The organism is Arthrobacter sp. B0316-1-20 (assembly GCF_059091865.1).
On record NZ_JBNHHC010000008.1, the window covers coordinates 1 to 113128 of the forward strand.

104 protein-coding genes and 1 pseudogene (1 of these 105 cut by a window edge) are annotated in these 113128 nt (G+C 67.6%); 57 read left to right on the forward strand and 48 right to left on the reverse strand.

Annotation, left to right across the window (positions count from 1 at the left end):
* The 3 genes and pseudogenes from AC5RW2_RS14760 to glmM form a co-directional block, all read left to right on the forward strand.
* Positions 1-64, forward strand: a pseudogene (locus AC5RW2_RS14760) (50S ribosomal protein L13); the annotation flags it as partial.
* Positions 65-101: 37 nt separating this feature from the next.
* Positions 102-596 (forward strand): 30S ribosomal protein S9, encoded by a 495-nt coding sequence (rpsI, locus tag AC5RW2_RS14765; RefSeq protein WP_493979144.1) that lies wholly within the window; start codon positions 102-104, stop codon positions 594-596.
* A gap of 205 nt (positions 597-801) precedes the next feature.
* Positions 802-2166, forward strand: a complete 1365-nt coding sequence (glmM, locus tag AC5RW2_RS14770) for a phosphoglucosamine mutase (protein ID WP_494074091.1) — start codon at positions 802-804, stop codon at positions 2164-2166.
* 87 nt (positions 2167-2253) lie between these two features.
* Here glmM and AC5RW2_RS14775 read toward each other — a convergent pair whose 3' ends face one another.
* From AC5RW2_RS14775 to coaA, 4 genes are all read right to left on the reverse strand, one after another.
* Positions 2254-3234: an SMP-30/gluconolactonase/LRE family protein gene (locus AC5RW2_RS14775; RefSeq protein WP_494074092.1), complete on the reverse strand. Its 981-nt coding sequence runs from the start codon at positions 3232-3234 to the stop codon at positions 2254-2256.
* Between the two features lie 166 nt (positions 3235-3400).
* Positions 3401-3799 (reverse strand): large conductance mechanosensitive channel protein MscL, encoded by a 399-nt coding sequence (mscL, locus tag AC5RW2_RS14780; protein WP_494022525.1) that lies wholly within the window; start codon positions 3797-3799, stop codon positions 3401-3403.
* Between the two features lie 128 nt (positions 3800-3927).
* Positions 3928-4857 (reverse strand): M15 family metallopeptidase, encoded by a 930-nt coding sequence (locus AC5RW2_RS14785; protein WP_494074093.1) that lies wholly within the window; start codon positions 4855-4857, stop codon positions 3928-3930.
* Position 4858: 1 nt separating this feature from the next.
* Positions 4859-5836: a type I pantothenate kinase gene (gene coaA, locus AC5RW2_RS14790; RefSeq protein ID WP_494000427.1), complete on the reverse strand. Its 978-nt coding sequence runs from the start codon at positions 5834-5836 to the stop codon at positions 4859-4861.
* Between the two features lie 151 nt (positions 5837-5987).
* Between coaA and glmS the strand changes: the two genes are divergently transcribed.
* Together glmS and AC5RW2_RS14800 are read left to right on the forward strand one after the other, a co-directional pair.
* Positions 5988-7889 (forward strand): glutamine--fructose-6-phosphate transaminase (isomerizing), encoded by a 1902-nt coding sequence (gene glmS / locus AC5RW2_RS14795; RefSeq protein WP_494000426.1) that lies wholly within the window; start codon positions 5988-5990, stop codon positions 7887-7889.
* A 240-nt stretch (positions 7890-8129) separates the two neighbouring features.
* The gene (locus AC5RW2_RS14800; protein ID WP_494022527.1) at positions 8130-8480 is read left to right on the forward strand and encodes a holo-ACP synthase; all 351 of its coding nucleotides are present in this window, start codon (positions 8130-8132) and stop codon (positions 8478-8480) included.
* Positions 8481-8509: 29 nt separating this feature from the next.
* Here AC5RW2_RS14800 and AC5RW2_RS14805 read toward each other — a convergent pair whose 3' ends face one another.
* A complete protein-coding gene (locus AC5RW2_RS14805; RefSeq protein WP_494074094.1) occupies positions 8510-9070 on the reverse strand; it encodes a dihydrofolate reductase family protein in 561 nt (186 codons plus the stop codon).
* 249 nt (positions 9071-9319) lie between these two features.
* Here AC5RW2_RS14805 and AC5RW2_RS14810 point away from each other — a divergent pair, with 249 nt between their 5' ends.
* On the forward strand, positions 9320-9709 hold the full coding sequence (locus tag AC5RW2_RS14810; protein WP_494074095.1) for a VOC family protein: 390 nt from the start codon (positions 9320-9322) through the stop codon (positions 9707-9709).
* Between the two features lie 12 nt (positions 9710-9721).
* Here the strand turns inward: AC5RW2_RS14810 and AC5RW2_RS14815 are convergent, their stop codons facing one another.
* Complete coding sequence (locus AC5RW2_RS14815; RefSeq protein WP_494074096.1) at positions 9722-10105, reverse strand: hypothetical protein; 384 nt, start codon at positions 10103-10105, stop codon at positions 9722-9724.
* Positions 10106-10120: 15 nt separating this feature from the next.
* A complete protein-coding gene (locus AC5RW2_RS14820) occupies positions 10121-11800 on the reverse strand; it encodes a glycoside hydrolase family 10-like protein (protein WP_494074097.1) in 1680 nt (559 codons plus the stop codon).
* 316 nt (positions 11801-12116) lie between these two features.
* Here AC5RW2_RS14820 and glgX point away from each other — a divergent pair, with 316 nt between their 5' ends.
* The 6 genes from glgX (at position 12117) to AC5RW2_RS14850 (ending at position 22152) form a co-directional block, all read left to right on the forward strand.
* Positions 12117-14375: a glycogen debranching protein GlgX gene (gene glgX / locus AC5RW2_RS14825; RefSeq protein WP_494074098.1), complete on the forward strand. Its 2259-nt coding sequence runs from the start codon at positions 12117-12119 to the stop codon at positions 14373-14375.
* Entirely contained in the window at positions 14372-16681 is a 2310-nt protein-coding gene (treY, locus tag AC5RW2_RS14830) for a malto-oligosyltrehalose synthase (protein ID WP_494074099.1), read from the forward strand. The genes glgX and treY overlap by 4 nt, the downstream gene beginning before the upstream one ends.
* On the forward strand, positions 16678-18561 hold the full coding sequence (gene treZ / locus AC5RW2_RS14835) for a malto-oligosyltrehalose trehalohydrolase (RefSeq protein ID WP_494074100.1): 1884 nt from the start codon (positions 16678-16680) through the stop codon (positions 18559-18561). The genes treY and treZ overlap by 4 nt, the downstream gene beginning before the upstream one ends.
* A 14-nt stretch (positions 18562-18575) precedes the next feature.
* The gene (locus tag AC5RW2_RS14840; RefSeq protein WP_494074101.1) at positions 18576-20288 is read left to right on the forward strand and encodes an NAD(P)H-hydrate epimerase; all 1713 of its coding nucleotides are present in this window, start codon (positions 18576-18578) and stop codon (positions 20286-20288) included.
* A 23-nt stretch (positions 20289-20311) separates the two neighbouring features.
* Entirely contained in the window at positions 20312-21352 is a 1041-nt protein-coding gene (gene mgrA / locus AC5RW2_RS14845) for an L-glyceraldehyde 3-phosphate reductase (RefSeq protein ID WP_494012667.1), read from the forward strand.
* 350 nt (positions 21353-21702) lie between these two features.
* A complete protein-coding gene (locus AC5RW2_RS14850) occupies positions 21703-22152 on the forward strand; it encodes a hypothetical protein (RefSeq protein ID WP_494025453.1) in 450 nt (149 codons plus the stop codon).
* A 166-nt stretch (positions 22153-22318) separates the two neighbouring features.
* On the opposite strand, the gene AC5RW2_RS14855 is transcribed toward AC5RW2_RS14850, so the two are convergent.
* The gene (locus AC5RW2_RS14855; protein ID WP_494000414.1) at positions 22319-22780 is read right to left on the reverse strand and encodes a DUF3817 domain-containing protein; all 462 of its coding nucleotides are present in this window, start codon (positions 22778-22780) and stop codon (positions 22319-22321) included.
* A 159-nt stretch (positions 22781-22939) separates the two neighbouring features.
* On the opposite strand from AC5RW2_RS14855, the gene AC5RW2_RS14860 reads away from it, so the two are divergent.
* The gene (locus tag AC5RW2_RS14860) at positions 22940-23572 is read left to right on the forward strand and encodes a TetR family transcriptional regulator (protein WP_494025454.1); all 633 of its coding nucleotides are present in this window, start codon (positions 22940-22942) and stop codon (positions 23570-23572) included.
* A 4-nt stretch (positions 23573-23576) separates the two neighbouring features.
* Complete coding sequence (locus tag AC5RW2_RS14865; RefSeq protein ID WP_494074102.1) at positions 23577-26177, forward strand: MMPL family transporter; 2601 nt, start codon at positions 23577-23579, stop codon at positions 26175-26177.
* On the opposite strand, the gene AC5RW2_RS14870 is transcribed toward AC5RW2_RS14865, so the two are convergent.
* Both AC5RW2_RS14870 and AC5RW2_RS14875 read right to left on the reverse strand, forming a co-directional pair.
* Positions 26174-26500: an MmcQ/YjbR family DNA-binding protein gene (locus AC5RW2_RS14870; protein ID WP_494049569.1), complete on the reverse strand. Its 327-nt coding sequence runs from the start codon at positions 26498-26500 to the stop codon at positions 26174-26176. The two genes, AC5RW2_RS14865 and AC5RW2_RS14870, sit on opposite strands and share 4 nt — an antisense overlap.
* Positions 26501-26583: 83 nt before the next feature.
* The gene (locus AC5RW2_RS14875; RefSeq protein WP_494074103.1) at positions 26584-27921 is read right to left on the reverse strand and encodes a family 4 glycosyl hydrolase; all 1338 of its coding nucleotides are present in this window, start codon (positions 27919-27921) and stop codon (positions 26584-26586) included.
* A gap of 226 nt (positions 27922-28147) precedes the next feature.
* On the opposite strand from AC5RW2_RS14875, the gene alr reads away from it, so the two are divergent.
* The 7 genes from alr to AC5RW2_RS14910 all read left to right on the forward strand — a co-directional run bounded on the left by alr (position 28148) and on the right by AC5RW2_RS14910 (position 34457).
* Positions 28148-29458, forward strand: coding sequence for an alanine racemase (gene alr / locus AC5RW2_RS14880; protein WP_494074104.1), 1311 nt, complete (start codon positions 28148-28150; stop codon positions 29456-29458).
* A gap of 52 nt (positions 29459-29510) precedes the next feature.
* On the forward strand, positions 29511-30164 hold the full coding sequence (gene tsaE, locus AC5RW2_RS14885) for a tRNA (adenosine(37)-N6)-threonylcarbamoyltransferase complex ATPase subunit type 1 TsaE (RefSeq protein ID WP_494074105.1): 654 nt from the start codon (positions 29511-29513) through the stop codon (positions 30162-30164).
* 179 nt (positions 30165-30343) lie between these two features.
* Positions 30344-30781 (forward strand): VOC family protein, encoded by a 438-nt coding sequence (locus AC5RW2_RS14890; RefSeq protein ID WP_494074106.1) that lies wholly within the window; start codon positions 30344-30346, stop codon positions 30779-30781.
* 124 nt (positions 30782-30905) lie between these two features.
* Complete coding sequence (tsaB, locus tag AC5RW2_RS14895; RefSeq protein ID WP_494074107.1) at positions 30906-31574, forward strand: tRNA (adenosine(37)-N6)-threonylcarbamoyltransferase complex dimerization subunit type 1 TsaB; 669 nt, start codon at positions 30906-30908, stop codon at positions 31572-31574.
* A 38-nt stretch (positions 31575-31612) separates the two neighbouring features.
* Positions 31613-32158 (forward strand): ribosomal protein S18-alanine N-acetyltransferase, encoded by a 546-nt coding sequence (gene rimI, locus AC5RW2_RS14900; protein WP_494074198.1) that lies wholly within the window; start codon positions 31613-31615, stop codon positions 32156-32158.
* Complete coding sequence (gene tsaD, locus AC5RW2_RS14905; RefSeq protein WP_494000405.1) at positions 32155-33222, forward strand: tRNA (adenosine(37)-N6)-threonylcarbamoyltransferase complex transferase subunit TsaD; 1068 nt, start codon at positions 32155-32157, stop codon at positions 33220-33222. The genes rimI and tsaD overlap by 4 nt, the downstream gene beginning before the upstream one ends.
* 149 nt (positions 33223-33371) lie before the next feature.
* Positions 33372-34457 carry a substrate-binding domain-containing protein gene (locus tag AC5RW2_RS14910; protein WP_494074108.1) on the forward strand — a complete coding sequence of 362 codons (1086 nt, stop codon included), beginning with the start codon at positions 33372-33374 and terminating at the stop codon, positions 34455-34457.
* Between the two features lie 20 nt (positions 34458-34477).
* On the opposite strand, the gene AC5RW2_RS14915 is transcribed toward AC5RW2_RS14910, so the two are convergent.
* The 5 genes from AC5RW2_RS14915 to AC5RW2_RS14935 all read right to left on the reverse strand — a co-directional run bounded on the left by AC5RW2_RS14915 (position 34478) and on the right by AC5RW2_RS14935 (position 39141).
* Positions 34478-35053 carry a hypothetical protein gene (locus AC5RW2_RS14915; RefSeq protein WP_494012654.1) on the reverse strand — a complete coding sequence of 192 codons (576 nt, stop codon included), beginning with the start codon at positions 35051-35053 and terminating at the stop codon, positions 34478-34480.
* A gap of 10 nt (positions 35054-35063) precedes the next feature.
* A complete protein-coding gene (locus AC5RW2_RS14920; RefSeq protein WP_494074109.1) occupies positions 35064-36212 on the reverse strand; it encodes a zinc-dependent alcohol dehydrogenase in 1149 nt (382 codons plus the stop codon).
* A 135-nt stretch (positions 36213-36347) separates the two neighbouring features.
* A complete protein-coding gene (locus tag AC5RW2_RS14925) occupies positions 36348-36554 on the reverse strand; it encodes a hypothetical protein (protein WP_494012652.1) in 207 nt (68 codons plus the stop codon).
* An 86-nt stretch (positions 36555-36640) separates the two neighbouring features.
* Positions 36641-37789 carry a glutamate--cysteine ligase gene (locus AC5RW2_RS14930; RefSeq protein ID WP_494025465.1) on the reverse strand — a complete coding sequence of 383 codons (1149 nt, stop codon included), beginning with the start codon at positions 37787-37789 and terminating at the stop codon, positions 36641-36643.
* A gap of 89 nt (positions 37790-37878) precedes the next feature.
* Complete coding sequence (locus AC5RW2_RS14935) at positions 37879-39141, reverse strand: THUMP-like domain-containing protein (protein ID WP_494025466.1); 1263 nt, start codon at positions 39139-39141, stop codon at positions 37879-37881.
* Positions 39142-39296: 155 nt separating this feature from the next.
* Here AC5RW2_RS14935 and AC5RW2_RS14940 point away from each other — a divergent pair, with 155 nt between their 5' ends.
* On the forward strand, positions 39297-39491 hold the full coding sequence (locus tag AC5RW2_RS14940) for a hypothetical protein (protein ID WP_494000398.1): 195 nt from the start codon (positions 39297-39299) through the stop codon (positions 39489-39491).
* 85 nt (positions 39492-39576) lie between these two features.
* On the forward strand, positions 39577-40176 hold the full coding sequence (locus tag AC5RW2_RS14945) for a maleylpyruvate isomerase N-terminal domain-containing protein (protein WP_494000397.1): 600 nt from the start codon (positions 39577-39579) through the stop codon (positions 40174-40176).
* A gap of 66 nt (positions 40177-40242) precedes the next feature.
* Here AC5RW2_RS14945 and AC5RW2_RS14950 read toward each other — a convergent pair whose 3' ends face one another.
* Genes AC5RW2_RS14950 through AC5RW2_RS14965 form a run of 4 tightly spaced genes read right to left on the reverse strand, consistent with a single transcriptional unit; the run spans position 40243 to position 44029 of the window.
* Positions 40243-41001: an iron ABC transporter ATP-binding protein gene (locus AC5RW2_RS14950; protein ID WP_493979500.1), complete on the reverse strand. Its 759-nt coding sequence runs from the start codon at positions 40999-41001 to the stop codon at positions 40243-40245.
* Positions 40998-42005, reverse strand: coding sequence for an iron chelate uptake ABC transporter family permease subunit (locus AC5RW2_RS14955; RefSeq protein WP_494000396.1), 1008 nt, complete (start codon positions 42003-42005; stop codon positions 40998-41000). The genes AC5RW2_RS14950 and AC5RW2_RS14955 overlap by 4 nt, the downstream gene beginning before the upstream one ends.
* Positions 41998-43026 carry an ABC transporter permease gene (locus tag AC5RW2_RS14960; RefSeq protein ID WP_494000395.1) on the reverse strand — a complete coding sequence of 343 codons (1029 nt, stop codon included), beginning with the start codon at positions 43024-43026 and terminating at the stop codon, positions 41998-42000. The genes AC5RW2_RS14955 and AC5RW2_RS14960 overlap by 8 nt, the downstream gene beginning before the upstream one ends.
* Before the next feature lie 52 nt (positions 43027-43078).
* A complete protein-coding gene (locus AC5RW2_RS14965; protein ID WP_494000394.1) occupies positions 43079-44029 on the reverse strand; it encodes a siderophore ABC transporter substrate-binding protein in 951 nt (316 codons plus the stop codon).
* Between the two features lie 343 nt (positions 44030-44372).
* On the opposite strand from AC5RW2_RS14965, the gene groES reads away from it, so the two are divergent.
* The 3 genes from groES (at position 44373) to guaB (ending at position 48165) form a co-directional block, all read left to right on the forward strand.
* The gene (gene groES, locus AC5RW2_RS14970; RefSeq protein ID WP_127511177.1) at positions 44373-44669 is read left to right on the forward strand and encodes a co-chaperone GroES; all 297 of its coding nucleotides are present in this window, start codon (positions 44373-44375) and stop codon (positions 44667-44669) included.
* 133 nt (positions 44670-44802) lie between these two features.
* A complete protein-coding gene (groL, locus tag AC5RW2_RS14975) occupies positions 44803-46407 on the forward strand; it encodes a chaperonin GroEL (protein ID WP_494000393.1) in 1605 nt (534 codons plus the stop codon).
* A gap of 252 nt (positions 46408-46659) precedes the next feature.
* Complete coding sequence (gene guaB / locus AC5RW2_RS14980; RefSeq protein WP_494000392.1) at positions 46660-48165, forward strand: IMP dehydrogenase; 1506 nt, start codon at positions 46660-46662, stop codon at positions 48163-48165.
* A gap of 54 nt (positions 48166-48219) precedes the next feature.
* Here guaB and AC5RW2_RS14985 read toward each other — a convergent pair whose 3' ends face one another.
* The gene (locus AC5RW2_RS14985) at positions 48220-49047 is read right to left on the reverse strand and encodes a hypothetical protein (RefSeq protein ID WP_494074110.1); all 828 of its coding nucleotides are present in this window, start codon (positions 49045-49047) and stop codon (positions 48220-48222) included.
* A gap of 418 nt (positions 49048-49465) precedes the next feature.
* On the opposite strand from AC5RW2_RS14985, the gene AC5RW2_RS14990 reads away from it, so the two are divergent.
* The 6 genes from AC5RW2_RS14990 to AC5RW2_RS15015 all read left to right on the forward strand — a co-directional run bounded on the left by AC5RW2_RS14990 (position 49466) and on the right by AC5RW2_RS15015 (position 59628).
* On the forward strand, positions 49466-50605 hold the full coding sequence (locus AC5RW2_RS14990; protein WP_494000390.1) for a GuaB3 family IMP dehydrogenase-related protein: 1140 nt from the start codon (positions 49466-49468) through the stop codon (positions 50603-50605).
* 28 nt (positions 50606-50633) lie between these two features.
* Positions 50634-52358, forward strand: coding sequence for a glycerol-3-phosphate dehydrogenase/oxidase (locus tag AC5RW2_RS14995; protein WP_494000389.1), 1725 nt, complete (start codon positions 50634-50636; stop codon positions 52356-52358).
* Between the two features lie 51 nt (positions 52359-52409).
* On the forward strand, positions 52410-53300 hold the full coding sequence (locus tag AC5RW2_RS15000) for an SURF1 family protein (protein WP_494025468.1): 891 nt from the start codon (positions 52410-52412) through the stop codon (positions 53298-53300).
* A 5-nt stretch (positions 53301-53305) separates the two neighbouring features.
* Positions 53306-53797, forward strand: coding sequence for a DUF3817 domain-containing protein (locus AC5RW2_RS15005; protein WP_494074111.1), 492 nt, complete (start codon positions 53306-53308; stop codon positions 53795-53797).
* Positions 53798-53880: 83 nt separating this feature from the next.
* Positions 53881-55470, forward strand: a complete 1590-nt coding sequence (gene guaA / locus AC5RW2_RS15010) for a glutamine-hydrolyzing GMP synthase (RefSeq protein WP_494074112.1) — start codon at positions 53881-53883, stop codon at positions 55468-55470.
* 117 nt (positions 55471-55587) lie between these two features.
* A complete protein-coding gene (locus AC5RW2_RS15015; protein ID WP_494074113.1) occupies positions 55588-59628 on the forward strand; it encodes a DUF4011 domain-containing protein in 4041 nt (1346 codons plus the stop codon).
* Between the two features lie 25 nt (positions 59629-59653).
* Here the strand turns inward: AC5RW2_RS15015 and cpaB are convergent, their stop codons facing one another.
* The 3 genes from cpaB to AC5RW2_RS15030 all read right to left on the reverse strand — a co-directional run bounded on the left by cpaB (position 59654) and on the right by AC5RW2_RS15030 (position 61459).
* Positions 59654-60322: a Flp pilus assembly protein CpaB gene (gene cpaB / locus AC5RW2_RS15020; RefSeq protein ID WP_494025470.1), complete on the reverse strand. Its 669-nt coding sequence runs from the start codon at positions 60320-60322 to the stop codon at positions 59654-59656.
* A gap of 110 nt (positions 60323-60432) precedes the next feature.
* Positions 60433-60753, reverse strand: a complete 321-nt coding sequence (locus AC5RW2_RS15025; RefSeq protein ID WP_494000384.1) for an FmdB family zinc ribbon protein — start codon at positions 60751-60753, stop codon at positions 60433-60435.
* An 82-nt stretch (positions 60754-60835) separates the two neighbouring features.
* Positions 60836-61459, reverse strand: a complete 624-nt coding sequence (locus AC5RW2_RS15030; protein WP_494025471.1) for a 5-formyltetrahydrofolate cyclo-ligase — start codon at positions 61457-61459, stop codon at positions 60836-60838.
* A 67-nt stretch (positions 61460-61526) separates the two neighbouring features.
* On the opposite strand from AC5RW2_RS15030, the gene galU reads away from it, so the two are divergent.
* The 4 genes from galU to AC5RW2_RS15050 all read left to right on the forward strand — a co-directional run bounded on the left by galU (position 61527) and on the right by AC5RW2_RS15050 (position 65459).
* A complete protein-coding gene (gene galU, locus AC5RW2_RS15035) occupies positions 61527-62429 on the forward strand; it encodes a UTP--glucose-1-phosphate uridylyltransferase GalU (protein ID WP_494000382.1) in 903 nt (300 codons plus the stop codon).
* 28 nt (positions 62430-62457) lie between these two features.
* Positions 62458-63093: a GNAT family N-acetyltransferase gene (locus tag AC5RW2_RS15040; protein ID WP_494000381.1), complete on the forward strand. Its 636-nt coding sequence runs from the start codon at positions 62458-62460 to the stop codon at positions 63091-63093.
* An 81-nt stretch (positions 63094-63174) separates the two neighbouring features.
* Positions 63175-64137, forward strand: a complete 963-nt coding sequence (locus tag AC5RW2_RS15045) for a hypothetical protein (protein ID WP_494074114.1) — start codon at positions 63175-63177, stop codon at positions 64135-64137.
* 110 nt (positions 64138-64247) lie between these two features.
* Positions 64248-65459, forward strand: a complete 1212-nt coding sequence (locus AC5RW2_RS15050; protein ID WP_494049587.1) for a phosphotransferase — start codon at positions 64248-64250, stop codon at positions 65457-65459.
* A 13-nt stretch (positions 65460-65472) separates the two neighbouring features.
* Here AC5RW2_RS15050 and AC5RW2_RS15055 read toward each other — a convergent pair whose 3' ends face one another.
* The 4 genes from AC5RW2_RS15055 to AC5RW2_RS15070 form a co-directional block, all read right to left on the reverse strand.
* Positions 65473-66141, reverse strand: a complete 669-nt coding sequence (locus tag AC5RW2_RS15055; RefSeq protein WP_494049588.1) for a response regulator transcription factor — start codon at positions 66139-66141, stop codon at positions 65473-65475.
* Entirely contained in the window at positions 66138-67583 is a 1446-nt protein-coding gene (locus tag AC5RW2_RS15060) for a sensor histidine kinase (RefSeq protein WP_494074115.1), read from the reverse strand. Before AC5RW2_RS15060 ends, AC5RW2_RS15055 begins: the two co-directional genes overlap by 4 nt.
* 83 nt (positions 67584-67666) lie before the next feature.
* Entirely contained in the window at positions 67667-68014 is a 348-nt protein-coding gene (locus AC5RW2_RS15065) for a hypothetical protein (RefSeq protein ID WP_494074116.1), read from the reverse strand.
* A gap of 91 nt (positions 68015-68105) precedes the next feature.
* Complete coding sequence (locus AC5RW2_RS15070; RefSeq protein ID WP_494074117.1) at positions 68106-69848, reverse strand: hypothetical protein; 1743 nt, start codon at positions 69846-69848, stop codon at positions 68106-68108.
* A gap of 221 nt (positions 69849-70069) precedes the next feature.
* Between AC5RW2_RS15070 and AC5RW2_RS15075 the strand changes: the two genes are divergently transcribed.
* The 10 genes from AC5RW2_RS15075 to AC5RW2_RS15120 all read left to right on the forward strand — a co-directional run bounded on the left by AC5RW2_RS15075 (position 70070) and on the right by AC5RW2_RS15120 (position 78742).
* A complete protein-coding gene (locus tag AC5RW2_RS15075; RefSeq protein ID WP_494074118.1) occupies positions 70070-70720 on the forward strand; it encodes an ArsR/SmtB family transcription factor in 651 nt (216 codons plus the stop codon).
* Between the two features lie 9 nt (positions 70721-70729).
* A complete protein-coding gene (locus AC5RW2_RS15080) occupies positions 70730-71002 on the forward strand; it encodes a hypothetical protein (RefSeq protein WP_494000373.1) in 273 nt (90 codons plus the stop codon).
* A gap of 66 nt (positions 71003-71068) precedes the next feature.
* Positions 71069-71524 carry an NUDIX hydrolase gene (locus AC5RW2_RS15085; protein WP_494074119.1) on the forward strand — a complete coding sequence of 152 codons (456 nt, stop codon included), beginning with the start codon at positions 71069-71071 and terminating at the stop codon, positions 71522-71524.
* Positions 71525-71708: 184 nt separating this feature from the next.
* Positions 71709-72794: a ribosome small subunit-dependent GTPase A gene (gene rsgA / locus AC5RW2_RS15090; protein WP_494074120.1), complete on the forward strand. Its 1086-nt coding sequence runs from the start codon at positions 71709-71711 to the stop codon at positions 72792-72794.
* A gap of 169 nt (positions 72795-72963) precedes the next feature.
* Positions 72964-74025 carry an ABC transporter ATP-binding protein gene (locus AC5RW2_RS15095; protein ID WP_494074199.1) on the forward strand — a complete coding sequence of 354 codons (1062 nt, stop codon included), beginning with the start codon at positions 72964-72966 and terminating at the stop codon, positions 74023-74025.
* A complete protein-coding gene (locus tag AC5RW2_RS15100; RefSeq protein ID WP_494074121.1) occupies positions 74025-74792 on the forward strand; it encodes an ABC transporter permease in 768 nt (255 codons plus the stop codon). The genes AC5RW2_RS15095 and AC5RW2_RS15100 overlap by 1 nt, the downstream gene beginning before the upstream one ends.
* A complete protein-coding gene (locus tag AC5RW2_RS15105) occupies positions 74789-75481 on the forward strand; it encodes an ABC transporter permease (RefSeq protein ID WP_494000369.1) in 693 nt (230 codons plus the stop codon). Before AC5RW2_RS15100 ends, AC5RW2_RS15105 begins: the two co-directional genes overlap by 4 nt.
* Before the next feature lie 38 nt (positions 75482-75519).
* Positions 75520-76503 carry an ABC transporter substrate-binding protein gene (locus AC5RW2_RS15110; protein WP_494074122.1) on the forward strand — a complete coding sequence of 328 codons (984 nt, stop codon included), beginning with the start codon at positions 75520-75522 and terminating at the stop codon, positions 76501-76503.
* Between the two features lie 69 nt (positions 76504-76572).
* Positions 76573-77787 (forward strand): pyridoxal phosphate-dependent aminotransferase, encoded by a 1215-nt coding sequence (locus AC5RW2_RS15115; RefSeq protein ID WP_494000367.1) that lies wholly within the window; start codon positions 76573-76575, stop codon positions 77785-77787.
* A 139-nt stretch (positions 77788-77926) separates the two neighbouring features.
* Positions 77927-78742: a PPK2 family polyphosphate kinase gene (locus AC5RW2_RS15120; RefSeq protein WP_494012997.1), complete on the forward strand. Its 816-nt coding sequence runs from the start codon at positions 77927-77929 to the stop codon at positions 78740-78742.
* Between the two features lie 98 nt (positions 78743-78840).
* On the opposite strand, the gene AC5RW2_RS15125 is transcribed toward AC5RW2_RS15120, so the two are convergent.
* Positions 78841-79122 (reverse strand): exodeoxyribonuclease VII small subunit, encoded by a 282-nt coding sequence (locus AC5RW2_RS15125; protein ID WP_494012635.1) that lies wholly within the window; start codon positions 79120-79122, stop codon positions 78841-78843.
* A 58-nt stretch (positions 79123-79180) separates the two neighbouring features.
* Positions 79181-80437 (reverse strand): exodeoxyribonuclease VII large subunit, encoded by a 1257-nt coding sequence (xseA, locus tag AC5RW2_RS15130; RefSeq protein WP_494022568.1) that lies wholly within the window; start codon positions 80435-80437, stop codon positions 79181-79183.
* 163 nt (positions 80438-80600) lie between these two features.
* Here xseA and AC5RW2_RS15135 point away from each other — a divergent pair, with 163 nt between their 5' ends.
* Positions 80601-81443 carry a hypothetical protein gene (locus tag AC5RW2_RS15135; RefSeq protein WP_494074123.1) on the forward strand — a complete coding sequence of 281 codons (843 nt, stop codon included), beginning with the start codon at positions 80601-80603 and terminating at the stop codon, positions 81441-81443.
* Positions 81444-81452: 9 nt separating this feature from the next.
* On the forward strand, positions 81453-82538 hold the full coding sequence (locus AC5RW2_RS15140) for a 4-hydroxy-3-methylbut-2-enyl diphosphate reductase (RefSeq protein WP_494025485.1): 1086 nt from the start codon (positions 81453-81455) through the stop codon (positions 82536-82538).
* A gap of 120 nt (positions 82539-82658) precedes the next feature.
* Here AC5RW2_RS15140 and AC5RW2_RS15145 read toward each other — a convergent pair whose 3' ends face one another.
* Complete coding sequence (locus tag AC5RW2_RS15145; RefSeq protein ID WP_494025486.1) at positions 82659-83870, reverse strand: DNA recombination protein RmuC; 1212 nt, start codon at positions 83868-83870, stop codon at positions 82659-82661.
* Positions 83871-83948: 78 nt separating this feature from the next.
* On the opposite strand from AC5RW2_RS15145, the gene ychF reads away from it, so the two are divergent.
* Both ychF and AC5RW2_RS15155 read left to right on the forward strand, forming a co-directional pair.
* Positions 83949-85034: a redox-regulated ATPase YchF gene (gene ychF / locus AC5RW2_RS15150; protein WP_494000361.1), complete on the forward strand. Its 1086-nt coding sequence runs from the start codon at positions 83949-83951 to the stop codon at positions 85032-85034.
* On the forward strand, positions 85027-85383 hold the full coding sequence (locus AC5RW2_RS15155; protein WP_494025487.1) for a zinc ribbon domain-containing protein YjdM: 357 nt from the start codon (positions 85027-85029) through the stop codon (positions 85381-85383). The genes ychF and AC5RW2_RS15155 overlap by 8 nt, the downstream gene beginning before the upstream one ends.
* Positions 85384-85615: 232 nt before the next feature.
* Here the strand turns inward: AC5RW2_RS15155 and mftD are convergent, their stop codons facing one another.
* Positions 85616-86812, reverse strand: coding sequence for a pre-mycofactocin synthase MftD (mftD, locus tag AC5RW2_RS15160; protein WP_494025488.1), 1197 nt, complete (start codon positions 86810-86812; stop codon positions 85616-85618).
* Between the two features lie 172 nt (positions 86813-86984).
* Between mftD and AC5RW2_RS15165 the strand changes: the two genes are divergently transcribed.
* From AC5RW2_RS15165 to AC5RW2_RS15180, 4 genes are all read left to right on the forward strand, one after another.
* Positions 86985-87650 carry an acyl-CoA-like ligand-binding transcription factor gene (locus AC5RW2_RS15165; RefSeq protein ID WP_494025489.1) on the forward strand — a complete coding sequence of 222 codons (666 nt, stop codon included), beginning with the start codon at positions 86985-86987 and terminating at the stop codon, positions 87648-87650.
* Between the two features lie 300 nt (positions 87651-87950).
* On the forward strand, positions 87951-88670 hold the full coding sequence (locus AC5RW2_RS15170) for a DUF8453 domain-containing protein (RefSeq protein ID WP_494074124.1): 720 nt from the start codon (positions 87951-87953) through the stop codon (positions 88668-88670).
* A 198-nt stretch (positions 88671-88868) separates the two neighbouring features.
* Positions 88869-90140, forward strand: a complete 1272-nt coding sequence (locus AC5RW2_RS15175; protein ID WP_494025491.1) for a hypothetical protein — start codon at positions 88869-88871, stop codon at positions 90138-90140.
* Between the two features lie 856 nt (positions 90141-90996).
* The gene (locus AC5RW2_RS15180; protein ID WP_494025492.1) at positions 90997-92238 is read left to right on the forward strand and encodes an AI-2E family transporter; all 1242 of its coding nucleotides are present in this window, start codon (positions 90997-90999) and stop codon (positions 92236-92238) included.
* Positions 92239-92449: 211 nt separating this feature from the next.
* Here AC5RW2_RS15180 and AC5RW2_RS15185 read toward each other — a convergent pair whose 3' ends face one another.
* Positions 92450-92602, reverse strand: coding sequence for a hypothetical protein (locus AC5RW2_RS15185; RefSeq protein WP_494074125.1), 153 nt, complete (start codon positions 92600-92602; stop codon positions 92450-92452).
* Positions 92603-92796: 194 nt separating this feature from the next.
* Here AC5RW2_RS15185 and AC5RW2_RS15190 point away from each other — a divergent pair, with 194 nt between their 5' ends.
* A complete protein-coding gene (locus AC5RW2_RS15190) occupies positions 92797-93108 on the forward strand; it encodes a DUF4839 domain-containing protein (protein WP_494025778.1) in 312 nt (103 codons plus the stop codon).
* A gap of 73 nt (positions 93109-93181) precedes the next feature.
* On the opposite strand, the gene AC5RW2_RS15195 is transcribed toward AC5RW2_RS15190, so the two are convergent.
* From AC5RW2_RS15195 to AC5RW2_RS15205, 3 genes are read right to left on the reverse strand one after another with little or no spacing between them, the layout of a single operon-like run.
* Positions 93182-93949 (reverse strand): SCO1664 family protein, encoded by a 768-nt coding sequence (locus AC5RW2_RS15195; protein WP_494074126.1) that lies wholly within the window; start codon positions 93947-93949, stop codon positions 93182-93184.
* A complete protein-coding gene (locus AC5RW2_RS15200) occupies positions 93949-94500 on the reverse strand; it encodes a DUF3090 domain-containing protein (RefSeq protein ID WP_494074127.1) in 552 nt (183 codons plus the stop codon). The genes AC5RW2_RS15195 and AC5RW2_RS15200 overlap by 1 nt, the downstream gene beginning before the upstream one ends.
* 24 nt (positions 94501-94524) lie before the next feature.
* Positions 94525-95217, reverse strand: a complete 693-nt coding sequence (locus tag AC5RW2_RS15205; protein WP_494074128.1) for an MSMEG_4193 family putative phosphomutase — start codon at positions 95215-95217, stop codon at positions 94525-94527.
* Positions 95218-95478: 261 nt separating this feature from the next.
* On the opposite strand from AC5RW2_RS15205, the gene AC5RW2_RS15210 reads away from it, so the two are divergent.
* A complete protein-coding gene (locus AC5RW2_RS15210) occupies positions 95479-96138 on the forward strand; it encodes a Type 1 glutamine amidotransferase-like domain-containing protein (protein ID WP_494074129.1) in 660 nt (219 codons plus the stop codon).
* Positions 96139-96222: 84 nt separating this feature from the next.
* On the opposite strand, the gene AC5RW2_RS15215 is transcribed toward AC5RW2_RS15210, so the two are convergent.
* From AC5RW2_RS15215 to torT, 10 genes are all read right to left on the reverse strand, one after another.
* Entirely contained in the window at positions 96223-97548 is a 1326-nt protein-coding gene (locus AC5RW2_RS15215) for an aminotransferase family protein (RefSeq protein WP_494074130.1), read from the reverse strand.
* Positions 97549-97726: 178 nt separating this feature from the next.
* Positions 97727-97939 (reverse strand): biotin/lipoyl-binding carrier protein, encoded by a 213-nt coding sequence (locus AC5RW2_RS15220; protein ID WP_494000346.1) that lies wholly within the window; start codon positions 97937-97939, stop codon positions 97727-97729.
* A gap of 29 nt (positions 97940-97968) precedes the next feature.
* Complete coding sequence (locus AC5RW2_RS15225; RefSeq protein ID WP_494000345.1) at positions 97969-98601, reverse strand: GntR family transcriptional regulator; 633 nt, start codon at positions 98599-98601, stop codon at positions 97969-97971.
* Between the two features lie 88 nt (positions 98602-98689).
* Positions 98690-99472 carry a LamB/YcsF family protein gene (locus AC5RW2_RS15230; RefSeq protein ID WP_494074131.1) on the reverse strand — a complete coding sequence of 261 codons (783 nt, stop codon included), beginning with the start codon at positions 99470-99472 and terminating at the stop codon, positions 98690-98692.
* Complete coding sequence (locus AC5RW2_RS15235; RefSeq protein WP_494074132.1) at positions 99472-100440, reverse strand: 5-oxoprolinase/urea amidolyase family protein; 969 nt, start codon at positions 100438-100440, stop codon at positions 99472-99474. The genes AC5RW2_RS15230 and AC5RW2_RS15235 overlap by 1 nt, the downstream gene beginning before the upstream one ends.
* A gap of 10 nt (positions 100441-100450) precedes the next feature.
* Positions 100451-101467: a carboxyltransferase domain-containing protein gene (locus tag AC5RW2_RS15240; protein WP_494000342.1), complete on the reverse strand. Its 1017-nt coding sequence runs from the start codon at positions 101465-101467 to the stop codon at positions 100451-100453.
* Positions 101464-102870, reverse strand: a complete 1407-nt coding sequence (locus AC5RW2_RS15245) for an acetyl-CoA carboxylase biotin carboxylase subunit (protein ID WP_494012609.1) — start codon at positions 102868-102870, stop codon at positions 101464-101466. The genes AC5RW2_RS15240 and AC5RW2_RS15245 overlap by 4 nt, the downstream gene beginning before the upstream one ends.
* A complete protein-coding gene (locus AC5RW2_RS15250; RefSeq protein ID WP_494000340.1) occupies positions 102867-103928 on the reverse strand; it encodes an ABC transporter permease in 1062 nt (353 codons plus the stop codon). Before AC5RW2_RS15250 ends, AC5RW2_RS15245 begins: the two co-directional genes overlap by 4 nt.
* 8 nt (positions 103929-103936) lie before the next feature.
* Positions 103937-105463 (reverse strand): sugar ABC transporter ATP-binding protein, encoded by a 1527-nt coding sequence (locus AC5RW2_RS15255; RefSeq protein WP_494012608.1) that lies wholly within the window; start codon positions 105461-105463, stop codon positions 103937-103939.
* Between the two features lie 64 nt (positions 105464-105527).
* Positions 105528-106673 (reverse strand): TMAO reductase system periplasmic protein TorT, encoded by a 1146-nt coding sequence (torT, locus tag AC5RW2_RS15260; protein ID WP_494000338.1) that lies wholly within the window; start codon positions 106671-106673, stop codon positions 105528-105530.
* A gap of 404 nt (positions 106674-107077) precedes the next feature.
* Here torT and AC5RW2_RS15265 point away from each other — a divergent pair, with 404 nt between their 5' ends.
* On the forward strand, positions 107078-107731 hold the full coding sequence (locus AC5RW2_RS15265; RefSeq protein ID WP_494074133.1) for a GntR family transcriptional regulator: 654 nt from the start codon (positions 107078-107080) through the stop codon (positions 107729-107731).
* A 104-nt stretch (positions 107732-107835) separates the two neighbouring features.
* On the opposite strand, the gene AC5RW2_RS15270 is transcribed toward AC5RW2_RS15265, so the two are convergent.
* From AC5RW2_RS15270 to AC5RW2_RS15280, 3 genes are all read right to left on the reverse strand, one after another.
* On the reverse strand, positions 107836-109326 hold the full coding sequence (locus tag AC5RW2_RS15270) for an NAD-dependent succinate-semialdehyde dehydrogenase (protein WP_494074134.1): 1491 nt from the start codon (positions 109324-109326) through the stop codon (positions 107836-107838).
* Positions 109327-109388: 62 nt separating this feature from the next.
* Entirely contained in the window at positions 109389-112403 is a 3015-nt protein-coding gene (locus AC5RW2_RS15275) for an FAD-binding and (Fe-S)-binding domain-containing protein (protein WP_494074135.1), read from the reverse strand.
* Between the two features lie 8 nt (positions 112404-112411).
* A protein-coding gene (locus AC5RW2_RS15280) for an aspartate aminotransferase family protein (protein WP_494074136.1) crosses the window boundary here: on the reverse strand, positions 112412-113128 show its 3' portion. 555 nt of this gene lie beyond the right edge of the window; the window shows 717 of its 1272 coding nt (coding positions 556-1272); its start codon lies beyond the right edge, outside the window; its stop codon occupies positions 112412-112414.

The following is a 113128-nucleotide window of genomic DNA, read 5'->3' on the forward strand; positions in this document are numbered from 1 at the left end:
TGCCGAGCACCCGCACGCTGCCCAGCAGCCGAAGACCTTCGAAATCACCCAGGTCGCCCAGTAGCGCCGGCCACCACTAGAAACTTAATTCAAGGAGCATCGTGGCTGAAGAGCTGAACACCGCTGCTGAGGGCGAAACCCTCACCAGCTACACCTCGGAATCATCCGAGGTCACCGAGACCGCCAAGAAGGAACGCCCCGCCCTCACCGTAGGCGGAGGCGCCGTGGGTCGCCGCAAGCAGGCTATCGCCCGCGTACGTCTGGTTCCGGGTGCCGGCAACTGGACCATCAACGGCCGTGAGCTGGCGAACTACTTCCCGAACAAGCTGCACCAGCAGGAAGTGAACGATCCGTTCAAGATCCTGGATTTGGAAGGCGCGTACGACGTCATCGCCCGCATCCACGGCGGCGGCCCCTCCGGCCAGGCCGGTGCGCTGCGCCTGGGCGTTGCCCGTGCGCTGAACGAGATCGACCGCGAGAACAACCGCCCGACCCTGAAGAAGGCCGGTTTCCTCACCCGCGACGCACGCATCATCGAGCGCAAGAAGGCAGGCCTCAAGAAGGCCCGCAAGGCGCCGCAGTACTCGAAGCGCTAAACCGCTTCCGAAGCTTCTGCTTCCACGCGAGGTCCCGCAGCATGGCTGCGGGGCCTCACGTGTGTTTAAGCGGCTGTTGCGAGGGGGCGGGCGTAGGGGTGTAAGGCCGCTTGCGGCGGGGTCAGAGGCCAAAACAGGGCGCAGCATGCGTCCGCCGGCGGTCGGTGAACCGGCTCCTTGGTGCGCTGCCGTAAAATGGGTCGCGATGTCTAGATTATTTGGTACCGACGGAGTCCGCGGACTGGCCAACGGATTGATCACTGCAGAGCTGGCGCTCGAGGTCGCGCAGGCGGCCGCAGTGGTCCTTGGCCACCGGCAAGTTGAAGACGGCAAGCGCCCGACGGCGGTGATCGCCCGCGACCCGCGCGCCAGCGGCGAGTTCATCAGCGCCGCCGTGGAGGCCGGCCTCGCCAGTGCGGGCGTCGATGTCTACGACGCCGGGGTGCTGCCCACCCCTGCGGCCGCTTACCTGGTGGGGGACCTGGCGGCCGACTTTGGCGTGATGATTTCCGCCTCGCACAATCCGGCCCCGGATAACGGCATCAAGTTTTTCGCCCGCGGCGGGCACAAGCTGCCGGACGAGGTCGAGGACGCGATCGAGCAGGAGATGGCGCAGCCGCGCGTCCGGCCCACGGGCGTGGAGATCGGACGTATCCAGCGTTTCGCAGATGCGGAAGACCGCTACATCCTGCACCTGCTGCAGACCCTGCCTTCCCGCCTGGAGGGCCTGAAGGTGGTTCTCGACTGCGCGCACGGGGCGGCCAGCGGCTGCTCGCCGGAGGTTTTCCGCGCCGCCGGTGCTGACATTGTGGTGATGGGTGCCGAGCCGGACGGGCTGAACATCAACGACGGCGTGGGGTCCACCCACCTGGAGAAGCTGCAGGCAGCCGTGGTCGAACACGGCGCCGACCTGGGCATTGCCCACGACGGTGACGCCGACCGCTGCCTGGCCGTGGACGAGCGCGGCGACGTCGTGGACGGCGACCAGATCATGACCATCCTGGCGCTGGCCCTGCGCGACGCCGGCCGGCTCAAGGACGATGTCCTGGTCGCCACGGTCATGAGCAACCTCGGCATGAAGCTGGCCCTGCAGGATGCCGGCATCCGCATCCAGGAAACCGCCGTGGGCGACCGGTACGTGCTGGAATGCATGCGCGCCCACGGATACTCGCTGGGCGGCGAACAGTCCGGGCACGTGATCTTCTCGGAGTACGCGACCACCGGCGACGGCGTCCTGACCGGGCTGCAGTTGGCCGCACAGGTGGCCAAGTCCGGCAAGCCCCTCTCGGAGCTGTCGCAGCGGATGGTCCGGCTTCCCCAGGTCCTGATCAACGTCAAGGACGTGGACAAGTCGGGGGTCGAAACCAACCAGCCCCTCCAGCAGGCCGTGGCGGCCGCGTCCGCCGCGCTGGGCGGGACCGGACGGGTGCTGCTGCGCCCCTCCGGCACCGAGCCGGTCGTGCGCGTGATGGTCGAAGCCGCTGACATGGAAACCGCCCAGGCAACCGCCGAGGAGCTGGCCCGGACCGTGAAGGCGCACCTGTCGCTGGAGGCGGCCGCCGCCGAGTAGGGGCGCCGCCGCAGACTGGGCGGGCGGGAAGCCGGTCCGGCGGCCGGCGGACCTGCCGGGACCCAAGGACCGCGTGCGGAGCAGCCCTCAGCGCCGGGCCTTCACCAGCACCACCTCGTAGCTGTCCGCCGTCGGCGGGTTCCCGGTGTCGAACTTCGCGTTCACGACGGCGAGTCGGCGGCCGAACAGCGCGGCGGTGGTCGGGGTCTGGAAAGCGTCACTGGTGATCACGGACCGGACCTCCCCGGAGTCAATCCGGCGGTCCAGCCTGATCACGCTGATCTGGTTGTCCATGTTTTGGACCGCCCAAAGCCAGCGGCCCTTCAGCACCAACCCGTCGACGTTGGGGAGGCTGACGCCGGAGATTTCGGCGCTGGCACCGGTTTCCGGGTTCACGGTGTACAGCGCAGCGTTGGCCGAGTGGGCCACAATCAGCTGCCGCCCGTGGTCGGCCGCCACTATGCCGTTCAGGTTGAACGCCGCGGGGGTTTCCGCGGCAGGGCCGCTCAGTTGCAATGTCCGCGGGCTGCCCAGCTGCCCGCGGTGACCGACCGGCACGAAGTACAGCTCGCCTTCGCGCGAGTTCGTAAACCAGGCGCCGCCCCGGCCAAGGGTTACGTCGTTGATGAAGGAGCTGGCGGGGTCGTTCAACTGGAACTCGGCCACAGGTTCCGCGGTCCGGGTGTTGTAAACATAGGCCTTGCCGGTAGGTCCGCCGGCCACGAAGAGCAGGTTCCGCCGCGTGTCGGCAGCCATGCCGACGGCGAACCGGCCGTCCGGTGCGTCGATGAACTTCTCGGCGGTGCCCCGCCGTACGTCGCCACGGAAGATGTCGCCCGCCAGCAGGTCGCCGGCGTAGAAGGTGCTGCCCCGGCCGGCGGCGATGCCCTCCGCGGACGTCGCGTCCGGCAGGTCGATGATTCGGTCCGTACACTCCGGTGACGAGCCGTGGGTGCCGGAGACAACGTGGCCGGCGGTAGCCGGCAGCCCCGTCAGCATCAGGGCGACGGCGGTCAGCAGGGCGGCGGCACATCGTGCCGCCAGGGAAAGGGGGAGGTGGGGTCGCATGGAGGTTCACCTGATTCTTGCGCGATGGTGTCGGGAGTTCCCTCCAGCAGGCTCCCGATGGTGATGCTCATAGCGTACGCCGGGCCGGCGGAAACGTCAGGCCCTCCCGGAGGCGGTGCCCAAACGGCCCGCAGCGGCGGTCGCGGCCGGCTTCCGGACATCTTCCTTACGCCTGGTTGCGTGCCTGCAGTGCGTCGCGGATCTCGGTGAGCAGCGCGACCTGAGGGTCGACGGCCTCTTCTTCCTTGTTGATTCCCAGGCGGCGGTTGCGCCGCTCGATCATGTGGTTCATTGGTGCCACGATGACGAAGTAGATCGCCGAGGCGATGAGCAGGAAGTTCACGATGGCGGTCAGCAGGACGCCGAACGCGACGTCGTTTCCGTTGAAGTTCCAGAGCAGGAAACTGTCGAAATTCGGCGAGCCGACCAACCCGGCGATGAACGGCATCAGCACGCTGTTGACCAAGGCGTTGACCACGCTCCCGAAGGCCCCGCCGATGATTACGGCCACGGCAAGGTCAATGACGTTGCCCTTCATTATGAACTCTTTGAATCCGTTTATCATGTGGCCAATGTAGCGCCTCGGGGCAGGGACCTGGGGTCGCGGGGGCAGGGACGCGAGGCCGCCGCGGGCAGGGAAAGGAGGCCGCCGCCGGGATGAGGAAGCCGCAGGATGGGCGCGGCTGCGACCGCTCACGAATAGCGGGCGGCTCCGGGTAACCCGAAGTATTCCTCGAGCGTCTCGATGCCCCGTTTGGCCATGTCCGCGGCCACCTTCTTTCCCACGTAGCGCAGGTGCCAGGGTTCCGGCGAATAACCGGTCATGGCCTCGGCGCCGGGCCGGTAGCGGATGATGAATCCGAAGCGTGCGGCGTTGTGGGCCGCCCAGTTGCCCGCCGCCGTCTCGGCGAAACACTGCTGCAGGTTGCAGATCCCGGTGGCGTCGCCGATGTCCAGGGACAGCCCGGTCTGGTGCTCCGAATAACCGGGCCGCGCCGAAATCATGTCCGCGGCGGCCTCGCTGCCGTGTTGCCGGACCCAGTGGTTGTAGGTGCTGGCCTGCGTCGCGTAGGACCGGAACCCGCTGATCATGATCATGAACGCGCCGTCGGCGGCGGCCGCGTTGAACATGTCCTCGGTGGCAGTTGCCACAGCGTCCCGCAGCAGCGCCGATTCCCCGCCCGCGCTCAGGGCCACCGCCGGCTGGCGCAGGTCTCCGGGGTAGTAGTCCAAGGGATCGAGCGGACGGGCCTTGTTGACGACGACGGCGATGCTCGCCGGATCTGTGTGGTCCTCCCCGGCGGCCGCGGCGCCGTCCTTCTTGCCGCCGCCCGCGCCGTCCTTCTGGCCGCCGCCCGAGGCCCCGCCCTTGCTTCCGCCGTCCTTCTGGCCGCCGCCGGTGGCATCGCCGTCATTCTTTGGAGCCTTCGGGCTCTGTTCGGGGACCGGAAGGGACGTGGTTCCCTCGTCCGGGGTCGGCGCCGGTGCGGTCGGTGCGGCCGTCGTCGTGCCGGCGGACGCGGCGGGGGGCGGAGCGGTTTCCCCCGCCGGGGCGCAACCGGTGAGCAGGGCCAGCGCGGCGGCCAGGCCGGCTGCGAGCACCGGCGCCCTCAGAACGGCCATGTCAGGTTTTCCGCAGCAGCATTCTGCGGATCGAGTGGTCCGCGTCCTTGGTGAGCACCAGCTGTGCCCGCCCGCGTGTCGGCAGCACGTTCTCCCTCAGGTTCGGTTCGTTGATCCGCCGCCAGATGCCCAGGGCCGTCTCGGTGGCCTCCTCGTCCGTGAGCGAGGCGTAGCGGTGGAAATAGGATTCCGGATCCGTAAAGGACGTCCGCCGCAGTTTATGGAAACGGTTGACGTACCACTGCTCAATATAGGACGTCTTGGCATCCACATAAATGGAGAAGTCGAAGAAATCGCTCAGCGCCAGCCCGGTGCGTCCGTCCGCCCGCGGGCGCGCCGGAGCCAGGACGTTCAGGCCCTCCACAATCAACACATCCGGACGGTGGACCACCACTTCCTTGTCCGGCACGATGTCGTAGGTCAGGTGCGAATACCAGGGCGCATGCACTTCCTCTGCCCCGGACTTCACCTCGGACACGAAGCGCAGCAGCGCCCGCTGGTCGTAGGACTCGGGGAAGCCCTTGCGTTCCATCAGCCCGCGCCGCGCCAGTTCGGCGTTGGGGTAGAGGAAACCGTCGGTGGTGACCAGCTCCACGTTCGGGGTGTCCGGCCAGCGCCGCAGCATCTCGCGCAGCACGCGGGCCGTGGTGGATTTCCCGACGGCGACCGATCCGGCCACGCCGATCACGAATGGTGTGCGGCGGCTGGTTTCGCCCAGGAAGGTGGTGGTGGCCTTGTGCAGCTCGCCGGCCGCGCCCACATACAGGTTGAGCAGCCGGGAGAGCGGCAGGTAGACCTCGCGGACCTCGTCCAGGTTCAGGGCATCGCCCAGGCCCCGGAGCCGCTCGATATCGTCCTGGTCCAGGGGCTGTTCAATCTCGTTGGACAACCGGGACCAGGTCTGCCGGTCCAGCTCCACGAATGGTGTGAAGTTACTCTCACCGTTGGACGCCGTCGTCTTCGGTGTCGCATCAGTCACCTATGAATTGTGCCTGCTGCGGGATTCAAATCCCAAAAGGCGCCCCGCTGCGGCGCGGCGGATTGCCCCGTCCCGCCTTCGCAGCGGCCGCCGGGATGGCGTGCGGAACCCTCTGTCGGTGACGGTCCCGCGGGCAGGTACCCTTAATCCCATGTGTGGAATCGTAGGTTATGTTGGCCGCCGCGACGGCGGGGCCGGAGTCAGCGCTGCTGATCACAGCGCCCTGGACGTCGTTCTCGAGGGCCTTCGCCGCCTGGAATACCGCGGTTACGATTCCGCGGGAGTGGCAGTCATCTCCAGCTCCGGGATCGAGGCGCGGAAGAAGTCGGGCAAGCTGAGTAATCTGCTGGACGAGCTCGAGTCCGCCCCGCTGCCCGAGTCGCTGACCGGCATCGGCCACACCCGCTGGGCCACGCACGGCGGCCCCACCGACGAAAACGCGCACCCGCACCTGGCCGACGGCGACAAGCTCGCCGTGATCCACAATGGCATCATCGAGAACTTCGCCGAGATCCGTGCCTCCATGCTGGCCAAGGGCCACACGTTCCGTTCGGAAACGGACACCGAGGTGGCAGCGGTGCTGCTCGGAGACCTCTACCGGTCTCTGGTTGCGGAGGATCCCGCTACCGCGACCCTGGCCAAGGCCATGCAGCTCGCCTGCCAGCGGCTGGAGGGCGCCTTCACCCTGCTGGCCATCCACCAGGACCAGCCCGACGTCGTCGTGGCCGCACGCCGTAACTCGCCGCTCGTCGTCGGACTGGGCGAGGGCGAGAACTTCCTGGGCTCCGACGTCTCCGGCTTCATCGACTTCACCCGCCGCGCCGTGGAGCTGGAGCAGGACCAGATCGTGACCATTACCCCCGACTCCTTCGAGATCACCGACTTCTTCGGCAACGCCGCCCAGGGCACCGAATTCGAGGTGAACTGGGATGCGGCCGCCGCGGAGAAGGGTGGCTACCCGTCCTTCATGGAGAAGGAAATCAACGACCAGCCCGAGGCGGTCGGCCAGACCCTGCTGGGCCGCTCGGACCTGCACGGCAGGCTGACCCTGGACGAGCTGCGGATCGACCCGGAGCTGCTCAAGACCGCCAACAAGATCATCGTGCTGGCCTGCGGCACATCGGCCTATGCCGGCCAGGTGGCGAAGTACGCGATCGAGCACTGGTGCCGCATCCCGGTGGAGGTCGAACTCTCGCACGAGTTCCGTTACCGTGACCCGATCGTGGACGCCAACACCCTGATTGTGGCCATCTCCCAGTCCGGCGAGACCATGGACACCCTGATGGCCGTCCGGTACGCCAAGGAGCAGGGAGCCAAGGTCCTCGCGATCTGCAACACCAACGGTTCGACCATCCCGCGCGAGGCCGACGCCGTGCTGTACACCCACGCCGGACCCGAGATCGCCGTCGCCTCGACCAAGGCCTTCCTGGCGCAGATCACCGCAGCCTACCTGCTGGGCCTCTACCTGGCGCAGCTGCGCGGGAACAAGTTCCAGGGCGAGATCAAGGACATCCTGGCCGACCTGGGCAAGATCCCGGCGAAGATCCAGAGCGTGCTGGACAACGCCAAGGACATCAAGGACCTGGCCGTGCTCATGGCCGAGAGCAAGTCGGTGCTGTTCCTGGGCCGGCACGTCGGCTTCCCCGTCGCCATGGAGGGCGCGCTGAAGCTTAAGGAGCTGGCCTACATCCACGCCGAAGGCTTCGCCGCAGGCGAGCTCAAGCACGGGCCGATCGCCCTGATCGAGGAAGGCCAGCCGGTCTTCGTGGTGGTACCTTCGCCGCGCGGCCGCAACTCGCTGCACGCCAAGGTCGTCTCGAACATCCAGGAAATCCGCGCCCGCGGCGCCAAGACCATTGTCATCGCCGAGGAAGGCGACGTCTCCGTCAAGGACTTCGCCGAGTTCGTCTTCTACGTTCCCGAGACGCCGACGCTGCTGGCTCCGCTGCTCACCACGGTCCCGCTGCAGATCTTCGCCTTGGCACTGGCGACGGCCAAGGGCTACGACGTGGACCAGCCGCGCAACCTGGCCAAGAGCGTCACCGTCGAGTAGCAGGCAGTTGGCAGGCATGTCCACCCGGTTACTCTTCGCGGCGCCCCGGTCTCCGTACAACAGGATCGGGGCCTGCTCCGTTCCCAGACGTCCCGTCCGCGCCCGGCACGCGGCGCTCCGGCGTCGTGTCCGGCTGCTGTCCGTGCCGCCCGTGCGGTGCACCCTGATTTCCACCGGGGAGCCGGTCCTGGCTCCGCGGTGCGCCCGCTCGCCGTGGTCGGTTCGGGCGGGAGCCGAAGAATGATCGTGGGCATCGGCGTGGACGTGGTGGAAGTTTCCCGGTTCCGCCGGCAGTTGCAGCGCACCCCGGCCTTGCTGGAGCGACTGTTTACGCCCGCGGAACGCGAGCTCACTACCCGGTCCTTGGCCGCCCGCTTCGCCGCCAAGGAAGCGATCGCCAAGGCACTGGGGGCTCCGGCCGGCATGAACTGGCAGGACTGCACCATCTGTGTCGACGCGGGGGGAGACCCCTACCCGGAATTCACCGGCACCGTCGCCGCGGCGTCCGCGGCCAGGGGCGTGAAGTTCTGGCACCTGTCCATGAGCCACGACGGCGACCTGGCAACAGCCATGGCGGTCGCCGAGAAGTAGCGGCCGGCAGGGCGCGCGTTGGGCCCGGGCTAACGTTCCACCCGATAGTGCAGGTACACGACGCCGTTGCCGAAGCGGCGCTCGTCCAGCAGTTCGAGCCCGACTCTCAGGTCCTCCGCCAGAAAGCGCTTCCCGCCGCCCACCACGACCGGGGAGACGAAAAACAGGCATTCATCGACCAGTCCCGCCGCGAAGGCGTGGCCGGCCAGGTCGGGCCCGCTGATGCTCAGGTCCGCCGCTGCCGAGGCCTTCAGGCGCCGCACCGCCTCCGGCTCGAATTCCCGCTCGATCCGGGTTCGGGCGCTTGAAACCGTCTGCAGGGTCCGGGAATAGACCACTTTGTCCTTCCGCAGCCACGACTCCGCGAAGGTCCGCTCGACCGGGGAAACCTCCGGGCCGGCGGGCACGGTTTCCCAGACGGCCATCACCTCGTACATGCGCCGGCCGAAGAGATAGGTGCCCACCCGTCCTTCCAGGTCGTTGACGAAGGAATGCACCTCATCGTCGGGAACGCTCCAGTCGAAGTTGCCGTCCCGGTCGGCAATGTAGCCGTCCAGCGACATGATTGCGGAATACAGCAGCTGTGCCACGATGACTCCTGGGCTATTGGGCAGGGCGGGGGAGCGTCCGCCCATTGTTCCCCAACCTTGCGCATCGGCGGAAGGCCGGGGCTGTCGTTCCGGCTCGCTGCGCTGTTCCGGATCGCTGTGCTGTGCCGGCTCACTCCGCCGTCGCGATCGCCGTTGGGGGACCGGTGCCCGGCCCTGTTCCGGGCAACGCGTGCGATGTATCCTGACAGCCGGCGCCCGCCGCTCGCCGCACAGTGAGGGGGAAGAGCCGTGCCAGCATCGGAGCAGTACGCCAGCGTCCGCTACCTCGTGGACGACGTCGGGGCGGCCGTGGACTTCTACACCGGTCATTTCGGCTTCACCGTCAACATGCGCTCGCCCGCCTTCGCCGACCTGACGCGGGGGCCGCTGCGGCTGTTGCTCTCCGGGCCGGCAAGCTCGGGGGCGCGCGCGACCCCACCGGATTATGCGGCCGCCGGGCGCAACCGCATCCACCTGGTCGTGCAAGACCTGGACGCGGAGATCGACCGGCTGCGCGGGGCGGGACTGTCGTTCCGCAGCGAAGTGGTTGCCGGTCCCGGCGGACGTCAGATACTGCTCGCCGACCCGGCTGGAAATCTGGTGGAACTGTTCCAGCCCGCAGGGCAGGGGGCAGGGTAACGGCGCCCGTCTTCAGCTGCCGCCCAGGCTTTTGACGTACGCATACGCCTCGTCAACGACGCTGAGCCACTGTTGCCCGGCAGCCGACGCGTCGCCGGCCGCCGACGCGTCGTCGGCGATCGCCGGGAAGGCCACCCATTCCTTCATCGTCCGGCGTCCCATCGTGACCGGTTCCGCCGCCCCGGAAGCAACAAACTCTTCCGCGCGCTGCCGCGGAACCTTCACGATCAGCCGGCCGCCGTGGCCGAGGAACGCGAAGATCTTTCCGGCCACCCTCAGCCCGTCACTGCGGAACATGGTGCCGCGTTCGACCAGCGGGTCATCCGCAAACCGGCGGGCGAGAGTCTCCAGCAGGACGAGACCCTGGTCGCCGTCTGATGGGGAGGCAGGCGTCATGGCTTCGTCCCGGCGTCAGGCCCGGATGAAGATGGCGGATGCGGCCGCGGATTCGACCATGAGGTCGCTCATGCCGACCACCACGTACCAGTACTTGAGTCCCCGGACGGCGCCCGTGTCCACGAACCTTTCGGGATTGCCGCGGCGGCGGTGCACGCGCCGGAGGGCTCCCGCCTGCGAGGGAATGAACGCCGCCGCGGCGCCGTCGGACTCCCAGCGGTAGATGGCATAGTGCCTCGGCAACGTCCCGCTCGTCGCCCCCCGCCAGACGAGTTCGACGCCGGTTCCGTTCCACCGGGCGCTGACGATTAGCGGCGAGTAGGGTCGCTGGGCGCCCAGGTGGGACATCACCGGGGTCATCGCCACGCGCCGGTAGAACTTGTCATGGACGAGGCCGATGCCGCCCAGCCGATTGGCCCGGACGGACTTGGCGGAGAAGTAAACCTGGCCGCGCACCGCCGGCGTGGCCCGGCACTTCGCTGTGTGGTTGTAGAGCTCGCGGGGGTCCTGCCAGTCGGCCCCCTGGGCGGGGTCGCCCACTTTGTAGGCCGCCTCGCCGATGTAGAGCTTGCAGACCGTGCCGCCCACCTGGGCCGCCCACCAATTGACCAGCGTGTTGTAATCGGCAGCCGGGTTCCCCTGGTGCCAGTACAGCTGCGGGACCACGTAGTCCAGCCAGCCTTGTTTGACCCAGAGCCGGGAGTCGGCGTACGTGGCGTCGTAGCTCTGCAGGCCGGAGGTGGCGGACCCCAAGCTGTCGGTCGATCGGTTGCGCCAGATGCCGAAGGGGCTGATGCCGAACAGCATCCGCGGTTTGGCCGCGAAGATCGCGGCGCTGAGGTCGCGGACGAAAGCATTGACGCTGCGCCGCCGGAAGTCCGCCACGCTCTCGCCGGCCAGCCGGTAGGCATCGTAGGCAGCGGAGTCCGGGATGGTTTGCCCGGCGACCGGGTAGGGATAGAAGTAGTCGTCGAGGTGGACGCCGTCCACGTCGTACTTGGCAACGACTTCGGTGATCACCTTGATGATGAAGCTGCGGACGGCGGGGATGCCGGGGTTGTAATAGCGCCGGCCGCCGTAGGCGAAGCTCCAGCCCGGGTTTTTCCGCGCCGGATGCCAGGAAATCAGGTCCGCCGGGTCCGCCGTCATGGACACGCGGAACGGGTTGAACCAGGCATGCAAATGCAGGTTGCGGGCATGCGCCTGGCCGATCGCGTAGGCCAGCGGATCGTACCCGGGATTCCTTCCCTGGGTGCCGGTCAGGTAGCGGGACCACGGCTCTCCCGCCGTCGACGGCCAAAAGACGTCTGCTGCGGGACGGACCTGCAGCAGCACGGCGTTGAGGTTTCGGCTGCGGGCAAGGTCCAGCCAGCTGCGCAGTTCGGCCTGCTGAACGGCCGCCGACAGGCCGGGGCGCGACGGCCAATCGATGTTCAGCACGGTGGAGAGCCAGAAGCCACGGAACTCGTGCTTGGGCGCGTCCGTGACCCGCGCCCGTTCACGGGCGGTAATGCGGTAGACCCGGTTAATGTCAGCCGCCGCGAGGCTGACCTCCAGCGGACCGCCGTGGGTCGTTGCCGCGCGGGAGAGGCTGCCGCCCAACAGGCCCGCCGCGCCGAGCACGGTGAGGGCGGTCGCCGTCGTGAAGTGGCGCCGGGAGACAGCGCCTGTGGAACCGGAACCGCTGCCAGTCATGGCCAGCCCTGCCTCACGGGAACCTGATGGTAGCTCAACGATACGCCTGCATTCGTGCCGCCGACAGTGGCGGAAACCGTGATGCCAACAGCGGCAGAGACCGTGATAAGGCCCGGCGGGGTGGCCGGGGCCGGGCCGGCCGCCGGGGGGTGCCGCCGCCCGTGTGTTTAACGCAACGAGCGCCGGGGCAGCGGGCCGGAACCGCCTGCCGCGCCGCCTCGGGTGGCATGTCGGGCGGACAACCGGGGATATCCATTGTCAGGACCATGGGGTATGAAGGGAACAGGGACCACAACCGATCATCAGGAGTTTGCACATGGAAGTTTGGCCGGGAGACGCCTATCCGCTGGGGGCCACGTATGACGGCAACGGCACCAATTTCGCCGTGTTCAGCGAGGCAGCGGAGGCCGTTTTCCTGTGCCTGTTCGACGACGACGGGGCCGAGACGCGGATCGAGCTCAAGGACGTCGACGGCTACGTCTGGCACTGCTACCTTCCGCAAGTCCAGCCGGGACAGAAGTACGGCTTCCGGGTGGACGGGCCGTACGACCCGGGCCAGGGGCAGCGCTGCAACGTGAACAAGCTGCTGCTGGACCCCTACGCGAAGGCCGTCAGCGGCCAGATCGACTGGGCCCAGCCACTGTTCGGCTACAACTTCGGGGACGAGGACTCCCGCAACGACGAGGACTCTGCCGGGCACATGATGCTCGGCGTCGTCGTGAATCCGTTCTTTGATTGGGACGGCGACCGCAAGCCGCGCACCCCCTATCACCGCTCGGTGATCTACGAGGCCCACGTGAAGGGCCTGACCCAGCTGCATCCGGAAATCCCGGAAGAACAGCGCGGTACCTACGCCGGCATCGCGCATCCGGCGGTCATCGGGCACTTGCAGAAGCTGGGCGTCACCGCGATCGAGCTGATGCCGGTCCACCAGTTCGTCAACGACAGCACGCTCCAGGAGAAGGGGCTGTCCAACTACTGGGGCTACAACACCATCGGCTTTTTCGCGCCGCAGAACACGTATTGTTCCTCCGGCGACACCGGGCAGCAGGTGCAGGAGTTCAAGGCAATGGTCCGGGAACTGCATCTGGCCGGCATCGAGGTGATCCTCGACGTCGTGTACAACCACACGGCCGAGGGCAACCACCTGGGTCCGACGCTGTCCTTCCGCGGACTCGACAACGCGGCCTACTACCGGCTGGTCGAGGACCAGCAGCAGTACTACATGGACTACACCGGCACGGGAAATTCCCTGAACGTGCGCCACCCCCATTCGCTGCAGCTGCTGATGGACTCGCTGCGCTATTGGGCATCGGAAATGCACGTGGACGGCTTCCGCTTCGACCTGGCCTCCACCCTGGCCCGCGAGTTCTACGACGTGGACCGGCTGTCGACCTTCTTCGAAATGGTGCAGCAGGATCCGATCGTGTCCCAAACCAAACTCATCGCCGAACCGTGGGACATCGGCCCGGGCGGCTACCAGGTGGGCAACTTCCCGCCGCTGTGGACCGAGTGGAACGGCCTGTACCGGGACACGGTCCGCGATTTCTGGCGGGGCGAGCCCTCCACGCTGGGCGAATTCGCCTCCCGCATCACCGGCTCTTCGGACCTGTACGAGGCCACGGGGCGGCGCCCGGTTGCCTCCATCAATTTCGTCACCGCCCACGACGGATTCACGCTGCGGGACCTGGTGTCCTACAACGAGAAACACAATGAGGCCAACGGCGAAGACAATAACGACGGCGAATCGCACAACCGTTCGTGGAACTGCGGGGTAGAGGGGCCCTCCGACGACCCGGCGGTCCTCACCCTGCGCGCCCGCCAGCAGCGGAACTTCCTGGCCACTCTGCTGCTGAGCCAGGGCGTGCCGATGATCGCGCACGGGGATGAGTTGGGACGCACGCAGCAGGGCAACAACAACGTGTACTGCCATGACTCGGAATTGTCCTGGGTGGACTGGAACAACGTGGACCAGCCGCTGCTCGAGTTCGTGGCCACCGTGAACCGGTTAAGGGCCGAACACCCGACCTTCCGGCGGCGGACGTTCTTCGACGGAAAGCCGGTCCGCCGGGGCCAGGGCGAGCCGTTGAGCGACGTCGTCTGGCTGACCACGGAGGGAACTCCGATGGAGCCCGAGGACTGGGACGAGGCCCTCGGGCGCTGCATCGGCGTCTTCCTCAACGGCCAGGGCATCCGCGGGCGCGACGACCGCGGGCAGCGGATCACGGACGAGCACTTCCTGGTGTACTTCAACGCCGCCGACGACGACGTGCCGTTCGTGCTGCCGCCGCGGGAGTACTCGGCGGCCTGGGACATCATCATCGACACGGCCGGCGGCGACCAACTGCCCGGCCCGCTGACGGCCGGAACGAAGGTGCCGGTCGCCGCCAAGTCCACGGTGGTCCTCAAGGCCCACACGGCGCCGGAAGAAGAGCCCGACCACTCGGTCGCCGCCTCCGTTGCCGCGATGGCCGAGGCGGAGCGGACGGCCGGGGCCGAGCCGGCCGGGGCCGAGCCGGACGGGGAACCCGGGCAGCAGGGCGCCGGGAGCGAGACGGGGCAGGCGAAAGGATGAGGGCCCCGGCTTCGACCTACCGCCTGCAGATCAGGGAATCGTTCACGCTTTATGACGCCGCCGAGCTGCTGCCCTACCTGCACCGGCTCGGCGTCGACTGGGTGTACCTGTCGCCCCTGCTGACCGCGGAGCCGGGGTCCGACCACGGCTACGACGTTGTCGACTTCAGCGCGGTGGATCCGGCCCGGGGCGGGATCGACGGGCTGCGGACGCTCTCCGCCGCCGCCCGGAAGAACGGGATGGGCGTCCTGGTGGATATCGTGCCGAACCACATGGGCGTGGCTACCCCGGCCAACAACCGCTGGTGGTGGTCGCTGCTGTCGGAGGGCCGCGGCTCCCGCTATGCGGAAGCGTTCGACATCGACTGGGATGCCGGCGGCGGCAAGCTCCGGCTGCCCGTGCTGGGCGACGGCGACGCGGAACTCGAGGCGTTGGAGCTGGCCGACGGCGAGCTGCGCTACTACGACCACCGCTTCCCCCTCGCCGAGGGGACCGGCGACGACGGCGCTACCGCCCGCGAAGTCCATGAGCGCCAGCACTACCAGCTGGTGAACTGGCGGCGGGCCGATGCCGAACTCAATTACCGCCGGTTCTTCGGCGTCAACTCCCTGGCCGGGGTCCGGGTGGAAGTGCCGTGGGTCTTCGACGAATCCCACGCCGAGATCAAGCGCTGGTTCGATGAGGGCCTGGTCGACGGGCTGCGCGTGGACCACCCCGACGGGCTGGCCGACCCCAAGGGCTATCTGCAGCGGTTGCACGAGCTGACCGGCGGCGCCTACGTCCTGGTCGAGAAGATCCTGGAACCGGGGGAGGAGCTGCCGGCAGACTGGGCCTGCGCGGGCACCACCGGGTACGACGCGCTGGCGGACGTGGACCGGCTGCTGGTCGATCCCGACGGGCGGGAACGCCTCACCGACGCCGCCCCCGTCCAGCCCTACCAGCACATGATCCACGACACCAAGCGGGGCATTGCCGACGGTATCCTGCGCTCCGAGGTGCTGCGCCTGGCCCGGCTGGTTCCCGCCGGCACCGGCCTGGATTTCGAGACGGCGGCCGATGCAATCGCGGAACTGCTCAGCTGCTTCCCGGTGTACCGGAGCTACCTCCCGGTCGGCGCGCAGTACCTCGAGGAAGCCGGAATCGCCGCCCAGGTCCGCCGTCCCGACCTGGCCGACGCCGTCACCACCCTGCTGCCGCTGCTGAATCCGCAGGGAGTGCTCACCGAACTCGCGGTGCGGTTCCAGCAGACCTCCGGCATGGTGATGGCCAAGGGAGTGGAAGACACCGCGTTCTACCGCTACACCCGCCTGACCTCCCTGAACGAGGTGGGGGCGGACCCGTCGATCTTCGCGGTGGAGCCGTTCGAGCTCCACACCCGGTTGATCCGCCGGCAGCAGGAACAGCCGCTCGCCATGACCGCGCTGTCCACCCACGACACGAAGCGCAGCGAGGACACCCGGGCCCGCATCTCGGTGCTCGCGGAACTGGCGGACCAGTGGCCGGATTGGCTGGCCGAGCTGGACCGGCTGGCACCCTTCGGGGACCTGCCGTTCGCGGACCTGCTCTGGCAGGCGGCGCTGGGGGCGTGGCCGTTCAGCCGGGCACGGGCCCACGCCTACGCGGAGAAGGCCGCCCGGGAAGCGGGCAACAGCACCTCGTGGATCGACCCCGACCATGACTTCGAAAAACAACTCCACGCCGCCGTGGACGCGGCCTTCGACAACCCGGAGGTGAACCGGCTGCTGGTCAACCTGGCGGAGAGGATCAAGCCCTTCGGCTGGAGCAACTCCCTCTCGGCCAAGCTCATCCAGCTGACGATGCCCGGAGTGCCCGACGTCTACCAGGGCACCGAATTCTGGGACCATTCGCTGGTTGACCCGGACAACCGCCGGCCGGTGGACTTCACCGCCCGCCGCCGGGCGCTGGACAACCTGGACCGGGACGGGACGCCGCCGGTGGACGACGGCGCGGCAGCCAAGCTGCTGGTGGTCGCCCGGGCGCTTCGGCTGCGCCGCGACCGGCCCGAGCTGTTCACCGGCTACGAGGTTGTCCCGGTCCGGGGCGCCGCGGCCGGCCACGCGTTCGGCTTCGACCGCGGCGGCGCCATCACGCTGGCCACCAGGCTCCCGGTGCGGCTGCAGCGCGACGGCGGGTGGCGGGACACCGCCGTCGTCGTGCCCGCCGGGCGATACCGCGATGTGCTGAGCGGGCGGAGCCATGCCGGCAACGGTGTCCTGCCGTTGGCCGGCGTGCTGACGGAATTGCCGGTGGCGCTGCTGGTGCGCGAACAGGAGGAGACGTCATGAGCCGGGACTTCGCGGTGTGGGCTCCGCGTGCCGGAAGGGTGGAACTGCAGGCCGGCGCCGCACGGCTGCCGATGCAGGGCCCGGACGACGCCGGCTGGTGGCGTCTGGCAGACCCCGCCGCCGCGCCCGAGGGGGAGAGCGACTACGGCTATCTGCTGGACGGCGGGGACGCGGTGCTGCCGGATCCACGCTCGCGCCGCCAGCCGGACGGGGTGCACGGGATGTCCCGGACCTTCGACGCCGGGGCCCACGCCTGGCAGGACCAGGACTGGGTTTCGCCGGGGCTGGGCGGGGTGATCTACGAACTGCACATCGGCACGTTCACCTCCGAGGGGACGCTGGATTCCGCCGCGGCCAAGCTCGACTACCTGACCGGGCTCGGGGTGGATTACGTGGAACTGCTGCCGGTCAACGCGTTCAACGGCACCCACAACTGGGGCTACGACGGAGTGCTCTGGTACGCGGTGCAGGAGAGCTACGGCGGGCCGGCCGCCTACCAGCGGTTCGTGGACGCCGCGCACGCCAAGGGAATCGGCGTCATTCAGGACGTGGTCTACAACCACCTTGGCCCCAGCGGAAACTACCTGCCGCGGTTCGGGCCGTACCTGAGCAGCGGCAGCGCCAACACCTGGGGCGAGTCCGTGAACCTGGACGGACCCGGATCGGACGAGGTCCGCCGCTTTATCATCGACAACGTGCTGATGTGGTTCCGCGACTACCACGTGGACGGCCTGCGACTGGATGCGGTGCACGCGCTGCGGGACGAGCGCGCCGTGCACATCCTCGAGGAGATCGCGGCGGCGACGGACGAGTGTGCCGCCGAGCTGGATAAACCGTTGTTCCTGATCGCCGAGTCGGACCTCAACAATCCGCGGCTGATCGAGTCCCGGCAGGTGAACGGTTATGGCCTGGCCGGCCAGTGGAGCGATGACTTCCACCACGCCGTGCACGTGAACCTCACCGGCGAAACCAGCGGCTACTACGCCGACTTTGCCGGACTGGGGGCGCTGGAAAAGGTGCTGCGGGACGGCTTCTTCCACGACGGCGGCTATTCCTCGTTCCGGGAACGCCACCACGGCCGGCCGATCAACAAGGACCGGGTGACCGCCCGGCAACTGGTGGTCTGCACCCAAAACCACGACCAGATCGGCAACCGTGCCGCCGGAGACCGGCTCACCGGCACCCTCGGCTATGGGCAGCTGGCGCTGGCCGCCGTGCTGAACCTGATGTCTCCGTTTACGCCAATGGTGTTCATGGGCGAGGAGTTTGCGGCGTCCACCCCCTGGCAATTCTTCACCTCCCATCCCGAACCGGAGCTCGGCGAGGCGACCTCCGCCGGCAGGCTCAAGGAGTTCGAGCGGATGGGCTGGGATCCCGCGGTAGTGCCCGATCCGCAGGACCCGGCGACGTTCCACAACTCGAAACTGGACTGGGCCGAGCCCGGCACGGGCGACCATGCCCGGCTCCTCGAGCTCTACACCCGGCTGATCGCCCTCCGGAAGCAGCATCCGGAGCTGACGGAACCGGACTTTGCGTCCGCGTCGGTGGAGTCCCATGCGGAGGAGGGCTGGCTGATCCTGCGGCGCGGCTCCTTCGCGGTCTGCTGCAACTTCTCCACCGAGCCGAGGCGGCTGCCTGTCGGGCCGGGCACACTGGTCCTGGCCACCGACGACGGCGCCACGCTCACCGCCGGGGGCAACGGCGGCGCAACAGGGTCCGCGTCCGGGGACGGCGCCGCGCTCGCAGCCGGGGACATCGCCGGCACCGGCGGCACCGCCGGCACCGCCGGCGGGACCGGGTCCACGGAGGCCGCAGCAGCCGGCCGGCTGATGCTGCCCGCACACTCGGCCGCCATTGTCCGCAGCGGCCCCACCCGCTGAACCGAGGGGATTGCATGATCCGCGCCTGGTCCCCGGAGGACATCCGCGCCGCCGAACGGCCGCTGCTGGACGCCGGGCAGGGGCCGCTGCTGATGGCCCGCGCCGCGGCCGGGCTTGCGGCCGCCGTCATCCGGGAGCTGAAGCGCGTCCGGGGCCGGGTCTATGGCGCCCGGGTGGTGGTGCTGGCCGGCAGCGGCAACAACGGCGGCGACGCCCTCTTCGCCGCTGCTTCGGTGGCCCGCCGCGGCGCCATGGCGACGGCGGTGCTCACCTCGGAGCGGGTGCACGCGGCGGCGCTGGCCGCGTTCGAGAGGGCAGGAGGATCGGTGCTGCGGCTGGCGGCGGAAGGAGCCGGCGAGGGCCCGGCCCGCCAGGCCCCGAAGGCTGGTGAGGCTCCGCAGCTTCGGGAGGCTGCACGGGTCATCGGCGAGGCGGCCGCGACCTGTTGTGCCGCCGACGTGTTGGTCGACGGGATGTTGGGCACCGGCGCGTCCGGGGCACTGCGGGGACCGGCCCGGGAGCTGGTTCAAGCGGTCCTCGAACCGGAGCCGGGCCGCCGCCGCCCGCCGGTCGTGGCGTGCGACCTGCCCAGCGGCGTCGACGCCGAAACCGGCGAGGTGAACCACCCCGTGCTGCCGGCGGACCTCACGGTCACCTTCGGCGGAGCCAAGACCGGCCTGATGCTGGATCCCGCGGCGGCGCTCGCCGGCCGTGTGGAAACGGTGGACATCGGCATCGCGAACCTCCTTCCGGCGCCGCGGCTGCGGCGGCTCCAGGTACAGGATCTGGCCCGCTTGTGGCCCGTGCCCCGCCGAACCGACCACAAGTACACCCGCGGGGTGCTCGGCGTCGCCGCCGGCTCTGCGTCCTATCCCGGGGCTGCCCTCCTCGCGACCCAGGCGGCCGCCGCCACCGGCGTGGGCATGATCCGCTACCTCGGCCCGGCCGAGGTGTGCCGCCAGATCAACGTGCTGACCCCCGAAGCGGTCTGCTCGCAGGAGTCCGTCGCCGCCTCCCGCGTCCAGGCGTGGCTGGTTGGGCCGGGAACCGACGGTGACGCGGAGCAGCACCGCCGCACCAGGGACGCCCTGGCGTCCGGGCTGCCGGTGATTGCCGACGCCGGTGCCTTCGACGTGTTGCCCGCGGAGCCGGGACCCCGGGTGGTGCTGACGCCGCACGCCGGCGAACTGGTGCGCATCCTCTCAGCCCAAGGGGTGGAGACCGACCGGGAGCACATCGAGGCGGCCCCCGCGGAGTTCGCCGCGCTGGCCGCCGGGCTCACCGGGGCCACCGTCCTGCTCAAGGGCTCCGTAACGGTGATCGCCGCCCCGGACGGCGCCCTGTTCAGCCAGGACGACGGGCCGGTATGGCTGGCCACGGCCGGTTCGGGCGACACCCTGGCCGGGATCCTCGGCGCGCTCGCGGCGACCGTCCGGACCGAAGACTTGGAGGCGGCCGGTTTCGCCGCGGCCGAGCACGGGGCGGTGGTGGCTGCCATGGCCGCCTGCCTGCACGGGCTCGCCGCGACGGAGGCTTCCACGGAGGCATCCATGCGGGACGGCGCAGGGCGGGAGGCCGAGGCCCGGCCGCAGCCTCGGGGGACGGAGAGCCGCAGCGGGCGGCGCGCAACGCCGTCGTCGTCACCGGGCGCGCCCCTGGCCGCCTCGGCTATCAGCGCAGCCCTCCCCGCGGTTGTGGGCAGGATCATTGCCGGTAGGGACCGGTAGCCGCACGATGGCATGATGAGGGGATGGCGTATGAGGCTGCAGAGAACCGGTACCAGAACATTCCCTACCGCCGGGTGGGCCGCAGCGGGCTGAAGCTGCCCGCCGTCTCGCTGGGCCTCTGGCACAACTTCGGCGACGACAAGCCGTTCGAAGTGCAGGGCGCGATCCTGCGCCGCGCCTTCGACCTGGGGGTGACGCACTTCGATGTGGCCAACAACTACGGCCCGCCGGAGGGCAGCGCCGAAACCAATTTCGGCCGGCACATGCGCCAGGATTTCCTGCCCTACCGGGACGAACTGGTGATCTCCACCAAGGCCGGCTACCTGATGTGGCCCGGCCCGTACGGCGAGTGGGGTTCGCGCAAATACCTGCTCTCCAGCCTGGACGCCTCGCTGAAGCGGATGGGCCTGGACTACGTGGACATCTTCTACAGCCACCGGCCCGACCCGAACACGCCGCTGGAGGAGACGATGGGCGCGCTGGACCAGGCCGTCCGGTCCGGCAAGGCCATGTACGCGGGCATCTCGTCCTACACCCCCGAGCAGACCCGGGAAGCCGCACGGATTATGCGCGCGCTGGGGACCCCGCTGCTGATCCACCAGCCCTCGTACTCGATGCTCAACCGCTGGGTGGAAGGCGGCAGCCCGAACCTGCTGGAAGTCCTGGAAGACGAAGGCATGGGTTGCATCGCGTTCTCGCCGCTGGCCCAAGGCATGCTCACCGACCGCTACCTGAACGGCATCCCCGGTGACTCCCGCGCCGCGCAGGACAAGTCGCTGTTCCCGCAGATGCTCTCCGACGAGAATCTGGACCGCGTCCGCGGGCTGAACCAGTTGGCGGCGGACCGAGGCCAGTCGCTGGCGCAGTTGGCCATCGCCTGGGTGCTCCGCCGGCAAGCCAAGGGCGCCCCGGTCACCTCGGCCTTGATCGGGGCCTCGAGCGTGCAGCAACTGGAGGACAGTCTCGCCGCCGTGGCCAAACTGGACTTCACGGCTGAGGAAGCAGACGCGATCAACCGGTTCGCGGTGGACTCCGACATCAACATCTGGAAGCCGCAGGGCTAGGGGCGCCAAGGCCTCCAAATGCGGTATCCGATCCGACTGGCCGAGGATTTCATTGATCAGGGGAAAAACCGCGTGACGGGGTACCCGGCGATACCTGTTTCCACTACGCTGTAGGGGTGCCGACCGCACCGCAGGGGCACGGCGCGGGGCACCGGAGGCAGGATCCTCCCGAGGGATGGCAACCTCAAGTAACCACTGTTGGGCCGGGGGCAGTCCCGTCTTTTTTCCGGCACCAGTGAGCGGCAGCGGCGATAGGAAGCCGGGGGGCCCGCCAGGCCGCTCATCGATGACAGGCGGACGCGCCTTCCGCGTTCCCGGCCTCCCGGAAAAGCACGGAAGCACTCTCAGCAATGAAAACTTCAGCAAGACTGCGCGTGTGGTTGATGATGACCGGCGTACTCCTGGGACTTCTCGCGTCAATCGGCGTAGCGGCACCGGCCGGTGCCAGCAGCGTGGCGGTACCTGCTTCGCATTCCGACCACGATTACGGCGACCACCACGACGACGACGCCACCCTGAAGCTGCGCATTTATGATGACGGCGATTACCGGGTAAGGGGCGAGGACTACGAAGCGAGGCGCGTCCACGTGTGGATCATCAACGTTTCGCGGGACCGCGTTGTGGATCATTTCTACGTCCGGACCCATGACGGCGACTTCACCATCCGTGGCGACGACCTGCGCTGCGACAGGACGTACAAGGCCGTCAGCTACAGCCGCGCCGACGGATGGGTGTCGAGCGACCGCGTCAAGTTCCGGTGCGACGACGACGACCACGGCCACGGCCACGGTCACCACTAGGAGATCACCCTTAAGGTAGGTATCCCAACGGTGGGGAGGGACGGGGCTCTCCCGGACCTCTTCACCGTCCTGAGCCACAGCATCACTTAAAACGGCAGTGAGGAGCCGCAGGCCCGAAAACGGCGCCGGCGGCTCCTCACCGATGTGGTCCGGTTGTGACCCGGTTCTAGGCGAACCAGGTATCCGGCGGACCCAGGTAGAGCAGCAAGCCGAAGACGGCGGCAACGGCTGCTATGACGACGGCGATGGCCGCCAGCGGGCGGGCGAGCACGGCGGCCTGCAGCTTTTCGAGGAAACCGTGCGGGGCGTCACCGCCTGCGCCGAGCCGCCAAACGTCGCCGAGCAGGCCGTGGCGGTCCATCGACTTCTCGACGGGAATCGTCGCATACGGAATGGCGGCAGAGACCACGGCCAGGATGCCGCGGCCTGCCGACCACCTTTGGTTCACCCAGGTGAAGCAGGTGCTGACGACGTAGCAGAGGAAGACAAAGCCGTGCAGGCCGCCCGCGATACTGACCGCCAGGCGTGCTTCCGGCACCAGCGCCCGCAGGAGCAGGGCCAGTAACAGCAACGTCCACGTCACCGCCTCGGCGAAGGCGACGGTACGGAACAGGGTACGCGGAGACATGCACGTCCTAGGAGACTAGTTGGCTTCGGCAATCGTGCCGTGGGTGTCCTCGGGGGTAGGGCACCCCCACTAATTTAGCCGAGGACCCGGCCACACCCGAAATGTTTCTGCACACAAGGCAACTTTGCATGGTGTGCAACTTAGCCCTACACTGGCCCGATGAGCGCACAAACTCCGGTTCCCCTTGAAGGGCTCCGTGAACGAAACAAGGCGGCTACGCGCGGTGCCATTACCGCGGCCGCCTTGCGGCTGACCAGGGAACAGGGGCCGGGCGGCTTTACGGTGGACCAGGTGGCAGCAGAGGCGGGCGTTTCGCGCCGGACCTTCTTCAACTACTTCCCCTCCGTCGAGGCGGCGGTCACGCGGCCGGTGGAAGAATTTTTGGCCGAGTCCTTCAAGCGGCTCGATGAGCGCCCGGACGACGAACCGATCATGGACGCGGTCCTGGCCACTTTCGGCGGGGAGATCAGTCAGGGCCGGCTTGCGCTGCTGTGCGAGATCTACCAGATGGGTATCGACGACGCCCAGTTGGAGCGCGTGCAACTGCAAGCCTGGAGCCAGGCCAGGCAGTCGCTCGAAGACGGACTGCGCCCCCGGCTGCCGGAGAACGCCGGCGAGCTCATGGTCACGGCGCTTGCCGGTTCGCTGATCGCCTGCGCTCAGGCGGCCATGCGCATGGCCGCCACCCAAACCCCCGCCGGCGGGGCACCCGAACCGTCGGCCTTCCGCCAGCAGTTGCTCGAGAGCCTTGACATGCTGCGCAGCGGCTTCAACCCCCACTCCAAGGACTGACCCCATGGCCTCACTGCTCTACAGACTCGGTAAGCTCGCCGCGCGCAAACGCTGGTGGTTCGTCTCCGTGTGGCTGGTGGTCATGGTCGCCGTCGGCGGATCCGTCGCTGCCTTCATGGGCACCCTATCCAACAGCTTCACGATTCCCGGCACTCCCGCCCAGGCGGTTGCGGACGACCTGCGGGAAAAAATGCCGGCCGCCTCGGGCGGCCTCGGCACCATCGTGTTCACGACGGCGGACGGCCGGGCGTTCACCGCGGGGCACCAGGACGCCATTGCGGCCATCGCCGCGGACCTCACGAAGCTGGACGCGGTCAAGAACGCCACGAACCCGGTGGAATTGCAGGCCGCCCTGGATAATGCGCCACGGACGATCGCCGCCGGCGAAGAGAAGCTCGACGCCGCCGCACAGCGGCTTGAGGACGCCCAGGCCGAGCTGGACGCAGGCAAGGCGCAGTTGGAGCCGGGCTTGCAGCAGCTGAAGGCGGCCGAGGCGCAGATCGGGCAGCTGGAGGCAGCGGGCCAGGCGGCGATGGCCGAGCAGGCACGTGCCCGGCTGGAGCCGCAGCGGGCGCAGCTGGAAACGGCACGGGCCCGGTTGGCGGAAGCCGAACGCCAGCTGGCAGACGGCCGGGCGGAGTACGAGTCAGGCGTCGCCGATCTGGAGGCGGGGAAACTGCGGCAGCAGTCCTCCGAGGGGCTGCGGTTCGTATCCGCGGACGGCTCGGCCGCCTTCGTCCAGGTCCAGTTCGAGCAGGGCATGATGGAGGTTTCCAAGGAGGACCGCGAACAGGTCCAGGAGGTCACCGAGGCCAGCCTGGGGCCGGGACTGCGGGCGGAGTACAGCAAGGACATCGTCGAGGACATCTCCAGCCTGTTCGGAGCCGCCGAGATCATCGGCATCGCGGTCGCCGCCGCCGTCCTGGTGCTCATGCTCGGCACGCTCATCGCGGCCGGACTGCCGCTGCTGATGGCGATCGTCGGCGTCGGGGTCGGCGTGGGCGGCACCATGGCGCTCAGCGGTGTCATCGAGATGAGCTCGGTTTCGCCGGTGCTGGCGCTGATGCTGGGCCTGGCCGTGGGCATCGACTACTCCCTGTTCATCGTCAACCGCCACCGCACCCAGCTGCTCTCCGGCGTGCCGCTGATCGAATCGATCGGCCGGGCCACCGGCACCTCCGGCAACGCAGTGCTCTTTGCCGGGCTCACCGTGATCATCGCCCTCGCCGCGCTGGCGGTGCCGGGCATTCCGTTCCTGACGGTGCTGGGACTGGCCGGAGCCGCAACGGTGGCGGTCGCCGTCGTCGTCGCCTTGACCCTGACCCCGGCGATGCTGGCCATCATGGGCAGGCGCATTCTCTCCCGACGCGCGTGGGCCAAGGCCGGCCTGCCCGGCCCGGCCGCCGCCGACGCAGAGACCACGACGAGGGTGGCGGACTTCCACAACGACCCCAAGCGCAGCTGGGGCAAGACGGTGACGAAGCACCCGTGGCTCGCGCTGGCCGCGGGCGTGGCGGTGCTGGGCCTGATGGCGGTGCCGGCCGCCGAGTTGCGGCTGGGCCTGCCGGACGGCAGCTCCGAGCCTGCGGACTCGACGGCCTACCAGTCCTACCGCCAGCTGGGCGAGAGCTTCGGCGAGGGAATCAACGGCCCGCTCATCGTGGTGGCCGACCTCCCGGCGGGCCTGGAAGGGACCGGGACCGACGAGGCGCTGCTGCGGTTGTCGCAGGAGCTGCGGGCGATGGACCACGTCGCCGCAGCCGTTCCGACCGGCACCAGCGGGGACGGGCGCACCGCCGTGCTCCAGGTCATTCCCGCAGAGGGCCCCGCGGCCGAAAGCACCGAGGAGCTGGTCCATAACCTCCGGGCGCAGGCCGGCGCCCTCAAGCAGGAGACCGGCGTCGCGATCTCCGTGACCGGGCAGCCGGCGATGCAGATCGACGTCTCCGACAAGCTGGCGGACGCCATGCCGGTCTATCTGGCCATCGTGATCGGGCTCTCGCTGATCCTGCTGCTGCTGGTCTTCCGCTCCGTCCTGGTGCCGCTGCTGGCCACCGCCGGTTTCCTGCTGTCACTCGGGGCCAGCTTCGGCGCCGTGGTGGCGATCTACCAGTGGGGCTGGCTGGGCGGCATCTTCGACGTCCACGACCCCGGGCCGATCCTGAGCTTCCTGCCGATGATCATGATCGGCGTGCTGTTCGGCCTGGCGATGGACTACCAGATGTTCCTGGTCTCCGGCATGCGTGAATCCTATGCGCACGGCGAGGACGCCAGGGCCGCCGTGGTCAGCGGCTTCAACCACGGCGCCAAGGTAGTCACGGCCGCGGCAATCATTATGGTCTCCGTGTTCGCCGGGTTCATCTTTTCCCACCTGACCATGGTCCGGCCGATCGGCTTCGCGCTGGCCCTGGGCGTGCTGCTGGACGCGTTCGTGGTGCGGATGACGCTGATCCCGGCGGCGATGCACCTGTTCGGCAAGGCGGCCTGGTGGATGCCGGCGTGGCTGGACAAGGTGCTCCCTGACGTGGATGTGGAAGGCGCCAAGCTCACGCAGCACGCCCGGCGGCCCGAGCAGGCCGAGGCGCAGCCCGCCGGGGCGCGCTAACGTCCCGGACGGGCCCGGGGGTGCCGGCCTCCGGCGAGCCGGAACGATTCGTCGAGCAATTCTTCGAGATGGCCGGGTTCGACTTTGTCCAGGCGCATCAGCACCAGCAGCCGGGAACGCTCGTGGTGCGGGGTCCAAAAGAAGACGTCCGGAGCCGTCGCGGCCAGGGCGTCGCGCTCGTCGGACTTGACGGTCAGCACGCCCGGCTCCCACATCCGCGCCATCAGCGACTTGGCGAACCAGGCGGGCTGGCCCCAGCTGGGCCGCTCGGTGACGCCGGGCAGGGCCAGACAGAGGCGGCGCACATCGTCCTCGGTGGGCATGTCCTCACCCTGCCACGTGCGGCGCCGGCGGACCAGCCGGCAGGCCTTACCGGCCGGCCGGCCGGGGCCGCGATCAGGCCCGGTCAGTTCCAGCGGTATCCGTGGGCCTGTTCGTAGGCCGCGAGCAGGCGGTGGGCCACGTGGCCGGAGGTAATCAGCGGGTGGATCATAAAGGCCCGCAGGGCCGCCGCGCGGTCGCCCTTCCCGCCGCGGATGACCTCCTGCTCCACGGCCTTGAGCTGCGTCATCAGTCCGGCCTGGTGCAGGGTCAGCGGCTTCACCGGCAGGGGACGGGCGCCGTCCGCATCCACCACCGACGGAACCTCCACGACGGCGTCGTCCGGCAGTTGAGGGATGGTGCCGGCGTTGCGCACGTTGAGGATCAGCTCCGTGCGCTCGCCGGACAGCAGGGCGCGCATCACGTCCAGGGCCACCTGCTCGTAGCCGCCGGCGGCCAGGTCCTGTTCGTCGCGCGAGACGCCGATCTCGCGGGCCTCGGAGAGATAGCCCTCCTCGCGGCGGCGCAGGGCGTCCTCCCAGTCCGCGTAGGGGGTTCCGGAAGCCTGCAGCCTGGCGTACAACTCCTGCTGCAAGTCGTGGATGGACTCGCCGCGGGTCTGGGCGGCGCCGGCCAGGGCCAGGGTGGCCTCCCGGCGGAAGTAGTAATAGAACAGGTAGGCATTCGGAATGGCGCCGAGCACCTGCAGTTCGCGCGTGCCGAAGATCCGGCCCTCTTCGAACGACTGGAGCCGCCCCGGCTCGCCGAGCAAACCGGGCAGCCGGTCCCGGCCCTCGTGCTCCAGCCCGCGCAGCCACCCCAGGTGGTTGAGGCCCGCATAATCCACGCCCGCCAACGAGCCGCGGCGCAGCGTGACCCCGGCGGCCCTCGCCGCGCGGCGCACCAGCCCGATGGGTGTGTCGCAGATCCCGACCACCCGATGGCCGAGCAGCGGCAGCACGGCTTCGGTGACCAGCCCGGCGGGATTGGTGAAGTTGATCAGCCACGCGCCCGGGCACAGTTCACTCATCCGCTTGGCGATGTGCAGGGCGGCGGGGACGGCGCGCAGGCCGGCGGCTATCCCGGCGGCGCCGGTGGTCTCCTGACCCAGCAGGTTCAGCCGGGTTGCCACGCGTTCGTCCAGCGTCCTGCCCAGGGTGCCGCCGGGACGGATGGCCGAGAAAACGACGTCGGCGCCGGCCAGGGCGCTATCCAGGTCGCGGGCGGACTCGATCTTCGGCGGCCGGCCGGCCCCGGGCAAGGGAGCATCCTCCAGCACCCGGACGATCGCCCGCTGCCGGCTGGCGTCTACGTCGTGGAGCACCAGCCGGTCCACCAGGCCGGCCGCGGATCCGTTGGCCAGTGCGCGATAGACCAGCGGCACCCGGAACCCGCCGCCGCCCAGTATGGCAAGTGTTGCCACTGCTCCCCCCGAACCATTGACATTGGATAACGATCGGGCCGCCCGCGGCCCGGGACCCGGCCCTTGCTTGTATTGTGCCAGCATGGGCCAACCACAGGCCCTGGCGACTGAACCGCGCCGAAGATCGTCGGCCGGTGCCTTCGCTGCGGTACGTTCGACGCGGTGCCTTCCGCCCCGCGGCGCAGGCCTTCAGCCGGAAGCATGCTTCGGATGGGAGAATGGATCCGTGAGCTCTACAACGTCACTGCTGCCCTATGACCGCCAAGCCGTCATTGACCTGGCCGCCATCCGCGCCAACGTGCGGCATCTGCGTGAGGTCGCCGCTCCGGCCCGGGTGATGGCGGTGGTCAAGGCGGACGCCTACGGCCACGGCGCCGTCCCGGTGGCCCGGGCCGCACTGGAAGCCGGTGCGTCCTGGCTGGGCGTTGCGCACTTCACCGAGGGGCTGGCCCTGCGCGCGGCGGGCATCGACGCGCCCATCCTGGCCTGGCTGCACACCCCGGACACGGACTTCGCCGCGGGCATCGAGGCCGGGATCGACGTCGGCGTGTCCGGTTGGGAACTGGAGCCGGTGGTCAAGTCGGCCCGGCGGCTCGAACGGCCGGCACGCGTGCACCTGAAGATAGATACCGGGCTGGGTCGCAACGGCTGCCCGCCGGCGCTCTGGGAGGACTTGGTCAACCGGGCCGTGGAGTACCAGGAACAGGGGCTGCTGCGGGTGGTCGGCGTCTTCTCCCACCTGGCGGTCGCCGACGAACCGCACCGGCCGGAGACGGACGAGCAGGTGGACCGCTTCCGCGAGGCCGTAGCGGTGGCCGAGAACGCGGGGCTGGACCTGGAGGTCCGCCACCTGGCCAACACGCCCGGCACGCTCAGCCGCCCCGACGCGCACTTCGACATGGTCCGCGTGGGGCTCGGCATTTACGGGCTCTCGCCCTTCGAGGGGCAGACCCCCGAGGAACTCGGGCTGGTGCCGGCCATGACGTTGCGCGCACGGGTGGCCAACTGCAAACGGGTGCCCAGCGGCCAGGGCGTCTCCTACGGGCTCAGTTACCTGACCTCCGGGCCGACCACGCTGGTGCTGGTGCCGCTGGGCTATGCGGACGGCATCCCGCGCAGCGCCGCCAACGTCCAGGTGTCCATCCGCGGCCGCCGCTATGACGTGGTGGGCCGGGTGGCCATGGACCAGTTCGTGGTGGACCTGAGGACCAACGACGCCGAAGACCTCGTGGGCGAGGAAGTGATCGTTTTCGGGCCGGGCCGGGATGTCCCGGACGCCCAGGACTGGGCGGCGGGCGCCGGCACCATTAACTACGAGATCGTCACCCGCGTCAGCCAGCGGGTCCCGCGCTACTACACCGGAACCGCCGACGAACGGGAGGGCGGCGAGGCCGGCACTGAAGCGGCCGCGGCGCCCGGAGTCACGGCGTCCGCGGCCGAGCAGGCAGCGGCGGCGGCCCAGGTCCGGGCAGCGCTGGCCGCGATCGACGACCGGGACACCGACAGCGCCGGGGATCCCGGCGCCGTGCTGGCATGAAGGCCGTGCTTACGTGAAGGATGACACCGACCGGACAGGGGGAGCACCTGCCATGACGCAGCAGCAACCGGCCGCGCCGGTGTGGGAGCGCGAGTTCCACGTGGGCTCGGCCGAGGAAACGCAGGCGCTCGCCGCCCGGCTGGGCAGGATCCTGCGTGCAGGCGACCTGGTGGTGCTCAGCGGCGGGTTGGGGGCGGGCAAGACCACCTTCACCCAGGGGCTGGGAGAAGGACTCGGCGTCCGTCCCGGCATCATTTCCCCCACCTTCGTGCTGGTCCGCAGCCACCCCAGCATGAACGGCGGGCCGGACCTGGTCCACGTGGATGCCTACCGGCTGCAGTCGGACGGGGAGATCGACGACATCGACCTGGAAAACACCATGGACCAGGCCGTGACCGTGGTCGAGTGGGGCCGCGGCCGGGTGGAGCACCTCTCCGAGAGCTGGCTGGACATTTCGCTGGTCCGGGCCACCGGGGCAGACCTGGCGGACCGGCCAGCCGAGGGAGCGCAGGACGGGCCGCTGGGTGCGGCACCGGGTGCCGCCGTGCCGGGCGACGCCGCCGTGCAGGCCGCCGGGGGTGGCGCCGCGGAAGCGCAGCGGAGCACCGGCGTCGTGCTCGACTTTGACGAGCCTGACGACGGCGAGCCGCGGCTGATCCGCATGGCCGCCTACGGACCGCGCTGGGCCGCGTACATGTTTGCCTGACCCGCAACGGATGTTCCCGTCGCGCCGGTTGCGGAGGTGCCGCCGGGCCTGCGGGCCTCGACGTTTCATCGGCGCGGGTGAATTCAGCCGGACGGGGACCTCGGGGAGCCCGCGGTCTTCACGGCCCCCTGGCGCAGGTCCATAATCGATGGCGTCATCAGACCACGAGGAGGCCCGCCATGGAGACCAAGCTGAACCCGTACCTGGGATTCCGCGACCAGGCCAGGGAAGCCATGACGTTCTACCAGTCGGTGTTCGGCGGCGAATTGACGCTGAACACCTTCGGCGAATTCCAGGCCAGCGACGACCCGGCGGAGACCGACAAGATCATGCACTCGCAACTGTCCACCGAGCGCGGGCTGGTGCTCATGGCAGCGGACACCCCCGCCGGCATGGAATACACCCCCGGGTCCAGCCACTCGCTCTCGCTCAGCGGCGACAACGAGGCCGAACTGCGCGGCTACTGGGAAAAGCTGATCGACGGCGCCGACGTCACGGAGCCGTTGCAAAAAGCGCCCTGGGGCGACACCTTCGGCATGTGCACGGACAGGTTCGGCATTCAGTGGCTGGTCAACATCGCCGGTACGCCGCAGGAAGCCGGCACACCGCAGGCGTGAGCGCCGCTCAACATGGCCCGCCTGCGCGGCCGCCGCGGGGGCCCTAACCCTGTCCCGGCCGGGGTGCGGCGCCTCCTGATCGGCGCCCGAAAGCCACCCCGCGTGCCTCAAGTAAAATTGACGCGTGCTCATTCTCTCCATTGATACCTCCGCCATTGCCAGCGCCGCGTTGCTGGCCGGACAAGGAGAGATCCTGGCCGCGTTCGCCACCGAGGACACGCGCACCCACGCCGAGGTGCTGGCCCTCGGGATCAGCAAGATCATGACGACGGCGGACGTCACCGGCGCCGAACTCGACGCGTTGGTGGTGGGTGTGGGCCCGGGACCGTTCACCGGCCTGCGCTCCGGCATCGCCACCGCGCGGGCGCTGGCCTTCGCCTGGGGCAAGCCGCTGCACGGGGCGATGAGCCTGGACGCCATCGCCGTGGACGCCGCTCCGGACGCGTGGCGCGCCGGCGTGGACGAGTTCGTGGTGGCCACCGACGCGCGGCGCAAGGAAGTGTACTGGGCGCGCTACCGCAGCACCGGCGGCACGCACGAACTGCTCGACGGCCCGCATGTCGGGCCGCCCTCGGACGTTCCGCGCCTGCCCGCCTACGGCATGGGCGCCGGGCTGTATCCGGAGCAGCTGCTGGCCGTCACCGAGTACAGCGGCACCCAGCCGACCGCCGAAGCGCTGGGCCGCACCGCCGTCGCCCGCCTGGACAACGGGCTTGCCCTGCCGGACACCACGCCGCTGTATCTGCGCGAGTCCGATGCCAAGGTTCCCGGTCCGCGGAAGCGCGCCCTGTGACCGCCCGCACGCCGCGGCCGGCGGGCGGCATCCGGCCGATGACCGAGGCCGACGTGCCGGCCGTGGACGCGCTGGAACGGAAGCTGTTCCCGGACGACGCGTGGCCGACGGAAATGTTTTACGAGGAACTGGCACAGGACACCCGCAGCTACTTCGTGGCAGAGGACGCGCTCGGCACGGTGATCGGCTACGCCGGGATGATGTGCGTGCGGCCGATCGCCGATGTGCAGACCATTGCGGTGGTCCCCGAGCGCGAGGGGCAAGGCATTGGCACCACCTTGCTGACCCTGCTGATCGACCTGGCACGCAGCCAGCGGGCCGACGACGTCTTGCTGGAAGTGCGCGCGGACAACCCCCGGGCGCAGCGGCTCTACCGCTGGTTCGGCTTCGAGCAGATCCATGTGCGCCCGCGCTACTACCGGGGCGGCGTTGATGCCCTGATCATGCGGCTGCGCCTCAAGGACTGGGCAGGTGCTCCCGGCACCGATGCCCAAACCGGCACCGACAGCGGCACCGGGACCGGCGGCGGCACCGGGACCGGCCGGACACCCCACGAACCCGAGACGACGGAGGACACGCCATGAACCGCACCGAACCGCTGGTGGTGGGCATCGAGTCCTCCTGCGACGAAACGGGCGTGGGCATCGTCCGCGGGGATACGCTCCTGGCCAACACGGTGTCCTCCTCGATGGAGGAACACGTGCGCTTCGGCGGAGTGATCCCGGAAATAGCCTCCCGCGCCCACCTCGATGCCTTCATCCCCACGCTGGAACAGGCGCTGGACACGGCCGGGGTCACCCTCGGCGAAGTGGACGCGCTCGCGGTGACCTCCGGCCCCGGGCTGGCCGGCGCCCTGATGGTCGGGGTGTGCGCGGCCAAGGCCCTGGCGCTGGCCACCGGGAAGCCGCTGTACGCCATCAACCACCTGGTCGCCCATGTGGGCGTCGGCGTGCTGGACGGGGGAGCGCTGCCGGAGAACCTGGGCGCGCTGCTGGTCTCCGGCGGACACACGGAGATCCTGCGCGTGCGCTCGCTGACCGACGACGTCGAACTGCTCGGCTCCACCATCGACGACGCGGCGGGTGAAGCCTACGACAAGGTGGCCCGCATCCTGGGCCTGGGCTATCCCGGCGGCCCGGCGATCGACAAACTGGCGCGGGAGGGCGACCCGAGGCGCATCCGGTTCCCCCGCGGACTGAGCCAGCCCAAGTACATGGGCTCGGCCGAGGCCCCCGGCCCGCACCGCTATGACTGGTCCTTCTCCGGCCTGAAGACGGCCGTGGCCCGCTGCGTGGAGCAGTTCGAGGCCGCCGGGGAACCCCTGCCGGTGGCCGACATCGCCGCGTCCTTCCAGGAAGCCGTGGCGGACGTCATCACCGCGAAGGCGATGCTGGCCTGCACGGAGAACGGCATCACCAACCTGCTGCTCGGCGGCGGCGTTGCGGCGAACTCGCGGCTGCGGGCGCTGACCGAGGAACGCTGCGCGGAGCACGGCATCTCCCTGCGGGTGCCGCCCGTGTCCCTGTGCACGGACAACGGGGCGATGGTCGCCGCGCTCGGCGCCCAGGTGGTCATGGCCGGCGGCAGGCCCTCGGGTCTGGAATTCGCTCCGGATTCGTCCATGCCGGTCACCAGCGTGCACCTCTAGGGCGATCCGGCCCGCGCCCGCCGCGCAGGACGCACACCGTCTATCCCAATCCTCGGCGGGGTCCTAGGCTGAAACCACGGCGGGGCACGCCGGCCCCTCCTCACAACTCTCCCATCCGGTCGGACGGCGGAACGACGGAGGTCAACGTCATGGGATCTTTTGCCGGACGAATGAAACTGCCGGCGGCGGTGGCCGTCACGGCGGCACTCCTGCTGACGTCCTGTTCCCGCACGGGTGAAGAAACGGGAGAGGGGCCGGAAGCGGGAGGCGCCGGAGGCTTCGAGAGCGGCTCCTTGATCGGCGTGTCCCTCTCCGCCGACACCGCGTACGCCGAAGCGCTGTTCACCGAACAGATCGAGGGCTCAAACTTCGAACCGAATGTCCAGGTTGCCGAAACCGCCGCTGAACAGCAGCAACAAATCAGCACCATGCTCGAGGGTGAACCGGAGGTGCTGATCGTGGACCCGGCAGACCCGGCAGGCCTGGGGGAGCAGTTGGCCGCGGCGCAGGAGGCGCAAATCCCGGTCATCGCGTTCGGCACCATGGTCACGGGCACCGGCGCGGTCGGCTACCTGGTGGGCGCGGATGCCTTCCAAACCGGTGAGCTCCAGGCCCAGGCACTGCTCGACGGGCTGGCCGAACGGCAGGGCGAAGGACCCTACAACGTCGAGCTGTTCAGCGGCCACCCGGACGACGGCGGGGCGCGCCTGGCGTTCGACGGAGCCATGAGTGTGCTGCAGCCCAAGATCGACGACGGCACCGTGGCCGTGCTGTCCGGCCAGACGGATTTCGAGGCAACCGCCGGCGAAAACCCGGATGCGGCGGCAGAACGGCTGGCCGGTCTGTTGCAGGAGGAATATGCCTCCGACGACGTGCACGGCATCCTGGCCGCCGATGACGCCACCGCCCAGGCCCTCATTTGGGCCGCCGAAGACGGCGGGCAGGACTCCGCCGTCGTCGTCGGCAGCGGATCCGCCCCGGAAGCCGTGGAATCAATCATGGCCGGCAAGCAGTACGCCACCACCTACGCCGACCCCGCGGCCATGGTGGGGGAGGCCCTGTCGGTCGTCAAAGGGTTCGCGCAGGACGATGCACCCGAGGCCGACGAGGAAGAGTCTTATGGCAACGCGCAAACCAGCGTGGCCGCCTACCTGACCGAAGCGGAGCCGGTCACCAAGGAGAACGCCGCGAAGGTCTTCGCCGACAACCAGGAGCTGCTCCAGCTCGTCAAGTAGACGCCGCGGGATCTTCCCGTTCAGGCGCGCAGGCGCCGGGCCAGGCCCCTGACCGCCAGCGCGGCCAGGCCGCCTGCCGCCAGCCAGGGACCGGCCACGATGACCGGGTCGAGCCACTGGTGGCTCAGGTCGGCACGCTTCGCCCCGGTCCGGGAGGCCAGCCCGTGATGACTGAACTCGCTGCGCACACCGGATTCGGTGACGGGATTGTCCGGACGCAGGGTCGCGAAGGAGCGGAGGTGGCTTTCCCAGGCGTCGACCCGGTCGGCGGCCAGCAGGATCACCCAGTGGGCCGCCCGCGCCTCGCTGTACTTCCGGTAGGAGTACCGCCGCAGGGCGCCCGAGAGTCCCTTGGGCGGCGTCGACGTGCCGAAGACGGGCGTCAGCATGCGGTGCTCAAGGGATCGCTCGCGCGGCCATTTCTCCTCCTGGCGGTCGGGAAAGTCCCAGTGTGCGCCGGTTGCTCCGGGATCGAAGCGTTCCTTCGGCACGGCCGGACGGTCCTTCGGATCCAGGTCGGCACCCCAGCCCGGGATCCGGGCGCGGAGTTCTTCGCTGGTATGCCTGCGCTCGGGTTTTTCGGCTCTGTAGGGCATCGGGGGTCTCCTAGCCGGCATCGGGCACGATGAGCGGTTTGATGCAGCCATCGAGTTTCGACGAGAAAATGTGATAACCGTCGGAGATATGCTCCAGCGGTATGCGGTGGGTAACGATGTCGTTGGGTTTTAGGTAACCGTTGCGGATGTGCTCGAACAGCCGCGGCCACTGGCGCTTGACCGGGCATTGGTTCATCCGCAGCGTCAACCCTTTGTTCAGGGCGTCCCCGAACTTCACCGCGCTGAACATCGGACCGTAGGCGCCCATTACGGAAATGGTCCCGCCCTTGCGGACCGAATCGATGGCCCAGTTCAGGGCGACGGGCGAGCCGCCCTGCAGCTTGAACTTGGCGGAGGTGAGGTGCTGGGTCAGGTTGCCGTCCGCCTCGGCGCCCACGGCGTCGATCGCCACGTCCGCCCCCAGGTCGTCCGTCACCTTTTTCAGGTGCACCACGATGTCGTCATGCTCGACGAAGTTGTAGGTCTCCGCATGCGCGAAGGAACGGGCCATCTCCAGCCGGTACTCCAGATGGTCGATGACGATCACGCGCCCTGCTCCCATGAGCCAGGCGGACTTTGCGGCAAACAACCCCACCGGTCCGGCCCCGAACACCACCACGGTGTCGCCTTCGACGATGTCGCCCAGCTGCGCCCCGAAGTAGCCGGTGGGCAGGGCGTCGGTGAGCATCACGGCGTCCTCGTCGTCCATCCAGTCCGGGATCAGGGCGGGGCCGACGTCGGCGAAGGGCACCCGGACGTATTCGGCCTGGCCGCCGTCGTAGCCTCCGCAGGTGTGGGAGTAGCCGTAGATGGCGCCCACCGCCGTGGCATTCGGATTCACATTGTGGCAGTTGGAGTACAGGCCCCGCGCGCAGAAGTAACAGGAACCGCAGTACACGTTGAACGGCACCATGACCCGGTCGCCCCGTGCGAGGTTCCGGACGGACGGACCCACCTCGTGGACCACGCCGATGAACTCGTGGCCAAACGTCATTCCGACCCGGGTATCGGGCATCATGCCGTGGTAAAGGTGCAGGTCCGAGCCGCAGATACCGGCCAGCTGCACCCGGACTATGGCATCGTTGGGGTGTTCAATGGCGGGAATGTCTTTTTCTTCTACCCGGGTCTTGTAGGGCCCGCGGTACACCATGGCTCTCATCGGTGCCTCCTGGGGGAAGCGGATAGTCGAGTGCCCGCAAGCTTCACACGCCCGGTAAGCAACGGTCAAGGCCCTCAGGCGTCCGGGAGGCCCGCGCCCGGGAGACCGTGCTGCCGGGGACGGGTGTGCCCGGTCCTAGGCGCCCTTTTCCGGTTCCCGCGGGGAGGTTGGTTCCTTGTCCCCGTCTTCCGCCCGGTCCTCGGGCCCGCGGTCGACGTCCGGTTCGATGGCGGCTTCCAGCCCGGCCGAGCCGGCGTGCGGCGGCGCGTCGGAGTCCTGCTCCGGATCCGGGGCGTCCGCCTGGTACAGCGCCTCGTCGTCAGCGTGCTTGTCCCCGGCCATGCCCAGCCCTTTCCCGCATCCGGCTCTGTAGCCCCTGGGGCAGAGCCTACGCCTGTTCGGGACCAAACGGGACCGGTTTCCGGCTCTCAGTTGCTCCCGCGAAGCTGGCTGACCACGTCGAGGACGACGGCGCGCAGGTCGCCGTCGTGTTCGGCGGCAACCCTGCGCTGGCGCTGGTAGCCGGCACCGGCTTCGAGGATCTTCTCCACGTCTGCCAGTTCGTCGCTGCAGCCAAGTTTTCGGGCGACCGGTTCCAGCCGGTTCAGCACGTGTTCGCGCAAATGCTCCGTGACCGGCATTTCCTTGCCGGCGGCGTTGAGGATGATGATGGCGTCCATGCCGTAGCGGGCGGCACGCCACTTGTTCTCCTGCACGTGCCACGGCGGCATGGTGGGGATCGCCCAGCCGTTGTCCAGGGCGGTGGAGAACTCGTCCACCAGGCACTGCGTCAGCGCGGCCACGGCCCCGACGTCCTGCAGGGTGGACAGCCCGTCGCACACCCGCATCTCGATGGTGCCCAGCGCGGGAACCGGCCGGATGTCCCAGCGGATCTCGCTGATCGTGTCGATCACCCCGGTGGTGAACATGTCCTCGACGTAATCCTCGTACACCGCCCAGCTGGGGAACTGGAACGGCAGCCCGGCGGTGGGCAGCTGCTGGAACATCAGCGCGCGCTGCGAGGCGTAGCCGGTGTCCTCTCCCGCCCAGAAGGGGGAGGAGGCGGAGATCGCCTGGAAGTGCGGGAAATAGTTGACGAGCCCGTCCAACACCGGCAGGGCCTTGTCCCGGTGGTCCAGGCCCACGTGCACGTGCACGCCGTAAATCACCATCTGGTGCCCCCACCACTGGGTACGGTCGATCAGCTTGGCGTACCGTTCCTTGTCGGTGACCGGCTGCAACCGCGGCGCGGCAAACGGATGGCTGCCCGCGCAGAAAAGCTCCACCCCCATCGGGTCGGTGACGTCGCGGACGGCCGCCAGGGCGCTGCTCAGGTCCGCCTTGGCCTCGCGGACGGTGTTGCAGACGCCGGTGACCAGCTCCACGGTGTTCAGCAGCAGCTCCTGCTTCACATGCGGGTGCTCGTCATCGTCCCGCAGCTCCGGATGCCCGGCGCGGACGGCATCCAACACCTGCTCGGCCACCGAGACCAGTTCGCCGGTCTGGGCATCCACCAGCGCCAGCTCCCACTCAACCCCGAGGGAGGATTGGGCGGACCGTGCGAAATCGATGTACAAACGTTGCTCCGTCTTTGGCTGGACCGGCTGCCGCCGGAGGTATGCGTCTGCTGGGGCCGCGGGGCCAGACACAGCTTGATTCTAGTGCGTCAGGGCCTGGCGCTGCGCTCGCGGCTGCGGGCGCCGGCGGCGGGAACGGGCTCGACGACGATGGCGATCCGGTCCTCGCCGACCCTCGTCAGCACCAGGGTCGCCTTGTTCGGCCCCTTGCCGGAACCGGTCAACAGGGTCTTGCGCAGCTCGTCCGGTGCAACCGACGTGCCGCGCTTCTTGATCTCCAGCGTGCCGATCCGGCTCGCCTTCACCCAGGCCTTGAGCTTCTTGACGTTGTACGGCTTGACCTCCAGCACCCGGTACGCCCGGGCGAACGGCGATGGCTGCAGTTGCGGGGCGCAGATGTAGGCGATGTGCTCATCCAGCAGGTGCCCGCCCAGCCCGCGGGCCAAGTCGGCCACCAGCCCGGCGCGGATCACGGCGCCGTCGGGCTCGTACAGGTACCCCGCCGCCGGTCCGATGGCCACGTCCTGGTTGGCCGGGTCGTAGCCGACGGCGCTGGTCAGCTCGGCGGTGCCGCCGGCTCCGGTGACCAATGCCGCCCGCCGGATGCCCGGCCGCGCCAGCCGGTTGAACCACAGCGCCGCCTCGACCACGTCGCCGTCGACGGATACCCATTGGGCCTCGCAGTTGTCGGGCAGCGCCTCATGGGGAATCCCCGGGCCGAGCTTGACCCCGACCGGCATTCCCCGGTCGGCCAGCCCCTCCACGAAGGACAGCGGCGGAGAAAACGCCTCCGGGTCGAAGATCCGGGTGGTGCCCGAGGCCGTCGTCGTCCGCCGCGCCGGGTCCAGCCACACGCCGTCGATCCCGGTGAGGTCCAGTCCCTCCGCATCGGCATTGACCACGGTCGCGGTCGGCCACGGCATCAGGTTGATGGTGGCCACCGCGGCGGTGGTCTCGTCCCGTTCCACGGCGGTGACCCTGCGGTCCAAGCTGGCCAGCGCCATGGCGTCCGCGCCGATTCCACAGCCCAGGTCCGCGACGTGCTCCACCCCGGCGGCCTGGAACCGCCGCGCGTGCAGGGCCGCGATGTTCAGCCGCGTGGCCTGTTCCAGCCCCGCCGTGGTGAACAGCATTTTCTCCGCGAACGGACCGAACTTCGCCTTGGCCTTCGCACGCAGGCGGGACTGTGTCATGGCGGCTGAGACCAGTTCGGGGGAGTGGCCGGCCTTGCGCAGTTCGGTGCCGGTGTGCAGGCTCTCCGCTTCGGAATAGGGGCCGAGCGAATTCAGCAGCTCCCAGCCTTCCGGAGTGAGAATCGGTGCAATGCTCTCGGCGTGGGTCTCGGGTGCCATGGTTTCAAGCCTAGTGCAGCGGATTCAGGCAGCGGACGCAGGCAAGCGGACCGGCCGATTCGTGCCTTCAAAGCGGCGATGGGTAGTTCTCCCCATGGCGGGATATGCTGGGAGTCCGTAGGGTCGGTAAGGAAGCTTACTGTGAGGAGGCGTGCATGATGTCCACATCCATCGACGGGTACGACATTGATACAGACGCTTGCCAAGCCGAGATTGAAGCGGAACTTGGCGAGCTGATCGAAGCCGGCAACAGGGCACACCGGGGCTGGCAGGCCCTCTGGGATGACGTCGCCGCAGGCGTCGCTGCACCTGCCCCGGGTTGGAAGCCGGAGCTGCGGCGCCTCGCCTGAACGACTCCTGCGGTCATTCCCGGCCGGACCGATTAGGACGAAGGGGACGCTGGTCGCGGCCGCCTGCCGGCCGTAGCATGGGCGCATGATCGAATCGGCGGCAACGTTCCTGTCCGCGGGCCGGTACTTCCGCGAGGTGCTGGCAAACGTGCCGCCGACCGCATGGAACGCACCCGGGCTGGACGATTGGAGCGTCCGGACGCTCGCCGGACATACCAGCCGGGCGCTGTCCACGGTGCTGACCTACCTGGGGCGCCCCGCCAAGACTGTCCAGGTGGAATCGGCCGCGGACTATTACCTGGCCACCGGACTGGCTAATGATCCCGGCGTCACCGAACGGGCCGTGGCAGCCGGCAAGGAGTTGGGCCCGCACCCGGTGGACATGGTGGACCGGCTGCTGGCCCAGCTGGAAAACACGCTGCCGCTGACCGAGGACCGGGTCATCGAGACGGCCGCCGGCGGGATGCGCTTCAGTGACTACCTGCCCACCCGGATCTTCGAACTTGCGGTGCACACGCTCGACCTGTCCCGGGCCTGCGGCCTGGTGGCGGAGCTGCCGCGCGGCGTGGAGCTGGAAGCCGGGCGGCTGGCCATGGAGATTGCCGCCGAACGCGGCGACGGAGCGCAGGTGCTGCTGGCCCTGACCGGGCGGACCATGCTGCCCGGCGATTTCTCCGTGGTCTGACGCCCTGCCGGCCCTGCCGGCCGGGCCCTCCGGGGCCGTGGCCGGCAACAACTCCGCCGTCCGGCGTCAGGCGAAGTAGACGCCGATCCTGTTGCCCTCGATCTCCTCGATGCGGATGTCGATGTCGTACACGTCGCGCAGCACGTCCGGCTGCATGATCTGCGCCGGCGGGCCCTGGTGCACCAGGCGGCCGGAGCGCATGGCGATGATCGAGTCCGAATAGCAGGACGCGAAGTTGATGTCGTGGATGACCAGCACCACGGTCTTGCCCAGCTCGTCGGTCAGCCGGCGCAGCAGCCGCATCATCTCCACCGAGTGCTTCATGTCCAGGTTGTTCAGCGGTTCGTCCAGCAGCAGGTAATCGGTGTCCTGGGCCAGCACCATGGCGATGAACGCCCGCTGCCGCTGGCCGCCGGACAGTTCGTCCACGAACTTGTCCGCCATCGACGTCAGGTCCAGGTACGCCAGCGCCTGCTCGATCTGGACGAGGTCGGCCGGGCCCGGCCGGCCGTTGTTGTGCGGGAAACGGCCGAAGCCCACCAGATCCCGTACGGTCAGGCGGACGGTCAGCTGGTTGTCCTGGCGCAGGATGGCCATCTTGCGGGCCAGTTCCTTGCCCGCGGTCTTGCCGACGTCGAGCCCGTCGATGGTCACCGCCCCGGCGTCCATGGGCAGCAGCCGGGAGACCATGGACAGCAGCGTGGACTTGCCGGCGCCGTTCGGCCCGATGATCGAGGTGATGCCGCCGTCCTTGATGTAGCAGCTGACGTCGTCCACCACGGTCTGCGTGCCGTAGGTCTTGGAGACTCCGGAGACGTGGATCATTTGATGGAGCCTTTCAGCAGCAGGGCGATGAACAGGATGCCGCCGGCGAATTCAATGACGATGCTCAGCGCGGTATCGAAACTGAACACCTGCTCGAGGACCAGCTGGCCGCCGACCAGGGCGATGGCGCCCAGCAGCACGGCGATGGGCAGCACGTACACGTGCCGGAAGTGCGAGCACAACAGGTAGGCCAGACTGGCCACCAGCAGGCCAAAGAACGTGATCGGTCCCACCAGTGCGGTGGATACGGCCACCAGGATGGCGCAGAGCATCAGGACGGTGGTGACGGCCCGCCGGTGGTCAACGCCCAGGTTCAGCGCCGTGTCCCGGCCCAGCGCCAGCACGTCCAACTGCCGGCGCATCCGCCAGACCGGGACGGTGGCCGCGGCCACGGCCAGCGCGGACACGGCCAGCAGCACGCCGTCCACGTTGTTGAAGCTGGCGAAGAACAGGTCCTGCAGGATGATGAATTCGCTCGGGTCGATCAGCCGCTGCAGCAGCGAGGAGATGCCGCGGAACATGGTCCCGAACACGATGCCCACCAGCAGCATCAGGTGCAGGCTCTTGCCGCCGCCGGTGAACAGCCAGCGGTAGATCAGGAAGGAGAAGCCCACCATCAGCATCACTTCGATCACGAAGCGCACCGGCGCGCCCAGGCTCAGCAGCGCCTGCCCGCCGATCGCGAAGGTCAGCCCGGTCTGGATCAGCATGTAGAGGGCATCGAAGCCCATGATCGACGGAGTCAAAATCCGGTTGGCGGTCACCGTCTGGAACAACACCGTGGACACGCCCACGGCGTACGCCACCAGCAGCATCGAACCGACTTTGATGGCACGCCGGGGCAGGATGTAGCCGAGGTTGCCGCGCAGGTCGATGGTCATGAACACCGCCACGAGGGCGGCCGTCAGCAGGCCCAGCAGGATGATCCAGGTCCGCGGCCGGACCGTGGTGAGGGTGCGGCGCTTGCGCTGCGTCAGGGCGGCGGGAAGTACCGAATCAGCCATTCTTGCGGGTCCTCAGCAGCAGGTAGAGGAAGACGGCGCTGCCGACGGCGGAGACGATCACGCCCACCGGGATTTCGTAGGGGTAGCGGATGGTGCGGCCGATGATGTCGCACAGCAGCACAAAGCCCGCACCGAAGACCGCAACCCAGGGAACCGCGCGGCGGGCGCTGTCGCCGAACGCCAGCGACACCAGGTTGGGCACCACCAGCCCCAGGAACGGAATGGCGCCGATGTTGACCACCACCACGGCGCTGATCAGCGAGACGATGACCAGCCCGAGCGTCAGGATCCGGCCGTAGTGCAGGCCCAGATTGGTGGAAAATTCCTGCCCCATGCCGGCCATCGTGAAGCGGTCCGCGCACAGGTAGCCGATCACCGCGAGCAGCGCGACAATCCAGAGGAGCTCGTAGCGGCCGCGGAGCACACCGGAGAAGTCGCCGATCATCCAGCTGTTCAGCGTCTGCAGCAGGTCAAAGCGGTAGGCAAAGAACGTGGTCACCGCGGCGATGACGCCGCCCAGCATGATCCCCACCAGCGGCACAATGAGCGTGTTGCGCAGCGGGATCCGGCGCAGCACCAGCAGGAACAGGCCGGTCCCGGCGGCCGCGAACACGGTCGCCACGGACATCTTGGCCAACAGGGTGGCACCGGGGATCGCCACCGTGACCACCAGGATGCCCAGCGAGGCAGACTCCACGGTGCCCACGGTGGACGGCTCCACGAATTTGTTCCGCGCCATCAGCTGCATGATCAGCCCGGCAATCCCCAGCGCCGCGCCGGCCAGGATGACCGACAGGGTGCGCGGCAGCCGGCTGATCCAGAAAATGTCCCAGGCCTTCTGGTCGCCGGCCAGCAGGGCAGGCAGCGACACGTCGCTGACGCCCACAAACATGCTGGCAATGGCCAGGACAACGACGGCGGTGGCCGCCCAGGCGAGCTGGGACCCGGATCCGCGGGCGCGGGAGCGTCCCGCCGCGGCTGCTGCCGCCGGGGCCGGACTGGAAATCGTGGAGGAAGCCATGGGTCGGGCCACCGCGCAGGCCGCCGGCGGGACGCCGGCGGCCGTACGGGTGCTACTTCGTGACGGCTGCCTGGACGGCGCTGATCATGGCGTCCGTATTATTCAGGCCGTAGCCCACCAGGTACCAGGAGGCCGAGTCCAGATAGGTGATGCTGTCGTTCTTGGCGGCGCTGGTGCCGTTGACCAGGTCGTTGTCCAGGACGGCCGCAGCGGCTTCCCCGGATTCGCCGACGGCGGAGTCGCGGTCGATCACGAACAGGTGGTCCGGGTTGGCCTCGGCGACGAATTCGTGCGAAATGGCCTCGCCGTGCGGGCCCTCGGACTTCACATCCGCGGCGGTCTGCACGCCCAGGACATCGTGCACGATGCCGAAGCGGGACCCCGAGCCGTAGGCCGTCATCTCGCCGCCGCTCGTCATCAGCACCAAACCGGTGCCGGCGTCGGCAGCTGCGGCCTTGGTGTCCTCGATCCGGGTGTCGATGGCCGCCAGCTTTTCTTCGACTTCGGCTTCCTTGCCGAAGATCTCGCCGAGGGTCGCGGAGACTTCCTTGAAGCTCTCGATCGGAGCGGCGGTGTCCACGCTCAGGTCGATGGTCGGGGCGATTTTGCTCAGCTCCCCGTAGGCCTCGGCGGTGCGGCCCGAGATGATGATCAGGTCGGGTGCGCCTTCGCTGATGGCCTCGAAGTCGGGTTCCTTCATGGAGCCGATCTTGGTGTATTCGTCGCCGGCGTACTGCGCCAGCGATTCGGGGAACACGGCCGCCTCCGGGACGCCGTCGACCTCGACGCCGAGGGCGGTGAGGCTGTCCAGCACCCCGAGATCGAAGGTGTAGACCGTCTCCGGGTTCACCGGCACGTCGGTGGTGCCGGAGGCGTGCTCAACGCTGATCGTCTCGGCACCGGTGCCTGCCGCGGCGTCGGTCTGCTGGCCGCAGGCGCTCAGGGCGAGCATGGAAACGGCTGCGGTCATGGCCACCAGGCCGGACTTCAGGGGCTTTTTCACTGACTCTCCATTGTTCGTCAACGCCGTCCCGGCGGGGACCGGCATTAGGCAACATAAACGTTTGCTATTTGCGCGCAGCTTGAAAGCTACCGGGTTAGGTTAGCCTTACGCAACTTGGCTGGTGGACGGCGGAGCCGATCTTCGTCACATAGGCGGCGGCCACGGAAACCGGAGGGCCCGCCGCTGGCACTCGCCTTGACCGAGTGCTAATCCTTCTCATAGAGTCGCAGTTAGCACTCACCCCGTGTGGGTGCTAATACAAGGAACCGCCTGCCGGCACCGCGACGACGGCAGACATCTCCTTGGCCAACCTATTCGTAGCGCATGAAAAGGAGAGAGCCGAGTGTCGGTCTCCATTAAGCCTCTTGAGGATCGTATTGTTGTCCAGCCGCTCGAAGCAGAGCAGACCACGGCCTCCGGCCTGGTCATTCCGGACACCGCCAAGGAAAAGCCGCAGGAAGGCAAAGTTGTCGCGATCGGCCCCGGCCGCGTCGATGACAATGGCAACCGGGTTCCCGTTGACGTAGCCGAGGGTGACGTCGTCATCTACTCGAAGTACGGCGGAACCGAGGTCAAGGTCGGCGGGGAAGAGTACCTGGTGCTCTCCGCCCGCGACGTGCTGGCCATCGTCACCAAGTAAGGCCCATCAGCTGAGTCCGGCGGCTCGGGCGCGCGCAGTCGACGCCCGCAGCCGGAATCACGGACAACCGAAATGCCCCGGCTGCCTCCTCTAGCAGCGCAGCCGGGGCATTTTGCGTGAAAGGAACAAATTCATGGCAAAGCAGTTGGAGTTCAACGACGCCGCCCGCAAGGCGCTGGAAGCCGGCGTCGACAAGCTCGCCAATACCGTCCGGGTCACCCTCGGCCCGCGTGGCCGCAACGTGGTCCTGGACAAGAAGTGGGGCGCCCCCACCATCACCAACGACGGCGTGACCATCGCCCGCGAGGTGGAACTCGACGATCCGTACGAGAACCTCGGCGCGCAGTTGGCCAAGGAAGTCGCCACCAAGACCAACGATGTTGCCGGTGACGGCACCACCACCGCTACCGTCCTGGCCCAGGCGCTGGTGAAGGAAGGCCTCCGCAACGTGGCCGCCGGCGCCGCCCCCGGGGCCCTCAAGCACGGCATCGAGGTAGCGGTCGAGGCCGTTGCCGCCCGCCTGCTGGAGAATGCCCGCGAGGTCGAAGGCAGGGTCGCCGAGGTCGCCACCATCTCCGCCCAGAGCCCGGAGGTCGGCAAACTGCTGGCCGAAGCGTTCGACAAGGTGGGCAAGGACGGCGTCATCACCATCGAAGAGGGCTCCAGCATGGAGACCGAACTGGTGCTCACCGAGGGCATGCAGTTCGACAAGGGCCTGCTGTCGCAGTACTTCGTCACCGACCAGGAGCGCCAGGAGGCAGTCCTCGAGGACGCGCTGATCCTGATCTCCCAGGGCAAGATCTCCACGGTGCAGGAGTTCCTGCCGCTGCTGGAAAAGGTGCTGCAGGCCAACAAGCCGCTGTTCATCATCGCCGAAGACATCGACGGCGAGGCCCTGTCCACCCTGGTGGTCAACAAGATCCGCGGCACCCTCAACGTTGCCGCCGTAAAGGCGCCGGGCTTTGGCGACCGCCGCAAGGCCATGCTGCAGGACATCGCGGTGCTCACCGGCGCCCAGGTCGTGTCCGCGGACCTCGGCCTGAAGCTGGACCAGGTGGGCCTCGAGGTGCTGGGCACGGCACGCCGCATCACCGTCACCAAGGACAACACCACCATTGTTGACGGCGCCGGCTCCGAGGCCGACGTGGCCGACCGCGTGTCCCAGTTGCAGGCGGAGGTGCTGCGCACCGATTCCGATTGGGACCGCGAGAAGCTCCAGGAGCGGCTGGCCAAGCTGTCCGGCGGCATCGGCGTGATCAAGGTCGGCGCTGCCACCGAGGTCGAAATGAAGGAGAAGAAGCACCGGATCGAGGACGCCGTGTCCTCCACCCGCGCTGCCCTGGAAGAAGGCATCGTGGCCGGCGGCGGCACCGCCCTGGTGCACGCCGCCCAGGCTCTGGACACCGACCCGAACGTGCTGGCGCTCGAGGGCGACGCAGCCACCGCCGTCGGCCTGGTCCGCCGCGCGCTGGCCCAGCCGCTGCGCTGGATCGCCGAAAACGCCGGCCACGAGGGCATGGTCGTTGTCTCCAAGGTGGGCGACATGGAGCTCAATAACGGCTTCAACGCCGCCACCGGCGAATACGAGGACCTCGTCGCCGCGGGCATCATCGACCCGGTGAAGGTGACCCGCTCGGCGCTGCGCAACGCGGCCTCGATCGCGGCACTGGTGCTGACCACCGAAACCCTGGTCGTCGAGAAGCCGGCCGAAGAGGACGGGCACAACCACCAGCACTAGCGCACGCCGCCGGCTGTTGGTCGGGCTTCGCCCGTCCGGAGGGGATCCTGCCAGTGCAGGGTCCCCTTCGTCGTCGTGGGGTCCGGGGTGGTGGAAGCCCCGGAGCCGGGCGCGCACGTTAGCTCCGCCACATCGGTTGCCGCGGGAAATAGTGGGCAGGGCGGAATCGTTTTAGGATGTAACCAACCCCGGAACCCGATCCCGCTGTCGGTGACCGGCGGCCGCCACCGGTATCGCTCGAAAGGCCCTGCAGTGTCCGAAGAATTCAATCCGTTCGCTTTCGAGGGTCTGACCTACGACGACGTGCTCCTGCTGCCAGGCCCGACGGATGTGATTCCGTCCGAGGCCGATACCAGCTCCCGCCTGACCCGCCGCATCACGGTCCAGACCCCGCTCCTCTCCGCCGCCATGGATACCGTGACGGAATCGCGGATGGCCATCGCCATGGCGCGCCAGGGCGGCCTGGGCGTCATCCACCGCAACCTGTCCATCCAGGACCAGGCCGAGCACGTGGACCGGGTCAAGCGCAGCGAGTCCGGCATGATCACCAACCCGGTGACCATCGCCCCGGACGCCACGCTGGCCGAACTGGACGAACTTTGCTACAACTACCGCGTGTCCGGACTGCCCGTGGTGGACTCCGAGGGCAAGCTGGTGGGCATCTGCACCAACCGCGACACCCGTTTCGTGCCCCGCGCCGACTATCCCACCACCAAGGTGCACGAGGTGATGACCTCCATGCCGCTGATCACGGGCAAGGTGGGCATCAGCCGCCCGGAAGTCATCGAACTGCTGGGCAAGAACCGGATCGAGAAACTCCCGCTGGTGGACGACGCCGGCATGCTGCAGGGCCTGATCACCGTCAAGGACTTCGACAAGGCGGAGCAGTACCCGCTGGCCACCAAGGACGACGACGGCCGGCTGCGCGTCGGCGCGGCTGTGGGCTTCTTCGGCGACGGCTACGAGCGCTCGATGACCATGATCGAGGCCGGCGTGGACGTCCTCGTGGTGGACACCGCCAACGGCCACAGCCAGGGCGTGCTGGACATGATCGCCCGGCTGAAGAAGGACCCGGCCGCGGCCCACGTGGACGTGATCGGCGGCCAGGCCGCCACCCGCGAGGGCGCGCAGGCACTGGTCGACGCCGGCGCCGACGCCATCAAGGTGGGCGTGGGCCCGGGCTCCATCTGCACCACTCGGGTGGTCGCCGGCGTTGGCGTACCGCAGATCACCGCGATCTACGAGTCGGCCAAGGCGGCCATCCCGGCGGGCATCCCGGTGATTGCCGACGGCGGCCTGCAGCACTCCGGCGACATCGGCAAGGCCCTGGTCGCCGGCGCGGACACGGTGATGCTCGGCTCGCTGCTGGCCGGCGCCGCGGAATCCCCGGGGGACCTGGTGTTCGTCAACGGCAAGCAGTTCAAGGCCTACCGCGGCATGGGCTCGCTGGGGGCCATGCAGACGCGCGGGAAGAACACCTCCTACTCCAAGGACCGCTACTTCCAGGCCGACGTGCCCGACGACGAGAAGCTGATCCCCGAGGGCATCGAAGGCCAGGTGCCGTACCGCGGCCCGCTCTCGGCCGTCGCGCACCAGCTGGTCGGCGGCCTGCGCCAGACCATGTTCTACACCGGTGCCCGCAACATCGCCGAGCTGAAGGCCAAGGGCAAGTTCGTGCGGATCACTGCGGCGGGGCTGAAGGAGTCCCACCCGCACGACATCATGATGACCGTGGAGGCACCGAACTACAAGCGGTAGTCCCGCAGCTTCGGCGGCGCCGTTCCCCACATCAGGGGAGCGGCGCCGATCGCGTTAACCAGCGGCACGTTTTTCGCCGCCGTTGAGCGGCCGCGACCAGCCCCGCGTATGGACGGGACAGCGCCTCGGCGCGTGGGCCCGGGCGTGCGCGCGGCCACCGACCGCGACGCGGGTGAGCCAACGGAGCCGGCGTCGGAAGATCAGAAGCGCGATGAGCACGAGGGCCGCGGTGTCAGGCCAGCGCGGCGCCGGCCAGTTATCCGGCGCGGGCGGATACGCCCCATCGGCCAATCCGGCGGCCCGCTCGAAGTGGTTGCGCGAGGAGGGGAACAGTGCCCCGTCGATGATGTACGCCGCCGGAAATGCGAACGGGCCGGCGAGCAGATTGGCTACGGCCCACTGGTCAACATGCCGCGACTCGTGGAGGGCGAGGGCCTCGTCCCCGGTGCGGGTCTGGGAGATGTTCGGGCCGTAGCGGACATACTGGCCTTCATCGGCAATGCCATATCCGTTGACGCTCAGTGCACCGGCCGGGTCCACCGGCGGCATCCACGCAACGAACACGTCTCCGAGCATTGTTCCGCCGCCGCTGGTGCGCGGCGGGGGCCAGAACATGACCAACAGCGACGGTCCCGAGCACGCTTCCATATCAAGGCTGCGCCCGGTCAGGACCCCGACGCCGCTGATGGGGGCGACCAGAAAATTGCGGGTGATGCGCCACGGGGCCGGCGGTGAAATCTGCAGGCGCGGCTCAGGCTTGATCTGCCCGTCGGCAGTGATATGGCTGTGGCAAACGATCTGCGGGGAGAGCGCCTCCTGGACGCGGGCTCCGGCTCCGGCGACCAGGAGGGCCGCCACCACAAAGAGGGCGGTGCCGCGCACCCGCTGGTGGGAAGCGCAAACGGTACACGATGCGGCTCGCCGCAACCGGCGCGCATGAAGGGAGGGCATGGACCAGACCAGCCCGGCGATGCCAAAACACAGGGTGGCCGCCAAGCCGCTCGCGAACGGTCGCATGCGCCCGACGGACCGCCGGAATCTTCCTCCCATGACTGACCACTTCCCGCTCCGGCTGCCTGCGGCCGGCCCGCGGCAACCGTCAAGAGAGAGGGCCTGCGGTGCGCTTGCCGGCCGTGCGGCAGGTCGAGCGTACCGCCTGCGCCGGGACGACGCCAGCAGTCCGAAGAGGAGAGCCGTGCAGCCGTCACGAGGGGTCCGCCCTGTCCGCCAGGCGCCGGCGAAAGTCCTCTCCCTGCCCGTTCCAAGGTGAAGCGTTCCAGTGGTGGGATAACCTAGAGCCGTGACTTACGAGATTGAAATTGGCCGTGGCAAGCGTGGGCGCCGAGCCTACTCCCTCGATGACGTGGCGATCGTCCCCTCGCGCCGGACGCGCGATCCCAAGGATGTCTCGGTCAGCTGGCAGATCGACGCCTACACGTTCGACGCGCCGGTCATCGCCGCGCCGATGGACTCGGTCATGTCGCCGGCCACCGCCATCGCGCTGGGCAAGCTCGGCGGCCTGGGCGTCCTCAATCTCGAGGGCCTGTGGACCCGGTACGAGGATCCGCTGCCGGTGCTGGACGAGATCGCCGCGCTGGGCACGGAGAACTTCAGCCCGGCCGCGACCAAGCGGATGCAGGAGCTCTACTCCGCCCCCGTGCAGCCGGAACTGATCACCTCCCGGCTGGCCGAAATCCGGGAAGCCGGGGTGACCGTGGCCGGCTCGCTGACGCCGCAGCGCACCCAGGAGTTCTACAAGACCGTGGTCGCCGCCGGCGTGGACATCTTCGTGATCCGCGGCACCACCGTCTCCGCCGAACACGTCTCCAAGACGCAGGAACCGCTGAACCTAAAGCAGTTCATCTACGAGCTGGACACGCCCGTGATCGTCGGCGGCGCCGCCGGCTACACCCCGGCGCTGCACCTGATGCGCACCGGTGCCGCCGGCGTGCTGGTGGGCTTCGGCGGGGGAGCGACGACGACCACGCGCCGGGCGCTGGGCATCCACGCCCCGATGGCCTCGGCGATCTCCGATGTCGCGGCCGCGCGCCGGGACTACATGGACGAATCGGGCGGCCGCTACGTGCACGTGATCGCCGACGGCGGCGTGGGCTTCAGCGGCGACATCGTCAAGGCCATCGCCATGGGGGCGGACGCCGTGATGCTCGGTTCCGCGCTGGCCCGGGCGGAGGAAGCGCCGGGCCGCGGCTGGCACTGGGGCCAGGAGGCCCACCACGACGAACTGCCCCGGGGCGACCGCGTGAACGTGGGAACCGTCGGACCGCTGGAGCGGGTGCTGCACGGCCCGTCCAACCACACCGACGGAACCTCCAACCTGGTCGGTGCGCTGCGCCGGTCGATGGCGACCACCGGGTACTCGGACCTGAAAGAGTTCCAGCGCTGCGAAGTGGTGCTGGCCCCGATCCAGGCCCGCGACTGATCCGACCATGCTGGGAGGCTGATAGGCGATGACCACCGGAGCCCTGAGTCCCGAGAGCCGCGAGCAGGCGCTGGCCGCGCTGCGCGCCACACAGGAGCGCGGGGCCGAGCTGGACGTGCTGATCGTCGGCGGCGGGGTGGTGGGCGCCGGGGCCGCCCTGGACGCGGTCACCCGCGGGCTGGACGTGGGCATCGTGGAGGCCCGGGACTGGGCCTCGGGCACGTCGTCGCGGTCTTCCAAGCTGATCCACGGCGGGCTGCGGTACCTGGAGATGCTGGATTTCGCCCTGGTCCGCGAGGCGCTGCAGGAACGGGGACTGCTGTTGGAGCGGATCGCGCCGCACCTGGTGCGCCCGGTGCCGTTCCTGTACCCGCTGACCAGGCGGTACGTGGAGCGGCCCTACGTCGGCGCCGGCGTGGCCTTGTACGATGCCCTGGCCATCGCCTCCGGGCGCGGCCGCGGCGTCCCCTTCCACAAACACCTCTCCCGGCGGGGGACCCTCCGGGCGGCACCCAGCCTGAAGAAGGACGCCATGGTGGGGTCCATCCGCTACTACGACGCGCAGGTGGACGACGCCCGGCTGGTGGTCAACCTCGTCCGCACCGCGGCGGCGTTCGGGGCGCACGCGGCAAACCGGCTGGCGGTGGTCGACTTCCTGCGCGAGGGCGAACGCGTGGTCGGCGCCCGGGTGCGGAACCAGGAGGACGGCAGCGAGTTCAACATCCGGGCCAAGCAGGTGGTGAACGCCACCGGCGTGTGGACGGACGAGACCCAGGCCATGGTGACCGAACGGGGCCAGCTGAGCGTCCGTTCTTCCAAGGGAATCCACCTGGTGGTGCCGCGGGACCGGTTCCAGTCCACGGTGGGCCTGATCCTGCGCACCGAGAAGTCGGTGCTGTTCGTGATTCCATGGGGGCGGCACTGGATCATCGGCACCACCGATACCGACTGGAATCTGGACAAGGCCCACCCGGCGGCCTCGTCCAAGGACATCGACTACCTGCTGGAACACGTCAACCGGGTCCTCCAGCGCCCGCTCACCCGGGAGGACGTCGAGGGAGTCTACGCCGGGCTCCGGCCGTTGCTGGCGGGCGAGAACGATTCCACCGCCAAGCTCTCGCGCGAACACGTGGTGGCGCACCCGGTCCCCGGGCTCGTGGTGGTGGCCGGCGGCAAGTACACCACGTACCGCGTGATGGCCAAGGACGCGGTGGACGAGGCGGCCCGGGCCCTCGACGAGCGCGTCCCGCCCAGCTGCACGGACACCATCCCGCTGCTCGGCGCCTCCGGTTTCAAGGCGGCCTGGAACAGGCGCAGCCGCATGGCGGACCGCACGGGCATCCACGTTGCCCGGGTGGAACACCTGCTCAACCGGTACGGAGCCATGGCCGGCGACGTGCTGGACATCATCACCGAACGGCCGGAGCTGGCCGAACCGCTGCCCGGCGCCGACGACTACCTGGCGGCCGAGGTGGTCTATGCGACCACGCACGAGGGAGCCCGGCACATCCACGACGTGCTCACCCGCCGGACCCGGATCTCCATCGAGGCCTGGGACCGCGGCGTCTCCGCCGCCCCGGTCGTCGCCCGGCTGATGGCGCCCCTCCTCGACTGGAGCGAAGGACAGGTGGAACGCGAGGTGAAGCACTACCTGGCCCGGGTCGAAGCCGAACGGCTCAGCCAGGAGCAGCCCGACGACGTCACGGCCGACAGCGCCCGGATGGGCGTCGACGACATCGTTCCGCTGGCCTGAGGGCACCGGGCAGGATTCGTTTTCTACATGGTTGCGAAGTACCTTTAATGGGTGCTCAAGACTGCCCTGAAACCCCGCTGGATAGCGGCCCTGGTGCTTGCGCTGGCGCTGTCCACGGTGTTCGTGCTGCTGAGCCAGTGGCAGTTTTCCACGTCGCAGAGCGAACCGCCCCCGCCCCCGGGCGAGACCGAAACGGTCAAGCCGCTCACCGACGTCTTTGAACCGGGCATCCCGATGACCGCCGCCACCGCGGACCAGATGGTCACCTTCGACGGCAGCTTCGTCCAGGGCGGGCAGGTGCTGGTCCGGAACCGCCTGCAGGACGGCGAAGAAGGCCTCTGGGTGGTCGACCCGTTCACCGTGGACGGCGTGGAGCAGTTTGGCGAAGAAGTGGTCATCCCCGTGGTGCGCGGCTGGGTCGAGGAACCGGCGGATGCCGTTCCCGCCCCGGACGGTGAGGCCACCGTCGTCGGGCGGCTGCTGCCCACGGAAGCCCCGCTGCCCGGAAGCCTGCCCGCCGGCCAGGTGGCTTCGCTGTCGGCGGCCGAGCTGATCAACCGCTGGAACGCGCCCGGCTACTCCGGCTTCGTGGTCGGGACCGGCTTCACCGTGGGCGGCACGGACCTTGGCACCGCGACCGAGGGGACCTCGATGCAGCCGGTGGTTGTCGGACCGCAGCCGCAGGAAGCGCCGGTCAACTGGATGAACGTCTTCTACGCGGTGGAATGGGTGGTGTTCGCCGGATTCGCCATCTTCCTCTGGTGGCGGCTGGTGGCCGACGACTACCGCCGCGACCTGGAGGCGGCCGAAGACGCGGCCGAAGCGGCCCGCCATGCAGCCGAATCCGGGCGGGGGAGCGCGGCGGGCCCCGCCGGCACCCGCCAGGGCGGCGACGCCGCCGCCGACCAGACCACACCCAGCTCACCCCACACAACGAGGTAGTCCACGTGACCGAAAACGCCCCCGACCGTTCCGCCGCGACCCAGCGTCCGGCCAAACGCCGCTTCGGCGGAACCCACGCCCAGATCCGCTCCGCCCTGACCTTCTACAAGGTCACCTCCTACATCACCGGCATCATGCTGCTGCTGCTCTGCGTGGAGATGGTGCTGCGGTACGGCTTCAACCTGTTCCTGTTCGCCGGGGCCACCAACACCCTGACGGGCGAGACCTTCGCGCTGGGCCTGGCGCAGGCCGAACCGTCCGTGATCAACGGCCTGAACCTGTCCATCGCGGTGCTGATAGCGCACGGCTGGCTGTACGTGCTGTACCTGATTGCCGACTTCCGGCTCTGGTCGCTGATGCGCTGGCCGTTCAGCAAGTTCGTGCTGATCGCCCTGGGCGGCGTCATCCCGTTCCTGTCCATCATCCTGGAACGCAAGGTGCACCGCGAGGTGGAAGAAGAACTGGCCGCCCACCCCGAAGCCGCCAAGCGCTACTGACCGGAGCCGGGCGTGCGCTACCTCACGCAGCGGGGGCGGACGCCGGAGTGCGAGGCGCCGGACCCGGCGACTATCCTGTAAGGGTGACTACTCCTCCCCCCGCCACTACGGACCACCGGCCCGTCCTCGTCGTCGACTACGGGGCCCAGTACGCGCAGCTGATCGCCCGCCGCGTGCGCGAGGCCAACGTGTATTCCGAGATCGTTCCGCACACCTACACCACCGAACAGCTGATGGCCAAGAACCCGGTGGCCATCATCCTCTCCGGCGGGCCCTCCAGCGTCTACGCCGAAGGAGCGCCGAGGATCGGCGCGGACCTGTTCGAAGCCGGCGTCCCGGTGTTCGGCATCTGTTACGGCTTCCAGGCCATGGCGAACGCCCTGGGCGGCAAGGTAGCCAGGACCGGGCTGCGCGAGTACGGTGCCACGGACGCCACCGCGGTGGGGGAGGGCCGGTCCATCTTGGCCGGGGTGCCCCCCGTCCAGAACACCTGGATGAGCCACGGCGACTCGGTGCAGGAGGCACCTGCAGGCTTCGACGTGCTGGCCAGCACGGCCGGCGCCCCGGTGGCCGCCTTCGCGAACGACGAGAAGAAGCTGTACGGCGTGCAATGGCACCCCGAGGTCAAGCACTCGGCCCACGGCCAGCGCGTGTTGGAGAACTTCCTGTTCCGTGGTGCCGGGCTCGAGCCCAACTGGACCACCGGCAACATCGTGGAGGAGCAGGTGGAGCGCATTCGCGCCCAGATCGGCGACTCCCGCGTGATCTGCGGGCTGTCCGGCGGCGTGGACTCCGCCGTCGCCGCGGCCCTGGTGCAGCGCGCGGTCGGCGACCAGCTGACCTGTGTCTTTGTGGACCACGGACTGTTGCGCGAGGGCGAAGCCGAGCAGGTGGAGCGTGACTTTGTCGCGGCCACGGGCGTGAAGCTGTACGTAGCCAACGAACAGCAGCGCTTCCTGTCCGCGCTGGCCGGCGTCACCGACCCGGAGACCAAGCGCAAGATCATCGGCCGCGAGTTCATCCGCGCCTTTGAAGCCGCCGAGAAGGCCGTGCTGGCCGAGGCGGCCGCCGAGGGGGAGTCGGTGAAGTTCCTGGTGCAGGGCACGCTCTACCCGGACGTGGTCGAGTCCGGCGGCGGCGAGGGCGCCGCGAACATCAAGAGCCACCACAACGTGGGCGGGCTGCCCGAGGACCTGCAGTTCGAGCTGGTGGAACCGCTGCGGACGCTGTTCAAGGACGAGGTCCGCGCGGTCGGCGCCCAACTGGGCCTGCCGGCCGAAATCGTCGGACGCCAGCCCTTCCCCGGCCCGGGACTTGGCATCCGGATCATCGGCGAAGTCACGCAGGAGCGGCTGGACCTGCTGCGCAAGGCGGACGCGATCGCGCGCGCCGAACTGACCGCTGCGGGTTTGGACCAGGAAGTCTGGCAGATGCCGGTGGTCCTGCTGGCCGACGTGCGCAGCGTGGGCGTTCAGGGCGACGGCCGCACCTACGGACACCCGATCGTGCTCCGTCCGGTCTCCTCCGAGGACGCGATGACCGCAGACTGGTCGCGGCTTCCCTACGACCTGCTGGCCCGGATCTCCAACCGCATCACCAACGAAGTGGACGGCGTTAACCGCGTGGTGCTCGACGTGACGAGCAAACCGCCGGGAACCATCGAGTGGGAGTAGCCACAACGGGCGACCGCTGCCCGCCCGCAGCGCGGCTGCGGGTGAACTGCGAGGCAATTTCGCCGAGCAGTGTTGCGGTCGCCCGTTTGGCGTTTAAAGTCCGATACCTTGTTTGACATGCCGTTGTGGTCGAGGCAAGTCGCCGAGAGTGAAGTAAAGGGGGCAGCCGTGTCGCTGGCCAGCGTAGCTGAGGCTGCTGAAGACGTTGTGGCATCGTGGCTGGACAACCTGGGCGATCTCGCCGGGTCGGACACGCTGCTGCGGTTCGCCCCGACGTCGTCGAACAGCATTGACCTGACGCATGCCCACCCTTCCGGCCTGGCGCAGTTGCTGGCCGGCCGCCGCACCCGTCTTTCCACCCTGCTGCGCGAGCCGAACCAGTACGCCGCGGCCATGCGTACCGCCCGCAGCCTGCGCGCCAAAATCTACGAACTGGGTTCGGACCGCGGTATCGACGTCGGGTATCTGGCCGCCGGAACGGCCTCCTGGCGGGTTCCCGACATCGGCCGGTCGGAGTCCCTGAATGCCCCGGTGATGCTGATCCCGGTGGCGCTGACCGTCCGCCCCAGCCAGGACGACTTCGAACTGCAGTTGACCGACCGCGCCCGGCTGAACCCGGCGCTCGTCCGCCACCTCTCCGCGGAGCAGGGGATCGGTATCGACGCCGAGGCGACCGCCCGGCTGGCCTACAGCACCGCCCGCCTGGATCCGCACCCGGTGCTGGAACGGCTGCGCCTGCTCACCGCCGGCGTGCGGAACATGACCATCGAACACCATTTGCTGGTGTCGACCTTCGCGGACCTGGAAGCAGTCACCGACCCGGTCCTGCTCGATGCCGGGCACCCGGTGATCCGCGCGCTGGCCGAAGCCGGCGCGGGATCCCAGGCCGGTCCCCGTCCCCGGGCCGGCCGGAACGCCGTGCCCGTGCCGGAGGTGGAGCTGCCGCCGATCGACGAACGCGATCCGCAGGATGAGTTCCTGCTGCTCGACGCAGACGCCGCGCAGCAACGGGTGCTGGACCTGGTCCAGGCCGGGCATTCGCTGGTGGTTTCGGCGCCGCCGGGCACCGGACAAACCCAGACGGCACTCAACGCTGCGGCCGCCCTGGCCTACGAGGGCAAGAGCGTGCTGGTGGTCGCGGAACGCCGAGGCACGCTGGTCGAATTCACACAGCAGTTGGAAACCGTGGATTTGGGGTCGCTGGCCCTGCAGTTGAGCGCGGACCTGACGCCGGAGCAGCTGCGCCGGGCGATGATCCGCGCGATCAGCCGCAACGAAAAGGCGCAGGAGCCGCAGCTGCAGAAGCTGCACACCACCCTCACCGAGCACCGGCACAAGCTGATGGAGCATGTGAAGTCGCTGCACAATGTGCGCAGCCGGTGGCGCTGTTCCCCCTACCAGGCGATGCAGTCGCTGGCCAAGCTCACCTCGCTCGATCCGGCTCCGGCGACCACCGTGCGGCTGAAGCGGTCTGTGCTGGACAACATCACCGACCGGGCGGAGCTGGCGGCACGGCTGGTCCGGGCGGCCGAGTTGGGCAGCTTCAGCAAGTCCGCGACCACCAGCCCGTGGTTCGGTGCCAAGCTGCTCAACCGCAAGGAGACCGAAGACGCCCACCAGCTGGCCGCCGACCTGGCCAAGGACGTCCCGCGGCTGCGCGAACGGATGAACAAGGTCGCCGAACACTCGCAGATCGCCCTCGCCGGGACGTTCCGCGAGTGGGGGGAGCAGCTCCAGCTGCTGGTGGAGGTCCGCGGCAGCCTCGACAAGTTCACCCCGGACATCTTCGACCGGCCGGTCACGGATCTGATTTCCGCGACCGCGCCGAGTTCCTGGCGGCGCGACCGCGGAATCGAAATGAGTTCGATGACGCGTTCCCGGCTGCGCAAGGTGGCCAAGGAATACATCCGCCCGGGCGTGCACATCTCCGACCTGCATGAGTCCCTCTTCGAGGTGCAGCAGCAGCGGACAAAGTGGGCCGACTACGCAACGTCGCAGCGGCATCCTGCGGTGCCCTCCGGGTTGGCGGACCTGAACGGCTTTTACCGGGAGGTGGCGCAGCGCCTCGAGAAACTGGCCGCCCTGCTGGCACCGGTGCCCGAAGACCGGGCCCTCGCGGCCCTGCCCGACGGCGAACTGCAGGAACAGTTGGACGCCCTGGCAGCGGACCGCGAAACGCTGGTGAACCTGCCCGAACGTACGCTGCTGCTGGAGCAGATGCGCGAACACGGGCTGACCGAACTGCTGGACGATCTGGCCACACGCGAAGTCGGCGCGGGCGAGGTCAGCGCTGAACTGGATTTGGCGTGGTGGCAGTCGGCGCTCGAAGCGATGATCAGCGGCGACGATTACCTGGCCATGTCGGACGGCGACAATCTCCGCAAGCTCGAGGCGGTCTACCGGCTCGCGGACAACGCGCACATCGCGTCCGGGCCCGCCCGGCTGCGCTGGGAACTGGCACAGAACTGGCGGCATTCGCTCAAGAGCAAGCCCAAGGCCGCGCAGCGGTTGCGCGACCTGCTCAAGGCCGGCGAACCCACCCTGGCCGCGTTGGGACAGCAGTCGGAGTCGCTGGTTTCGGCGCTGTTGCCGATCTGGACTGCCTCCCCGCTGGTGCTGCCGCTCCTGCTCCCGGAAGGCAAGCACTTCGATGCCGTCATCATCCTCGACGCCGAGGCCACCAGCCTGCCGTCGGCGCTGACCGCGGTCTCCCGGGCGCACCAGGTGGTGGCGTTCGGCGACGGCGAGTTGGGCCGCGCCGAGCCTTTCGAAGTCAACGTGGACCGGCGGAACGACCCCGTCACCGGCGAAGCACCGCAACCGTTGGCCAGCTGCTTCCACGCGCTCTCCGAGGTGCTGCCGGTGGTGGCGCTGACCACCGCCTACCGTGCCGTCGACCTCGACCTGACCCGCTCGCTGAGTGAGAAGTTCTACGGCGGATCGCTGTCCCGCCTGCCCGGCGCCAGCTCCATCCGCGGGGGCGGCCTGGAAGTGGAGTATCTGCCCGACGGTACCGGGATGCCCGGCGCCGGACACGAAGGCGTGGAGAGCGTCCCGGCCGAACTCAACCGGGTGGTGGACCTTGTCTTCGAGCACATCAGCCTTCGGCCGTCGCGGTCGCTGGCGGTGGTGACGGCCAGCGCCCGGCACGCCGCCCGCGTGGCGGAGGCCATCCGGCTGCAGATGCCCAATTATCCGGCGGCGGCGGACTTCTTCAACCGCCGGCAGGAGCCCTTCCGCGTGGTTCCCGTCGAACGCGCGTCCGGATTGGTCCGCGACGATGTGATCTTCTCGCTCGGCTTTGGCCGGACGCCGCACGGGCGGGCGGTCCACGACTTCGGACCCCTGTCGGCGCCGCACGGGCGGTCGCTCTTCGCGACCGCGGTCACCCGTTCCCGGCAGTCGCTGCACGTCCTCAGCTGCTTCCGCCCGGAGGATCTGGACCCCGAGCGGCTGCGGCATGGGGCCGCCGACTTCCATGACCTGCTGGACCGCCACCTCGGCGACGGCCGGTTCGCGGCGCCCGAACTGTCTCCCGGGATCGACGACCCGCTGGTCGCGGACCTCGTGGAGCGCATCCGCACCCGCGGCGCACGCGTTTGGGACCACTATTACGGGGTCATCGACATCGCCGCCAGCACCGGAACGGTGCAGTATTCGCCGGATATTGAACCGACGCTGCCCGTGGCTTTGGAGTCTGACGGCAGCCCGCAGTACCAGGAGCTGACGGTGCGGGAGCGCAGCCGGCTGCGCCCGCAACAGCTCGAGCGGCTGGGCTGGCGGCCGCTGACGCTGTGGACCATCGAGGTGTTCACTGATCCGGAGAAATGCGCAGACCTGATCGGAGGCTACTTGGGACTGCAGAAGCCGGAAGAACCGGCAGACAAGGACGACCGTCCCGCCAGCGCACGGGGACCGAAGCCGGCGGCGGAGCAGACCCCGCGGGCGGAGGAGTCCGCGCACTCGGCGCACTCCGCAGGCTCGGCGGACGAGGCCGGCGAGGCGGGCGACGACCGGTTGCGGCCGCGCCGGGCCAGGCGGAACCAGTCGCCGACGCTGCCGACCAAGGCAGCGGAGGACGACCCCCGTGCGTGGGGCGACCGGGACGAGGACCGGGACGCCTGGCTGCGGGAGCAGCGGCCGCCGCACTGGGGCTAGGCCGGGAGCCGGTCCGGGGCAGTCATCAGCCGACCAACACGAGGAAGACGTTGCCGCGGCTGGAGGCGCCGGCCAGCGCGGTTGCGTCGGACGGTGCCGCCGCCACCACCACGAGCCCGTCGGGCTCGCCCGCGCCGAGCAGGCCTGCCGCGGCAGCGCCGTCGTCGGCCTTCCACAGCACCGGAACGGCCCGCGCCAGGACCGTGGTGGCGGCAGGCTCTTCGAACCCGTTGCCGCTGCTGAGCACGATGTCCACCAACTGGCCCGGCGACACCAACTGGACGGTGGAGGGGTCCGCGGGGCGCACGGGCACGGCCACCGTCCCCGGCGGCGCCCCGGTCAACAGGCCGGGGCCGACGATCGAGGTGTCCACGACCGGAGAGCCGGCGCGCAGCGCCGTCGCCAGCCGCTGGCCCACTACCAGGGCCGGACTGTCGGCAGTTCCCTCGGGTACGGAACCGGCCGGCAGCTCGCCCAGCACGACATCGTCGGCGGACAGGTGGGCGCCCGCCGGGAGGTCGGACGCGGCGACCACCACGGAGTCGGTGGGGTCCGGCGCAGGGGTCAGCTGCTGCACCACCAGCGCCGCGGCCGCACAGAGCAGCAGGGCGGCCAGCAGCCGGTAATGCCGGCGCAGCAGGCGGCGCGGCGACAGTGCAGGGCGGGCGGTGCGGGACGCGGCAGCAACGGGCATGCGACTACGCTAGATGCATCCGGCCCGCACGGGTCAGCGGGGTGGGCCCGCCTGTGGATCAGCGCCGCCGCCGCTTCGCGGTGTAGGAGCGGCCGCGGCGTCCGATGCGGCTAGCTGGCGGCCGCCGCCGGGGCCGGGGCGGCGGCAGGCTTGGAGGCTTCGGCCGCAGCGGGCTTCGCCGCCTCGGAAGAGGCGGTTGACCCGGTGCCGGCGGATCCCGAGGCGGCGGCGGGAACGGAACCTGCCGAGGAAGAGTCGCGCGAATCGGTGCGGTAGAAGCCCGAGCCCTTGAAGACGACCCCGACGCTGTTGAACTTCTTGCGCAGGTTGCCGCCGCACTCGGGGCAGACGGTCAGCGATTCATCGCTGAAGGACTGCTGGATGTCGAAGGCATGGGCGCAGTCTTTGCAGGCGTAGGCGTACGTGGGCACAGTAATTCCTCCTGAAAAAAACTTGGCAGGAGCAGGAAGCGCCCGGCCAGGCGTTGGCACTCACCCGCTCAGAGTGCCAATTCTACACCGTCCGGCGGGGGAACCACGTCCAGCCGTCGGGCGACACGGCGCCGTCCAGCGGAGCGTCGAGCGCCGTGGACTCGAAGGCTCCCGCCGCCACCACCTCGTCGGCGTAGAAAACCCCGACAAACCTCGGGCGGTCTTCGCCGTCGCCAAGTGACGCCAGGAACCGGTCGTAATAACCGCCGCCTTGGCCCATCCGGTTGCCCTCGGAGTCGACGGCCAGCCCGGGCACGAGCACCAGCGGCAGGCCGGCCATGATTTCCGCTCCGAAACGTTCTCCGACCGGCTCGTCAATCCAGGCCCGGGGACTGCGGACCAGCTCCACGCCGCTGAACCAGCGTGCCCACCTGAGCCGGTAGTCCGGTTCGCAGATCGGGACCACCACCTGGTAGCCGGCCTCCTCAAGGGACGGCAGCAGCATGCGCGTGGACGGTTCGGAACCGACGGACAGGTAGGCCGGCACGATGGTTCCGGCCGGGACGTTCAGCCGCCGAAGACCGTCCAGCACCTGGTGCGCCAGGGCGGTCCCGGCCTTGATCTGCTCTTCTTCGGGGCGGGCCCGGCGGCGTGCCCGGAAGAATGCGCGGGCGGTTTCCTTGTCCATGCCGGTTTGCATCTCCATGGCCGACATCGTAGTTGCTTCCCCCCGGATCGGCTTGCTTCGCACCTTCGTTCGGTAGTCTGAACCCATGACGTCTCATCGCACGGTACGCAAAGCTGTCATTCCGGCCGCTGGTTTGGGAACGCGTTTCCTGCCCGCCACCAAGGCCATGCCCAAGGAAATGCTCCCCGTGGTGGACAAGCCGGCCATCCAGTACGTGGTCGAGGAAGCCGTGCGCGCAGACTTGAGCGACGTCCTGGTCATCACCGGCCGCAACAAGCGCCCGCTGGAAGACCACTTCGACCGCGTGCCCAACCTCGAGCAGATTCTGGAGGAGAAGGGCGATTTGGAGAAGCTCGCCGCCGTACAGGCAGCCTCGGAACTGGCGGACATCCACTACCTGCGCCAGGGGGATCCGCTGGGCCTCGGCCACGCAGTCCTGCGGGCCCGCCAGCACGTGGGCGACGAACCGTTCGCCGTGCTGCTCGGCGATGACCTGATCGACGAACACGACGACCTGCTGACCCAGATGATCGCGGTCCAGCAGCAGACCGGCGGCTCCGTGGTCGCCCTGATGGAGGTGGACCCCGCCCAGATCAGCGCCTACGGCTGCGCGGACGTTACCCCGATGGGCGACGGCGGCTACGTGCGGATCAACGAACTGGTGGAGAAGCCATCGCCGGACGAGGCCCCGTCCAATTTGGCGGTCATCGGCCGCTACGTCCTGCACCCGTCCGTCTTCGACGTGCTGGAGGACACCAAGCCCGGCCGCGGCGGCGAAATCCAGTTGACCGACGCGCTCGAAGCCCTGGCCGGCCGCGAAGGCGAAGGCGGCGGCGTCTACGGCGTGGTCTTTTCCGGGCGCCGGTACGACACCGGCGACAAGCTCAGCTATCTCAAGGCCGTCGTGACCATCGCCTCCGAACGTGAAGACATCGGGACGGAACTGCGGACCTGGCTGAAGAGTTTCATCGACGGCTCGGGCGACTGAGCCCCGTCGCGACCGCTAAGAACTTCACATGGGGTACGGACCGGCAATCTGGCCAGCGACGCTGGCATGCGGGGACTTGTCGCTGCGCCCGATCCGGTACCGGGACCGGAGCGAGTGGACGGCCGTGCGGCGCCGCAACGCCCGCTGGCTGGAACCGTGGGAGGCCACGAACCCGGCTCCGGACGGGTATCTGCCCTCGTTCTCGGAGATGGTCCGCTCGCTCAAGCACCAGGCACGACTTGCCACGGCCCTGCCCTGGATCATCACCGAACTGCAGGAGGGGAGGCCCCGGCCGGCGCTGGTCGGGCAGCTTACTGTCTCCAGCATCGTCTGGGGCTCTGCAATGTCGGCCACTTTGGGGTACTGGGTGGATGAGGCGCGTGCCGGCCGCGGGATAGCGCCCACGGCGGTGGCCATGGCGACCGATCATTGCTTCCAAACGCTCGGGCTCCACCGGATGGAGATCAACATCAGGCCGGAGAACCGCGCCAGCCTGCGCGTCGTGGAGAAGCTCGGCTTTCGAGACGAAGGACTGCGTCCGCGGTACTTGCATATCAACGGGGCCTGGGCAGACCACCGCAGCTTCGCGCTCACTGCCGAGGAGGTTCCCGGCGGCCTGCTGGACCGCTGGCTGGAGCACGGCGACGTCGGGCCGACACCATAAGGCAGCGCCGCACGGAATCGTTATCCGACACACCGTGATGAATGCCGCGTACGGCATGCTTGAGCTTCTACGGTTTTGAGAGTGGACATTCAGAGCTCTGTGATCTTGGCGGTCATCGTCGGGCTGTGGTTTGTCTGGGTAGGACCGTACGTGCTCCGCGGAGCATTCCGTCCCGCGCTGGCTGAACCGGCGCCGGGGCATGCAGCACCACTAGTTTCAGTACCCGCAACCGCCTCGGGCGGCAACCAGGGGATCATCATGGAATACAACGCCCAGCCGGCACCCTCGACATCGTCGCCCGTGCCCCCGCCCGCCCGGCAGCCCGAGTTCCGCATCCGCTACGGCCGGACCGCGCTGGCACTTGCCGGGGCCTCCGCCCTGTTGGTGTTCGTCGTCGGCGGCGCCCTGGCGCTGGCCGGCGCAGTTTCGGGCCGCGTGCCGGGCTTCGCGCTGCTGACGGTGGGCGCCGTCGTCGTTATCCTGCGCTCCCTGGCGGTCCGCGACCGCAGCAAGCGCGCCGCCGCACGCGCCCGGCAGGCCTCCCGCGCGGCATCGGCATCGCAGCCGGCGGGAGCCGCGAAGAATCCCCGGAAGCCCACCGAACTGTTTGACGGGGCCGCGGGGGACACCGGGGCCGCGCAGCAGGCCGCCCAGCCCGGTCCGGCGCCGCTGACGGCCGCCGAGCTGCGCGAGGAAGCCTTGAAGGTCGCCGCCGACGCCGGCGACACCGCCGCGCCGGGTCAGCCGTCCGGCACTCCCTGGCAGCCGGTCGACGTGCCCAAACCGACGTATGTCGCGGCGGCCAAGGCCACCCGCCCGGCTCCCGCGCCGCTGCCGGTCCCCGAGGTCAAGAAGCCGCAGACCAAGACATCGATCAAGCAGACCGCCGCGCAGCGGACCGACGAGGCCGCCGCCCGGACATCAGAGAAGACTGCCGCCACGCAGCAGCCGGCGGACGGCGCCTCGGCCGCCGAGGCATCCGCCCAGCAGTCGGCCGCGAACCGGCTTAATCTGGACGACGTCCTGCAGCGCCGGCGGGCCTGACCCGAGGCACCCGGCAGGTTGGCTGCGGCCCGTCCACACCCGGACGGGCCGCAGCCTTGTCCGGTCCCCGGTTCCGAGCGTTCCGGGCCGCAATGGTGTGCAATGGAGACATGGACGCAGCGAACGTTGACCTGATGGCCACCGAGACCGCCGGCATCGACGTGTTGGAAAGTCCCGGCATGCGCGAAGCGCTGGAACTCGCCGTCGGCACCGTCGGCGGGACGGTCCGGTCCTGGCAGTTGGCGAAGCTGCAGCACCGGCCTGGGGCCGGCGCGACCGGGATCTACACCGTGCGGCTCCGCGGGCACGACGGCGGCGAGCGGACCGAGTACGTCTGCGTCACCACGGCGCCGGTGCCCGACTGCGGGCTTCCGCTGGTACGCCTGGACGGCGGGCCCGTCCCGCTGACCGCCTGGCTGTATCCGTCCGACCCGGTGCTGGTCGGACTGCCCGCGGCGTGCGACCCGGCTGCGGTGGGCCGCAGCGTTTTCGGCGGGGGAGAAGCCGACCTGAAAATGGTCAGCTACCGGCCGCTGCGGCGGGCCGTGCTGGAAGCCGTCCAGGACGGACACCGGGTCTTTTTGAAGGTGGTCCGTCCGGACCGGGCGGCGCAGCTGATGCTCCGGCACCGGCTGCTGACCGACGCCGGGCTGCCGGCCCCGGTTGCCTCCGCCGGACCGGCCGACGGCGTGGTGGTGCTCACGGAGGCGAAGGGGGTGCCGCTGGCCCAGGCTTTGATGGACGACGGCGCCGCCAGCCTGGCGCCCGAAACCCTCCTGGCGCTGCTGGATGAGCTCCCGGCCGGTGTGCTGGAGCTCTCGCGTCGCCCGGCCTGGGCCGACCGCGCAGCCGACTACGCCAAGGCAGCGGCGGCCGTGCTCCCCGACGAGCAGGACCGGGTGTTTAACTTGGCCGATCGGGTGGAACAGCTGCTGGCTGCCACCGACGCCGGCCCGCTGGTCCCGACGCACGGCGACTTTTACGAGGCGAACCTGCTGGTGGACGGCGGGAAGATTACCGGACTCATGGACGTGGACTCGCTGGGTCCGGGCCATCTGGTGGACGACTTGGCCTGTTTCCTCGGGCACCTGGCCGTGCTGCCCGCCGTGCACCCGGGGTACGTGCATGTCCCGGCGGCGCTGGAACGTTTCGCTGCCGCCTTCGACACCGTGGTGGATCCGGCGGCCCTGCGCGGCCGGGCCGCCGGCGTGGCGCTGTCGCTGGTGGCCGGGGCGAAGACCCCCGGGGAGGGTGACGGGTGGCAGCAGGACGCCCGGCAACGGCTTGCCATTGCCGAGGACCTGGCCGCCGGCGCGGCCTGATGGGACCCTTCCCTCAGGCGTCGGCGACGAGGCGGTAGCCCATGCCGCGCACGGTGGCGAACTTCTCCGCCCCGAGCTTATTGCGCAGGTAGCGCACGTACACGTCCACCACGTTGGAGCCGGGGTCGAAGTCGTATCCCCAGACCCGCGAGAGCAACTGCTCGCGGCTGAGCACCTGGCCCGGATTCCGCAGGAAGGCCTCGGCGAGGGCGAACTCCCGGGCGGAGAGATCCACCTCCCGGCCGTCGACGCTGGCCCGCCGGGTCCGCAGGTCCAGGCTCAGCGTGCCGCTGCCGAGGACGGCCAGGTCGGCCGGCTGCGCCTCGGAGCGCAGGCGCAGCCGCACCCGGGCCAGCAGCTCCTCGAACCGGAACGGCTTGGACATGTAGTCGTCCGCGCCGTTCTCCAGCCCGGCAACGGTGTCGTCCACTGAGCTGCGGGCGGTGAGGATGATCACCGGGATGTCGTTGCGGCCCTCGCGCAGGCGGCGCAGCACGGTGAAGCCGTCCTGGTCCGGCAGTCCCAGGTCGAGGATGGCCAGCTCGAAGTCCCCGGTCATGGCCAGATGGTAGCCCTCCCGCCCGGTGCCGGCGACCGTGGGCACGTAGCCGGCGGCCTTCAAACCCTTGGCGATGAAGGAACTGATCCTGTCCTCGTCCTCAATGATCAGAATCTGACTCACGCGCTCTCCTCCTTGTCTGCGCCCGCCTCCGGGCCGCTGAGCACGACGGTAAAAGTGGATCCGGCGCCCGGGGCCGAGGCCAGTTCGACGCTGCCGCCGTGCGCCGCGGCGATGGCGCTGACGATGGTCAACCCCAGTCCCGAGCCTTCCGCCCGCGTCCCGTTGCTGCCCCGCGCGAAACGGTCGAAAATCCTGCCCTGGTCCTCCGGGAGGATGCCCGTTCCCTCGTCCCTGACCCACAGCCGCAGCTCATTGCCGCGCACGGCCGAACCGATCGCCACCGTGGAGCCGGGCTCGGAGAATTTCACGGCGTTGGCCACCAACTGCAGCCAGGCCTGGGTAATCCGCCGCCCGTCCAGCTGCCAGCGGGTTTCGGCCCGTGCATCGACGGTCCAGCGCTTGGCGCCCAGCGGCCGGGCCTTGTCCAGCACGTCGTCGGTCAGCTGCCCCACCTCGACGTCGGACGGGTTCACGAAGCCTGGACGTTCCGCCTTGGCCAGCAGGACCAGGTCGTCGACGAGCAGCCGCATCCGGTCCAGCTCGTCCAAGGCGATGCCGCGCACCGACTCGACGTCCGCCGGGTCGCGCGGGTCCTGCAGTTCCAGGTGGCCCTGCAGGATGGTGATGGGGGTGCGCAGCTCGTGCCCGACGTCGTCCAGCAGCTGCCGCTGCGCCGTCATGGACGCCTCCAAACGGTCCAGCATGTCGTTGAAGGTGCGGGAGAGTTCGGAGATGTCGTCATTGCCGCCCACCGGGATGCGCTGGGTCAGGTCCGCGTCGGTGATCCGTTGTGCCGTTTCGCGCACCAGCCGGATGGGTGCCAGCAGCCGGCCGGCCACCTGCCAGCCGACGACGCCGATCAGTACCAGCGAACCGAACCCGATCAGTGCGTAGGTCAGGAAGATATCGTCAAGTTGCTGCAGCTCGGCGTCGTAATCGTAGGCCAGCACGAACGTGCTGTGGGCCGGGTCGGACGAGAGCTGCACCGGCACGGTGACCACCCGGTACGTCGTGGTCGACGTCTCCATGGTGCTGAGCACCACCCGGTCGGACGCAGTGGCGTCCGGGCCCAGCAGGGCTACGAGTTCGGCATCCCGCTCGAGCCGGAGCCGCACGGACGGGCTCGCCGTGTATGTCACCTTCCCGTCGACGAGGCCAAGCATGCCTTCGTTGGCGGAGGGAAGCGTCCGCTCCATCGCCAGGAAGACCAACCGGCTGGCCTGGGTGAAGGGTTCGCCCGTGTCCGGGTCGATGCCTGTCTCCGCCAAGGTCTTGAACTCGCTGACGCTGCGCTGGAGCGAGTCGTCCACCCGCTGGATGATATGGGACCGCTGCAGCGCGAACGCCACCGAGCCGGCAACCAGCAGGCCCAGGGCCGAAAGGGCGAGCACGGCGGCCAGTACCCGGACGCGGACGGACGGCCCGCCCGACGGCCTACGCACGGCCGCCGGAAAGGATGCGGCCGCCAGCTGGAGCGCCGCCGCTGTGGCGAAAGGCGTGGGGGTGTGGGGACAGGGGTACGGACTCAGTCATCGTCCCCGCCATCGTCGTCCCAGTCGTCCGTGTCATCGTCGTCGTAGTCCTGTGGCGGCGCCGGCTGGACCGGAACCGGTCCGTTGCCTTCCTGCGGGCGGGTCGGAGCGGCCGGGGACGAAGGGGCGGTGGACGTGGGCGTGGGGGACGGCTGCTCGCTGCCGGCCGGAGCAGGGTCGCCGGCAGGGGACGGCGGCCCGGACTGCGTAACGGTGATGGACGGGCCCAGGTCGGTGGGCCCGGGCTCGCGCAGGGTAGCGGCCAGTGCGGCCCCTCCGGCGCCCAGCCCGAGCAGCACGGCCAGCGCCACCAGGACGGTGCGGATGGCTGTACGGGGCATGACACCAGTATCCACGGCGCAGATGAGACCAAGATGAGAACCCTGCCCCGCGGCCCAACCCCGCGGCGCAACGGGCCGCGTCGGCCGCGGGTCAGTCGGGGCTGTCGGCCGCGGCGTCCGCGGCACGGCGGGCGATGTCCGCCTCGACCGTCCGGCCCAGGGCGTCCAGCGCCGAGGCCAGCCCCAGCTGCGCCGCGACGCGGAGTGTGCGGCTGACGTCGGGCTCCTGCAGCACCAGCTTGAACATCGGCACGGCGTCGTCGGCCCGCCCCATCTCGGCCAGCACATGGGCCGCGAAGAGTTCGGCATTGCCGGCCGAGGCTGCGTCGTCGGCAGCGGAGTAGAGGTCCGCCGCCTGCAGCGCCGCCGAGACCGCTCCGGTGCCGTCCTCCAGCGCCCACAGCCCCCTCGCCCGCGTGTCGCTGTAGTCCGCCTCGTACCACCGGGCCCCGTAGAGGTGCGCCAGCTGGATTGCCTCGTCCAAGACCGTGAGCCCGTCCGGGTCGCCGGCCTCGCACAGGGCATGTCCCAAGGCATGCAGGGCCTGCGGCAGCGCGGCGTCGTCGTCCTCGGCCTTGCGGGCCGCGGCCACCGCCGCCTCGAAGCAGACCAGCGCGTCCGTGTCGCGGTCCTCCCGGGAGAGCAGCGTGCCGGTCGCCAGCAGGCCGCGGGCCGCCTCGCCGAATTCGCCGCCGTGGCTGAATTCGGCCACCGCCCGGCGCCAGCAGTCCAGGGCGTCGGCCGTCCGGCCGGCGTGCCGGTGGGCGTGGCCCAGGCTCATCAGCGCCCGCGCCACCTGCGCATGGGGCGCCTTGGTGTGTTCCAGCCGCGCCAGCAGCTTGGACAGCACCTCGCCCGCCAGTTCGTACTCCTCCGCCTCCAGCAGCTGGTTTCCCAGCGCCAGGCGCAGCGTGAGCTCTTCCTGGACCTCGCCGCGTTCGGCCTGGGCGACCGCCGCCTGCCAGGCCAGCACCGAGTCCTCATAGTCGCCGATGCCGGCACAGAGCCGGGCCAGCACGACGGCGGCACTGATGGCACCCTTGCGGACCCCGGCAGCCGCATACAATTCCAGCGCCGTCAGCGCTTCCTCCAGCCCGGCCGCGCCGTCGCCGCCGGCGGCATTGGCCTTCAAGAGCCACATGCTGGCGGTGGTGGCGCGGTTGCCGGGCAATGCCAGCATGCGGTCGGCAACTGCGGTGGCCCGTTCCGGCTGGTCGGCCTGCAGGTAGGTGTTGGCCAGGTACATCAGCGCGCCGGACAAGCTGTCCGTCCGGCCGGAATGCTCGTAGCCGGCCACCGCGTCTTCCAGCAGCGCGATCGCCTGCTTCGCTTCCCCGCGCTGGGAACGGACGACGGCGATGGCCAGCTGGACGTCCGCCGTCACCGATCCCGGGGCACGGGCCTCCAGCAGGCGGTCAAGTTCTGCCTCCAGGAGCGGGAGGTCGTCGTCGCCGGCTTCGCGGAACAACGCCGTTCCCAGCCGCTCACCGGCCGCGGCCTCGGCTTCCAGCCCGTGGCTGCGGAGCAAGGCGATGCGGGCGTGGAGATATTCCCGGGCCTGCTTCTCTTCGCCCGCCAGCTGGGCGAGCGCAATCAGCACCGAGTACAAGCCCAGCCGGACGTCAAGTTCGGTGTCCGAGGACCGGGCGAGTCCGGCCTGCGCCAGGGCACGGGCGCCCGCGTGGTTCTCGGCATAGGCTGCCTCGTAAGCGCGGTCCAGGCAGTCCCTGGCAGACGACGGGAACCGTGCCGGGTCGGGGCCGGCGCTCTCAAGCACGGCGCGCAGGCGGTCGGCGATCAGCCCGCGCGGCACCGTTGCGGCGGACTCAGGCACGGCCGCCCCGCCTCCGCAGCGCTGTGCCGTGGAACCCAGCTGGCGCGTTCCCCATGGTCTTAGTTCTAGCCGCGAACAGGGGTGGGCGCAATGCCCCGGCGCTCCCCGAACGGGCGCGCGGAACCTCGCCTACAGACCGCCGGCCAGCACGACAAATATGCAAAGGAAGCATTGCAAAGTAACGCTTGCAAAGATTTGTTTGCACCGCTACGCTGGTGCCCATGGAGCAGCAGAGAGAGCAGGAACGCGAGCCCGGACGCGGCGGCTACGGCGACGAACGCCACGTAGACGTGGTCGCGCTGAAGGCCCTCGCGCATCCGCTCCGGGTGCAGCTGCTCAACGCGCTGTCCCAGTACGGCCCTCAAACGGCCAGCGGACTGGCGGAACGGTTGGGGGAGTCCAGCGGCGCCACCAGCTATCACCTGCGCCAGCTGGCCAGGCACGATTTCGTCCGGGAGGTCGAAGGCCGGGGCACGGCCCGCGAACGCTGGTGGCGACGCACTCCCGGCAGCCTGACCATCAGCGCCGGCGATCTGTCCGGCACTCCGGCCACCCGGGAGGCGGCCCGCCTGGTCACCCGCGAATTCGAGCGCAGCCGCGCCGACCTGCTGGCCGACTTCATGACCCGCGGCGCCGACCTGTTGCCGCAGGAATGGCTGGAGGCGTCGGTGGCCAGCACCATCAACGTCCGCCTGACCCGTGAACAGCTGGCTGACATCGCCGAACAGGCAGCCGCCTTTGTGCGGAAACTGGCCGAACCCTACCTGGAGCAAAATGCCGAGGGCGCGGAGGACGTCCGCCCGGTTCAGCTCCACGTCAATGCCTTTCCCATCATCGACTCCCGGTCGGACCGGCCGGCACATCACCTGTGAGAGCCCATCATGACAACTGTCCCCACCCAGCCGTACCGCCCGCCGTCGTCAGCCCTCGCCGGCATCCGGACACCGGTCTTGGAGTCGCTGCTGATCCGCGCCGGACGCGCACTGGTGCGGGCCGGGGAGCGGCGGGCGCGGCTGAAAGCGCAGCGCCTGCGGCCCGGCCCGTGGGCCGCCGCGGTGGCGCCGCGGGAACGTCGGGACGCGTTGCTGCGCGCCCGCGACGAACTGCGCACGGATGCGCAGGCGGCGGCGCACAGCGGCCTCCGCGTCCGATAGCCGCCTCGCCCGCCGCCCTACACTAGCCGCCCCCCCTACACTGGCCGTCGCCCTAGACTGGGGGACATGGAATTCGACACGCGCGTGGCCGCCTACGGCGTGATCGTGGCCGACGGCGCGGTGCTGCTGGTCCGCTGGACCGGCGCAGGCTGGCCGCGCTGGACTTTGCCCGGCGGCGGCCTGGAATACGGCGAAGACGCCGCAACCGGCGCGGTCCGCGAGATCCGGGAAGAAACGGGCTACGCCGCCAGGCTCGAGCAGCTGCTGGGCGTGGACAGCAAGCACATTCCGGCCGCGAAGCGCCTGCACGGGCACCGGCCGCTGCACGCCTTCCGCGTCATCTACGCGGCCAGCGTTGTCGGCGGCGAACTGACCGACGAGGCCGACGGCTCCACGGACCTGGCCCGGTGGATCCCGCTCCATGAGGTTCCGACGCTGGACCGGGTCGACCTGGTGGATCTGGGGCTGCGCCTCTACTTCCCGGACGGCGTCCCGGCGGGCCATTCCGCAAACGGCCGGTGAGCGCTATGCTGATCCAGTTGCCGGGCTGACCAGCCCGCCGGACAACCCCGAGGAGGTGGGTGTGATGACCGTTTATCCCGCAGATCCTGCTGCCATCACCAGCCCAGCCTCCGTACCCCGCCCGCGCCGCGGCTAGCGGCCGGAACGTCCCCGGGCGGAGGCCTCACGCCCCGAGGTAACCGTCGTGACCGACACCCATCACCCGCACTCCTTGCTGCGCAGCTACGGCTACACCCGACACGCCGCCGCGCAGTTCAACCTCCATTTTCCCGACCCGGCGCTCCGCCCCGCCCGGGTGGTGCGCACCGACCGCGGCCGCGTCCTGCTGGCGGCCGACGGCGGCCTGCTGCACCTGGCCACCGCAGGCCTCAGCCCGCAGCCGGCCACCGGAGATTGGGTGGCGTACGACGCCGCCCGGCCGGCTTCCGCCGGCGGCCCGGCCATCGCCGGGCTGCTTCCGCGGTTTTCCGCCCTGTCCCGCAAACAGGCCTACGACCCGCTGGCGGCCGAGCAGATCCTGGCCGCCAACATGGACCTGGTCGGCATCGCGGTGCCCTTCGACCGGCCGCTGTCGGCCAACCGGCTGGAGCGCACCCTGGTGGCCGCGTGGGATTCCGGGGCGCTGCCGGTGGTCATCCTGACCAAGGCCGACCTGAGCGGCCGCCATGACGAGGTCGCCGCCCAGATCCTCGAGCAGGCCGCCGGCGCGGACGTCTTGGCGACGAGCGCGGAAACGGGCGACGGGCTCGATGCCGTAGCCGAATACCTGGGCCCCGGCCGGACGATGGTGCTGCTCGGGCCCTCGGGCTCGGGCAAATCCAGCCTGATCAACGCGCTCGCAGGCCGGGCGGTGCAGGACATCGGAGCCGTCCGGGCCGGCGACGGGAAGGGCCGGCACACCACCACGGCGCGCGAGCTCATTCCCCTGCCCAACGGCGCCGTGCTCATGGACACGCCGGGCATCCGCGGCTTCGCGCTGTGGGACGCGGAGGAGGGGCTGGCGATCATGTTCGCGGACATCGAAGATCTGGCCGCCGGCTGCCGGTTCAACGACTGCGCCCACGACGCCGAGCCCGGCTGCGCCGTGCGCGAGGCCCTCGCCGCCGGCAGCCTGGAGCAGCGGCGCTGGGACAGCTACCGGATGATGGAACGCGAGCTGGCCCGCCTCCACCTGCGGCAGAACGTGGCGGAGCAGCGCCGGGCCGGCCGGCAGTTCGGCAAGGCGGCCAAGGCCGCCGCACAGGCCAAGGACCATCGCGGCAGGCGCTGACCGGGTGCTCGCGGGCCGCGCCGTTGACTAGACTCGGTGGCAGCACCTGTGGGCCCGCCGGCCGCAGGACCCCCCCCACGGAAGGTTCAGCATGCCCGAGCCCACGCGGCCGGCCGCCCGGCCGGATGAGCTGCCGGCCGAACGCTCGGCCGGAGCCGGTGCCGGCCCCATGGTGCAGTTCCGCGCCGTCACGAAGACCTACGCCGGACAGGCGGCGGTCCAAGACCTGACGCTGGACATCGACCGCGGCGCGATCACCGTCTTCGTGGGCCCTTCGGGCTGCGGCAAGACCACCTCGCTGCGGATGATCAACCGAATGGTGGAGCCGACCTCCGGGTCCGTCCTCGTGGACGGCCACGACGTCTCCGGCCGGCCCGCAGCGGCCCTGCGCCGGTCCATGGGCTACGTCATGCAAGCTGCCGGGCTGCTGCCGCACCGCACGGTGCTGGACAACATCGCGACCGTGCCGCGGCTGAACGGCGTCCGTCGGGCCGCGGCCCGCAAGCGGGCCGACGAGCTGCTCGCCGTCGTCGGGCTGTCCCGGGAGCTGGGCGGCAGGTATCCGGCCCAACTCTCCGGCGGCCAGCAGCAGCGCGTCGGAGTGGCGCGGGCGCTCGCGGCCGACCCGCCGATCCTGCTCATGGACGAGCCGTTCAGTGCGGTGGATCCGGTGGTCCGTGCCGAGCTGCAGCAGGAATTGCTGCGGCTGCAACAGCAGCTGGCGAAAACCATCGTCTTCGTCACGCACGATATCGACGAAGCGGCCCTCCTCGGGGACAAGCTGGCCGTCTTCGCCACCGGGGGCCGGCTGGCCCAGTTCGCCCCGCCCGAGGAGGTCCTGCGGGCGCCGGTGGATGATTTTGTCGCCGGTTTCGTCGGCCGGGACCGCGGCTTCCGCTCGCTGTCCTTCAACAGCGCGCACGGGCTGCCGCTGCTGCCTGCCCGCACCGCGACCGCGGACAGTGCAGGCGAGGCGTCGCGGGAGGGCTGGCTGTTGCTGACCGACGACGACGGCGCACCCGCGGGGTGGCTGCCGCCCGGGGAACGCGACCCGGCCCGGGCCCGCATCGGCGGGTCGCTGTTCACCGTGGGGTCCAGCCTGCGCCAGGCGCTGGATGCGGCGTTGTCGTCGCCGTCCGGGGCCGGCGTCGCCGTCGACGCCGAGGGGCGGGTGGCCGGCCTGGTCGATCCCGCGGCCGTGCTGCAGAGGCTCCAAGCGGGCGGCAGCTGATGGAGTGGTTCCTGGCGAACCTGCCCTATGTGCTGGAGCTCAGTGTCCTCCACCTGTTCCAGTCCGCGCTTCCGCTGGTGCTCGGGCTCGTGCTGTCGCTGCCGCTGGGTTACCTGGCCTGGCGGGTCCGCGCAGTGCGCGGCGTTATTCTGTCCGTCTCCTCGGTGCTGTACACGATTCCCTCGCTCGCCCTGTTCGTGATCCTGCCGGTCATCCTGGGTACCGGGATCCTGGAAATGTCCAACCTGATCGTGGCGCTGACCGTGTACTCGGTCGCGCTGCTGGTCCGCGCCGTGGTGGACGCGCTGAACTCCGTGGACGACGGCATCCGGCAGGCCGCGGTGGCCATGGGCTACCTGCCGGTCCGCCGGTTTTTCAGCGTGGACCTTCCGCTGTGCATTCCGGTGCTGGTGGCCGGGCTGCGGGTGGTCTCCGTGAGCAACATCTCGGTGGCCAGCGTCGGCGCGCTGATCGGCGTCCGGAACCTCGGTTTCCTGTTCACCGACGGGCTGCTGCGCTATTTCATGACCGAAATCGTCGTCGGGATCCTGATGACCCTGGTGCTGGCGACGCTGATGGACGTGCTCCTGCTGGCGCTTGAGCGGGTGCTCACGCCGTGGCGGCGCCCGGGTGCGGCCGCCGGCGGAACCGGGCCGCGGACGCGCGGCGCGACCGGCGCGCTGCCGGCGGCCGGCGGTGCCGGGGCGGGCTCCCTTGCCGCCGCAGGGGAACGGCCGGACGCCGCGGAAGCGGCGGTGCGCGGATGAACCTGTTCGAGGAAACCGCGGCGTGGCTGGCGGATCCGGTCAACTGGGCCGGTCCGGCGGGCGTGCCGGCCAGGCTGGCCGAGCACCTGTACTACAGCGCCCTGACCCTGGTGATCGCCGCGGCCATCGCCGTGCCGCTGGGGCTGTTCGTCGGCCACACCGGAAGGGGGCGCCTCGCCGTCGTGGGCATTGCCAGCGGACTGCGGGCCATGCCCACGCTGGGCCTGCTGACCCTGTTCGTCATCCTGATGGGCCTGGGCCTGATGCCGCCGATCTACGCCCTGGTGATCCTGGCCATTCCGCCGCTGCTGGCCGGCACCTATTCGGGGATCGCCGCCGTCGACCGCCAGCTGGTGGACGCCGCCCGGGCGATGGGCATGACCGAGTGGCAGGTCCTGTTCCGCGCCGAATTGCCCAACGCGCTGCCCGTGCTGCTGGGCGGGGTGCGTGCCGCCGTGCTGCAGGTCATCGCCACGGTGGCCGTCGTGGCCTACATCAACCTGGGCGGCCTGGGCCGGTATCTGATCGACGGGCTGGCGGTCCGCGACTCGGTGCGGCTGTTTGCCGGTGCGCTGCTGATCGCGGCGCTGGCACTGGTCGTGGACGCCTTGCTGGCCGCGGTGCAGAAAGTCGCCGTATCGCCCGGCCTGCGCGGCTTGAGGGGGCGGGCCGAAAGGCAGAACAAGTAAGGTTGGAACAGCCAGTGCCGGCACATGAGGAGATGAGCATGAAGGACCACCCCGGGAACAGCGCCAGCAACCGCGGACACGACAAAAACCCGGCCGCGCGGCGCAGCGTGCTCGCCGCAGGGGCGGCCGCCCTCGCCCTGGTGCTGGCTGCCTGCGGCGGGGGATCCGACCCCCTGCAGGACCCGACGCCGGCACCCGAAGGCAGCACCGGCGGGTCCCTGGTGGTCGGTGCCAGCGGCGGCACGGAGAGCCAGATCATCGCCGAAATCTATGCGGGCGCCCTGACCGCCGCCGGCTACGACGTCACCACGAAACCGGGCATCGGCTCGCGCGAGGTCTACGTCAGCGCCGTCCAGGAAGGGTCTGTGGATATCATCCCGGACTACAGCGGCAACCTCCTGCTGTTTTTGGACACCGAGGCGACGGCGGCCTCCGCCGGGGACGTCATGACAGCCCTGGCTGATGCCCTGCCCGAGGGACTCGGCGTGCTGGAGCCCGCGTCGGCGGAGAGCAAGGACGCGATGGTGGTGACCAAGGCTACGGCGGAGGAATACCAGCTGACGTCGATCGAGGACATGGGCCCGGTGTGCGGCGAACTGGTGCTCGGCGCCAACCCCGAATTCGCCGAGCGCGAGTACGGGCTGCCGGGGCTGGAAGCCAACTACGGCTGCGTGCCCAAGTCCTTCGAACCGATCAACGACTACGGCGGACCGACCACGCTCAACGCCTTGATCACCGACAAGATCCAGGTGGCCGACATCTACACCACCACCCCGTCCATCGAGGACAACGACCTGGTGGTGCTGGAAGACCCGAAGAACAACTTCATTGCGCAGCAGGTGCTGCCGCTGATCCGCAGCGATGCAGTCGACGAGCAGGCGGCTCAGGTGCTCAACGAAGTTTCGGCAGCGCTGACCACCGAAGACCTGATCGACCTCAACCGCCAGGTCAGCGGGGACGAGAAGCGCAATCCGGCCGACGCCGCCGCGGACTGGCTGGCGGAAAAGGGCCTGGCCGGCTAGGGGTCAGGCTCCCGTTCACGCGCCGCTTCGGTCTCCGGGGCGGCGCGTGCCGTGTGCGAAGATCGTTGGATGGCCCAGTACAAGCAGTCCAACAAGCTCCACAACGTCCTCTACGACATCCGCGGTCCGCTCCTCGAGCATGCCCAGCGGATGGAGGCCGAGGGCCAGCGCATCCTCAAGTTGAACATCGGCAACCCGGCGCCGTTCGGATTCGAAGCTCCGGACGCCATCCTGGTGGACATGATCCGCAACCTGCCCACCGCGCAGGGCTACAGCGATTCGCGCGGGATTTTCTCGGCCAGGACCGCGGTGTCGCAGTACTACCAGACCCGCGGCATCCAAGAGATCGGCGTGGACGACGTGTACCTGGGCAACGGGGTCAGCGAGCTGATCACCATGAGCCTGCAGGCGCTGCTGAACAATGGCGACGAAGTGCTCATCCCGGCCCCCGACTATCCGCTCTGGACCGCGTCGGTGTCGCTGGCCGGCGGCCACCCGGTGCACTACCTCTGCGTCGAGGAAGAGGGCTGGCTGCCGGATCTCGAAGACATCGAACGGAAGATCACGCCCAACACCAAGGGCATCGTGATCATCAACCCGAACAACCCCACCGGCGCCGTCTATCCGCGGCACATCCTCGAGGGGATGCTGGAACTGGCGCGCCGGCACAACCTGGTGGTGTTCTCGGACGAGATCTACGAGAAGATCCTGTACGAGGATGCGGAGCATGTGAACACGGCGCTGCTGGCCGACGACGTGCTGGTCATGACGTTCAGCGGCCTGTCGAAGGCCTACCGCGTGTGCGGCTTCCGCAGCGGCTGGATGGCCATTTCCGGGCCGAAGCACCTGGCCGCGGACTACATCGAGGGCATCAACCTGCTCACCAACATGCGGTTGTGCGCGAACGTGCCCGCCCAGCATGCCATCCAGACCGCCCTGGGCGGCCACCAGAGCATCAACGACCTCATCCTGCCCGGCGGCAGGCTGCTCGAGCAACGCAATAAAGCCTATGAGCTATTGAACGCCATCCCCGGCGTCAGCACGCAGCAGGCCAAGGGCGCGCTCTACCTGTTCCCCAGGCTCGACCCGGAAGTTTACGGGATCAAGGACGACGAACAGTTTGCGTTGGACCTGCTCAAGCAGCAGAAGATCCTGATCTCGCACGGCCGGGCGTTCAACTGGACGCAGCCGGACCATTTCCGGCTGGTCACGCTGCCCAACGTGGACGTGCTGACCGAAGCCGTGGGGCGGATCGAGGAGTTCCTGGCCGGATACCGGCAGTGACAGCCGCGTCTGCGTAGCCGCGCCGCCGGCGGCTCGGTAGGCTGTCGCCACCCGCACCGCCGGCCAAGCCGGCCGGGCCGAACAGGAGGACCAGGTGGAACAGACCGGATTGCCCGAGTTCACGCGGACGCCGTCGGAGATGCTGCGGGTCGGCCCGGGATTCGGCCTGGCCGGTGTCGATACCGGCTCCACACCCGGATTCCTCGGCGGCAGGACCGAGGGAAAACTCCTGCTCAGGGCCTCGGACCGCCGGCTGTCCGAACTGCAGGAACGCCTCTTCGCGCAGAGCCGCGCCGGGGCGCCGGACGCGGTCCTGCTGGTGCTGCAGGGGATGGATACCTCCGGCAAGGGCGGGATCGTCCGGCACGTGGTCGGAGCCGCAGACCCGCAGGGGATTTCCCACCGGGCCTTCAAGGCGCCGACGCCGGAGGAGCTGGAGCACGATTTCCTCTGGCGGGTGGAGCGGGCCTTGCCCGGTCCCGGCATGATCGGAGTGTTTGACCGGTCGCACTACGAAGATGTGCTCATCCACCGCGTGCACGGGCTCTCGCCCTTGGCGGAGGTGGAGGCACGCTACGGGCAGATCATCGACTTCGAGGCGATGGTGGCCCGCCGGGGCATCCGGATGATCAAGGTCATGCTGCACCTGGGCAAGCGCGAACAGGGCAAACGGTTGCGCGACCGGCTCGACCGGGCCGACAAGCACTGGAAGTACGATCCCGGCGACGTGGACGCGCGGCGGCGCTGGGACGAGTACCAGCAGGCCTACCAGGTCATGTTGGAGCGGACCAGCACCGTCGACGCGCCGTGGTTCGTGGTGCCGGCGGACCACAAATGGTATGCACGGATCGCCGTGCAGGAGCTTCTGCTGCAGGCACTGGAAGACATCGACCCGCAGTGGCCGCCGGCGGGCTTCGACGTCGAGGCGGAAAAGGCCCGCCTGGCTGCCTCGTAACGCACGCCCGCCGGGTTCGCCGGTCCGATGCCCGGGAACCGGTCTGGCCGGGGCGGACTAGAGGGGTGACACCGGGGACGCGGCGGTTCCGCGGCGGACTAGAGGGGTGATACCGGGGACGCGGCGGTTCCGGGGCTGCCCGGGCTGGCCGGCGACGGCTCGGTCCCTGCCGCCTCGCGTGCCGCGTCGAGCCGCTGCCGTGCGCCTTCCAGCCATGCCTCGCAGCGGGCCGCCAAGGCCTCGCCGCGCTCCCACAGTGCCAGGGACTGTTCAAGGCTGGCGCCGCCGGCTTCCAACTGGCTGACGACGGCCACCAATTCCTCGCGCGCCTGCTCATAGGAGAGGGAGGCGACGTCGGGCGGTGCGGGCTGCTCTGTCATGGGGTCTCGCTTTCGGTGCCGGTGTTGTGTGGTGGTGTCTGGGATTCCGGGAACGGCGTCAGGGAAGGGCTTCGGCGGATACTTCGCCGACGGCCACCCGGAGCCGCAGCCGTGTTCCGGCCGGTGCGTCCGCCGCATCGCGCAGCACCCGGCCATCGGGCAGCTGGGCCACGGCATAGCCGCGGTCCAGTGTGTTCTGGGGGGACAGTGCGCGCACCTGTGCCTTCAGGTGGGCGACCCGGTCGCTGTCACGGTGCACGGCCGCCGAGACGGCCTGGTGGGCCCGGGAGACGAGCCGGTGGAGATCTTCCGCCCGGACGTCCACCATGCCCGCGGGGTTTGCCATCACCGGGCGGCTGCGCAGCGCGGCCAGGCGTTCGGTTTCTCGGTGGACCAACTGCTCCACCCGGCGGGCAAGCAGGGCGCGGGCTTGTCCGATGCGGTGCAGTTCCTCGCTGACGTCCGGGACGATGCGCTTGGCGGCGTCGGTCGGCGTGGAGGCACGCAGGTCCGCGACCTCGTCGAGCAGGGGCCGGTCCGCTTCGTGTCCGATGGCGCTCACCACCGGCGTGGCGGCGGCGGCCACCGCCCGGACCAAATCCTCGTTGCTGAAGGGCAGCAGGTCCTCCAGCGAACCTCCGCCGCGGGCGATGACGATGACGTCCACATCGTCACGGGCGTCGAGCTCGCCGAGCGCCTGCATCACCTGGGCCACGGCATTCACGCCCTGGACGGCAACTTCCCGGACCTCGAATTCGACGGCCGGCCAGCGCAGCGATGCATTCCGGATGACGTCCTTCATGGCGTCGGAATCGCGGCCGGTAATGAGGCCGATGCGGTGCGGCAGCAGGGGCAGCCGGCGCTTGCGGGACGGATCGAAGAGGCCTTCGGCGGCCAGCGCCCGGCGCAGCCGCTCCAGCCTCACCAGCAGGTCGCCGAGCCCCACCGGCCGGATGTCCCGGGTCTGCATGGTCAGCCGCCCGGTCTTCACGTAGAGGTCCGGTTTGATCTGCGCCACCACCCGGGAGCCCGGTTCCAGCGGCAGCTCCAGGCGCGCCATCACGCTGCCCCAGACCACCAGGCTGAAGGATGCCTCGGCGTCGGTATCCCGCAGCGTCAGGTAGGTGGTGGCGTTCCGGCGGTTAAGCTCAATGACCTGGCCTTCGACCCACGTGGGCGGCACGCGGTCGATGTGCATCTTGAGCTTTTGGGACAGCAGCCGCAGCGGCCACGGGTTGTCCGCCGTCGTCTGGTTGGCAGTCGGGGGCAGGGTCGATTGTCCGGTGCCGGCGCCTTGGACCGCGCTTGACTCCATGAATTGCCCCTTCCGGAGGTGTGATTCCGACGGCTGCCGGAGACCCTACATTCTTACCAGTTATCCCTGTCAATCGGATTCTCTGTTGTACTGGGTAGGGGTAGGCGGCGCTCCTCGAGCCCCGCCGGATCTGCCTGAAGCAAGCAAGGAAACGGAGGAGACCGTGCGGACGTTGTTGGCTGCGGTCGGCGGGCTGTTGGCCGTGCTCCTCGCCGGGGCCGCGCTCTGCGGGGCCTGGGCCGACCAACGGGTGCTCGACCGTGGGGGCTTCGTGTCGCTGGCCGCCCCGCTGGGCGAGGACGCCGGGTTCCGGTCGGCGCTGGCCGCCACCATCACGGAAGAAGTTGCCGGCAGTGCCGAGTTGCCGGCCGGCCTCCAGGAACTCGTGCGGCCCATCGTGGAGCGAACCGCTGGAGCGATGACCGAACTGGCCGGATTCCCGCGGGCCCTCAACGAGTCGCTGGCCCTGTCGCACGCGCATACGTTCTCAGGGACTTCCGGGGGAGAGGCAGCCGTCACGCTGGATATCGCCCCCATGGTGGCCCTGGCGGTTTCGCGGGTAGCGGACGCGCTGGGTACTAATATCCGCAGCCCCGAGCAGGTGTTGTTGCCGCTGGGCTCGGCAGAGGCGGGCGGCGTTTTGGCCTCGGTGCGGGACCTGCCGTCGCAGTGGTGGGTTGCCGCGGTGGCAGCGGCCGCGGCACTGGTGCTGATGCTGCTGGCCGCCCGGCGTCCCGCCACGGCGCTGGCCTGGGCCGGTATTGGCGCGGGATTACTGGGCGGGGGCCTCTGGCTGGCCGCCGGGCTTGCACCGCCGCTGGCAGTGAATGCGGCGGGCGAAAGTGCGTTGGCCCAAGTGGTCCTGGGGAGGCTGGTCGAGTTGGCCGTCGCCGACTTCCGGCCCTGGGCCGCCGTCTTTGCCGCCGCCGGACTGGGGGTCGCGGTGGCCGGTTTCACCCTGCGTGCGGTGCTGGGCGGGGCCCGGCGGACCGGGCCCACGGGCTAGCATAGAGGCATGGCCAGTACTGCTGTTTCCCTTTCCATGCCTACCATTCCCCGCAAGCGCCGCACCCCGGACGAGGTCTGGGCTGCCGCACCCGTGGACGGTGACAAGAAGGTGCTGCTGGCGGCCCCGCGTGGATACTGCGCCGGCGTCGACCGGGCCGTGATCGCGGTGGAAAAGGCGCTGGAGCATTATGGCCCGCCCGTCTACGTGCGCAAGCAGATCGTCCACAATGTGCACGTGGTCTCCACGCTGGAGGAAAAGGGCGCCATCTTCGTCGAAGAGACCGACGAGGTGCCCGAAGGCGCCCTGGTCGTCTTCTCGGCGCACGGTGTTTCGCCTGCGGTGGTGCAGTCCGCCGAGGACCGCCAGCTGCGGACCATCGACGCGACCTGCCCGTTGGTGACCAAGGTGCACCGGGAAGCCGTGCGGTTCGCCCGCGACGGCAACGAGATCCTGCTGATCGGTCACGAGGGACACGAAGAAGTCGAAGGGACCTACGGGGAAGCGCCGGACCACACCACGATCGTCAACAACCCGGACGAGGCGCGGACAGTGCAAGTGCGGGATCCGGAAAGGCTGATCTGGCTGTCGCAGACGACGCTCTCGGTCGACGAGACGATGGAAATCGTCTCCATCCTGCGGGACCGCTTCCCGGCTCTGCAGGATCCGCCGAGCGACGACATCTGCTACGCCACTTCCAACCGCCAGGCCGCGATCAAGAAGATCGCACCCCAAGCGGACCTGGTCATTGTGGTCGGCTCCGAAAACTCATCCAACTCCGTGCGGCTGGTCGAGGTCGCCCTCGAGTACGGCGCCAAGGCGGCCTACCGCGTGGACTTCGCCAACGAGGTAGACGAGTCCTGGTTCGAGGGCGTGGCCACCGTCGGCGTGACCTCCGGAGCCTCCGTGCCGGAGGTTCTGGTGCGCGAGGTGCTGCGCCTGTTGGGCGACTACGGCTACGGCGACGTGGAAGAAGTGGTCACCGCCGAAGAGGACATCCTTTTCTCGCTGCCGAAGGAACTGCGCGCCACGCTCAAGGAACGCGGCGACGAAACGCGCGGCCTCGGCGGCCGCGTCACCCGCCCGGGACGCTAACGCCCGGGACCGCGGCGCCGTCGGCCCGGCAAGCGCAGGTCCGCGGCGTCCGCCTGGCCGGATCCGCGGACACGGCTCCGGCCGCAGCGCCACCTGGCACGCAAGGCCCGGGCCGCCCTGCTAGGCGGCCGGGTCGCGGCCTTCGATCAGTTCGGGGGCCGAGAGCAGCCGGGGCGTGTTCTCCAGGGCCGCCGGGGCGGCGGGCTCCTCCAGGGACGTGCCGTCGAAGGCGTAGATCTTCCGCGCGGTCGGCAACACCCTTGATTCCAGGGTCCCCACAAACGAGTTGTAGCGCTCGACCGAGCTCTTGAGCGACGAGCCCAGCTTGGTGACATGGTCGCCCAGCGTTCCGAGCCGCTCGTAGAGCTGCCGCGACAGGTCGAAGATCTCGCGTGCGTTGTCCTTGAGCACTTCCTGCCGCCAGGTAAAGGCCACCGACTTCAGCGTGGCCAGCAGCGAGACGGGGGAGACCAGCGCAACGCTGCGGGCGAAGGCGTGGTCGAGCAGGCCGGGATCGGCATGCAGGGCGGCGGAGAGCACCGCCTCCGAGGGCAGGAAACAGAGCACCAACTCCGGGGACGCCTGCAGGCTCTCCCAATACTTCCGCCCCGCCAGGGCATCCACGTGGGCGCGCACCGCCTTGGCATGGGCGTTCAGCAGATCCACCCGTTGCTGCTGTTCGGCAGCCGATGCGGCCGCCGGAATTTCCTGGGCCTGCAGGTAGGCGCGCAGCGGAACCTTGGCATCCGCGACGATGGACTTTCCACCCGGCAGCCGGATGATCATGTCCGGACGGCCGGTCCGGTCCGCCCCGGCGAGGTGCACCTGCTCGTCAAAGTCCACCCGGGCGAGCATCCCGGCAGCTTCCACCACCCGACGCAACTGCACCTCGCCCCACTGCCCGCGGGCGGAATTGGACTGCAGCGCGGAGGCGAGCGTCTGCGTGGAACGCATCAGCGCCTCGTCGCTGCGCTGGGCTGCACGCAATTGTTCGGCCAACTGGCCGAACTGCTCCACCCGGTCCCGTTCCAGCAGGCTGACCTGCTGCTGGACGAGCTTGAGCTTCTCACCGACCGGGATCAGGGCGCGCAGCACGGTGTTCTCCTGCTCATCCTGGGCGTAGAGCTGTGCGTTCTGCTCGGCGAGCATCCGGCGCTCCGCTTCCACCCCGGCGAGGCGGGCCGAGAGGTCTGCCAGCCGGTCGCCGTCGTCCTTCGCGGCGTCCTGCAGATCCGCCAGCCGGCGGCGGAGAAGGACGGCCACGGCCGCGGCGCCGGCGGCGGCGCCCACGAACAGGGCCAGAAGGGCGAGAAGTACATGCGATGCATCCATACCTTCACCATGCCAGCCGCCTCGGACAAAATACGGCACGCGGGTCGATGTGTCCGGGCCACGGTATCCTTGACTACCGTGGCTCTAACTATTGGCATCGTCGGACTGCCCAACGTCGGCAAATCAACCCTCTTCAACGCACTGACCCGCAACAGCGTGCTCGCGGCAAACTACCCGTTCGCCACCATCGAGCCGAACGTCGGTGTGGTCTCGCTGCCGGACCCGCGGCTGGAGAAGCTGGCGGAGATCTTCGGGTCGCAGCGGATCCTGCCCGCGACCGTGTCCTTCGTGGACATCGCCGGCATCGTCAAGGGGGCTTCCGAGGGTGAGGGGCTGGGCAACCAGTTCCTGGCGAACATCCGCGAAGCGCAGGCGATCGCCCAAGTCATCCGTGTGTTCGACGACCCCGACGTTGTCCACGTGGACGGCAAGGTCGACCCGCGTTCGGACATGGAAACCATCAACACCGAGCTGATCCTGGCCGACCTGCAGACCTTGGAAAAGGCCCTCCCGCGGGTGGAGAAGGAAGTCAAGATCAAGAAGCGCGACGCCGCGGAACTGGCCGCCCTGCAGGCAGCGCAAAAAGTTCTGGAGCGCGGCGACACCGTCTTTTCCTCCGTTGAGAGCGACAAGCTGGACATGGAAAACCTCCGGGAACTGAGCCTGTTGACCGCCAAGCCGTTCATCTATGTGTTCAACGTGGACGACGCCGTGCTCGGCAGCCCCGAGCGGCAGGCCGAGCTGCGCGGGCTGGTGGCACCCGCCGACTGCGTGTTCCTGGATGCCAAGCTGGAGGCGGACCTCGTGGAACTCGACGAGGAAGAAGCCCGCGAGATGCTGGAGATGAACGGCCAGGACGAGTCCGGGCTGGACCAGCTGGCGCGGGTGGGCTTCCACACGCTGGGGCTGCAGACCTACCTGACGGCCGGGCCGAAGGAAGCGCGCGCCTGGACCATCAACCGCGGCGACACCGCTCCGCAGGCTGCCGGCGTGATCCACTCGGACTTCCAGCGCGGCTTCATCAAGGCCGAGGTGGTTTCCTTCGCCGATCTGGTGGAGGCGGGGTCCATGGCCGAGGCGAAGGCCCGCGGCAAGGTGCGGATCGAAGGCAAGGACTACGTCATGGTCGACGGCGACGTGGTGGAATTCCGTTTCAATGTCTGACGGTCTGCCGTCTTGCCCGGAGTGCCACGAGGCGTTCACGTACGAGCAGGGCGCCTTGTTGGTGTGCCCGATGTGCGGCCATGAATGGCCGAAAGACTCGGCCGAGACCATGCCTGAGACCGCTTTGATCAAGGATGCCGTGGGCAATGTGCTCGCCGATGGTGACACGGTCACGGTCGTCAAGGACCTCAAGGTCAAGGGAGCCGGTGGCGGAGTCGTGAAGGTCGGCACGAAGGTGCGCGGCATCCGACTCATTGAGGACGGCGTGGGCGATCACGACATTGATGCGACCGTTCCCGGGTTTGGGCGGATGCAACTGAAGTCCAGCGTGGTGAAGAAGGTCATCTGACCCGCGGCCATTCCTCATGTCTAGGGGTTTCGTCGGTTGATCCTCGACCGCCTGGCCAAGGGCGGCGTTTCAGGACGCCTGGTCGCAGGCTACGACCAGTCCTAACAAGCTGCGGCGCTGAGTTGTGGGGTCCCGCCCGCCACTGCGACGGGGCCCCACAAACGCGGCTGGAGACGTGGCAAATTTAAGCAGCAGCGCATCACTTCGACTCGTTCAGACTAGTAGACGCACTCTAAACGAGAGTTGCAACTCGCTCGAATGCAGACTTCTCCAGGATGAATCCATCCGGGATTACCAAGTCATCCTTGCTGATTTGGTCGATGCTATCGTGTCCCAACCCAAGCATGAACTTCTCCATGCTGGTCCGTAAGGCGGTGATCACTTCGGTAACCCCCCGCTCTCCGTCGGCGGACAGCCCAAACAGCCAAGCTCGTCCGGCGAGGACCACGTCCGCGCCGAGCGCCAGCGCCTTGACGATGTCACCACCCCGTCGGATTCCACCGTCGTAAGACACTTGAGCCTGCCCGTTGACCGCCGAGACGATCGCGGGGAGTGCGCGTAGCGCCGACGGCGTCGTATCGAGGTTGTTTCCGCCGTGGTTGGATACCCCGATTGCTGTCGCACCGGCGTCTATCGCGCGGAGAGCGTCGTCCGGGTGCCAGATTCCCTTGATCATGAACGGTCCGCCCCAAGCCTCCTTCACCCACGCGACGTCATCCCAGCTCGGGAGCGGGGTATCAAGCCATTGCATAAATGCGTCCATCATTGTGGGGGCATCGCCGATCCCGTCGCCGAAGTTCGGCACGGTGAGGTCGGGGATTTGGCCACGCTGCAGGTAGCTGCTGAGCCACCTGGGCCGGGAGAGTGCTACCGGGGCGAATCTGATCATCTCGGGCAGGTTGAGATTCCCTGGCATGGCGGGGGATCCCCAGTCTCGGGCCTGAATGGGAAGAGCGTCCATCGTCAGGATCAGGGCCTTCGCGCCCGATGCCTTCGCCCGCCCGATCCGCACGGCAATGTCATCACGTGTGCCGGTCCAGTACAGCTGATAGATCGCGTCCGGGTTCTCGTTGATGACATCTTCGAACCGACTCGAGGCGAAGTTGCTGTGCCCGAGGGTGAGGCCGGCCTTTCTGGTTGCCCTGGCCACGGGGACCTCCCCGTCGACGTGCATCGCCTGCGCCCCCGCAGGACTCATGATCAGCGGGAGCGACATGTCGATGCCCATGAAATTGGTGCTGTAGTCCCGACTCTTAACCTCAACACCTACCCGCGGGATCACACCGATACTGTCGAAGGCTTTGAGGTTCTGGTCCAAAGTGGCACCGCGCTCGTTGCCGGCAAGTAATGCAGAGAATACTGCGCCTGGCAACCGTTTTTTGGCTCGCTGTCTCGCGTCTTCTACCGTCTCGATTGGCTTCCTTGCCATGATCTCTCCTCGGTTGTTGGGTTTGGCTGCGATGCAATGAGGGCCGCTGTCTCGGCCCGGCTCGCACCATGCCATGCTGTAAATGGAACGTTTGTAAGGTGTATGTGACGTCCGACACTACCCTAATGGTACTCAGTACCAAAAGGGGGGGCGTTCCTGATGAGTGGGAGAAGTGAACTTGGCGAGACAAGGCGAAAATGGGCGTGGCGGGCGACCGTATGCCTCATCTGCAGCGGAGATTGAGGAATGCGCTATCGGGCTGTTCCTCGAGAAGGGATTCGAGCAGACTTCGATGTCAGAGGTCGCCATGGCCTGCGGCGTGGGTCGTACGACTCTCTTTCGCTACTTCCCATCGAAGGCCGACATCCTGTGGGTTGGCTTCGATGACCACCTCGTACGTCTAGCCGAACTCCTGCACTGCCAGTCCGAGAACCTCCCGGTCCTTGCGGCGGTAGAGGGTGCGGTTCTCAAGGCGTTAGAGCAAGCTGCAGATGAACGGCAACTATGGCGGAGGCGTTTCAAGGTACTTGAGCAAACTCGGTCCCTTCGCCCTAGCGTGTCGATTCGATGGTTCGACTGGGGGCGAACTGTTGCCGAATTCGTCGGAGAGCGCACAGGTACCCATCCAGAGAGTGTCATTCCCGCGAGCATCGGCGGCGCTATCCAAGGGGCTTTCTTGGCGACCTTGCGGTCATGGGGTCGAGATGAAGGGTTCAATGGGGACGTAGTCGCACGGATGGGAGAGGCTCTGGATCCTATATGTGAAGCACTCAGTCCTCTAATTGGCGAAGGGCGAGCCGAGAGCTCCCAGTGTCAGAAACCCCCTGAAGTTATGTGATGTTCAGCGGAGAAATCCTCGAGAGCTCCCCAGCGCGTTCTAACTGAAAGGTTCAAGGCTGATAGAAGAGCTCCTATGGCCCGGCTCCAAGAGCTTCCTGTTTTCGGCGAACATAGGCACGTGCAAGGTATTGAGCAGAGACTTGTTCTCGGGCTCGCAGGAGGAGACCGCTGAGTGAGCAGATGCGCGCTGCATCTGATGAGTAAGCGTTTGGACCGTCGAATGCACTACGAAACGTCCCGTCGCCGATAAGCTACCTTGCATTTAGTTGCTCCGGCTAGCTGCGCATAGGTTTGGACGATGGATTCCAATACGATCGCAGCAATTGTTGCTGCGTTAGGTGCCGTCGCCGCCGCCGTCGCTGCCTTGGTCGCCTTGAAGCCGGCTCAGCGTGCAGCAAGTGCAGCCGAAGATCAGACCGCGATCCAACGCAGCCTGATGCAGCAAGCCGCCCAGCCTTACGTGTGGGCTGATATCCAGCCCGACGTGCAACAAGGCACGATGCTCCAACTTGTTGTAGGCAACTCGGGCCCGACAACGGCGCGCAACGTTCGTATTCTCATCGACCCTCCTATCCCAGAGCACCCCAAATATTCGGGGGCAACTATTGCTGCCCAGAAGAGAGTCCGTGATGGCATACTTTCATTGGCTCCTGGACGAACTATCCGTTGGTCGCTCGGACGCGGCTTTGATCTTCTCGAGGATGAGGGCGATGAGACTAGCTACAGCCTTCGGGTGACAGGTGAAGGCCCGTACGGAGCCCTCGAACCAGTTGAGTTTGCGATACGCCCGCGGGACTGGCGGGAAGCGCGAGACGCGCCAGACGGCAATCTCCACTTCGTCCGAAAGGAAATAGAGAAACTTGCGGGTGAAACAAAGATGCTCCGGGAGTACATCCAGCAGAAGGACATTGTGGCGCTAGTCCGGAGCGATATCATCGAGACCACGTTGGCTGACTCAAGCGTCCAGCGTCGTCAAGAGGTGCTGGAAACTCCAGGGGAGCCAGGAGTGGCGTCGTGATCTCATAGGTTATTCGGCCGCGGAACGTGGTTGAGTTCAGGTTCAACGTCTAAGTTTTTCACTGCGACGAGGGGTTGGTGCCGCAGGTAATGCTGCGGGGCCAGCCCCTCGTCTTTCTCACAAGTTGAAAAAACGAACACCCGACTTGAGCCGCCTATATATTCACTACGCAAGCTTGATGCAACGTCTGCGCCCGCTATGACTGATTCAGTGGATATCGCGGTTATGATCGTCTCGGCTAGGGATGACTTCAGACCAGGGGGAATGGCGGAAACTGTGAGCGACGAGAACGGTAAAGACGTAGAGCCGATTGCGGTGGCGGACCCGGGGAGCATAGTCGACGTAGAGAGTGACGTTCTCGACTCAGAAGAGGGCGACAATCCAGGCATCAAGGCCACGATCGATGAACAAGATCGGGAACTGGAGCAATTCGCTATCGAGTTCCTGAAAAAGGTTATACGCCTGCGGGGTGTGCGCATTGACAGGGCGCAATTCCTTAGGGCAGAGCTTCATAAGAGAGCTCTCGGGGCCGCCGAGATCGACAGGGTGGTCGCAGAAAACCCAGCGGCAGCGGGCATTTCCCTGGCCATGCTTGATGAAATTGCCCAGAGCGCTATTGACTTCGAGACTGGAAAGTCTACGGCGTTGTCATTTGCTGCCGGTTTGCCTGGGGGTTTCGCAATGGTCGGAACGGTGCCCGCAGACATTACTCAGTTCTACGTGCATGCCTTCAGAGTCATGCAGAAACTCGCCTATACGTATGGCTGGCAATCGTTCCTCAACGATCTTGAGGACGTGGATGATGAAACCTTGGGCATGCTGGCTGCGTTCCTCGGCGTAATGATGGGGGTCGGCGGCGCGTCGACTACGGTCAGCCGCTTCGCCGCTCAGGTTGCCCGTCCAGCCGTCCAGAAGAAGATCGCGAGTGTTGCACTGACTAAAACCGCGTGGTATCTCCCAATGAAGCAGACGCTGCGGATCGTCGGAGTTCAGGTAACTAAACAGACCTTCGCCAATACTGTGAGCAAGGTGGTTCCGGTAATTGGAGGAGTGGTGTCAGGCGGTCTCACATTTGTCACTCTCAAGACTCAGTCGAACCGCCTAATGAAGCATCTCAGGGAAATTCCACCTCCGAACGTCGATGCAGGGGCCTACCTTGCCGCCTTAAAGGATGTCGATGAATTGGCATCAAACAGGACAAAAGCACTTGCGTCCGCTTTCGAGGATGTTAGTTCGAAAGTCAAAGGAACTGCCTCTAATGCTGCGGACAAGTTCCGTTCACGCGATCTCGCTGGCGAAGGTCTTCCGGATGCGCCACAGGTCCTTAAGAACGCTAAGAACCTGGGCGGTGCGATTGCCGGAACAGCGGACATCGTTGGGTCCGGTGTAACCGGCTTGTTCAAACCTAAGAAGAAAAAACTACCGGATGAGGAAAGCCCCCAAAGCGAAGATGTCTCCGGTGTAACCTGACGCTGAGATTGTTGCAGAGCCGTAGGCCGCAGCCCGCTTCTTGAACGAGACCCGTGCCGGCGTTCGGGTGCCCGTGACCGCCAGCTAGCAGCCTCGTCGGCATACCTTCCGTTCGGCAAGGGGTTGATTTGCTACGGAGCGCGAGGCCTGGCTGGGACACGTCCAACAGGGCCCACACGCCGGAGACCCGGCGCTCGGGGTGAGGTTATTCGGCTACGGGACGTGGTGGAATTTAGGTTCAATGTATAGTTCCTAATCTCCCTGAGACGTTTGCGATGGCCGCTAGAATCCCGTGTTCTTAGCGGCCAGGCGCAGCAGTCGAGGTGAAGGCTGCTCGGCATTGCCGCAATTATCCTCGGTGTCATCATGGTTTCCTGTGCTGTAGGGAGTGCCCGCACGCTTTCGCGATGGCTATGCAGGCGGACGGAACCATAGCCGGCCGAAGGAGGTACCCCTCCCTCCTCCTCAGGTTTAGGCTCGGGGCATGGCGACATGGAAGCCAGACCCCCTGTGGTGGCCCTTTGCGATCTGTCTACTCGGGCTGACAGTGGCGAATCTGATTCTGATCCTCGTATCCGCCCCCGTCTGGGCGCGGCTGATCCCCGCATGGCTTTACATCCTTTTCTTTATTGTCGCCATGTCGGTGCTCCTGCGGCGGCGCGCGCTACCTAAGAGGGACAGCACTACCCAGTCCCGGAGACGCACCCCGTAGGTTGTGGTCATGCCATTTCCCGGCAATCTTCAAGTACCGCGGAGCCATCCCATCGGAACGGTCCACGCACGATGCCTGCCAAGTTGAATCTGCGGCATGGCCTGGGCGCGGGATCAGTTGCCCAAGTGGGGCAGGATAGGAAGCATGCGATTTATTCCGAAGCGTCAGGCATCGACCGCTCGCTCGGTGTCGAGCACTCTCAAGGCTGATCCCGAGGCGGTGGAATCCGCCACCGGACCCGGAGTGAAGCCGCAGGAACCGCGCGGGATTTTCGCCGCCGGCGTCGACCGCACGGCTCTGTGGACTGGACGGGCCGTTGTCATCGCTATCGGTTTAGTGCTGGCCTGGTGGCTGGTCCGTTCGCTGTGGTCGGTGGTTTTCCCGACGATCCTGGCCCTGCTGCTGGCCAGCATCCTGTGGCCGGTGAACCGCCTGGCCCGCCGCCTCATGCCCAAGGCGCTGGCGGCCTTTGTCACCGTGCTCGCTGCGCTGGCTGCCGTCGTCGGAGTGCTGATACTGGTAATTCCGTCGCTGGCCTCGGGAACCGCGGGGCTGGCCGGGAAGGCACGCGAAAACCTCGGGCAGATCACCCAGTTCCTGGCCGGGCCACCGTTCAATCTTGAAAACGCGGACCTGAATTCCCTGATGGACAGCGCGGTATCCCAGATCCGCGAGCACGCCGGAGACATCGCCTCCGGGATCACCACCGGACTGGGGGCCATCACTTCGGGCACCATCATCTTTGTGCTGGTCCTGGTCTTCACGTTCTTCTGCCTCAAAGACGGCGACCGCTTCCTCGCCTGGACCAGCCGATGGACGGACGCTAAGGTCTACGTACACGCCGCCGCCGTGACCTCCCGGGCCTGGCAGACTCTGTCCGGCTACATCGCGGCGCAGGCCGCCGTCGCCCTGGTCGATGCTGTCTTCATCGGCGCCGCCCTTTTCATTCTGGGCATTCCGCTCGCCTTGCCGCTGACCATCCTGATCTTTATCGCGGCCTTCATCCCGGTCGTCGGTGCGGTGGCAACAGGTTTGCTCGCCGCCCTGATCGCCCTGATCTCCCACGGCTGGGTCACGGCCCTGATCGTGCTCGGCGTGGTGATTGTGGTCCAGCAACTGGAGAGCAACCTGCTGCAGCCGTTCCTGGTGGGAACTAAGCTGAAGATCCACCCGGCCGTGGTGCTGGCCTCGGTAACAGTCGGCGGCACCCTGTTCGGCATCGTCGGAGCTTTCCTATCGGTACCAACAACAGCGGTGGGAATTGTGGTGCTGCGTTATCTGCGGGACGTGGTCTTCCCCGTCCAACCGGAAGGGGAAGCAGAGGTAGACGGTTCTAACAGCAGCCGGCCGGAAGCCGAGGCAACCGTGGCAGGCGCGCAGGGCTAACCGCAGACCTAACCCGCCGCACCCTCCAGCGGCCAGGTGTGCACCGCCTCGTTGGTATGCATGTTGTGCGAATTCTGCCGCGTCATCTCGGCCTGCGCTGCCGGACGGTCCAGCCCGCCCCCTACAAACAGCCGCAGGGTCTTGATCTGCCAGCTGGCGCCGTTCTGTTCCGTCTAGGCGCGGGCGCGCGGGATCTCCATGTACCTGTCGATCAGATCCGGGCCCACACGAAGATCGGCCAGTCGTCGGCGGCCAGCGGCAGCAGGCGGCGGACAATCAGCTCCACCACCTCGAATATCTCCGACGCCCGGTTTCTGCAGCCTAACGTCGGTTCAGGGAACGCACGGCGTTCTTCTCCCGCCAAGGCAAGGACCTGGCCTGCTACTTGCCTGGTGTGTGGGCGGCGACCACTGATGCGGTGCCCTCCGGCTTCGTGGTCGATGGGGAGCTGGGGGAGCGGTTGGACTTCACTCGTTGCAGCGACGCGTAACCGCATCCAAGCGGGCGCTGGCCGACCCCGAGGGCATATGATCAAGTCTTCCAGCCAGGCGTCGTGGGCTGACGTATGCGCCGTTATCGGCGTCTAGGACCTGCCAGTTCGACGGGAACATCGGAGCGATGAACAGCCACGACGGTGCCAGCACGCGGTACGACATTCTGATCGGCGCAGGCGACTTCAGCGAGACCTCAGCATCCGGCCCGGCTTTTCCGTTCCGCGACGTGCACATCACCAGCGATCTGCAGTACGCCGGCGACATGCCGGACACGATCGGCGTCGGCACCAACCTTCACGTCACAGCCCAGGTCGAAGAATACGAGCCCAACTCGTGCCTATTCCTCTTGGAGCCCGTCGAGACGGCGTTCCGCTAGACGCGGTGAGGCTCGACGCGACCCCTCCAGGCCAGGTCCAAATGATGCCGGCCGCGCTTTGCTGCATATCAAATTAGAACAGCGGCCAGGGCACCGCGGACATCTCACCGCTCGGAGCCGGAAACCGCCCTGCCAAGCGCAACTTGGCGCAGCGCGCGGCGAGCGATGTGATTTCTTCGGCGCTGAGCAGGTCTGCCAGGTTTCGGCCCAGCCCGCCGTGCAGTCCTTCGCTGACACGGTCTATGCCGTCGCGTTCCTCGGCGGTTAGAGCGTCTCCCAGCCATCCCCACAGCACCGTGCGCAACTTGTGGTCACGATGAAAGGTCAGCCCATGGTCCACGCCGTGCCGGTGTCCGTCCGTCATGGCAAGAATGTGGTCGCCTTTGCGGTCGGCGTTGTTGACGATGATGTCGAACACCGCCATGCGTCTGAGCGCTGGCGAGTCTTCGTGAACGAGGGCGACCATCCGTCCGTTCTCATCCCGGCCCCTGAGAACGTGTCTCCAGCCCGTCTCCGGCACCTGGTCCGCCGCGACCAGGTCCACGGCGCTTTGGGCGGGGTCTTGCTCCTGCCAGAGCTGTACCATTCCTTCGCCCAACGGACCATCGCGCAGCCAGGTGTGCGGCACGATGTCCCAGCCGAAGGCCTGCGAAACCAGATAGGCGGCCACCTCCCGGTGAGCCAGGGTGCCGTGGGGAAAATCCCACAGCGGACTTTCCCCCGCTATCGGCTTATAGACCACCGCCACGTCGCCGATGCTGCCCAGAAATGTCGCGTTTGAGGCCGTCGTGATGCGGCCGGTGAGCGTCAGCTCGGCGGTCACCAGGTTTGGCGCCGGCATCAGGCCTCGGGAAGGGTACAGGTGTGCCCGTCGGCGTCTATGGGGTAGCCGCAGAGCGGGCACGTCGGACGTCCGGCGCCCACAATTTCACGGGTGCGCTTGGTGAATGCGCGGGCGGTGCCGACCGGCATGCGCACCAGCAGCATTTCGGCCGCCTGAGCCCCGCCCTCATCAAGCGATTCGTCGTCGTCGGCATCGACCTCGGTGATGGCGTAGGCCTCTATCACGACCTGCGCGGTCGTCGGGTCCCAACCTAAGCTCATGGAGCCGGTGCGAAACTGCTCCTGAACTGCCTCAAGCTGATCATTGTCAACGAGCTCAGTGGGAGTACTCGCGGGAACGCTGAAGGGGTTGCCTTCGAGGGCCATGAGCTGGTCGAGAATTTCGTCGATCTTCTCTGCGAGCAGGGCCGACTGCTGTTTCTCCAGGGTAATACTCACGATCTGCGTCCCCGCACGCACCTGTAGATAGAACGTACGCGCCCCCGGAAGGCCTGTGGTGCCAACGACGACCCGATCGGGCCAGGCGAACTCGTGAACACGTGCAGGCATGTCAGTATTTTAGGCACATGAGGTTCATGGCTCCTGCTGCCCTGCACCGCCGCCCACCGGCGCATCGGCAGAGCGAATGCCGTTCGACAGCCACGACAGATCACCGGCGTCGGTGTTGGTCGCGTAGACGCTTGGCCGACTAACGCCGTAACGCACGATTGATACGGACCCCGGGCCCACAGTGATTCGCTGGAACAGGTCAAGGTGCATGCCGAGCGCGTCGGCGAGGATCGACTTGATGATGTCACCGTGACTCACCGCCACCCACACGGCCCCTGGCCCGTATTCCGTCTCGAAGGCTGCATCGTGGCGTCGAATCGCTGCCACCGACCGAGCCTGCATCGAGGCCAGGGATTCACCGCCGGGAAAGACGACGGCGGACGGTTGCGACTGCACGACCGGCCACAATTCCTCGGTCTCAAGATCACTGATCGTGCGGCCCTGCCACTCGCCGTAATCGCATTCGGTGAGGTCTAGGTCGACCGGCGCGTACGGCGAGCCAGCCTGGCGGTCGAGGATGAACTGCGCGGTCTGCCGACAACGCTCCAGAGGGCTCGACACCACCCCGACTACGGGCACCGCCGCGAGCCGGTCTCCGGTCAGGGCCGCCTGATCCCGCCCGACCTGGTCGAGGCAGACGCCGCCGGCCCGACCGGCCAGCAGGCCGGTGGCATTGGCTGTGGTGCGGCCGTGCCGCACGAGAATGACTGTCGCCATCCACCCAGCCTAACCACCCGTTCGACGGCGGTGTGAGCCGCAGAGGGTCGCGCGTCGAACAGACCAATAACGCTTTCATGAATGGACAGACCAACCTGAGGTCTGCGTCCACGTCGAACTGTGGACAAAGTTTGACTGGGTGTGTACCTATTGAAGGTCCGGGCAGCAGACGGGCGTTCTTACCGGATCTGTCGGTGAGTTCCAGCCGGTTCCCACGGCTCCGGGCACATTCACCATCCACGCGGGGACTCTGGAGGCACGTTGAAGCTCTTGCTGACTTCTGGCGGCGTGACGAACCCGAGCATTCACTCTGCGCTCGTGCAGCTTCTCGACAAGCCGGTGTCGCAGTGCCGCGCCCTGGTCATCCCGACAGCGCAGTGGGGTCACCCGCTGTGCGGACCGGCATCGGTGCGGAACCTCCTGGCCGCCGAGAATGACTTCCGTCATTTGTCCGGCCTGGGCTGGGCGTCGCTCGGGGTTCTCGAGCTTACCGCGCTGCCCACCATTGGCGCGGATCGGTGGGTCCCGTGGCTTCGGGAGGCCGACGTGCTCTTGGTCGACGGCGGCGAGGCGACGTACCTGTCCCATTGGGTGCGGGAGTCCGGGCTGGCCGAACTGCTCCCGTCACTTCCCGACATGGCGTGGGTGGGAGTGAGTGCCGGAAGCATGGTGATGACGCCCCGGATCGGGGAAGTCTTCGTTGAGTGGCCGTCCGCTCCGGATGACCGGACTCTGGGGGTGGTGGAATTTTCAATCTTTCCGCACCTGAACGCTTTCCCGAGCAACACCCTGGCCCACGCAGAGCGGTGGGCCGCCGACATAGGCGCCCCTGCCTACGCCATCGACGAACAGACAGCGATCAAGGTCGTCGACGGCTCCGTCGAGGTGGTTTCCGAAGGACAGTGGAAGAGGTTCGAGTGATAAGTGCCCAGCATTTGTGAGGTCGCGTGGCTTTTGCCCAGGGACGGGACGAACAGCAATCGGCGAAGGACTATCGGTTTAACATCATGTTCCCGACAGCTCTGGTGATGCCGGCCGGGTACTGGTGCGTGCGTCCAGAACCTGCCCGATGGTCTTCGCGATCAAGTGAACGTCCTCGTCGCTCACGACGAATGGCGGGCTGATTTGGAGGGTGTTGCCGCGCAGGGGCCGCACGACGACGCCGTTGTCGATGCATGAGTTGGCCACAGCCTCGGCGTCCGCCTGGTCTGCGAGCTGAACGCCGGCGAGAAATCCAACGCCGCTGCGGATTTCCTGCACGAGAGGATGCGAGGCAAGAGGTGCAAGGGCCTTATCGAGGACGGATTCCAGTTCCAAGGCCCGCGCAACGAGATTTTCGTTCTCGAGGATGTCGAGGTTGGCGTGTGCAACTGCGCAAGCTGTGGCGTGCCCCGAGTACGTCATGCCGTGCCTCGATACGGGGGCGTCCTGTCCCTGATAGAACCGTCCCCAGATCCGGTTGGAGAGGAGGACCCCGCCCAGCGGGGCGTAGCCGGATGTTATTCCTTTGGCCAGCAGAATCATGTCGGGCTCGAGGTGGAACCTTTCGGATGCGAACATTAAGCCTGCCCGGCCGAATCCGGTGATGACTTCATCGACGATCAGAAGAATGTCGTTCTTCCGGGCGATTTGCTGCAGGCCTTCAAGATAACCGGGGGCAGGCGGAATCACCCCACCGGTCCCTATGATTGGCTCGGTGAAGATGGCGGCAATATTCTCCGGCCCGATGTCGTCGACGACTGCCTGTACGCCTTCCAGATCGTTGGTCGGAACGAGGGCCGTCTCGGGGACGAGGGAATCCGTCCCGTAGCCGTCCCTATTAAAATCAAGCCCGGCGATACTGGTGCCAAAGGCGTGGAGCCCGTGGTACGAGTAAGTACGGCTGAGGATGGTTTTCTTGTCCGGCATGCCCTCAAGCTGCCAATGGCGCCGCGCAATCTTGCAGGCCAAGTCGACGGAGTCAGACCCGCCGCTGTTGAAAATTATCTTGGCGTCCGGGATCGGCCCCAGGGCCACGAGCCGGTCGGCGAGGGAGAGTGCCACATCGTTCGAGAACCGGCCAAAAACGTGGTAAGTCTCCAGTTTGCACATCTGGTCATAGGCCGCTTTCGCCACTGATTCCCTGCCGTGGCCGATGTTTGCGTGCCACAGTCCGGCGGTGGCATCCAGCAGGCGCTGGCCGTCCGAGGTGGTCAGGTATGCGCCGTGGCCTTCGGTAATGACGATGCGGCGTTGCAGAACCGAGGGCATGTGCGCCTGGGCGCTCCACAGTGACTCGCCAACGAGCTTGGTAGGGTTTGCCGGATCAAGAACGGTTGCGTCGGTAGCCATTGTTTTTCTCCTAGGCAGGCCAATAGGGGGCGATTCCATGTAGAAGACACCGCCGGACTGCCCTGTACCTCGTCGGCAGCCCCCGATTTTGCATCGGTTGCGGGAGTCAGGCGCGGAGCCAGCTTTCGTTCAGGTGAAATTGCACTTGAACATCCGGTTGCGGCATGTGCCGCGCCGGTTAATCGAGGACGGCGAGCAGCTGCCCTTCCGTGACCGCGTCTCCTTCGGACACGGAGATGTCCGCAACAACACCCGATTCGGGCGCTTCAACCGGAATTTCCATTTTCATGGATTCGAGGATCATGATGGTTTCGTCTTCCTCAACAGACGCTCCCGGCGCCACGAGGATTTTCCAAACGTTGGCAGCCAGATCCGACCGTACTTCGCTCAATTTTTGTTCCTCCTCGAATAGCCCGGCCTTTAAGGTGTTGTGTTCGTCGTGGACCGGCGGCGCTGGCCCGTGTGGTCCATGTGTTTCTTAATCTGCTCGTCCAGGTCCTCAATGTTTCCACCTTCCACGTTTGCCAGGAGCTCCTGGTGTTCGGCCGCTATCTCTTCCGGATGGGGATACAGGTTCTCCAGCATCATGAGCGACAGGCGCGTTTCAGTGAGGAGGGTCTGATAGAAAACCGTGAGGCGTTTGTTACCGAGACTCCCGACCAAGACCGTGTGGAACGCCAGGTCCAAGTCGACCAGATCCGACCACGGATGACCTCTTTCCGAGGCTTCCTTCATGTCGACGACGATGCTGCGAAGTTCATCGAAAATCTGTTTCCTTGGATTCTTCGCCAGCTCCTCGGCTGCTGCCTTTTCAACGGAATGGCGGGCGACGGATATGTCATCCATATCCGCCTCGGACAGTTCCAGGACAAAAACCCCGCGGTTGCGTACCCGGTGCAGGAGGCCTTCCTGTATGAGCCGCTGCATTGCTTCGCGCACCGGCGATCGGCTGACGTTCAGCTGCCGGGCAAGACTGGTTTCGCGCAGCTGTTGGCCGGGCCTGTAGGCGCCCTTTTCGATCGCACCCCGCAGCCGGTTGACAATGGTGTCCACCGTCCCGTCGATGAGGATCGGCTCCAGTACAGGCTCACTCAACTCGTTGCTCCTACCTATCCGGCGGTCAGCTCGATGCACACCGGGATCAGTCCGGTGCCGGCGCCGCGTTTTCGGCTTCCGTCAACGGACGCACAGATATGCCGGCATCCTGCAAGGACTGCCAGACCGTGCGGATAACCTCCACTGAGTTCGGCGCGTCCCCGTGCAGGCAAATGCTTTCCGGGGAGATTTCAAGATCCCGCCCGGAGACGGTGGCTACTTTCCCTTCCCGCACGAACCTGATCGCACGTGAGGAGACGAGTGCCGGGTCCCAAGCGAGCTTTTCCCGCTCGATAAGGAGGTTGCCGGCGTCGTCATAGCCGAGGTCGACAAATCCTTCCTGGACCAACCGGACGCCGTAGCGGGCGGCGAGCTCCGTGTGGCGCTTGTCGAAGCAGTAGAGAGGCAGGGAGCTGTCTATTTCGGCGACCGCCGCGATGACAGCTTCGGCCAGCTCTTCGTCCTCCAGCGACATCAGGTACATGACCCCGTGCGGTTTCACATGCGATAGTTTCGCCCCTTCAGCCTCAACGAAGCCCTTCAGGGCGCCAATCTGATAGAGCGTGTAGTCCTGAAGCTCTTCTGCCGAGACCGCTATTCGTCGTCGTCCGAAGCCCAGAAGGTCCGGCAGCGCGACGTGCGCTCCGATCTGGAGGCCTTGGTCGACCGCCGCCCGAACGGTGCGGCGCATGGTTCTTGGGTCCCCGGCATGGAAGCCGCAGGCGATGTTGGCGGCGCTGATATAGGGCATGAACTCCTCGTCCGGCGCGAAGCGCCAGCGGCCGTAACCTTCTCCCATGTCGCAGTTGATTTCGATGGCTGTGTTCATTATCCGGTTCCTCCTGCTGCAGACATGAGCATGGAACGTTCCTCGTCCAATGCATAGGCGTCGTCGATGGAAATGGGCTTGAACCGGATCCTGTCGGTCCCCGGCCGCATCTGGCCGGTTTTCCATAGGCTCGCCTTCGGCACGACTCCGAAGACGACGAAGCCGCCGGAAGTGGGCCCGTCAGGTCCGAGGATCACGGGAGTGTCACCATTGAGGTTGATTCCGCCGACAGGGTAGCCGGTGTCGAGGATGTTGGATGGATGTCCGCCGGCAATCCCGCCGTCGGGCCGGGCCCACTGCAACCTCACCGGGTCCAGCCTGATACCGGTACGGTTTGAATTCTGGTCAACCGTCCAAGAGCGAGCAAAGAAGTTTTGTACGTCCGTTTCCGTAAAGAACTCGGGTGAGGCAAATGGCCCTGGCACTACTTCCAGTTCCCAGTCGTGCCGATACTCGGGGATCCGTTCCTGCGGCAGTTCCGCTACGGATGAGTTATCCGAGCTTCCGATGTCCAGGACGTCTCCCTTGACGAGCGCCCGTCCTTCCACCCCTCCGAGTGAACCCATGGTGTAGGTGGACCGGGAACCGAGGATTTGGGGGACATCGATTCCTCCTCTTACCGCCAGATAAAACCTGAACCCGGATGACGCCAAACCAATTTTCAGTTCCGCACCCGCGGGAACGTCAACGGCAGCCCATTGTGGCACCGGGCTGCCGTCGACGGTCACTTCACCTGCGGCGCCGGTTACGGCCACCGTGGCGGGGGACCGGAACCGCAATTTGGCCTTGCCCAGTGTGATTTCCAGGCCGGCAGCGTCGGGGCTGTTGCCGACGGCCACATTGCCGAGCCGGAACGCGAAATCATCCATCGGACCGGCGGGGAAATACCCGCGTGACAGCATTCCGATTCGTCCAGGCCAGTCCTGGACGGTTGTCTGGATGCCGGGTTGCGCAACTTCAATGGACATATGTGGCTCCTCACGGGACGGCGGTTGCGGCGGCAGCGGTGTCCCGCTTGGCGGTGAAGTCTGCGGCCTCGGCCACGAGCGAAGCACACCAGGCGTTATAGCCGGCGACGTCAAAGTCTTCGTCCTGTATGTCGTAGACGTATTCGCCCCGGTGGACGGCTTCGAAGGAATCGGTCAGTTCCTGCTCGGAAACGGCATGGAATCTGACCCGGTCGCAGGGGCGCAGCAGCAGAGGCGACTGGGCGAAAGCAGGGTTGCGCTGTTGGATGTCGTACACGGGCAGGGTTCTGCCGAGCAGTTGGTATCCGCCAGGCGATTCCACGGGGTAGATCGAGTAGCACGGTCCGCCCAGGCCGATAGCTCCTTCCGCTGTCCAGGTACGGGTCGGGTTGTATTTGGGCGCGAAGAGAACCTTCCGCGGATCCAAAGGAAACGTGAAGGGCAGCCCGGGGAAGAACCCGATGAATCCGACCCAGAGGTCGGTCCCGGTGACGACTTCGACCAGCTCGTCGACGTCCCGAAGCCCGTTGTAGGCGATCGTGTAATCGACGTTGTTATCGTTCATGCAGTTGGGGGCGTCGGAGCGGATGCTGCGCACATAGCGGGCAACGGCTTCCTTGGAGGTCGAATCGTGAAACGCGGCAGGAAGATTCACTCGTCGGCTGGGAAGGACCAGGTTTTCCGTACCGGCTGCGTTGTCATAGGCCTCGTCCAATGCCGAAACGAGGTTCGCCACGTTTGTTTCCGCCGGGTTGTAGGAGAGCAGTATGGAACGGAAACCGGGGGATGTTTCGACCAGTCCAGGTGGGCGGGATCGGTTCACCTCGGTGTTGATGTTGTGGACAAAGAAGTTCAGGTTCAGGTCAAAATGCATGTCACCGAACTCGGCGAGGAGGTAACTGTCGCCGGCGAGGCGGTACGTGAGCGCGGGTTTGCCATCGGTGGCCGCCCGGCGCTCGTAAAGTGCGGACGGGACTCCTGCCCAGCGTTCCGAGATGTACTGTTTGGAAACCTCGTGCGGCTTCATCGTGCGTGCTCCTCCTGACCTGTTTCGCCCCGTGCTTTTGATTCGGCGGCCCGGTGCTGGACTTCGGTCACGATGCCGGTGCTGTAGCGGCCCGACTTGAAGGCCGGATCGTTGAGAAGCATCCGGAAAAATGGAAGGTTGGTTTTTAGCCCGGCCACCTGGAAGGCTTCGACGGCGGATCCGGCACGTGCGAGTGCTTCTTCCCGGTCCTGCCCCCAAACGATGAGTTTTGCCAGGAGCGGATCGTAGGCCGTGGTCACGGTATTGCCGGCTGCATAGCCGCTGTCGACGCGGACACCTTCTCCTGCGGGTTCCGTCCACTCACTGATGAGCCCGGGCGACGGCAGAAAGCGTTGCGGATCTTCGGCATAGATCCGCATCTCGATGGCATGTCCTGTCGGTTGGAGGTTGCCGGCGTCGAAGCTGACGTCCTGGCCGGCGGCTACGCGGAGTTGTTCCTCGACAAGGTCGATGGAGAACACGGCTTCGGTGACAGGATGCTCCACTTGCAGCCGGGTGTTCATCTCCAGGAAAACAAAAGACTGCCGCACTGGATCGACCAGGCATTCGACCGTACCGGCATTGCGGTAACCGACAGCAGTCCCCGCTCTTACCGCGCCGTCCAGCATCCGGGATCTTAGTTCCGGTGTGATGCCCGGCGACGGCGACTCCTCGGCGACCTTCTGGTGACGGCGCTGGACCGAGCAGTCCCGCTCTCCGAGCGCTATCACCTTGCCGCTCGCGAGTCCGAGGATCTGGACCTCGACGTGGCGGGCGTGTTGAATGAACTGTTCAATGAGGATCCGCGAGTCCCCGAAAAAGCGCTCTGCACGCGACCGTGCAGTGTCGAAGGCTGCCCGCAGGTCTTCGTCATTGTCGGCGACTATCATTCCGATGCCGCCGCCGCCTCCGGATGGTTTAACGATGACCGGGTAGCCGACAGAATTGGCGATCTCTACTGCCTCAGCGGCGTCGCTTACCGGTTCGGCCGATCCTGTCGCCACCGGCACGCCTGCGGCCTGCATCAGGTTGCGGGCGTTGATCTTGTCCGCCACCATGTCCATGGAGTCCGGTGAAGGTCCCACCCACGTGATGCCGCTTTCGATAACCCGCCGGGCGAAGCCGGAATTTTCGGCGAGGAAACCGTAGCCAGGGTGGATGGCCGAAGCCCGGACGGTACGGGCTGCTTCCATCAGTTTGTCGACGTTCAGGTAGGATTCGGCAGGATTGGCCGGACCCAGGGAGAAAAATTCCGAGGCTTCCTTTACGAAGGGCAGCTCTGTGTCCACATCCGAGCAGACGGCGATGGTCCGGATGCCCAGGGCGTTCGCTGTGCGGATGATGCGCCGGGCGATCTCGCCGCGGTTGGTGACCAAGAGGGATTCAAACAACGGCGTGGTCATGACTTGACGACTCCTTTGGCGATGAGGCGCGCCTTGGCCGAGGCACGGAAGCGGTCTGCAAGGACCGCGAGAACGAGCGCCAACCCCAGGGCGATGCTCTGCATGTTCGTATCGAGCCGCATGAAGTTCATTCCGTTGCCCAGCAGCATGATGAAGATGACGCCCAGGACAGTGCCGCCGACGCCGCCGCGGCCGCCCTGGAGCGAGGCGCCGCCGATGACGGCCGCGGTGATGGATTGAAGCGCGAAAGCTCCCCCAAAGGTCGGTTGCCCTGAGCCGCTGCGGGCAGTCAGGAGGTAGGCCGCGATAGAGGACAGAACGGCGCAGATGATGTAGGTGGCAATCAGGTTCCGCCGCACCTGGATGCCCGCGGTTTTTGCTGCCAGGGCATTTCCGCCGATGGCATACAGGTGGCGGCCGAACGTTGTCCATTTCAGTGCGACGAAAACAATCGCCAGGATCGGCAGTGCTACGAGAACCAGGTTGGGTATGCCCAGGGTGAAGCCTGACCCGAGGCCGACTATGTAGTCCCTCGGCAGGCCGGACACGGTGGCGCCCCCGCTGTAGACCAGCGTGATGCCCGTGACGATGGTGGCAGTGGCAAGTGTCACGATGAACGGGTTGACCTTCAGGAAAGCCACGCCGAGGCCGTTGGCCATCCCGACGACCAGTCCGACTGCGATGCAGACGACGAAACCCATGATCATGGACTGGCCTGAGAATTCCGGTATGCCGCCATAGACTTTCTGCATCATCGTGGCAGACACGATGGAAGACAGCGCGACGGTTGCCCCTACGGACAGATCAAATCCGCCCGTTACCAGTACCAGCATCTGTCCCAGGGAAATCAGCAGGAGCGTGACGGATTGCTGGGAGACGGATAGCAGGTTGTCGGGCTGCAGGAAGCGGTCGTTTGCCACGGCAAAGACGACCACCATGACGATCAGCAGCGGCGGCAGCGGTCCGACGCTGCTGAAAAACCTGAGCCAGAACTGGCGGTTTGGTTTCTTGGTACCTCGGACGGCGGTCGCCGGGCCCTTGACTTCGGTTGTTGACATGGCAGTCCTTATGCTGATGCGCCTACTGCATGCCCAAAGGCACCAGCGACAACGGCTTCGTTTGTGATTTGGTTGCCAACGAGCTCGGCCTGAACGCGCCCGCCGTTCATCACATAGACCCGGTCGGCAAGTCCGACGACCTCCTCGAGGTCGGAGGAGACCATGAGGACGCCGGCACCGTCACTGCACAGCTTGCGGAGATTGGCATATATCTCCTGGCGGGCCCCGACATCCACCCCGGAAGTAGGCTCGGCCACCACGAAAACCTTCCGTTCCCGTGTCAGGGCGCGGGCCAGAACGACCTTCTGTTGATTGCCGCCCGACAGGGCCCGGGCCTCGGCAGTTACGGACCGCGGCCGGATATCGAGCCGCTCGGCCAGTGCCTGCGCGAGGGAACGGATCCGTGCTCCGTGGATCAGCCCCAGCGTGCTGTACTTCTTAATCCGGTTGACTTCAAGAGCAATGTTCTCCTGAACGCTGAGGTCAAGCGCAAGGGCTTCCCGCCTGCGGTCCTCCGGCATGAAGCCGATACCCGCCTGGATCATCTGGCGGGGGTTGGGGCGACTGAATTTCCTGCCGTTGACCGAGACGGAACCGCTGGACAGGGGGATGAGACCGAGGACGGCCTTTGCGAGTTCACTTTTGCCCGAACCCACGAGCCCGGCCACGGCGACAATCTCACCCCGACACACCCGCAGGGATGCATGGGCGACCTTGCCGTCGGCCGTGGATGCATCCTCGATCTCCAGCAGGGGTTCGCCCTTGGTTTCGGCCTTTTGCGGATAGACGGCCGCGAGCTCCCGGCCGACCATGTCGGTGATCAACTGCTCTTCGGAAACCTCGTCGAGGGTATGGGTCGAAATGAAGGTGCCGTCCCGCATCACGGTGACCCGGTCGCCCAGGCGTCGGACCTCCTCCATCCGGTGGGTGATGTAGAGAAGCGCCCAGCCCTCGTCCCGGAGCCGGTCTATGATCCGGAAAAGCCGGTCCGCTTCCCGTTCGCTGATGGCGGCCGTGGGCTCATCGAGAAGGAGGATGCCCGGTGTCCCGAGCAGCCCTTTCGTGATCTCCACGAGCTGCTGTTCGGCCCTTGGCAGCGTTCCAACCTCAGCGTCCGGGTCGATGGCTGCCCCAAGCTGGCCGACCTTCTCCCGGGCAATGGCCCGCATCTTGGTGCGGTTCACGAACCCAAAGGTTTTCACCTCACGGCCGAGGAACAGATTCTCGGTGACGGACAGCGTTGGAGCCAAACTGAAATCCTGCAGGACGACGTTGATGCCCAGTTTCCGGGCATTCGCCGGTGAGTGGTGGGCGACGTCCGAGCCGCGGACGGTAATGGTGCCGCTGTCCGGCTGGTAGTTACCGAGGAGGATGTTCACAAGCGTGGATTTTCCCGCGCCGTTCTCGCCCAGCAGGATGTGTACTTCGCCGGGGTAAAGGTCGAGGGACATCCCTTTGAGTGCCCTCACGGGCCCGAAGGTCTTGACGATATTGCCAAGTGCAACGATCGGATGCTGTTCCAATGCCAGCTTCACTCCCTTCAGATGCGAGTGCCCACGAACCGGGAACACACGCGGGGCCCGGCCCCGCGTGGATGGATCAGCTCTTCGGTGTCCAGCTCGTCACCGTCTTGAAGTCCCGCGGCGCGAACATCTCGTTGTAGGGCACGTCGGCGGCGTTCTCCTGGGTGATCATCTTGGGCACCGGTCCGGATGTGGGCGCCTCCAGCTTCTCGCCTTCCAGCATGCGGACGGCTTGGTCAACGGCCATACGTCCCTGGATGGTGGTGAAGTCCGTTGGCGAACCTACGGCGTCGCCGGCCACGATCGCGTCGTACACGGGCGGGATGATGTCGAAGGCGTAGACGTCAACTTTTCCCGTCATGTTGGCGTTCCGCACCGCATTCACACCGGCTTCGGCAGCAATATCAACTCCCACGATGTGGGTGATGTCGGGATGGACCTTGAGGGTGTCCTCAATGAGGTTCTGCTGGATCTCCAGGCCCGGATCGGCGCGCCGCATCTCCGCCATCTTGACGTTGGTTCCTTTGATGGTGTCCTGGAAACCCTTGACTGCCGCATCGGACCATCCGGCGCCTTCCGGCCCGGGGAAGAAACCCACCAAGGCGGGTGACCCCTTGGTGTCATCGATGATGTACTCGGCCGTCGTCACTGCCAGATCATGGAAGCTCACGAGCGCGTGGGAGAAGAGGGGATTGTCCTTGGACTCGGGGCAGTCCGTACCGTTGATGAAGTCCACCACCGGTATTTTCTTTTCCAGCGCGGCGGCCACCTGGGGGCATACGCCCGTTGCGTTGATGGCGCCCAGAACGATCGCGTCGTAGCCGCCGTTGATGCAGTCCTGCATCTGGCTTAGCTGCTTGTCGAGGTTGGTATAGCCTCCAGCCTCGAACATGCTGTACTCAACCTTGTCCCTCTGTGCCTCGATCAGCGTCCCGTAGTTCGTGGCGGCCCAGTAGGAATCCTTCATGTGAGGGAACAGGACGCAGATCTTCCACTGCTTGGTAATTTTGTCGTTTGCAATGGGCTCATAGGTGGTTTCCGTCGTCTTGCCGTTCAGAGCCGTGTTGAGGGCGGGCGTAGTCCAGTTCTCCGCGGAACCGGTGCCCGTGGCTTCCCCGGTCTGCCCGTCTCCGGAGCCTCCCATTGCCCCGCACCCGGTTGCCGCCAAGGTGGCGGCCAGTGCAAGCGCGCCGATGGTGTTGGCTTTCCTGTTCAGCTTCATGTGTTTCTCCCAGCGCCGATAGCCGAAGGCCCGCCCGGCAGAGGCCGATTAAGTCGATTGCCTTTTGTACACAATCTGCAGCGGGTGTTGCCAGCATAGTCCGTGACGGGGATCACATCAACACTTTTCGCGCTGTTTCTCGCATCGCTTGAAGTTCAGTGCTGAAGTACGGCCTGGACCTGCCGCACCTATCGCGAGCGCTTCAGGTCTCGCCGGGCCGGCCGGGGCGGACCCCTGTCAATCGCGGTTTCTTCGCGCCGACCGGCAGGCTTTCCGGGCCAACTCCGGGCTACGGAGTAAACTATGCAATTGTCGACTAAAGACATCTGACACGGACAGCGATGGTTACGGGTTCGACCAGAACGAGTTGGTGGGGCTCAATGGCAGCGAGGATGGAAATCAGGATGAAAAGGGGAGTGCTCGACCCGATAGTGCAGGAGTCTACGCCGGCCATTATTGCCCGCCGTATCCGCGATGCAATCGCCCGAGGTGATTTCGCTCCAGGCCTCCAACTCGGTGAAGCCGAGCTTGCCAAAGAACTGGGGGTCAGCCGGGGGCCCCTGCGGGAGGCCATGCAGCGGCTCACCCAGGAAGGGCTGCTCGTCAGTTACCGGAACAGGGGCCTCTTCGTCGTCAGTATGGACGAGGACGATTTTCGGGACATCTACCTGGCCCGAACCGCGGTGGAAGCAGCCGCCATCCGCCGCCTGGTCAGCACAAACCCGGAGGACAGCGCGGCCCAGCTAATGAAAGCCGTGCATGCCATGGAGGATGCGGCGGAAAGCCCCCGCGGCGAAGCCATGACCGAAGCGGACATGAGCTTCCATGCCCTCCTGGTTGAGCTCGCCGGCAGCCCTCGCCTGAAGAAGATGCACGACACTCTCCTGACGGAAACACGGATGTGCCTCAATGCCCTGAAAAGCACGTACGCTACCGCCGACAAGCGCATCGCCGAGCACAAACGCATCGCGGAAGCCATCTCCAGGGGAGATTCAGACCTCGCCGAGAAGCTGATGGCCGAACACATGGAGGACGCACTGATGCGGCTGATCCCCTAGCCGTCCCCTCGGATTGCGCCAGTGCTCCCTCACCTTCCATATTTCCCGCCGATGAGTGGGGGAGCCATTCGCGAGGCGGCGTCGTGGGACGAGGTTGCCAATCCCTAGACCCGCGGGATGGCCATGTACTTGATCTCCAGAAATTCATCCAAGCCCACGCGCCCGCCCTCGCGGCCCAGACCGGAGGCCTTGATGCCGCCGAACGGCGCCGCCGGATTCGAAACGATGCCCGTGTTTAGGCCGACCATGCCCGACTCCAGACCCTCGCCGACGCGGAAGGCGCGGTCCAGGTCCTGGGTGAACACAAAGCTGGCAAGGCCCCAAGGGGTGTCGTTCGCCCACCGCACCACCTCGTCTTCGGTGTCGAAGGGGATGACGGGCGCCACCGGGCCGAAAATTTCTTCGTTCATCAGCGCGGCGTCGGGGCCGACGTCCGCAAGCACTGTTGGGGAGTAGAAGTAGCCGCTGCCCTCCGGGCGGGAGCCGCCGCAGACCACCTTGGCGCCCTTGGAAACGGCGTCGTCCACAAGTTCCTGGACCTTGTTGAGAGCCTTTTCCTCCACGAGCGGGCCGACGTCCGTGCCGCTCACTGCGCCGTCACCGACCTTCAAGGCGCTCAGCCGCTGGGCGAGGCGGACGGAGAAGTCAGCGGCCACGGAGCGCTGCACGAAGATCCGGTTGGCGGCGGTGCAGGCTTCACCCATGTTGCGCATCTTTGCGGCGAAAGCTCCCTCAACGGCGCGGTCCAAGTCCGCGTCATCAAACACAATGAGAGGGGCGTTCCCGCCCAGTTCCATGGAAGAACGCATGACGTTTTTGGCAGCCTGCTCCAATAAGCGGATGCCCACGCCGGTGGACCCGGTGAAGCTAATCTTTCGGGCAATGCCGCTTTCCATCCATGGGGTGACCACCTCGGAGGCTTTGGAGGTCGTGACCAGGTTCAGCACACCCTTGGGCAGGCCAGCCTCTGCCAGGACGTCTGCCAGTGCCAGCGAAGACAGTGGAGTGAGGTTGGCAGGCTTGAAGACCATGGTGCAGCCGGCCGCAATGGCAGGGCCGATCTTCCGGGTGCCCATCGCCAGTGGAAAGTTCCAGGGCGTGACCAAGACGCAGGGTCCAACGGGTTCCTTCGAGACGAGGATGCGGTTCTTGCCGTCGCCGCTGGTGGTCAGATCTCCGCTAATGCGGACGGCTTCCTCCGAGAACCAACGGAAGAACTCGGCGGCGTACGCCACCTCGCCTCTTGACTCGGCCAAGGGTTTTCCCATTTCCGTGGTCATAATCAATGCCAGTTCGTCTTGGCGGGCCATGATCAGGTCGAACGCGCGGCGCAGGATTTCGCTGCGCTCCCGGGGCGGGGTCTTGGCCCACTGTTTCTGGACCCGGCCGGCGGTTTCGATCGCCCGGCGCGCGTCTTCGGGGCCCCCATCGGCGACGCTGGCGATGACTTCCTCGGTGGCAGGATTGACGACATCGAACCGGGCACCGGACGATGCTTCGGTCCACTCCCCGTCAATGTAGAGGTTCGTGCTGACCTTTGCGACGGCATCGAGCGCCTTCTGTGACGTTCGGGAGCCGGCTGACTGAATGCTCATGAGCGATCCTTTTCTTGGTTGGAGGTGTTGTGGCCGGCGTTGCGTTGGGAAATCAATGCTGCTCATTCGCCGGGGTCCAATAGTTGGGCCAGGTGACGACCCGGCCTGGAGCCATCGATCTGTTTCACCTGCATGGCGCAGGAGAAACCGTCAGTAAGGATCACCGAAGAGGAATCGGTCTCGCGCAGGGCCGGGACCAGCGCTTGCTCGGCAACCAGCATGCTGATGCCGTAGTGATCCTTCTCGAAGCCGAAGTTTCCGGCCACGCCGCAGCAGCCGGGCGCATCCACCACACTCTTGACGCCCGCGGCCCTGAGTGCCGAGCGCTGAACACCGGCTCCGAAGACCGAGTATTCGTGGCAGTGCGTCTGCAGCACCACTTGTTCTGGAAGGGGGCGGGCCGGCGCTGGTTTCCAGCCGGCGGTGGACAGCTCGTCGACGTACGTCGCAAAGCTTCGCACCCGGGCGGCAACCCGGCGGGCCCGTTCCGTGTGGACCAGCTCGGGCAGGTCCTTGCGCAGCGCCGCCGCGCAACTGGGTTCCACCACCACGATGGGCCGATCGGTCCCGTCATCCAGAACCTCCGCTGCCGCGGCCATGTGCTTTTTCGCGGTATCCAGCTGGCCGGTGGAAATCCAGGTCAGGCCGCAGCAGGACTCGGCTGAGCATTCCACGGAGCCCGAGCCGGCCAGGACGCGGGCAGCGGAACCGGCCACCTCCGGCCGGAAGCCGCGGGTGAAACTGTCCACGAAAAGCACCACGCCGTGGACATCCGGAGCAAGGCCACCGCTGTGGTTGGTCGCCGGACCAATGCCCGCGGCCGCTACTTCGCGACGCCACTCGCCGGCTCCGGCGAAACGCGGCATCGCACGCCGGGTGGTCAGCCCGCCGAGGGCGGCGGCGACCTTCGCCAGCGGGGTGGACATCACGGCGTTGACCAGAGGCGCGGAGCGGCCCGTGAGCTTAAGCCAGCGGGGCAGCCAGCCCAGGGAGAAGTGGGACATCGGGCGGAGTCTGCCCTTGTAGTAGTGCGAGAAGAATTCGGATTTGTAGGTGGCCATGTCGACGCCCGTGGGGCAGTCGGTGGAGCAGGCCTTGCAGGACAGACAGAGATCAAGCGCCTCGCGGACCTCCTCGGACTTCCAGCCTTCCTCCACGGTGCGGGCGCCGCGAACCATGTCCTGGAGTACCCGGGACCGGCCCCGGGTGGAATCCTTCTCATCCTTCGTGGCGCGGTAGCTGGGGCACATTACGCCGCCCGCGTCCGTGCGGCATCGCCCCACGCCTATGCAGCTTTGAAGCGCGTGGACCCACGGATCCGTACCGCTGCCGGTGGAGGTCTCGGGGGTGTCGGTTTCGGCGGTCGCTCCGCCACCGGCGCTGACCGGGCGCAGGTCGAAGCTCGTGCGCCAGTGCCGTTCGGGAATGCCTTGCAGCGCCAGATTGACGTCCAGGTGGTCAGGATCGGTGAGGGATCCGGGATTGAGGATTCTTGCCGGGTCCCAGGTGCGCCGGTACGCGGCGAAGGCCGCCAGCAGGCGCGGGGAGTACATCAGGGGCAGCAGTTCCGATCGTGCCCTGCCGTCGCCGTGTTCGCCGGACAGCGAACCGCCGTGGCGGACGACCAGCCGGGCAGCTTCCTGTGTGAAGTCGCGGAAGACGCGGCGGCCGGCTGGGGTGCGCAGGTCATAGGTAATCCGGATGTGCATGCAGCCGGCACCGAAGTGTCCGTACATTATGCCCGTCAGCTCGTAGCGGCCCAGAAGGCCGCGGAAGTCTGAGAGGTAATCCGCAAGGTTCTCCGGGGCGACTGCAGAGTCTTCCCATCCTGGCCAGGATTCTCCACCCGTGGAGAGCCGCGCTGAGAGCCCGGCGCCGTCCTCGCGGACACGCCAAAGAGCGGCTCGCTCCTGCAGGTCCGGCACGGCGTGCCCATCCACCAAGCGGCCGTTTTCCCTGAGTCGGGCGAGCAGCCGGTCAGCTTCCGCCCGGACCTGGTGCGGATTCCCGCCGTCGAGGTCCACGTACAGCCAGGCTTTGCCTGTGGGCAAACCCGTGACCGAGCCCTTGCCGCGGCGGAAGCGCATGGTGTCCACGATCGCCTCATCGATACCTTCGACGGCAGCCGGGGAGAACTCCAGGATGGTCATGACGTCCCGAGCCGCGTCGACTATGTCCGCGTAACCCAGGCACACCAGCAGGGCGCTGGCGGGCTTAGGGACGAGCTTCATCCGGGCGCCGACAATGATGGCACAGGTCCCCTCGGAACCCGCGAGGGCTCGGGCGATATTGAACCCGTTTTCCGGAAGAAGGTGGGCCAGATGGTAGCCGGAGACTTGACGCCGGATCCGTTCGAGTTCCAGGCGGAACTCGGACAGGTGACTGCGGGCCAAGTCTTTGAAGGAGGCGGTCAGTGCACCCGCACGCGCTGCGGAGTCGTTGTCGCCAGGATCCGTGGCACGCAAACCGCCGGCCGTGGCCGTCAGGCGCGCGCCGTCCGAAGTGACGACGTCAAGCTCCACGACGTGGTCGGAGATCCGGCCGTAGCGAACGGAGTGGCTGCCGCACGCATCATTGCCCAGCGAGCCGCCCACGGTGGCACGGTTCTTGGAGGACGGGTCCGGGGCGAAGGTGAACCGGTGACCGGTGGCCTTCTCCACCTCGTGGGAGAGGACGGCGAGCACGACGCCGGGCTCGACGCTCACGGTGCCCTCCACCTCGTCGATCTCGTGGATCGCGTTCATGTGGCGGGAAAAGTCAAGTATCACGCCTGGGCCCATGGCGTTGCCCGCCATGGACGTCCCGCCGCCGCGCCCGATCAGCGGGGTTGCCGTTTCCCGGCATGCAGCAACGACCGCAAGCACGTCCTCGACCGTCCGGGGGAACACCACGGCAAGCGGGGCTACCCGGTAGTTGGAAGCGTCATAGGAGTATTCCGCTATGCGGCGTGGCGAGCTGTCGGCAGCCACGCCCGCGGATGCCAGGCGTGCAACCACCGCGGGGAGACCTGCATCCGGTGCGCCTGTTCGGCGGGTGCCCGTTGCCGGGCCTGCGGGGGAGCGAACAGCATCCGTCATGGGTGGGCTCAATATTTCGAGGGAACGGCCGCGGTGACGGTGGCGACGGCGTTTTCGAAGCGTTCGAGGCCGGTGGCGATTTCTTCGGCGGTGACGATAAGGGCGGGGATCAGGCGGACGACATTGGCTGCGGGCCCGCAGGTGAGGGTGAGCAGGCCGAGGCGGGTCGTGGCCTGTTGGACTGCTGCCGCGGTGGCGGCGTCGGGGCCGCCGGCTTCGGTGGTGAATTCAATGCCTTGCATCAGGCCCTTGCCGCGGACGTCGCCAATGGCGGGGACGCGGGCTTGGATTTCCTTCAGCCCGGCCTGGAGTTGCTCGCCGCGGATCCGTGAGTTTTCCACCAACCCTTCGTCACGAATGACATCGAGGGTGGCGACGCCGGCGGCGGCAGAGACCGCATTCCCGCCGTAGGTCCCGCCCTGGGACCCGGGCCAGCCCCTGGACATCAGTTCGGTGGAAGCGGCGATTGCGGAGATCGGAAATCCGGAGGCGATGCCCTTCGCAGTGATGAGGATATCCGGGGTGGCGGCGGAGTACTGGTGCCCCCAGAACTTGCCCATGCGGCCCACGCCTGTCTGGACTTCGTCGAAGATCAGCAGGATGCCGTGCCGGTCGGCACGTTCGCGCAGTCCCTCCAGGAACGCCGCCGGGGTGGGCAGATACCCACCCTCGCCGAGGGCCGGTTCGACCAGGAATGCTGCGGTGTCGTTGGGCGCGGTGCGGGT

What these genes read in the sequence shown, in the direction of transcription:
- AC5RW2_RS14960 (WP_494000395.1), bottom strand. Translation starts at nt 43,026, where the DNA reads ATGGCTTCCTCCACGATTTCCAGTCCGGCCCCGGCGGCAGCAGCCGCG.
- glmS (WP_494000426.1), top strand. Translation starts at nt 5,988, where the DNA reads ATGTGTGGAATCGTAGGTTATGTTGGCCGCCGCGACGGCGGGGCCGGA.
- AC5RW2_RS15235 (WP_494074132.1), bottom strand. Translation starts at nt 100,440, where the DNA reads ATGTCCATTGAAGTTGCGCAACCCGGCATCCAGACAACCGTCCAGGAC.
- AC5RW2_RS15100 (WP_494074121.1), top strand. Translation starts at nt 74,025, where the DNA reads ATGGAGTGGTTCCTGGCGAACCTGCCCTATGTGCTGGAGCTCAGTGTC.
- AC5RW2_RS15085 (WP_494074119.1), top strand. Translation starts at nt 71,069, where the DNA reads ATGGAATTCGACACGCGCGTGGCCGCCTACGGCGTGATCGTGGCCGAC.
- AC5RW2_RS15270 (WP_494074134.1), bottom strand. Translation starts at nt 109,326, where the DNA reads ATGAGCATTCAGTCAGCCGGCTCCCGAACGTCACAGAAGGCGCTCGAT.
- AC5RW2_RS15245 (WP_494012609.1), bottom strand. Translation starts at nt 102,870, where the DNA reads ATGACCACGCCGTTGTTTGAATCCCTCTTGGTCACCAACCGCGGCGAG.
- AC5RW2_RS15050 (WP_494049587.1), top strand. Translation starts at nt 64,248, where the DNA reads ATGGACGCAGCGAACGTTGACCTGATGGCCACCGAGACCGCCGGCATC.
- AC5RW2_RS14815 (WP_494074096.1), bottom strand. Translation starts at nt 10,105, where the DNA reads ATGACGCCTGCCTCCCCATCAGACGGCGACCAGGGTCTCGTCCTGCTG.
- AC5RW2_RS15240 (WP_494000342.1), bottom strand. Translation starts at nt 101,467, where the DNA reads ATGAAGCCGCACGAGGTTTCCAAACAGTACATCTCGGAACGCTGGGCA.
- AC5RW2_RS14945 (WP_494000397.1), top strand. Translation starts at nt 39,577, where the DNA reads ATGATCGAATCGGCGGCAACGTTCCTGTCCGCGGGCCGGTACTTCCGC.
- tsaD (WP_494000405.1), top strand. Translation starts at nt 32,155, where the DNA reads ATGAACCGCACCGAACCGCTGGTGGTGGGCATCGAGTCCTCCTGCGAC.
- tsaE (WP_494074105.1), top strand. Translation starts at nt 29,511, where the DNA reads ATGACGCAGCAGCAACCGGCCGCGCCGGTGTGGGAGCGCGAGTTCCAC.
- AC5RW2_RS15170 (WP_494074124.1), top strand. Translation starts at nt 87,951, where the DNA reads ATGGATTCCAATACGATCGCAGCAATTGTTGCTGCGTTAGGTGCCGTC.
- AC5RW2_RS15120 (WP_494012997.1), top strand. Translation starts at nt 77,927, where the DNA reads ATGCTGCGGGTCGGCCCGGGATTCGGCCTGGCCGGTGTCGATACCGGC.
- AC5RW2_RS15040 (WP_494000381.1), top strand. Translation starts at nt 62,458, where the DNA reads ATGGGGTACGGACCGGCAATCTGGCCAGCGACGCTGGCATGCGGGGAC.
- AC5RW2_RS15175 (WP_494025491.1), top strand. Translation starts at nt 88,869, where the DNA reads ATGACTGATTCAGTGGATATCGCGGTTATGATCGTCTCGGCTAGGGAT.
- AC5RW2_RS15125 (WP_494012635.1), bottom strand. Translation starts at nt 79,122, where the DNA reads ATGACAGAGCAGCCCGCACCGCCCGACGTCGCCTCCCTCTCCTATGAG.
- treY (WP_494074099.1), top strand. Translation starts at nt 14,372, where the DNA reads ATGAGGGCCCCGGCTTCGACCTACCGCCTGCAGATCAGGGAATCGTTC.
- xseA (WP_494022568.1), bottom strand. Translation starts at nt 80,437, where the DNA reads ATGGAGTCAAGCGCGGTCCAAGGCGCCGGCACCGGACAATCGACCCTG.
- AC5RW2_RS15110 (WP_494074122.1), top strand. Translation starts at nt 75,520, where the DNA reads ATGAAGGACCACCCCGGGAACAGCGCCAGCAACCGCGGACACGACAAA.
- AC5RW2_RS14775 (WP_494074092.1), bottom strand. Translation starts at nt 3,234, where the DNA reads ATGCGACCCCACCTCCCCCTTTCCCTGGCGGCACGATGTGCCGCCGCC.
- AC5RW2_RS15195 (WP_494074126.1), bottom strand. Translation starts at nt 93,949, where the DNA reads ATGCCGGCGCCAAACCTGGTGACCGCCGAGCTGACGCTCACCGGCCGC.
- AC5RW2_RS14860 (WP_494025454.1), top strand. Translation starts at nt 22,940, where the DNA reads ATGAGCGCACAAACTCCGGTTCCCCTTGAAGGGCTCCGTGAACGAAAC.
- treZ (WP_494074100.1), top strand. Translation starts at nt 16,678, where the DNA reads ATGAGCCGGGACTTCGCGGTGTGGGCTCCGCGTGCCGGAAGGGTGGAA.
- torT (WP_494000338.1), bottom strand. Translation starts at nt 106,673, where the DNA reads ATGAAGCTGAACAGGAAAGCCAACACCATCGGCGCGCTTGCACTGGCC.
- cpaB (WP_494025470.1), bottom strand. Translation starts at nt 60,322, where the DNA reads ATGCCCGTTGCTGCCGCGTCCCGCACCGCCCGCCCTGCACTGTCGCCG.
- AC5RW2_RS15080 (WP_494000373.1), top strand. Translation starts at nt 70,730, where the DNA reads ATGACAACTGTCCCCACCCAGCCGTACCGCCCGCCGTCGTCAGCCCTC.
- AC5RW2_RS14995 (WP_494000389.1), top strand. Translation starts at nt 50,634, where the DNA reads ATGACCACCGGAGCCCTGAGTCCCGAGAGCCGCGAGCAGGCGCTGGCC.
- AC5RW2_RS14870 (WP_494049569.1), bottom strand. Translation starts at nt 26,500, where the DNA reads ATGCCCACCGAGGACGATGTGCGCCGCCTCTGTCTGGCCCTGCCCGGC.
- AC5RW2_RS15180 (WP_494025492.1), top strand. Translation starts at nt 90,997, where the DNA reads ATGCGATTTATTCCGAAGCGTCAGGCATCGACCGCTCGCTCGGTGTCG.
- mgrA (WP_494012667.1), top strand. Translation starts at nt 20,312, where the DNA reads ATGGCGTATGAGGCTGCAGAGAACCGGTACCAGAACATTCCCTACCGC.
- AC5RW2_RS15145 (WP_494025486.1), bottom strand. Translation starts at nt 83,870, where the DNA reads ATGGATGCATCGCATGTACTTCTCGCCCTTCTGGCCCTGTTCGTGGGC.
- AC5RW2_RS14925 (WP_494012652.1), bottom strand. Translation starts at nt 36,554, where the DNA reads ATGGCCGGGGACAAGCACGCTGACGACGAGGCGCTGTACCAGGCGGAC.
- AC5RW2_RS14915 (WP_494012654.1), bottom strand. Translation starts at nt 35,053, where the DNA reads ATGCCCTACAGAGCCGAAAAACCCGAGCGCAGGCATACCAGCGAAGAA.
- AC5RW2_RS14910 (WP_494074108.1), top strand. Translation starts at nt 33,372, where the DNA reads ATGGGATCTTTTGCCGGACGAATGAAACTGCCGGCGGCGGTGGCCGTC.
- AC5RW2_RS15075 (WP_494074118.1), top strand. Translation starts at nt 70,070, where the DNA reads ATGGAGCAGCAGAGAGAGCAGGAACGCGAGCCCGGACGCGGCGGCTAC.
- AC5RW2_RS14785 (WP_494074093.1), bottom strand. Translation starts at nt 4,857, where the DNA reads ATGGCCGTTCTGAGGGCGCCGGTGCTCGCAGCCGGCCTGGCCGCCGCG.
- mscL (WP_494022525.1), bottom strand. Translation starts at nt 3,799, where the DNA reads ATGATAAACGGATTCAAAGAGTTCATAATGAAGGGCAACGTCATTGAC.
- AC5RW2_RS15205 (WP_494074128.1), bottom strand. Translation starts at nt 95,217, where the DNA reads ATGGCGACAGTCATTCTCGTGCGGCACGGCCGCACCACAGCCAATGCC.
- AC5RW2_RS14955 (WP_494000396.1), bottom strand. Translation starts at nt 42,005, where the DNA reads ATGGCTGATTCGGTACTTCCCGCCGCCCTGACGCAGCGCAAGCGCCGC.
- AC5RW2_RS14820 (WP_494074097.1), bottom strand. Translation starts at nt 11,800, where the DNA reads ATGACTGGCAGCGGTTCCGGTTCCACAGGCGCTGTCTCCCGGCGCCAC.
- AC5RW2_RS15230 (WP_494074131.1), bottom strand. Translation starts at nt 99,472, where the DNA reads ATGAACACAGCCATCGAAATCAACTGCGACATGGGAGAAGGTTACGGC.
- glgX (WP_494074098.1), top strand. Translation starts at nt 12,117, where the DNA reads ATGGAAGTTTGGCCGGGAGACGCCTATCCGCTGGGGGCCACGTATGAC.
- AC5RW2_RS14935 (WP_494025466.1), bottom strand. Translation starts at nt 39,141, where the DNA reads ATGGCACCCGAGACCCACGCCGAGAGCATTGCACCGATTCTCACTCCG.
- galU (WP_494000382.1), top strand. Translation starts at nt 61,527, where the DNA reads ATGACGTCTCATCGCACGGTACGCAAAGCTGTCATTCCGGCCGCTGGT.
- AC5RW2_RS15105 (WP_494000369.1), top strand. Translation starts at nt 74,789, where the DNA reads ATGAACCTGTTCGAGGAAACCGCGGCGTGGCTGGCGGATCCGGTCAAC.
- AC5RW2_RS15155 (WP_494025487.1), top strand. Translation starts at nt 85,027, where the DNA reads ATGTCTGACGGTCTGCCGTCTTGCCCGGAGTGCCACGAGGCGTTCACG.
- AC5RW2_RS14800 (WP_494022527.1), top strand. Translation starts at nt 8,130, where the DNA reads ATGATCGTGGGCATCGGCGTGGACGTGGTGGAAGTTTCCCGGTTCCGC.
- groL (WP_494000393.1), top strand. Translation starts at nt 44,803, where the DNA reads ATGGCAAAGCAGTTGGAGTTCAACGACGCCGCCCGCAAGGCGCTGGAA.
- rimI (WP_494074198.1), top strand. Translation starts at nt 31,613, where the DNA reads ATGACCGAGGCCGACGTGCCGGCCGTGGACGCGCTGGAACGGAAGCTG.
- AC5RW2_RS14950 (WP_493979500.1), bottom strand. Translation starts at nt 41,001, where the DNA reads ATGATCCACGTCTCCGGAGTCTCCAAGACCTACGGCACGCAGACCGTG.
- AC5RW2_RS15200 (WP_494074127.1), bottom strand. Translation starts at nt 94,500, where the DNA reads ATGCCTGCACGTGTTCACGAGTTCGCCTGGCCCGATCGGGTCGTCGTT.
- AC5RW2_RS15115 (WP_494000367.1), top strand. Translation starts at nt 76,573, where the DNA reads ATGGCCCAGTACAAGCAGTCCAACAAGCTCCACAACGTCCTCTACGAC.
- AC5RW2_RS15215 (WP_494074130.1), bottom strand. Translation starts at nt 97,548, where the DNA reads ATGGCTACCGACGCAACCGTTCTTGATCCGGCAAACCCTACCAAGCTC.
- AC5RW2_RS15140 (WP_494025485.1), top strand. Translation starts at nt 81,453, where the DNA reads ATGGCCAGTACTGCTGTTTCCCTTTCCATGCCTACCATTCCCCGCAAG.
- AC5RW2_RS15015 (WP_494074113.1), top strand. Translation starts at nt 55,588, where the DNA reads ATGCCGTTGTGGTCGAGGCAAGTCGCCGAGAGTGAAGTAAAGGGGGCA.
- AC5RW2_RS15065 (WP_494074116.1), bottom strand. Translation starts at nt 68,014, where the DNA reads ATGCCCCGTACAGCCATCCGCACCGTCCTGGTGGCGCTGGCCGTGCTG.
- AC5RW2_RS15250 (WP_494000340.1), bottom strand. Translation starts at nt 103,928, where the DNA reads ATGTCAACAACCGAAGTCAAGGGCCCGGCGACCGCCGTCCGAGGTACC.
- AC5RW2_RS15030 (WP_494025471.1), bottom strand. Translation starts at nt 61,459, where the DNA reads ATGGAGATGCAAACCGGCATGGACAAGGAAACCGCCCGCGCATTCTTC.
- AC5RW2_RS14865 (WP_494074102.1), top strand. Translation starts at nt 23,577, where the DNA reads ATGGCCTCACTGCTCTACAGACTCGGTAAGCTCGCCGCGCGCAAACGC.
- AC5RW2_RS14840 (WP_494074101.1), top strand. Translation starts at nt 18,576, where the DNA reads ATGATCCGCGCCTGGTCCCCGGAGGACATCCGCGCCGCCGAACGGCCG.
- mftD (WP_494025488.1), bottom strand. Translation starts at nt 86,812, where the DNA reads ATGGCAAGGAAGCCAATCGAGACGGTAGAAGACGCGAGACAGCGAGCC.
- AC5RW2_RS15095 (WP_494074199.1), top strand. Translation starts at nt 72,964, where the DNA reads ATGGTGCAGTTCCGCGCCGTCACGAAGACCTACGCCGGACAGGCGGCG.
- AC5RW2_RS14850 (WP_494025453.1), top strand. Translation starts at nt 21,703, where the DNA reads ATGAAAACTTCAGCAAGACTGCGCGTGTGGTTGATGATGACCGGCGTA.
- glmM (WP_494074091.1), top strand. Translation starts at nt 802, where the DNA reads ATGTCTAGATTATTTGGTACCGACGGAGTCCGCGGACTGGCCAACGGA.
- AC5RW2_RS14890 (WP_494074106.1), top strand. Translation starts at nt 30,344, where the DNA reads ATGGAGACCAAGCTGAACCCGTACCTGGGATTCCGCGACCAGGCCAGG.
- AC5RW2_RS14920 (WP_494074109.1), bottom strand. Translation starts at nt 36,212, where the DNA reads ATGAGAGCCATGGTGTACCGCGGGCCCTACAAGACCCGGGTAGAAGAA.
- AC5RW2_RS14855 (WP_494000414.1), bottom strand. Translation starts at nt 22,780, where the DNA reads ATGTCTCCGCGTACCCTGTTCCGTACCGTCGCCTTCGCCGAGGCGGTG.
- AC5RW2_RS14940 (WP_494000398.1), top strand. Translation starts at nt 39,297, where the DNA reads ATGATGTCCACATCCATCGACGGGTACGACATTGATACAGACGCTTGC.
- AC5RW2_RS15265 (WP_494074133.1), top strand. Translation starts at nt 107,078, where the DNA reads ATGAAAAGGGGAGTGCTCGACCCGATAGTGCAGGAGTCTACGCCGGCC.
- AC5RW2_RS15275 (WP_494074135.1), bottom strand. Translation starts at nt 112,403, where the DNA reads ATGACGGATGCTGTTCGCTCCCCCGCAGGCCCGGCAACGGGCACCCGC.